Raw genomic sequence first — 115,343 nt, forward strand, 5'->3', positions numbered from 1 at the left:
CATCGCAACGGCTTATTTATTTGGGAAAGTACGCAAAGGCTTTATGCCTTATTCCTATACGGGACAAATCTTAGTTTTCACCGACGCCGCTCAAACTATTTCTTTTGATGCGATGGTGCAAGAACAGCAACAAGTAAGTGATGTATTACTTAAAAATCCTAATATAGATTCATTTTTTTCTGCCGTAGGTGTTTCAGGTAGAAACTCTGCCGTAAATCAGGATACGATTTTGATTAGCTTAAAACCTCGTGATCAAAGAATAGGAGCTGACGCCGTTATAGATCAGTTACGTTCAAAACTAAATCATTTAGTAGGTTTAAGGGTATATATCCAGAACGTACCTACTATTACGATCGACGGACCAGCAACCAAAAGCCAATATCAATATACTATGCAAGAACTCGATCAAGATGTGCTATTTAGCTTTGCACCGAAATTAAAGGACAAGCTCGCACGACTGCCAGGTTTTATTAACGTAACTTCGGATTGACAAATAGCACAGCCATAAACTTTAGTGCAGATTGATAGATATAAGGCTGCAAAACTCGGTATATCAGTCGAGCACGTCCAGAATATCTTATATGCAGCTTACGGTGCTGAGCAGATTTCCACATTATATACCCCAACAGCTCAATATGACGTTATTTTAGAGCTAGATCCTAAATATCAAACAGATTCATCAATGTTATCTTTAGTCAATATTAACTCCACAAGCGACAATTTAGTAACGCTAACTACCCTTGCTAAAATTGTTAACACTATTGGCCCGCTTAGTATTTCACATTTCGGGCAATTACCTTCAGTTATGGTACCATTTAACCTGCAAGATGGATATTCAATTAGTAATGCCGTTCCAAAAGTTAATCAAGCAATAAGAGAGTTACAAATGCTGGCTACGATTACGGGAAGCTTCCAAGGAACAGTTCAGGCATGTCAGTCGTCTTTTTCCGATCTTGGCTTATTGCTTGGACTTGCCGTTATAGTTATTCACATCATCCTTGGCATGTTATATGAAAGTTTTGTGCATCCTATAACTATACTTTTAGGACTACCTACCGCTATATTGGGAGCATTACTCGCTCTACTAATATTTAATAGCGAACTTGATATGTACAGATTTGTCGGACTTATAATGTTAATCGGTATAGTGAAGAAAAACGCTATCATGATTATCGATTTTGCCTTAGAACTTGAGAGAACTGGCAATCAATCTTCAGCATGAAGCAATTTATGAAGCATGTATAATACGATTCAGACCGATTATGATGACTACCCTAGCTGCCTTAATGAAAACTATGCCTATTGCGCTTGGAGTCGGAGCAACAAGAACAGAGAGAAGATCACTAGGACCTGCAGTAGTGGGAGGTTTACTCACACATTGTAATTACTTACTCTTTATACATCACACCGATAATTTGCCTATATTTAACAACAGCTAAGAAATGGTTAAAGCATAGCAATTATAAAGCTGAAATTAGAAACTATCCGGAATTAAATTGGAAATCTTAATGTTGTTGTATGGCGCGAGAAACTCGTTCGGCGTTATACCGTGGCTTGACTACGATATCCAGAAAATAACTAAAAATACTAATAATATTAGTATTTTTGACTAGCTCCCGTGGACAAGCTACGGCGTGACAGTGGTATCAAGCGTGTTCAGTATTCGGCATCGTGTTCTCTTCTCCAGTAACCGTAACTTCATCACTATCATAATTAAATGTGTCCGTTGTAGAAGGAGTAGACGGTACAGGCGATGTGCTTACTAACTCATAAGACTTTTGATCTAAATAGTCTCTTACTTCTCGTTTACCAAGCAATTCCATAGCATCATTTTTATTCCTTTCTTTTTTATATATGCTTCAGGAACATATGCCTTAATATATTCCATATCAGATGCGTTTTTTAATAAATAAGGTGGTACAAATTCTAGTATGTTCTTACCGCTTCTTTTATAATTAGCAAATGAGTAAGCAACACAAATACCATAGTCATTTAATAAATGCTTGTGTCTTGTCTGTTGAATGTTGTTTTGCAGATTCCACAGCTCTTAAAGCATATAATATCTGTTCTCTTGTTGCTTGAATAGAAACATCATCTGAAGCCATACCGTAAGCTTTTTCAAGCTCTTGATCTTTAAAAATGTAATTTTTTTGTTAATTCTTTTATTTCAGTAACAATAGGGTTTTGAAGAGGGTTTTGCAGGCCTTTTATAAAGGTAAGACTAGCAGTACTTGCTGAGAGTTTACTTTTCATAATATACCTATTAATAAATTTAACATATTTCTATATTCAAATATTAATTTTTATTAATAAATAATAAACCTATTGGTAGTGATAAATATATCATATTAGAGATTGCTGTATATATCTAAAGACTGGAGATTTCTGCTTTTAGCTAAGAATAGGCTTATTATATCGAACAAGCATTACTGCCGTTATCATCATCTTCAAGGATAAATTTTTGCTTTACCTTAGAATTGTTATTATACGGCTTACTATTTTTTACCGGTGGATAATTTACAGACTCATAATTTGTAACGGGCGGAGCATAATTTTGATTTACTACAGCATTTGGACAAGTATATTTTGATATATCACGCTTAGTTTCTCTAAGCATGGCTTTTATCTGATTTAATTCCTCTTGTATCTTTTTTTCTTTATCGCTATCGTCTTTTCTAACCTTTTTATTCGCTCTACTTAAAGTCATATCATCATCGGATTCAGCGAAACCGGCTTCTGCTTTTTGCCTTGCTATATCCCTTTTAATCATCTTAAGATACATTTCACGATTTCTCTTTACAGGATCGATTCTTTCTCCTCTTAAAGGACTATCACTATCATAGTCATCATCGTTATCATAATCAAGATTATCTTCTACTATATTCTTTTTAGCCAAAGTAATATATTTATTATTATATAAAGGTTTTCTCTTGCCGCCTTTAGCACCTTTGCTATCAACCAATCTGTTATTTGCTGATCTTTGAAAATAGCTTCTAAAATTATCTGTACAAGCTGAAAGTAAAAACATTCCTAAAAATAATATTATAATTTTTTTTAACATATATTTATATTATTCCAAAACTTTTATTAGACTTCCTGTACAACTTAGCTAATAAGGAGGAATTTGTAGAAGACACGGAACACAGCACTGCAGCGTACGCTTTGGTACGTGAGGATACGAGTAACGGATCGACGCACAAATTACCCTTAGAAGCAAGTTATGCAGAAAGTCTAATATGATTAATGCCACATAATAGCCAAACTTGCAAGAATAAAGAGCCAAACTGCTATGTGCTTAATTAAATTATTGTTATTCTGAGGTATTTTTGGTCTTGTTGTATGTCTCCACCCCGTCATTACAAACGACTAAAAGGAGCGTGGCAATCTCAGGACTTTAGCACGAGATTGCTTCGTCAAAACTTACAGTCTTTCCTCGCAATGACGGAAAACAAAATCTAAATCACCTCTTCTATTAGGTTACTTAATAGCTTATGCCCTTCTTTTCTTCTTTTTAATAAATTTTGTGAAGCATCCTCTAATATTTTTGGATTACTTATCAACTCGAGTATTTTATCTGCTAATTTTCCTGCAGAAATATTATTCTGCTCTAAACACCATCCTGTTTTTTCATCTTCCAATAATTGTGCATTGTAATATTGATGATTATCCGCAGCACTAGGCAGTGGAATAAAGATTGCCGGCAACCCTATATAGGTCAATTCTTCTATAGTAGATGCTCCTGCTCTTGAAATCACTAAATCGGCTTCTTTATATTGCAATGCCATATTATCAAAAAATTCAGCAAATTCATAGGTAATGTTTAATTTCGAGTATATATCTTTTATTTTTACTTGATCATCTAATGCCGCTTGCTGGATTATATTTAATTCAAGACTTGGCTGTTTTTGCATCAAAATTTGGATACTTGCAGGTATCAGCTCTGAAAATAACTTAGCTCCTTGACTACCGCCAAAGATGAATATTGTAAAAAGCTTGTCATTCCGTGGCTTAACCACGGAGTCCAGTGCTTTTATTAAAGACTTTTTGGACCCCGTGGTCAAGCCACGGGACGACATTTCTATAACCTTTAATTCCCTAATATTCTCTCTAACTACCCCACCGGTAACTACTATTTTACTTTTTGCAAATTCCGGTAAATTCTTTATTTTTTCATAAGAAATAGCTATCTTTTTAGCAAAGCTTGCAAAAAATTTATTAACTTTTCCAAGGTAAGAATTCTGTTCATGAATTATAATCGGTACTCTTAAAAAAATTGCCGCAAACATTGGAGCTATAACAGGATAACCGCCAAACCCTACAGTAACGGAAGGCTTCATATTATATAATAATTTAATAGCCTTTAAAACTGCAATTGATAACCTAGGTAAAAACAAGAAAATATTACCTGAGCGTTTTAAATCTAGGATATGAAAAATTACTTTCATATCCTGCTTTATATATTGTTTGCATCTTAAATCAGTAATAAAATGAACTTCATAGCCACGTTTGATTAATTCTTCTCCAAGAGCAACTGCCGGAAAAAAATGTCCCCCCGTCCCTCCTGCTACCAAAATGATTTTTTTCATATTTCAATATTACGAATTTTGTACGAATTTAACGGCGTTCGGTATCTTGTAAAGCCAAGAAGCATACCGGTAGCGATAGCTATTGCAAGCGTTGAAGAACCACCGTAACTAATAAACGGTAATGTCATACCTTTAGTAGGCAGTAAATGTAAAGTCACACCCATATTAATTATTGCCTGAAGCCCTAATTGTGCAATTATACCGCTAGCAGCGAATTGTACAAATTTATCTGTTTCGTTTAATAACTTAATAAGACTTCTTAATACTATAAAAGCAAATATACCTATAACAATAAGGCAAATAATAGCTCCAAACTCCTCACCTGCTACAGCAAAAATAAAATCCGTATGCGAGTCGGGTAGTACCTGCTTGACTGCCCCCTCCCCTGGACCTCGTCCATATAACCCGCCATGCTCAAACGCCTTAAGAGACTTACTAACTTGATAATTCTCGCTACTATCTGGATCTAAAAACGAATTAATTCTTTGCGTTACGTGCGGTAACCAAAAATAAGCAATAGTTACTCCTATCATTCCTAAAAAACCGGCTAAAACAATCCAAAATATCGGCATACCCGCAATAAACAGTTGAATACCAAAAACTGCCGTAATCATTACAAGCATTCCAAAATCCGGCTGAATAATTAAGAGAATAGCAACAATAGAATAAAGTATTACACAAATCGTAAAACTTGGAAAATCATCATTAAATTTTAGCGATAATATCCAGCCCGTAACAACTGCAAAAAACGGTTTGATAAATTCCGAAGGTTGAATAGATAGACCTAGAATATTAATCCATCGCACTGCGCCTTTTACTTCATAGCCAAAAAATTTAACTGCTATTAATAAAACTATACTAGCAATAAATCCAATTATTGCAAAACGCCTTAACCATTTTTTATTAAGACATGAAAATAATAATATAAGTCCTGAAGCGGCAGCTAAATAAAATATTTGTCTAGATGCAAAATAACTTTCTTCAAGACCTATTCTACTTGCTACTGCTGAACCTGAGGTAGTCACAAGCATTAGACTAAAAGCAAATAAGATAATTAAAGAAATTATTATTTGCCTATCGGTACTCCGCCACCATAATTTTATAAAGTTATTAGATATTTCGTTATGCATATTATAGTTATTCAATTATGGCTATATTTATAATGTTATTGCATGGATCGGAAAACACCCTCGATGTCACTCCGTGGCTTGACCACGGTATCCAGAAAAACAATAAAAAATACTAATATTATTTAGTATTTTTAACTAGACCCCGTGGTCAAGCCACGGAGTGACAGGATACTACACAATTTTATAAACAACTCGCCACGCTCTTCAAAATTTTTAAACTGATCATATGAGCTACAACTAGGTGCTAACAAGATATTTTTTACCTCCGCGTTATCACCTACTGCATCCTTATAAGCAAGATCGAAAGCCTGCTCAAGATTATCACATATTACAAAATCTACTATATTCTTAGCAGTATTTGCAAATATTTCTTTAGCTTGACCATAAAAATAAGCTTTCTTAATGTGACTGAAATAAGGCTTTATTTCCTCAATACCACCCTCTTTAGGAATTCCTCCCGCAAGCCAGTAAATATTATCGAGTGCTTTAATTGATTGCACGGCAGATATGGCATTTGTCGCTTTACTATCATTGTAAAAACTTATATTATTTATACTACCGATATATTGCATTCTATGAGGTAAACTTTGAAAACTACTTATAGATTCAAGTATTTTTTTAGGTTCTACTCCTATTATTTTAGCTACTGCATAACTTGCTGCAATATTCTCACAATTATGAACTCCTTGCAGGTTTTTATTAAAAGGTACAGCATAATGCATAAAGCTTGATACAAGCGAATTTTGCAGGTCTTGCCTGTGCTTACGTATTTTTATACACTCCGGCTCCGCAGGCTCACCTTGAAATTCATCTTGTCTAAAACTTTCTGAATTATGCTGTAATTCAAAACTTATATCATCAAAAAAATTAGCGCTAATTTTATCATCAACTACCGAAATACCGTTTTCAAGAATTTGAGCAACCGAAAAAGGAATTAGCTTTATACGCTGCTCTTGCTGCAATTTTATAAAGACTTCACGACAATAATCATTATCGATATTAATTACCGCATAACTCTCTTGATCCATTCGATCAAAGATCTTAGATTTTGCGGCAATATAGCAGGTCATATCCTGATGTCTATCTAAATGGTCGGGAGTTATATTAAGAAGCACGGCTATTTTAGCTGTAAAGGTTTTTACTAGATCTAGCTGAAAAGAAGACAATTCAAGTACATATCCATCCTTACTTGCTTTAGCTTGCAAAGCAGAAACTCCAATATTACCGGCAACCGGATAGTCTAAACCGCTACTATTTAAGATATGGCTTATTAAAGCAGTAGTAGTACTTTTACCGTTTGTACCGGTTATAGCTATAAATTTTAAGTTTTTTGATTTTGCAAATAATAAGTCTATATCGGAAGTGATTGGAATATTAAAACTTTTTGCAATATTGACTATCTCATGCGTTAAAGGAATTCCAGGACTTAAGACAATTGTATCTAAATTTTGCCATCTTGAATCAGATAAAGCAACGATAACGGTTTTACTATATAATTCTTCAAATATATCTCTATTTGCTTTTAAATCATCATAAACAATTACATCATATTTATTTTGCAATTCCTCGTAAACCGATATACCGGTTTTACCAAGCCCAAAAACACCTATTTTTTGTTTTGTATGAGAATTCATGAATTAATTTGAAAAAACATTGCAGTCTTAGTATTCAAGAACAGGTATACTTGATCAACTTCAAAAAGAACAAGGAGTTTACAAGTCGAGGAGCGGAGCATATACTTAATACGTAAGCACCACAGATCTTGTAAAACGACGTAGCCAATTTTTGAAGTTAATCAAGTATACTAATGCATGTCCTGCATTAATGCTTGTTCACCTTCATTAAATTCACCTTGTCCTTTTACATTACTGTAAGTTGTTTTGCTATGCCCAGGATCAGGTAAATAATAATGAGGCGGAACTTCTAGTGCTTTAGCACGCTGTACTTGATACTCATTAGGTCCAACTGTTGATATACCTACGGTTTCTTTTAACTTTTTACTACAAGCAGAAGTAATTAATAAAACAGTAAATAATACAAAAATCTTTTTCACTTAAACACCTATAAATTAAAATTATAATAGCCTCCTTGCAAAATGAACTTCTAGAGGTAATTTGTACGTTAATCCGGTACTTGAATCCTCACGTAGGTCTACTACGCTACGGTTCTGCGTTCTGTGTTTCCTTCAAATTCCTCTCTATAAGTTTAATTTTGCAAGGAGGCTATTTTATCGTTACCACCCTTATCGGTATTACGAATTTTTTCAGCCATAGCTTCAATTTGAGCATTATCATAATTCCCTTTAGCCTTTTCTTCAATAACTTTTTTAGTACTATAATAATCTTCTATTAAGATAATTACTCCTATTGTAATAAAGCAATCAGCTAAATTAAATACGGGGAAGCTATAATTTTGATAATGAAAATGGATGAAGTCAAAAACTGCTCCTCTAAAAAATCTATCAATTAGATTACCAACAGCTCCGCCGATTACAAAGCTATAACCGGCAAAGCTTCCGATCGTTTTTGAACGTATCATCAAATAATATAAATAACAGACAATAATCGTGTTCGTTATTAAGAAAATAGCATTGCTATATTGATAATATTCACGCATTAGACCAAAGCTAATACCGTAATTCCAAGTATAAACCATATTTAAGAAAGAAGTAACCTTAAGCATTAAGCCCGGCTTCCATCTCAAATTATCAATAAACCACCATTTACTTAACTGATCAATAATCACTAAGGTTATTATTATACGACTACTACGAGCAAATGTGAGATATAGTTTTTTTAATAGTGGGAGCATAATTGTAAATGTCATTCCCGCGAAAGCGGGAATCCAGAAAAAATAACCTTAATATTAATACAAAATTATATATTTGATAAAATAAATCTATAAAAAACAAGTTTTTTATAGATTTTACTAGATTCCCGCTTTCGCGGGAATGACATAAGAGTCGTACAACACCAAGTTGATTACGGTATGACAAGGATTCACTCTACAATGAAACTGTGGCTGCTTTATCAGCTTGCAATTCCTTATCAAGCTTAACACTTAAAGTTTTTATTTCTTTTTTAAATTGTTTAAATTTCTCTAAATTTTTTCCGTTTAATTCTATACCCGGTGTTGTTTTAACTGACATAGGATTAACATGTTTGCCATCAATTTTAACTTCATAATGTAAATGTGGAGCTGTAGCTCTGCCGGTACTTCCGACATATGCGATGATTTGTCCTTGTTTTACGATACTTCCCACTTTTAAATTTTTTGCAAAATTTGAAGCATGCGCATAAGCAGTAGATAGCGTACCGCTATGTTTTACCTGAATAAATTTTCCATAACCCGACTTCCAACCTATTTCTGTTATAACTCCGTTTCCTGCGGAATATATAGGCGTACCGGTTGGAGCTGCAAAGTCAACCCCCCTATGCATTTTAGTATAACCGAGTATCGGATGCTTTCTATTACCGTAATGTGAAGAAACTTTTATAACTTTTAGCGGAGTTTTAAGTAAGCTTCTTTTTACGCTTTTACCGTCTTCGGAAAAAAATGCATGATTATTTGTGTTATTGTCATGAGAATAACGATATATATTATATTCTTTCCCTGAAAGATTTAATGAAACATATAGAATTTTACCGTGGTGGGAAAATTTACCATCTTCCGTTACGTATTTTTCCGTTATTACGGTTGCAGTATCACCGCGTTTTATTTGACGCTGAAAATCGATTTGATAAGCATAAGCATTAATCAGCTCTATTATACTGTTATCCGATAAGCCCAGTTTTTTAAGAGCTGACATAAAATTTGCCTCAATACTTACCGACGATTTAGCAACTTTTTTACTTAAAGGTACTACAATTTCTTCAACTTTAAAATTATCACCTTCTCTAATTATTTCAATAGTTTTTAGCTTATCGATAACTATAACGATTTTATTTAAGAATGCTACCTCTGAGGTTAAATCTTCATCCTCGTTTTCGATAATTTTTGTTTCATATTCAAAAGTAATTTGCTGCCCTATTTTAAGAGCAGAAGATAATTTTCCCTCCTTTATTAAACTTACAATTTTGTCTATTTCATTTTTAGGGATATGTTGTTCTATCAAAATTGACTTTATAGTATCGCCTTTTTTTACTACTACTTCTTTAAATGAAATTGTTTCTTCTGCACTACTATCAGGTTGTACTAAAGTTATGGATAAAGTGTTGTTAACATAATTATTAACAGCAAAAGAGACAAAAACAACTAATCCTATAAATAATAATAAGGAGGCAGAGGTGAGGATTTTCCTGAGACGTGCACTAATAAAAGATGATGGTAATATGCCATTAAAATCATAAGATAGTGCGGTATCATTCATTAAAATTGCTCTGAAGATTATTTGAATCAATTTTTCATTACTAGTAATAATATGAACTATATACAAACAAATTACAATAGAAAATTGTAAAATTTTGTTTTATTTCTGTCTTAATTAGTTTTTTATTGATTAAAATTTAATTTTTTATATAAGTTAATTTTTATTAACTTATATAGATAAATATTATGCCTAGACTTTTCCTATTTGTATTAATTTTTTATTAATTTTTATAAATCTTATGTCCTGCTCATCTAGCTATAATACTGTCAAATTACCCAAAATAGAATATTATGAGAATATTTCTTTAAATAAAAACTGTCCTATAAATAGTGAAATAGTTCTAGTAGGCGGTTGTTTTGATTTATTACATTACGGTCATATAGAATTTCTACGCAAAGCTAAAAAACACGGTAAATACTTAATCGTTGCTTTAGAGCCGGATGAAACAATTATTAAATATAAAAAACGTCAACCTATCCATAATCAATTACAACGAGCAAAAATTTTAAGTTCTTTCACATTTGTTGATAAAGTACTTATATTACCTAAACTAAAAGATTTTAATGATTATGCTCGGTTAGTGCAAAATATTTGTCCTTCTGTAATCGCCGTAACAAAGCACGATCCTCAGTTAATAAATCAATTCAAGCAAAATTAAGAAATGCGAAAGTAATAGAAGTTATTGACTTACTGCAAAATCCTAATATAGGTACACTTTCTAGCTCAAATATTATTAAAAATATGTAGTTTTTACAAAAATTTATCGATTTTTACTTTAATCAAACTGTATATACATTTATATTAAATGTAAATAACTTTATATGTGCTATGAAAAATATTATTAGACATCTTTCCAAACCAGCTTATAGAGAGGAATTTAAAGAAGACACTTCCCCTCGAACCGCAGAGTACAAAAGTGTAAGTGAGGATTCGAGTACCGGATTGACGTATACATTACCTCCAAAAGCGAAATTTGGAAAAATGTCTATTGCTTTAATTTGTTTTTTGATTGTTAGCAGTAATTGCTTTGCTTCCGAGCCGTTACCTTGGCAAGTAACGTTCCAGCCGCCGGCAAGTCCGGTTATGGAGGAATTACATCATTTTCATAATTTTCTGCTTTATATCTCAACAGCTATTGTTTTATTTGTTGCCGGATTACTTGGCTTTGTATGCATCAGATTTAATGCAAAAAATAATCCCGTACCGGCAAAATTTTCACATAATGTTTTAATAGAAATAATTTGGACTGTAATACCTATAATAATTTTAATTATTATTGCAGTGCCATCTTTTAAAATATTGCGTCATGCCGAAAAAATACCCGAAACGGATTTAACTATTAAAGTAGTAGGTTATCAATGGTATTGGCATTATATATATCCTGATCATGATAATTTAGAATTTGATAGCATAATGATCTCTGATGAGAATTTAAAACCTAACCACAAAAGATTATTAGACGTTGATAATCGCATTGTTATCCCTGAAAATGCTACCGTAAGGTTTCTCATTACCGCAGGTGACGTAATACATAGTTTTGCCGTTCCATCACTTGGATTTAAAATAGACGCAGTCCCAGGCAGAATAAACGAAACCTGGACAAGAGTGGCTAAAAAAGGCGTATATTACGGACAATGCTCCGAACTATGCGGCATCCATCACGGCTTCATGCCGATTGCTATAGAAGTAGTAAGTAAAGAGGATTTCGACAATTGGATTGCAAGCAAGAATAAGACTGCTATGAATGGCAAGAAGCCAAAATTGGTAGCTAACTAATTATATTTAGAAGTTCTATGGAAAATTATAATACAAAAATATCTGAACTAGATAAATTACTCAACGATATAACCGATTCTAATCGACATCAAGAAATTATTAAGTAGTGATGATTCAGCAGGTAAAGAATCATGGTAATTTATAACGCAAGTATTTTATAAACTAAAACTATTACTTTAAATTTTTTAATATATGACTAACCACAATAACCCTTATCCCCATCTTTTTCCTAAACAAGCAAAAGAAACGATATTTTTAAAACATTTTATCCATAATCTAAATATAATAGTCGGAGATTACACTTATTACAATGACGCTAATCACCCTGAGAAATTTGAATATGAAAATGTTAGAGGAGCTTATTTTGTTAAATTGATTATAGGAAAATTTTGTGCTATTGCTATGGGTACTAGTATAGTATTGTTGTCGGTAATCCTGCAAAGATATAGATTTCCTGATGAGATAGTTGAGCAATTACTTGAAATTCAATGGTGGGATTGGGATTATGATAAAATCACTCGGAATATTCCGGCAATTGTTGGAGCAGATATCGAACAATTAAAACAGGCAGAATAATAATTATGGATATAACTACTACCGAAATTTATCACGATGGCCACCACACCCCACACGGTTGGAGGCGATGGCTTTTTTCTACCAATCACAAAGATATCGGCATTATGTATATCATATTTGCCGTTTTTGCCGGAATTGTCGGAGGTTTGTTTTCACTGCTTTTTAGGTTAGAGCTTGCAATGCCCGGCGGCACTTTCTTAAATCATGATTTCCAGCTATATAACGCGCTTATCACAGCACATGCGGTTATTATGGTATTCTTTATGATTATGCCGGCTTTGTTCGGTGGCTTTGGTAACTATTTCGTACCTCTGTTAATAGGGGCTCCCGATATGGCATTTCCACGCCTTAACAATATCAGTTTTTGGCTACTAGTGCCTGCTTTTCTTTTACTTATGGGATCAGCTTTTGTTGACGGTGGGCCAGGAACGGGCTGGACGCTCTACCCTCCTTTAAGTAATTTAAGCGGTCACCCCGGTGCAGCCGTTGATATGGCTATTTTCAGTTTACATTTAACCGGTCTATCGTCAATCCTTGGATCAATTAACTTAATCGTTACTATCTTTAATATGAGAGCTCCGGGAATGGGCCTTTTCAAGATGCCGTTATTCGTTTGGTCTATTTTAGTTACCGCATTTCTAATAATTCTTGCGATGCCGGTACTTGGTGGAGCTATTACTATGCTACTTACAGATCGTAATTTTGGAACTACTTTCTTTAAGCCTGACGGCGGCGGTGATCCTGTATTATTTCAGCATCTATTTTGGTTCTTCGGTCATCCTGAAGTATATATCGTAATACTTCCAGGCTTTGGTATAATAAGTCAAGTTATTTCAACTTTTTCACGCAAACCTATATTCGGCTATCAAGGTATGATCGGGGCTATGGTGATCATAGGCTTTGTTGGATTTATCGTATGGGCTCACCATATGTTTACTGTTGGGCTTTCTTATAATGCACTTATATATTTCACTGCCGGAACGATGATTATAGCAGTTCCGACGGGTATTAAAATATTTAGCTGGATAGCGACTATGTGGGGTGGTTCGATTACATTCCCAACTCCTATGCTATTTTCGATAGGATTTATTATATTATTCACGATCGGCGGCGTAACCGGCATAATCCTATCAAATTCGGCACTTGATAGAGTTCTGCATGATACATATTATGTTGTTGCACATTTCCATTATACGATGTCGCTCGGTGCTTTATTTACGGCATTTGCAGGCTTTTATTATTGGTTTGGCAAAATATCTGGTAAACAATATCCGGACATTTTAGGCAAAATTCATTTTTGGATTACCTTTATAGGCGTTAATTTAACTTTCTTCCCGCAGCATTTCTTAGGTCTTGCGGGCATGCCAAGAAGAATACCGGACTACCCTGAAGCTTTCGCCGGCTGGAATATGGTTTCGTCGATAGGAGCAGGTATTTCTATGTTTGCTGCCCTTTATTTTGTATTTATCGTTTTCTATACGCTAAAATACGGCAAAGATTGTCCAAACAATCCTTGGGGAGAAGGAGCAAACACATTAGAGTGGACACTTACCTCACCACCACCGTTCCATACTTTTGAAACACCACCGCATATTGAGGGGTAATAGTGGCTTTGCTGCGTGGATGCCAAGTCATCATCATTACGAGGAGTTGCGTTAGCAACGACGCAGCAATCTCATAAGATAATATAAAAAAACTCCTGAGATTGGGCACGTCAGCATAAATGCTGGCTTGCAATGATAGGACCTTTATGAACTGTCCGGTACTATGAAGAATGACATAGCTGACAGAAAAATAATAAAATGATAATAAAATGATAATAAAATGTATAAAAAACCGATAATAGGTGTTACACCTGATTTAGCTCAAAATTGTGAAAAATATACTTACGCTGCTTTTCCATGGTACGCCTTGCGCAGAAACTATACCGATGCGATTATTGCAGCCGGCGGTGTACCGCTATTATTACCTTATCAAAGTGATACAATAAATCAGCTTATGGAACTTGTTGATGGTGTTGTAATGCCAGGCGGTGATGAGGACATACATCCTAAATTTTATGAGCCGGAATACGCCGAAGATATAGTAGTTTCCAATGAAGAACGTGATAATTTTGAGATATTAGTTTTAAAGAAAGCATTAGAGAGAGATATTCCGGTTTTAGGAATATGCCGAGGTATGCAGTTATTAAACGTTATTTTTAAGGGTACGCTTATTAAACATATTCCTGATTATATTGAAACTGTAATTAATCATACACAACCTTTGCCTAAAAACATCGTTTCGCATGCAATTAATATAGAAGCAAATACTAAACTTGCTAAAATAGCTAATAATCAGCTACAAACTATGGTTAATTCGACTCATCACCAGGCGGCTAAACAACTTGGTAATGATCTTATCGTATCTGCAACAGCAGAAGATGGTATAATTGAAGCCATTGAATCAACGAAACATAAATTTGTTATCGGCGTTCAATGGCATCCTGAATATCTTAACGATAATGGAGTAGATTTAGAATTATTTAAAGAATTCGTAAAAGTTAGTAAGTAAATATTAGTTTTTAACATCATTAGATGAACATATTACAAACGCTTTATTATATTCATATCCAAGCGGCCAACAACATACGGAATTTTTAGAGCATTCATATACGAAAGTAGAACCTCTACCATTGCCTTCTAGTTGATACTAACCATAAATTACAGGTCCACATTGTTCTTGCCAAGCAATTGAATATTTTACCCGATTATCTTGCACATCCCATTGTTGTAAACAGCCGCTAATAATACAATTCATTTCAGTCACAAATAGTTTAACCAATTTTTGTATTACCAAATCTTCTTGTTGTTCTACTTGTATATTATCACAATAAGCTATATGTGAGTTTAAATTATTAGCATAAGCTCGTAATATTATAGAGACTATAATAGTAAATAATATAATAAAAATTTTCATATGATACCTTATTTATTAAATTTAAATTAATATATTTAAAGATACTTAATAAGAAACTAATAATCAAATATTATTTATTGTACTATATTATCATTTTAAATAAGATTTCGGACCTTTGATCTGCTATATTATCGTCAAAAACATTATTTATGACTGCTGATTATTCTTTTTTGAAAAGTTTTGCTGAGTATATCATTGATAAATTAGGTAAAGATACAAAAGTTCAAATAATATTGCCTAATAATTTCTCATGCCTAGAATTAAAGAAGATTTTAACCGATAAATATAAAATTAAATTACCTATCATTATTCCTTTTAATTCTCTTATTTCAAAAAAAATCGATTCGGATTATATATCTAAAATAGAAGAATTACTTATTTTATCATCAATTATCACCGAATATAAAGAATTACCTTTGAATAAAAATGAATCATTAAAAGCTGCAGAACTTTTAAGAAAATTGTTTAATGATCTTATAATCAATAATATCGATATAAAATTAATTGAAGTCTATAACAATTCTAACTATTGGCAAAAGATTTATAAATTTCTAGAATATTGCTTTTTAAGATGGCAAGAAGAAATATCGTTTACTCAAAAACAAACTAAAGCAGTTTATAAATTAAAGCTATTACAAGAAGAAATAATAAAAATAAAAACAGGACATAAGCAGGTAATACTCGCCGGAATATTCAAGCCTAATGTTTTTTTTAAAAGATTTGAAGAAGAATTAAAGGATTACATAATTCACTATAATCCTGCCTCCAAGCAGATTAGCGATGGTATATCTTATTATGAACCTAATGACATTTATGAAGAAACTAAACAAATATCTTATATATGTAGCCGTAATAAAGACAGACGGATTGCAATCGTTACAAATAATAATAAGCTTAAAAGAGTATATTGTAATTTTTTAGACAAATATGAAGATCTACTAGGTAATGACTTAAGGCTTACTAATATAGGTGAATTACTAACGTCCATTATTAAAATATTATGTAATAATTTTGATTTAAAACTTCTATTTTTATTACTTAAAAATCCTTTAATTAACTGCCCTACTGTGCAACAGTTAGAGTTAATGCTATCTAATAAAAACCGTTTTATATCCTCACCGAAATATTTATTGCAATTACAATTTGATAATGAGGATATAAGAGAGTATTGCCGTAACTTAATAGATATTTTATTTACCGATACTCCACACAATATACAAGCTATTCTAACCTTAACTAAAGAAATAACTGAAAAACTTTTGCCTACTATTTGGGAAAAAGAAGGAGGAGCAGAACTACTTGAGTTTTTAACAAATTTAACTGCATATAGTAAATATATAAATTCAACGGATAAAAAGGATTTTCCTAAAATTTTTTCTTTTTTACTTTCTAATATCAAATATTACAAAAATACCGACGCTGCTAGTATTATTATAGGACGGCCTGAAGATTTAGCATTATGTGAATTTGACTTAATTATATTACCGCATTTTAATAATGAAAACTGGACACTTAGTGCTAAAGCTCACCCATGGCTTAGCAAGAAAGCATTGCAGATACTAAATATAGATTACGATGAAATTGCCCCTACTCTATATTCAAATTACTTCAATTTATTTCTACAAAATAAGCAAATAGTTATACTGAATGCTAAAAAATATGATGGGAAACTGTCAGTGCCGAGTAATTTATTTTTGAAGCTAGAAAAAGGTTCTGTGTCACCCCGTGACTTGATCACGGGTTCCAGTAATTATATGGATACCGTGGTCAAGCCACGGTATGACAAGAGTATTGAGATCCACAGCCCCTCTTTCCCAACCACCTTATCAGTAACCGAAATAGAAACATTAATAAGAAACCCATACGGTTTTTATGCTAAGAAAATTCTTGGACTACGTAAAAAAGATCATATATGGGAAGAACCTAAAATATCGGATTTCGGTAATTTGATTCATAAAGTTTTAGAGGAATATTCTAAAAATTACGACAAACAATATATTAATTTAAATTTGCTTGATAAACAAAATGCTTTAATAAATATCGGTAATCATATTTTATATAGCACTATTTTACCAAGCTACACAAAAAAAACTTGGCAAATAAAACTCACGGCTTTCAGCAAAGCTTTTATTTTATTTGATATAGAACGCCGAAAAAACTGCAAAGAAATCTATTTTGAAACTAAAGGGGAGTTACAGCTAAATATTGTAGGTCAAGATATAAAAATAATCGGTATAGCTGACCGAATTGAAATAAGTAAATCAAACAATATCACTATACTAGATTATAAGACCGGTACTATTCCGACTAAGAAAGAAATAGAGCTTGGACTCTCTCCGCAACTTATCATAGAAAGCTTGATGTTACTAGAAAACGGATTTACGAAATGTAATTCTCTATCCCTTTTATGTCATCCCCAGCCCCTTTTGTGTTATTCCCGCGAAAGCAGGAATCCAGTTATAAATAACAATATTACTATCGCCTACGTAAAAATAACTAGTACCGAACCTTATGTGCACACAACGGAAATAGCTTTAAGCATCGAGACTTTAAATAGACATAAAGCAGGATTAGTAAAATTACTTGAACATTATATTACAAATAAATTCTTTTCTTATGATTTGAATTTATCAAAGTATAATGATTATTTGCATTTGAGTCGATAGGCTAATTATGTCATTCCCGCCTACGCGGGAATATGACATAAACAAACCATGCAACAAGGCTTTCAGTCGCTCGCAATGACGGCTTAGCAACTGCTCGCAATAGTGCTTACAACCCCATCACTAACTTAAATTCTTTACTTTTAATAATCTTACTATTCGTATTATAAATAATCGGATCGTTAATTTTTTCATGACCGAATCTATTTGTTTTAAATACCGGTATATCTAAACTATCTGCAAAATTACGAAGCACTAACATTGTGGCATCAAGATCTTTACCAAATGAACCAAATATTATAGCCTTAACATCCTCAAGTAACCCTGCTTGCTTTAAGTGTAAAAGCTCACGATCTAATCTAAAAGGAACTACATTCACATCTTCTAAAAAAAGAATTTTGCCCTTAGTCTTTATTTGCCAACTCGTTCCTATACTAGTCTGCACCATAGTTAAGTTACCGCCTGTTAGTTTGCCGTTAACAAGATCACTTGATTTTGCTATATCGTTAAGAGGCACTAAATTATCTATAGTAACCTGCTTTACTTTACCTTTTAATATTTCAGCAAGCTTGGTAAAATTACCTTGATCTTGTTCCGGCTTTAAGAGATCGGCTATATTACTGCCGTGAATAGTTTTCCAGCCCCATTCTTGTGATAGAAAAAGATGTAACGCTGTTATATCGCTATATCCTATAAAGAATTTCTCTTTATTTGGTTTTGATAGCTTTAGTAAATCGGGAATTATTCTCGCAGAGCCGTAACCACCTCGTAAACTCCATACTATATTATCAGACTCATCAAATAATGCATCCCGCAGGCAATTAAATCTTACTTCATCGCTACTTGCAAGAAAGGGTAGCTTACCTTTAGCAAAACACTTAGAAGAAATTTGTAAATTTAGTCCATTAATATTTTTTAAATCCGACAAGGTTTTATTATCCGCTCCTGTTGCCGGAGCAACAACAGTAATAGAGATATTTTTTAGACTATGACCAGCAGAAAAAGTTGATATTGAAAAAAATAATATTATTAGTAAAGATATATTTTTAAGAATCATGAATATAATTGATAGGTATTGTTGAACAGGTAAACCTACTATATCATACCATGGCGCTTGACCACGGCATCCAGTCTTTATTTTATTTTTTCTAGATACCGTGGATAAACCACGCTATGACAGAGGCAAGCACTGGATTCCCATTTTAGCTAGGGACAGACATGACATAGAAAATGCGAATAACCTTAAGAAGCTATTCTAAAGCAGCATCATCACCGGCAATCTCTACTGCTTTAGCCTTGATTTGGTCAATAGTAAGGCCACTATATTCTACAGACCCACCTAATACAGTATCGTCCTGACCAAAAAAATTAATGTTCTTAACAACAGTTGCTTTATCTATATTACCTTTCCTCATATCATATACAAGCTTTAATGCTTCTTTTTGTGCTGGTAGTTCATGAGTATTAGATAGTGCTAAAGTCTTTACTTTTGCTCCAAGTTTATTCGCCGAAGCCTCTGATATTTCATCATCTTCAGATTTATCAGTTGAATTTTCGCTTATTCTAAGGTTTTCTATTATAGGTTCAACAAGCTTTGTCCATAGCTGGTCAGTTGAACTACAATCACAATCGGCTAGATATTTTCTACCTTCTTCTCCAGTTTTTACAGCATTATCAACAAACTCTTTAACTATCCACTTATTGTTAAATTTGTTATAAGCAGCTTTTATGAATAGTTCTAAATGATTAGAACCTAAATCTAAGAATTTTTGTTTAAGGTCCACAGGGATATGACTTTTTGTATCTAGCCATGTTTGCATTCCTGATAATATTTCTGACATTACCTTATTAGTGTCTTGTATCGGTACAGTAATATTATTACTCTTAATAGTAACCTCAAGTGCATTTTTAGTACTAGCATCCAAGTTAGATACTAAGTTTTCATACTGGGCTGGGTTACTTTGAGCTTCTTTTAAAATGCTTACTATTTTCTTAAATCTTGGTACTATTTCTGAATGACTACCCGTAATGCTTGTCATCCAATCCCATTTAAAATATTCAAAACCGCCGGTAGCATGATTTGGAACTGCAACATGTGCAAATTTATGGTCATATCTAATGCCGATTACATTAAGATCGTCTTTATATTTCTTTACTTGAATATCGTTATCATTGCGCTGTTTTTTAAAGTGTTGCTCTAATTTTTTCATACTCTCCTCCTTAATTCATAGTTTTTAAAATTAGTGTCGATGTTATACTTATATATTACTATATGTCAAAATAAAACACTAATAGAAATTAACTTTTTGCTATATCACAAGCATGTAAGTCACGCTTAAAGTACAAACTACTATTCTTATTTAAGATTACCCGATAAATCTGAACATTTTCAAGTACTCTTTGAACGTAATCTCTTGTTTCTCGATAAGGTATAAGTTCTATCCAGTCAATAACTTTTCTTGTATCTTTTATATCCCTTGGATCACCAAACCTATCTATCCATTTTACTACATTATGACTTCCGGCATTGTAAGAAGCAATGGATAGAATATAAGAACCTTTATGATTATCTAATAATTTTTTGAAATGATGCGCACCAAGTTTAATATTATATACCGGATTTCTAGTTAAGTCTGCTACATTACATTTAACATTTATGGATCTTGCGGTATCACAAGCAGTACCTTTAATAAGTTGCATGAGACCCATAGCATTTGCATAACTTACTGCTTTATGATCAAAAACCGATTCTTGTCTAATTATTCCATAAGTTAAATAAGGTGGGATAGGCAAACCTACTAGATTATAAGGCGTTGGAAAAGCACAATCCAAAATAAAAGCATTATTTTGGGCAGCAATTTTTGCCACCTCAACCATATGATTAGTATTATTATTGGCTTTAATAATATTCGCAATTATTTGAATTTCTGCAGAATGTTTAGTATTTTTCATTGCTGCTTTGGAATATATCAGGGCTAAGTAGTTTTTATTATATTTAACCAATAACCTTATCGCTTTAATAATCTCTTTATTTTCTATAATTTTCCTTTCTTCAGAAGTTATTACGGGAATAGGAGGTAAAACTAACTTTGTCCTATTTAATTCAATATTTGCTACCTGCCCATAAAAGGTAAAAGAGTATTTAGCTGCCTGCTCGTAAAATTTTCTAGCCATTTGCTTATCGCCTTTTGCTGCATAAGTACGACCGAGCCAATAAAACCCACGTGCCAAACTAATCGGAGTCTTAACAACTTTAATAAACTTATTAAAATGTACTAATGCTTGATCAGGCTTTTTTAAAAAACTTAAAGAAAGCCAGCCCGCAAGCCACTCCTGCTCCCTTATAGTTTCAGGACAAGTAGCAAAAGGAAGCGTTGCCATTCTATAGCTATTAGCAAAATCTTTGTACTCGATGAATTCACGAGCATAATAGGACTGAATATGACACCATTTAGCAAAATGTTTACGGTTATTTTTAGCTTTCTTAAACAAAGTAATAATTTCCTTTGTCGGCTTTTGCATTTTTTTAAAATCTAAATAACGATATAATAAACCGGAAGTATAATATTTTTCAGGAACACTTTTAAAAAGCTTTTCAGCATTTGGCGATTTACCTATAATCGCAATTTGGACTTTAAAAGAATTACGGTAACCTTGCTCTACATATTTCAGGGATTGCTCAGCAGATCTAATATCATTTTTCCATAGATGTTCTTCTATTCGCTCTAAATGATCACTCGCAGTTAAATATTTATGCCACTTATTGTAATATGCATTTTCTTCTTCAGGAGTGAAATTGGCGTATACCCAAGCCTCTTTAATAATAGGTAGTAATATCTTCTGATCTTTGATTAAACTACTTGCAGCTGCTGCATAAAATTTATAACCTTTGCCAGTAAGAGGAGAATGTTTACTAAACCAATCAACAATTACTTTTTTATTTGTATTATTATTTAGATATTCTTCTGCTCTTTCTTCAAGCAGCTTATTTTGAGGCCAATCCGGGTTATTGCATAAAAACCTTATTACATGTTCAAAACTATTATCTGAATATTTATTATCTAAATATTTCTGAGAAAGTACAATTTTTGTTAAAATTTTATTATTTACTTCTAAAGCTAAATCTTCGGCTTGTGACCAATTTTTTTGATCGATATAGGTAAAAACTTGCTTAACATTATCTACAGCATCAGAATTAGCATTTACTTTCAAAGCTAATAACAACAATATAGAGGTTAACAATTTTATTGTGATTTTCATAAGTTTTATGATTTGTTGCGTGGATACCTAATAGTCATTACGAGCTACTAAAAGCGTTGTTGCATGGCTCGTTAATGTCATTCCCGCGAAAGCAGGAATCCAGTAAAACCTATAAAAAACTTATTTTTTATAGGTTTATCTAATATGTAATTTTTGTATCAATATTAAGGTTATTTTTCTGGATTCCCGCCTACACGGGAATGACATAGAGACCCACTAAACACCGGTAGAACCAAAGCCACCACTACCACGCATCGTTTCCATAAGACTACTACTTTCTTCCCATAATATACGTTCGTACTTTGCGATTATCATCTGTGCAATTCGCATGCCTTTTTCTATAATAAAATCTTCTTTACCGAGATTAATAAGAATTACCTTTATTTCACCTCGATAATCTGCATCAATAGTACCGGGTGAATTAGCAACCGTGATACCGTGTTTAACGGCAAGACCCGAACGGGGTCTTATTTGGGCTTCAAACGAATCCGGTAGTGCTATAGCGATGCCTGTTGGAATTAGCTGTATTGCGGCTGCTTTTATTGTTATAGGTTGCTCGTTTGCGGCTATTAAATCCATCCCCGCACTATGCTCTGTAGCATATTCCGGCAAACTGCCGGAAAAATTTGCTAGTTTTTTAATTTTAACTTGTGTTATTGTCATATTATTTCATATCAAATTTATCGTTAATAATTTTATTTTCTACCGCATCAATTAAAGAATTAGCAAGATTATCGGTTAATATCTTACTTCCCATGCCAAGTTTCTTTTTAAGCCAAGGTTGCTTAGCACACAGATATTGAAACTTAATATTATCACCGAATTTTTCTTTCATTACGCTATACATATCACCTATGCCATCAATTAAGCCGTAATCAAGCGCTGTTTGCCCTGCCCAAAATTCACCGTTAAATAAAATTTCGTCTTGCTGAGTTAACTTCCCTGCTCTTCTTGTTTTTACATATTCTATAAAATGTTCATAAACCTGCTTTTGCAAATCTTTGATAATTTTAAGATCATCTTTATTAATAGGTTTAAACGGATCCAATACTGATTTATTCTTGCCTTCCGTATAAACTCTTCTCTCTATCCCAAGTTTATTAATTGCTTCATGAAAACCGAATCCGCTTGATACTACTCCGATACTACCGATAACCGAACTCGGCAAAGCATATATCCGGTCACCGCTGCAAGCCAGCCAATATCCGCCTGAAGCCGCCATATCTTCAATAAAACTATAAATTTTTATTTTATTTTCTTCAGCAAGATCACGAATACGTTTTGCAATAAGTTCAGATTGTACCGGAGAACCGCCGGGAGAATTAATAATTAAACATAATGCTTTTAATTTCTTTATTTTAAAAGCTTTTTCTATTAGTGCATTTAATGATTCTAAAGTAAGTCCCGATTGCATAGTACTTACTTTACCGATAACACCGCTAAGGCGTAAAACGGCAATCACCTCTTTAGAATTACCAAAAACTGAAGCAAATAATTGGTCTAATTTACTTATCTGTCGTTTGGTTATTATCTGATCAAATTCAGCATTCGCCATAGTTGATTTATTTACTTCATTCATTAATTTTACTCATTTTTAATTTAATATACTCGTTTCATTTGAAAAATTGGCTATGTTGTCTTATAAGATCTGCGGTACTCACCTATTAAGTATACGCTCCGCTCCTCGCCTTATAGACTCCTTGCTCTTTTCCAAATTACACTTCGTCTATTTACTTGGAATTACTATAGAGCATCCTTTTTTATTGGCAGCAAAGGCTTAGCCGGTTTATTCAGAGATTGCGCGTTATAACTATTTTTAGGTTCAGGATAATCTCCGGAAATGGCAGATAAAATAGTACCTCTAACTTTTTCGTCATACCAATTTGTATTGCCAACAAAGCTAGTTACTATTTTGCCGTTTGGGTCTATTAATATACTAGTCGGCAAACTAACAACCGATAAGGCTTTAAATAATTCATTTCTATAATCATGATAAATCGGCAAATATCTTATTTGATAGCTTTTAAAATATTCTTTCACAACTTTTATGTCTTGATAATCTTCTGAAATCGGAATTACTGAAAAAGGTAATTTCCTAAAATCTTTTTGCAACACATCAAGGTCAGGCATTTCTTTGACACAAGGAGCACTCCAAGTAGCCCAAAACACTAACAATATAGTCTTTCCTTCAAACTGATCAAGAGAATATTGATTTTTTTCTTCATCAAAAAAAATTATATTATCAGGAACGCTTGAACCTCTTAAAAATGCTAATTTATCCTTAGGCTGCTCATAGAGCCTAGCATAAATTTTAGGAATAAAAATTATTATAGATAATAAAAATACTATAATATATATAAGATATTTATTATAATTTCTTAAGGTCATATAATAATTTATAGTAATGAAGACATTTTATTTATTCGTATTAGCACTTACATTATGTAGTTGTGGTATAAAAAAGCCTTTAGAAGCACCGCAGAAAGAGGCAAAACGTCATTGCGAGCAGTCGTAGACTGCGTGGCAATCTCGTCAAATATCCTGAGATTGCTTCGTCAAATTACTTCGTCATTTTCCTCGCAATGACGTACTGTATCAATACCTCTTAAGCGTCGTACCTTGCAAAACTAAGTCAAAACAATAAGACGGCATATTGTCTTGCGGTTCGATCAATATCGGATTTACTTCACCGCACTCATTATCACACATATTTTGATCAGATAAGTCTAAGCGTGTTTCAAGAGTAGTAAGACTAGGATGCTCTATTCTTATATTTGCACTTCTCAAATAACGAGAAGATGTATAAGGCAACATACTAATAAAGTAATATTCTCCTTTATTATTAGTAGTAGCAATACCGGAACCGGTAAAACTTGAATCGCTTTTACTTGTAAATCTTCTTTTATCAACTCTAGTTTTTAAAGGTTCGTAAGGATATTTACCCCCGCTTCCTGCTTGCCATAAATAAACTTTAGCATCCGCAACCGGCACGCAATTTTGATCTAATACTTTTCCTTTAATTAATATCCTTTCACCGTAAAATTTTGATAATCTTCCTGTTTTACGTAATAAATTATTAGTAGTTTCAAAAACTTTCGGTTCATAATCATTAAATATATTTCTAGTAATTTTACAACGATTAAGCTTATTAGGGTAAGTTTTAGAAGCAGCAAATATGTTTAATGTCCATAAACATAAAAAACAAAATATAAATTTTTTCACTTTTCACCGCTATATTTATAAAATTCTGCATCTAAATTTAAATCAATTATTTTTATTAATCAAATTATTTTTATTCTCATTTGATTATTAAGTAATTGATTGTTATAGTAAACTTTGTTATACTAAAAATATTATATATATATATGCAAAAATTTTTATCTTTAATAATTGTAATTCTAATACTTTACAATATAGTAAAGTTAAAAATATCTCCCGACAACAATAATCTTACAACTGTAGAGCAAACGGCTTCAAATAGTTCATCTACCGATGAAAACCAAACTAGTATAAATAATGAACCTCCTATTTCATTAAACGGCAACCTATTTGAACGTACGGTTTCAAAAATAGTAATAAATGCTCTTAAAACCGAAGAAGGGAAAGCATTTTTTGAAAATATTTTACAACCGTTAAATGGACCTATCAATCCTAATGATTACACTATTGAAGTACGTAAGGATTTAGTAAAAACACTGTTCAAAATTAATACGCTCGGTAGCGGTAATATCGGTCCCGCTTCTTGCGGACATGTAGTTACCGTATTTTATCAAATATCAGATATGAACAATACTTTAATATCTGAAGATACTAAGACTTTTACTTTAGGCTCTGCTCCTGTAATGCTTGGCTTAGATAATGTAATAATCGGTATGATGGTAGGAGAAGCACGAGAAGCTATTATTCCGGCAAAATATGCTGTTAATAATAGTAATAATATTATCTTCGATGATGCTTATAATTATAAAGTTAATGTAATTTTAAAATCCATATTACCGCAAAATTTTGTTAAAAGTAATGAAGTTAAAATTTATGACGATGAGATAGCTTATCGTGTTCCTTTATTATGTGGTGAAAAAGTAAGCTTTAATGCTAAAATTACTCGCTTATCAAACGGTAAAATACTATATGATTCAAAAGCAAAAGGACAACAAATAGATATGAAAATCGGCGATATTACATATCCTTTAATTTTTTCTTACGCCTTGCAAGGTAAAGTAACGGTTGGAACACGCAGTGTTATTGCTGAAGGCAAAACATTTAAAACTTTAGGTTCTAACATAAATAAAATTATTTCTCATGAATCATTACCGACAAATGAATATCTTTTGCTTGAACTAGGAGACTTTAAACAAAATTAAATAAATATGAAACAAAATAAAATTCAAAGACAAAAAAATTATATTTTATTATCTATCCTTGTCATAATGATAATAATTGTATATCTTATAGCATTAATAAAAATTGCAGGATAAATTTTGTCATTATTAAAAATTTAAAACTCAAATTAAACGAGTATATAAGCATCTTACTTTAAACTTTAATTATAGTATGGAAATTATTAAAAAAAACAAAAATATTGTTATATTAGTAGGTTTAATATTTTTAGCAGTAATTATTTATATCTCTACAAGTAAGAGTTCCGATAATAAAACAAACGATAATATATTAGAAGTAAAGATAGCTATACAAAATCATAAATTTGTTCCGAATATAGTTGAAGTACCAAAATCGACTAAGATAAGGTTAATTGTTCATAATGAAGATGATACGGTAGAAGAGTTTGAAAGTCATGATTTACATCGTGAAAAAATAGTTATGCCAAATGAGTCAATACATATTATACTTGCACCTCTCAAGTCCGGAAAATATGAATTTTTTGGAGATTTTCATCAAGATACGGCTCAGGGTTTTATAATTGTTAATGATTAGATAAAAAATATGTTTAAAATTGCTTTAGTAGTGTTTCGTGAATGTTTAGAAATATCCTTATTACTTGGTGTAATACTCGTCGTAACAAAACAGATAGAAAAATCTCGTCTTTATATTATTGCTGGAGTAATGCTTGGAGTAGTATTTGCTTCAATTTTTGCATTTTTTACACGTAAATTATCTTTATCTTTTGGCGGAATAGGCGACGAGTTATTCGATTCCGGAATTATGATACTAATAACAATTCTGATTAGCTGGACAATAATATGGATGCAAGGTTACGGTATAAAAGTAAAGCAACATATAAACGACTTATCAGTAAAAATTCATGAAGGTAATGCCAGTTATTTCATGTTGTTTTTTTTAGTTGCCACTACTATATTACGAGAAGGTGCAGAAATTATTATTTTAGTATATAGTATATCTTCAGTTGAGACAATACCAAGCAGTATTTACTTGCAAGGAGTGATAATAGGTGCTACAAGTGGCTTCTTACTTGGTTTAGTAATATATTTCGGTTTCATTAAGATTGCTAATCAAAAATATATTTTTAAAATCTCTACCATATTATTAATGCTAATAGCAGGCGGATTTGCAGCAAGTGCTGCAGGTATTTTAACCTCTTCCGGTCTAATTATGTTTTTATCCGATCAACTTTGGGATAGTTCATGGTTAGTAGCAGATAGAAGTATGATAGGTAAAATCTTACATATTGTTACCGGTTATATTGCAAGACCTAACGGGCTACAAGTACTGGCTTATTTTACTACTATATTACTGATAAATATTTTCATACAAATAAAATTAAGATATTCCAAAAATAACTTAATATCAGTACAAAAAAATGAAGCAAATTAATTTTATCAAAGAGAACAATTAAATTAAACATGTTAAAACTTTTATCAGAAATTGGTCCGGTAATAGCATTTTTTGCAGGCTTTTTTTATGGAGGCGGTATACAACACGCTACTCTTTATATGCTTATTACCTCTGTTATTTGTATTACCCTTTGTTATGTTATAGATAAGAAAGTATCCAAACTTTCTATTATTTCTACGACTGTTTTATTAGTTTCGGGAAGCATTACTTTAATTAGCGGCGATTCAATGTATATAAAAATCAAACCTACTATATTATATGTTATTTTTGGAATAATATTTCTCATGAGCGGTATAAGAAAAAATCCTTTTATCAAATATGCTTTAGAGAGTATAGTACGTCTTAAAGAAGAAAGTTGGATAACCTTAAGCTATAGAACAGCGGCTTTTTTCTTTTTTATGGCTGTAGTTAATGAAGTAGTTTGGCGTAATTGCTCAGATGAAACATGGGTAAAATTCAAAGTATTCGGTGTAATACCTATTACTTTTATATTTATTTTACTGCAATTACCTCTTTTATTAAAGAATAAATTACCGGATAGTAAGATATGATATATAACACCTTACTATTTTTACTTTATGTCATTACCGCATAGGTGTTGTTGCATGGGCCGGTAAAATCCACTGTGTCATCCCGTGGCTTGATGACGGGGTCCAACTTAAAATACTAATAATATTAGTATTTTAAGTTGGATCCCACGATCAAGTCGCGGGATGACACAGGATCCCTGCTTTCACAGAGATAACACCGATGACTTTTTAAAAATCGTAGGGTACTATTGTTATGATATTACGAGTTCTAATTTTTATAACTCTTGCTTTTAGTCTATCTGCTTGTTTACCTGCTATTTTTACCGCAGCAACCACTACCGGTATTGTTGCTTCAAAAGATCAACCAATATCTGAAACATTAAATGATTCAAGGATTTCTGCCAGCATTAAAGCTGATTTAGTAAAAAATAATTTTAGAGATTTAGGTGCTAAAATAAAGGTTGAAGTATCACAAGGAAGAGTATTATTAACAGGAAATATTCAAAAAGAATCTGATGCGTTAAAAGCCGTAGAAATTGCTTGGAATCAAAAAAGCGTAAAAGAAGTTATTAATGAGTTGAAAGTAAATAAAAACAGTAATCATTTTGACTTAGCCCAATATACTAAAGATAGTATGATAACCACGCAAATTAAAGCTAAAAATTTAGTCAGAAAAGATATTAAATTTGCTAATTATACTATTCTAACTATAGATAATATTGTTTATTTATTTGGAGTTGCAAGATCAGAAGAAGAGCTAGAAAAGCTTGCTTCTATTGCATCAAAAGTAAAAGGTGTTGAAAAAGTTGTGTGTTACGCTAAAATAATGAATAACTTTAACACCAATAATGATAATAATGAAGAATCATAAATTCAAATTAGACCTCTTGCAGAATGAAGCTAATAAAGAGAAATTTGAAGGAAACACGGCATGTAGCACTGCAGCATACACTTTAGTACGTGAGGATGCGAGTACCGGATTGACGTATACCGCAGATATTTCAAAAGTTGGAAATCAAATAAGTGGTGAGCCTGCACAGCGTATAAAAATACGTGAACACAGGCGAATCCCGACATTTGACTTACCAAATCTTAAAGTATCAAAGGTATACAAATTACCTTTAGGAGCAAGTTATGCAAAGGGTTTATTACTTTTGTTAATTTTTTGTTTTGGTCTAAGCGGTTGTAATACCTCAAAAAGATTACCTTATTCCCACAAATATTCTTACAAAGAATTATCAAAAGATGATCCTCATAATCTAACTTATAAAGGACATTATAAAGTCGGTAAAAATTATAAAATAAAAGGGAAAACTTACAAACCTCACAACCCTAAATCTTTTACCGAAACAGGTTATGCCTCATGGTACGGTGGACTTAAAGACGGTTTTCACGGTAAAAAAACAGCTAATGGCGATAGATTTAATAGAAATTTATTAACTGCTGCACATAAAACTCTTCCGCTCCCTTGCTTAGTTAAAGTTACCAACAAAGCCAATAATAAAGCAGTAATTTTAATGGTTAATGATAGAGGTCCTTTTAAGAAAAATCGTATAATAGATGTTTCTCAAAGAGCGGCTGAAATTTTAGCATTTAAAAATCAAGGTATAACTAAAGTAAAAATAGAATATTTACCTAATGAAACTGAGAAATTTCTAAAAAATATTAATCTAAAAAAACCACAAAGTAAAACTTTAGCTAAAAACTCTAAAAAATCTTCATCTAATAAAGTTACAAACAACAATAAATGTAGCGTTAATTGTCATATAAAACTTATAAATTTAAAGTATAAATTGGCAGTAACTCCTTAAAAGATGTGTGAATATTAAATCGTCAATAGTCGTAGGCGTTGTTGCATGACTCGATTTTTAATGTCATTGCGAGGAGCCACTTAAGTTTCGACGAAGCAATCTCAGGAGTTTTTGTATTACCTCATGAGATTGCCACGACCACTTTGTGGTCTCACAATGACGATACATATCAACTACGTATATTCTTTTTCTTTATTATTTTTGATTTAGCTTTTGTAGTAGATTTATTATTAGAGGCAAGCTTGATTGAAGGTTTAGGGACTATAGGCTTAATATTAAAATGCTGATCTAATAGCCCCATCATCTTTTGATCACGAGATGCAGCACTTTTACCGCCTGTAACAACGGCAATCAATGATTTACCGTTCCTAGAAGCAGTAGTTACTAAATTATAACCTGCCGGTGTATGAAAACCTGTTTTCATCCCTTCTGCACCTTGATAATTTTTAGTAACCCTATTATGTCCGTTTACTACATTTCCACGAAATACAAAGCTGGTTTTAGCAAATAACGGATAAAATTTAGGATAATCTCTCTTCAAAGCCATAGCAAGTTTAGCCATATCTCTTGCGGTAGTTTGCTGCAATGGGTCATGCCAACCTGAAGCATTTTTAAAATAGGTATTCTTCATACCGAGCTGTTTAGCTTTAACATTCATTAAATGAGCAAAAGCTTTCTCTGAACCTTTCATACCCTCAGCAACCGTTACAGCAGCATCATTAGCAGATTTTATAATTAATCCATTAATTGCCTCTCGAACGGTTATAGTTTCCCCTGCTTTTAAACCCAGCTTACACGGTGGCATTTTTGAAGCTTTTGCTGATACAAGTAATTTTTTATCTAAAGGTAACTTACCGGCTTCAATTGCTTCAAACATTAAGTATAGAGTCATTAGCTTAGTTAAAGAAGCAGGGTAAATCCGAATTTGTGAATTATGGGCCTGCAACACTTTACCGCTTTTTGCATCAATTACTAAACTAGTTTGAACAGGAGGTTTAGGGGTATTTTTTACGGCTTTTTTTGCTTCGCTTATAGGCGCAAAGAAAAATGTTACGACAAAAATATAAGGTAATAAAAATTTCCTAAACATTTTAAATAAATAAAATATTATTCAAATTAAACCAAGTGTGATTTTTCGTCATTGCGAGGAAAAATTGAAAATTTTGACGAAGCAATCCAGTAAAAAATGCATAGCATTTTTTTATTATTTTCCTAGATTGTCACGCTTCCTACGGTCGCTCGCAATGACAATGAAAATAATACTTACTACACATTAACCTTTTTATTAAGATACATGAATATAAACAAAGCAGGCAAGGCTAAAATTATAGTAAAGAGGAAAAAACCGTCCCAGCCCATCATATTTACGAGTTTTCCAGCATAAATAGTGACAGTATTGTTACATAAACTACTAGCACTACTAAGTAAAGCATATTGTGTTGCGGAATATTTTTTATTACATAAATTACCTATATATCCGACTAAAGCAGTAGCACCCATAGCGGCAGCAAAATTCTCTATAGTAATAGCAATTAATAAAGCTTCAAAAGAAGGAGGCTGATGGTTAAGCCAAATAAATGCAAAATGCGTTAAGCTTTGGGCAATACCGGTAATAATCAAACCTTTAAAATTCCCCACCCTATACATTACAATACCACCGACAAAACCGCCGACTAAGGTTGCAATCAATCCATAAAGTTTAGCTATTATTGCTATTTCGCCTTTTGTATAACCAAGCTCTATATAAAAAGGTGAGGCAACCGCTCCAAGCATAGCATCGCCTAATTTAAAAAATATTATCGCAAGTAAAATAGTTGCAGCAAATTCTCTTTTGAAAAAATCCTTGAAAGGATTAATTACTGTAGAAATCCATGAAGTAATAGAAATAATATTAATTTTTTCTCTTACTAATTCTTTTTCGTTTACGGTTATTATAAATATCGTTGCAACGACAAATATTATAGCTATAACACAAAAAGTTAGTTGCCAATTATTTCCAGTTATTTCTGCAAGGTACAAAGCACCTGCCCCTGTAATAAGCATACCGATTCGATAACCGAATACAGCGGTTGCACTAGCTATGCTTTGTGTTTCTTGATCAAACTTATCTATACGCAACGCATCAACGGCAATATCAAACGTGCTAGATAAAAAGCCTAATAATATAGTCAAAAAATAGAAAGAAGTTAAAGAAACTTCAGGATTTTCCTTGCTCATAGCAATTAGTACTAAAGCCATTAAAGAGCTACATAATATAAGCCAGCTTTTGCGATGTCCCCACCTACTTAAAAAAGGTATTTTAAAATTGTCGACTAGAGGCGACCAAAATACTTTTAACGAATATGATAACCTTGCAACCGCAAAAGTAGTAATAACGGCGATATCTATACCAGATTCTTTTAACCATACCGCAAGAGTAGAAAAAATTATAACCAGCGGCATACCGCTAACTATTCCTAAAATAAATATTTCAAATAATCGATAGTCTTTAAAAATCTTGGTAATGCGCATTGTGATATTTCATTAAATCGTCATTGCGAGGAGGGGCATAGTCCCAACGTGATGACAACCTAGGCAAATAATAAAAAAATGCTATGCATTTTTTACTGGATTGCTTCGTCAAAATTTTCAATTTTTCCTCGCAATGACGAAAATATTAGTGTTGCAATAATAATTAATAAATATAAGCTATTTACTTTATAAATCAACCATTTTCTCTTAACTCCTTATTATACAACCTATAATATTCATCTTTATTCTTAAGCAATTGTGTATGAGTTCCTTGTTCACAAATCTCACCGTTTTTCATGACGATAATATTATCAAGATCGGTAATACTGCTTAAACGATGCGTAATAATTAAAGTGGTTTTTCCTTGGCGTAATTTCTTTAACGATTCTAGAATTTTCTGTTCGGAAGCTTGGTCTAAGCTGCTTGTTGCTTCATCCCAAATTAAAATAGGGGCATCTTTTAAGAAAGCTCTAGCAATAGATAAACGCTGACGCTGACCGCCTGAAAGAGTCGTCCCCTGCCCCCCTATCTGCGTGTCGTAACCATTCGGCAGATGCATAATAAACTCATGAGCATCGGCATATTTTGCTGCTCTAATTATTTCTTCTCTTGTAGCGTTTTCCTGACCGTATGCTATATTTTCTGCAACGCTTGTATCAAATAAATGAGTATCTTGAGTAACTAAGGAAATCTGACCTCTAAGTGAAGTAAGCTTAATATCTTTAATATCATGATTATTAATTAAAATTCTTCCTTCATTTGGATCATAAAAACGCACTAATAAATTACTAAGCGAAGTCTTAGCACTACCTGAACGCCCGACAAACGCAATAATTTTATGAGGTTCTAGCCTTAAATCTATATATTTTATAGCTATTTTACTCTCAAACCTTAAAGCGAGTTTTTCAAAAGTAATTTGTGGATTATATAAATCTACGTCTTTAGCATCTTCATGATCTTTAATAAGAGGCTCGGTATCCAAAATACTAAATACCCTCTTAGCTGCTGCTATTCCTTCTTGCAAATTAATATTTAACGATACCAAACTTTTAAACGGTCTATAAGCCGCTGCAAAAGAAGCCAAAAAAGCAAAAAGAGCTCCTGGCGTACTTTTCCCCTCCAGGACTAGATTACCTCCATACCATACCATCCCTCCAACTGCAAGACCGCTTAAACCCTCCATAATCGGTGAAACCATCGCATCTAGCTTAGATGTTTTTTTGTAGAACTCTAAAATATTATTAATAATCAACGATGCTCTATTACTTTCTATTTGTTCGCCTACAAAAGATTTAATAATCTTAATTGACTGAAATGTTTCATCAAGCCGAGAGGTATAATGCCCAAGCTCTTCTTGTGACTGTGCAAATATTCTTCTTATCTTTCTACCCATCCTTTGCACCGGATAAACAGCTAAAGGGAACACAAGAAAAACTACGCAAGATAATAGCGGTTCTAAATGAAACATTGTTGCTATTAAACATACTACAGTTAGGAAATGTTTAGCACATCCGACAAGTAAGTTAGAAACAGCTCCACGCATTAAAGAAATATCATTAGTAAAACGAGATATTAAACGTCCTGAAGATTGGTTTTGAATAAAAGAAATATCGGCAAATAACAAATGCTCATACATTTTTATCTGTAAATCGTTTAGTACCCTCTGCCCAACAAATTTTATTAGATAATTCTGATAATACTCTGAAATTCCTTTTATAACAAAAGTTACAGTAAGCACTATAGGCATTATTATAAGCATTTCCTTATCATGCGTTAAAAAAACCTTATCAATAATAGGTCTAGCCGCATGTACGATCACTGCCGTACAAAGTGCTGCAACAACCATACAAAATATCGAAAAATATATTTTATTTGCGTAAGGTTTAACATGATCTTTTATCAGCCTTTTTATAACATCTGCGGCTGTGTAGTTATCATTTAAATTATTGTTATTCATTCTCGTTAAAAATATTAAATTGATGATGTGATTGATTCGGTACAGGCATTTTCAAATGCTCAAAAGCGGCAATCGTGATTACCCTACCTCTAGGAGTTCTTTGTAGTAAACCTATCTGTATAAGATAAGGCTCTATGGTTTCTTCAAGTGCATCACGTTGTTCAGATAAGGCAGCTGCAATCGTTTCAATTCCGACAGGACCGCCGTTATAATTATCCGCTATGAATTTTAGATAACGATAATCATTGCTATCAAGTCCTATGCGATCAACTTCCAAACGATTTAACCCAAAATCAGAGATTTCCTTATCTACTCTTGATTTACCGTCAACTGCTGCAAAATCTCTTATACGACGAAGCAATCTTAATGCAATTCTTGGCGTTCCTCTACTTCTTTTAGCTATTTCTTCAGAACCCGAATCGGTCAAATCAATATCAAGTAGTTTACTTGCTCTATTTAGAACTTTCTTCAATTCCTCGGTATTATAAAAATTTAGCCGCATAGGGATACCGAACCTATCACGCAAAGGATTACTAAGCAGCCCGAGGCGTGTGGTAGCACCGATTAAGGTAAATTTCGGCAAGGTTATTTTCACTGACCTTGCGGCAGATCCTTCACCGATAATTATATCAAGCTCAAAATCTTCCATAGCAGGATATAAAACCTCTTCAACCGCAGTATTTAAGCGGTGGATTTCATCAATAAATAATACATCGTTCTTTTCAAGATTGGTAAGAATAGCAGCAAGATCAGCGACCTTAAGTATAGCAGGACCGGAGGTGGATTTAAAATTACCGCCGATTTCGTTAGAGATAATTTTAGCAAGCGTAGTTTTACCAAGCCCGGGCGGACCGTAAAATAAAGTATGATCAAGATGCTCATTTCGAGATTTTGCAGCCTTAATAAATACCGAAAGATTTTCTTTAATCTGCTGTTGACCGACAAATTCTTGCAAATATGACGGCCTTATCGGCAATTCTTGATCATTTTCACTTTTTTCAGGTGATAATATATTAGTCATTATTTTAAATCGAATATAATGACTAATAATAGCCAAAAAATAGTTTTATGCTATAAATTATTTTAGACTTTTATATTAGCCCTCTTCATAGAAACTAGTTACCCTTTCTCTAAGTTTATTTACGGTTTCAAAAAATTTTTCTGTATCAGTGACGCCTAAGTTTTGTAATTCTTCTTTAAGGTAATTTTGATTTAATCCTTTACATAACTTGAAATAATGGCCAAATATCTCATTTGATAATATTATATTAGGATTTTCATAATAATTTTTCAAAACTTCTGCTACATCTTTTAGAGTAAGGTTATTTTCATCAATTATTTCTGTAATTTGTGCGTCCAATTCTTGTATCTTGAGATTTCATTCCTATCTTATAACCTAAAATATTACATCCAATTAAGCTTTTATTCTATTTTATAGCATCCGATAAGACTTTCTTTTATTCCTCGCTTACTTCTGTACTTAATGAAAAATTCAATCCGGCAAGTTTAGTATTTTTAACAAATGAGGATCAGACAGGAACATTATTATCAAAAAATATCCCACTTATATCTAAATCGCTTATTTTTGTTGCGTTTACTCTTAAGGTATCTAAAAGAACATCTATCTTATTAACATTATTCAAAGCATTTATAAAACTAATGTCGGTAATGCGGCATAGCAGATCTTTAAAAAATTCAGCAAATAACTTTATTGATTTTAAACTCCACGCAAAACTATCAGTACTTAAGTACTGTATAGTAGCGTCTCCTTGTAAAGCATTAAATAACCCATTTTAAAGCATCTTCAGGAATTTTAGAGTATCCAGCAGCTGCAAATACCGGTGATTGTGGTACAAAATTAACCTCGGTAATACTTAAAGTAGCAGGGTCTTTCTATAGCTCTTTTAATATTTCTTCAGCCTGTATTTTTCCTAAATATTCTATTAACTTGGACATATATTTTACCTATTAATTAGTAATTAAAATTAATATAAAATAACTGCTAATTTATCAACTAAAAATTAGAATTTCGATTTTTCAGGGCTGTTTTGATTAATTCATCAATAGAGATTTCGGGATTTTGGGTAATGATGCCTTGAACAGCGTTTTGAGCTTCAAATCTAGAAAATCCTAGATTTACTAGAGCTTTTATTACTTCATTACTTGCAACGGGTGTGATATTCTTAATATTTAAGCTCTCTTTAATAATAGCTGAACCGCTTGATATTTTCGCTACTTTACCTTTCAGCTCTAGCACTATACGTTCAGCAAGTTTAGCCCCTACTCCGGATATTGCTTTAAATATATTTTTATCTTCATTATTTACAGCAATTTGAATATCTGAAGGCGTAAGGCTTGATAAGATAAATAAAGCCATTCTTGTACCTATACCGTTTACTGATTGTAGTAAATTAAAAAAAATCTTCTCTTCTAGAGCCAAAAAACCGTAAAGATGAATATGTTCCTCTCTAACATGGGTTTCGATAAATAGTTTATAAAACTCCCCTTCAGCAAGTTTACCTAAAGTTTTACCTGAAGCATAGACTAAGTACCCTACCCCGTTTACGTCAATTATAACGTAATCATCGCCTTGGGCATCAACTTTACCACTTAATTGACCGATCATATATTTACTTTTTCTTTTTACTATATATTAAAATTAGTGTCGGTAAAGCGGTAATAATTGCTGCTAAGATGTAATGAATAACAAACGGTCTATCCATCATATGACACTGCCCATCATTAGGAATAGTTTGAGCCAAAACCATATAAGCAACTATTATCGTCACTACTATATATAGACCGGTGAAAAACAAATATTTTATAAAATTTTTCATGTTAATCTCTTTTTGAATCAGTGATATGATGTTATTCCTGCGAAAGCAGAAATCTAGGGGTAAAGCAAGATAAATCGAGCTTTTAAAAAGCTTTAAAGTACTGGATTCCGGCTTTCGCGGAAATGGCATCAGAGGTTTTTTCTTCTCTTAAGTTAACACTCATACACGAAAGCGGGAATGACATTAAAAACTACACAAACTTATAATAAGTTTGATTCTTATACCCTTTACTTATTAAAAGTTTACGCTCTAAACCATATAACAAATCTCTACTAGCCGTTGCCGTAGAAATATTTTTATGTACAGTAATATAATCTTTTCTAGAAAACCATTGATCTATTAAATTAACCTTAGCAAATTCCATTCTAGATAAAGGCGTATTTGCCTCATATGTAATATTATTACTATATAATCTTAATGCTGCAACTATTTTATCAAGCATAAACTCGATAAATAAGGTCGATTCACCAAGCTTATCACACTTACTTAAAACACTATAATATTCACTTTGATTATTCCTTATCAAACTTTCAACGGAAATATACTCAAAAATTTTATTAGCTTGCATTAGTAATAATTGTTGCCATAATCTACCTATTCGTCCGTTACCGTCTGAAAAAGGATGGATAAATTCAAACTCATAATGAAATATACAAGCTTTAACTATTCCAGAAATTTGCTTATCTTGTGCTATAAACTCAAATAAATCCTGCATTAATAAAGATACACGGCGTGCCGTAGGGGCAAAATATATAATCTCTGTGCCTTTAAATATAGCGGCATTACCTTTACGCCACTTTCCGTTATCTTCTACTAATCCTTGCATTAATATCTCATGTGCTTTTAATAATGATTCAATTTTGAAGGGATTAAATATAGTCAGATTATTGTATAGTTTTATAGCATTTTTTACTTCTACAATATCTTTTTCAGGTGCGAGTACACGCTTGTCGTTTATTATATCGGTTATCTGCTCTACGCTTAAACTATTTCCTTCAATTGCTAAAGAAGAATGGATGGTTTTAATTTGATTATTTTTTCTAAGTTTTATAGGTTGAGAGTAAAGCTTGCTACCGGCTAAAATACCAAGCTCATAAGAAATATCTTGTGATAACTCCAAGATTTTATTAGTTATTTGAAAAGACGGTTTACTACTCATTATATGATAGTATCATATGATATTATCATTGTCTACCCAGAATATTTTTGCTATATCATTCCCATAGGGTATTAGTCTTATTGCATGACTCCAAAATCGTCATTGCGAACAGCCGTAGACTGCGTGGCAATCTCATGAAATAATAACAAACTCCTAAGATTGCCTCATCAATTGCTATGCAATTTTCTCGTAATGACGTATATCTCTTTATTTTACAATACACTCATTAGACTACCTACCTCAATATCTTCTATAACACCACTTTTACGATCTTTTAATTCAACAATATTATTTGCGGCTTTTTTAGGACCAATTATAATTTGATGAGGTGAGCCTATAAGATCATGCGTTGCAAATTTACTGCCTGGACGTGCTTCGGTATCGTCATATAACACTTCTATATTTTTATCTGATAGCTCTTTATAAGCCATGTCCGCAAGCTCTACGCATTTACTATCATGAATATTTAAATTAATTAGAGAAACTTTGAAAGGAGCAACGCTAGAAGGCCATATGATACCTTTCTCATCGCAATTTGCTTCTATGATAGCAGCAACTAACCTTGAAATGCCTATGCCGTAAGAACTCATTTCTATAGGAGTTAGTTTACCATACTCATCATTAATAAGTGCATTCATATTAACCGAATATTTTGAGCCTATATAAAAAATATGCCCGACTTCTATTCCTTTACTGCTGGTTATTTCTTGCTCAGATATAGGTAATTTATTTACTTCATATTTTTCTTCAGCTGCTGCGTACCAACTTTTAATTTCCTCTACATCGATATCAGGATTATCTTTTAATATCTTAAATTTTTTATCGTAATAAATAGTACTTTCACCAGTTTCAGCGATTACATGAAACTCATGGCTTAAATTGCCACCGATCGGACCGTTATCGGCAATAACAGGGATAACAAACACGCCTAAATCCCTGAAAGCATTGATATAAGCCTTATACATTTGATTATAGGTTTTAACGGCATTTTCTTCATTTATATCAAAAGAATAAGCATCTTTCATTAAAAACTCTCGTCCTCTCATAACACCAAAACGAGGTCTAATCTCATCACGAAATTTCCATTGGATATGATAAAGATTTTTCGGCAAATCCTTATATGACTTAATATTATGACGAAAAATATCCATAATCATATCTTCGTTAGTAGGACCGAATAGTAAAGTATTATCGTGGCGATCTTGAAATTTCAGCATTTCTTTACCGTAATTATCAAAACGTCCCGATTCCATCCATAAATGTGCCGGCTGAATGCAAGGCATTAGAACTTCCAAAGCTCCCGCTTTATTCATATTTAAGCGTACTATATGCTCGATATTCTTCAATACTTTTAAGCCAAGCGGAAGCCAAGTATAAATCCCTGCTGCTTGCTGCCTAATCATTCCACTTCTAAGCATTAATTTATGCGAAGTTACTTGAGCTTCACTTGGCTCTTCCTTTAACACAGGTAAAAAATATTTTGATAATAACATATTTTATTTACTTTCTTGCTATATTTATAATCATTTATTTGGTTATCCCGTGGCTTGACCACGGGATCCAGTTTTTTTTAATTTTTTTCTGGATACCGCGATCAAGTCGCGGTATGACAAAATGACTGGATTCCCGCTTCCGCAGAAATGACATTAATAACGTATCACCTTTTAGCAGTAAGGTTTAAAAACTCATGACGATATTTCTGCTGTTCGGCAAATATACCCGTATAATGCATGGTATTCATAACGCTATTATCTTGCATTACGCCACGCATTGACATACAGCTATGTACGGCAGAAATCTTAACGGCAACGCCAAGCGGCTTTAAATTCTCCTGCACGCTTTCTGCTATCTGTACCGTCATTTTTTCTTGGATTTGTAGTCTTCTAGCAAAAATATTTACTATGCGTGCTAGCTTACTTATGCCGACAATACAATTATCAGGAACATAAGCTATATCTACTGTACCGTTAAAAGGTAATATATGATGTTCACAGAAAGAGGTAAATTTTATATTCAGTAAGATAAAATCTCGAAAATTACAAGTTTCATAAAACTTGGTATTTAATATTTCTGCTACATCCTTTCCATAACCGGAAAATATTTCTACGTAGCTATTAATTACTCTATCAGGCGTTTGAAGCAACCCTTCTCTGCTTGGATCTTCACCAATGAATTTTAGTAACGTTCTTACTGCCTCTTTAGCTTCTTCTCTAGTTGGTTTACTCATGTGCTAGTTTTATACTTTTAAAAAATATTACTTTAACACAAATATATACAAACATCAAGCCGCCTACTATAGCAATAACCCCTCCTCCACCCATCATTCCCATTAATAGCTTAGCTGACATCGGCATTACACTATTTGGGTCTTTCCGCATAACACCGTAACCACCGGCGAATGCTAGACCTAGTATGTGCAGAATCTGCCCGAATGTTAGGAGGTAAAATGTAAAATTAATAATATTGTCATTGCGAGGAGACACGAAGTGCCGACGCGATAATCTAGGGAGTTTTTGTATTACCTCATGAGATTGCCACGCTCTTTTTAGTCGCTCACAATGACGTTGATACCTCCCAATACCCAAATAACTACACCCCATACAAGCAATGCTAATCCCTACTATAGACCCGTGATAATGAGCAGAAATTGCTACATTTATCCCTGTGATATTCATTGCTATAAGCCCGCCAAGTAAGAATAAAGTAATAGAGCAAAGTAAGATGGTTTTGATTACTCTGTCATTTATTGTAACCGTGTCATCCCGCGGGATGACAAATACCCACACCAACTCAACCCCCATACCTATTAAACATAAAACAGGAGCAATGCCGCCTAGATATTTCATATGATTTGTATAGAATACTTTGAAGGCTCCATCGATAATATCATAAAATATATGACCGAAAAGTGTAAGAATTCCGAAAATAAAATTTAAATAAAGTAAGAAAAGATAGAATTTTTGACATTTCACTTCTCTAGCTATTAACTCTCTAAATAAACTAACCCAAATAAATATTAATATTTGAGTATATATAAATTGCAGTAAATGACCTCCGCTCCAAAAAAGTAATTCATAATAAAATTCTATCTCGATTGGAATAATTTGAATGATGTTTTGCAAGCCATTATAAGACCATCCACAACAAACAAAGCTTAAAATAAACATTATAATAGTCGATAATACGGTAAAATTAACTAGACTATTTAAGTTCGTCCAATCGAAGAAATATAAAATATTTATAGCGTACAATAGCAACGTAACACCAAATAAGCTTAACCCCCCAATAAATACGATATTTTCAAGAATCGGTATATAATTATTCATCACCGGATTATGCCCGGCTATTGGGGAGATGGCGATTAGAAGAGTAGCTAGAAAAGCAAGTTTGGGGTAAAGGCGAAACACGTCATTGCAAGCGAACGTAGAGAGCGTGGCAATCTCAGAAATTTTGTATTGTTTCATGAGATTGCCGCGTCGAGGCTTTGCCTCTCCTCGCAATGACGTTTCACCCCCCCAAACACTAGCCGTAACGGACAATAACCAAATCAATACCGATAAATTAACATGAATAATTAAAGCAGATTTGAAAATATGCGGATTTGGGAAAAAGCTTGATAATTGCGGGGTACGTAGTACCACCAAAATAATTGAATATAAACCCGCAAATCCCAAGGATAAAATACCAAGCTTAAGCCAAGAATTAGTTAAGCTATTATTTTGTAATTGATTGGTAGCATTCATAACTACAGGTAAATATTAAATATAATCTACAAATAGCTCACAGTATTTAAATAAGCAATATTTTTTTATTTGCTTTAGAAGCTAACATACGATATTAATAAGTCAATCCAGAGTTAATAGTTAGATATGACTAACCACCTACGCATCGGTATCGGTATTTTAATCTTTGAATAATAGGAATGAAATTTTATTAGGTAAACATATTAGTTCCCATGGTGAGTCTAGTTATGCTCCTGTCGGTGGACATTTAGAATTTGGAGAAACATTTGCAGAATGTGCTATCCGTGAAGTTTTAGAAGAAACAAATCTGATCATTGAAAATCCACAATTGGTAGCGGTGACTAACGATATTTTTGAAAAAGAACAAAAGTATTACATCTTGATTTGCCTTAAAGCTCATTGTTTAAATGAGCATGAATTACAGAATCTTGAGGCTCATAAAGTAGAAAGCTGGTAGTGGTTTACTCTTGATAAATTACCCTCTAACCTTTTTCTACCTCTAAAAAGACTCATTGAGAAAAAATGTTATTTATATAAAAAAAGTATAACTAAGTTTATCTAATTTTAAATATCCGGACGCGTATTTGTGTAAAACACTAGCAATAAGAGTTTGATAAGACATTCTTTCTTGTGCTGCAATTCTTTTTATATGATTTAAATCGTATAACGGCAATCTAATATTAATTCTTTCCGATTTTTTAAAAAAATTAGCTGCGGCAATTTTAGCTATATTTTTTGGCTCTCTAGTTCTTTTTTAGGCAACTCTAAAAGCTCATCTTGTTCAAAATAATCTAGTATTTCTTATTCTTTTTCAGTAAATTTGTATTTTTTCATAATCTAATCCTTAGCTTGACAATATCATCCTAACTTAGCAATATTAATAAATGATCACCTTGATTTATAATTATGATAATACAGATTTTATTGTTGTAGCGGATTGAATGGTGGGTTTGAGAAGACTTGAACTTCCGACCTCACGCTTATCAGGCGTGTGCTCTAACCAGCTGAGCTACAAACCCACAGTGTAGAAGTATGGTGAGCTCGCCGGGATTTGAACCCGGGACCCTTTGATTAAAAGTCAAATGCTCTACCGCCTGAGCTACGAGCTCTTAAATATATTGCATATATTCAAAAATTATGTTTTACTTTATCGCCGAAAAAGGCTAATCTGTCAACAATTATTTTTTAATTTAAACTTAGGAAGTTTATGCGGCATCAGGACGTGGCTATAATTATCCCCTCAAGGCTAAGTTCAACTAGGCTTAAACAAAAACCGCTGCAGCTTATCGGCTCTATAACTTTAATCGAGCGGGTATTCAAACAAGTAAATCAAGCGGGCCTTGAGCATACATATGTTGCGACCGACTCGGAAGAGATAGCAAGCGTTATTACAAAAGTCGGAGGAAAAGTAATATTCACGGATAGTGCTATCCCAACCGGTACTGATCGTACTTATGAAGCTTTTAAATTAATTCCAAATAATCAAAACATTAATTACATAGTTAATGTACAGGGAGATATGCCTTTCATTGAACCTAGCTCTATTTTGAAAATTATAGAATATTTAAAAAACAGCAAATACGATATTGTTACACCGATAGTAAAAGTAGATAGGGAGTCAGTGAAAGCTAGTAGTAATGTTACCGTAGCGGTTGACTCGGCGGGGACAGCATTGTATTTTTCGCGTAGTCTTATTCCAAACGGTGCAGAAGAATTTTTATATCATGTAGGCATGTATGGTTTTCACAAAAACGCTTTAGAAAAATTTGTATCTCTTAAGCCAACTTTTTTAGAAAAAACAGAACGTTTAGAACAATTACGTGTCCTTGAAAACGGCATGACTATAGGTACATGTTTAGTTGAGAATGTTCCTATTTCCGTAGATACGGAAGAAGACTTAAAAAAAGCAGTAAAATTTTACGAAAATATTAGTAAACTAGGTTTATAATAATGGTACATTTCATTTTTGTTACCGGCGGCGTTGTTTCATCACTCGGTAAAGGTCTCACGGCAGCATCTCTTGCTATGCTATTGCAAGCGAAAGGTTTTAGAGTAAGTGTACGAAAACTAGACCCTTATCTTAACATTGACCCGGGAACTATGAATCCTCACGAACATGGTGAGGTATATGTAACCGATGACGGAGCAGAAACCGATCTAGATCTTGGACATTATGAACGTTTTACCGGAGTTTCCGCATGCAAATTTGATAGCATCACAACAGGTGCGATATACTCAAAATTACTTAAAGATGAACGTTTAGGAAATTACGCCGGCGTTACTGTTCAAGTCATCCCGCATGTTACAAATATAATAAAAGATTTTATACTTTCAAACACCAAGGGTTTTGATTTTATTATTTGTGAAATAGGCGGTACAGTCGGTGATATTGAAGGTCTACCGTTTTTTGAAGCTATAAGGCAAATTGGTAACAAATTAAAAAGCGAAAATTGTTTATTTATTCATTTAACATTATTACCTTATGTTAAAACCGCCCGTGAATTAAAAATAAAACCTACCCAACACTCAGTTAAAGCATTACGCGCTATAGGTATTTCACCTAATATACTAGTGTGTCGTGCAGAACATAACATTTCAAAAGGCGAAATAGATAAAATATCTTTATTGTGTAATATAGAATCTGAGTATGTTGTTCCGGCAATAGATCAAAAAAATATATATTTAGTACCGATTGCATATCATAATTCAGGTCTTGATAATAAAGTATTAAAATTTTTTAATATTAATATCATGCCATCTAAATTAGATAAATGGCATGATATAATTAATAGGCTAAAAGATTCTAATTCAAAAGTAAGAATCGCTATAATAGCTAAATATCATAAATTAAAAGATGCTTATAAATCAGTAATCGAGGCACTTGATCATGCAGGTATTTATTACAAATACAAAATTGATTTAGTATGGATAAATGCTGAAAATCTAACTGAAGAGAATATTAATAAAAAATTATTAGATATAGATGGGATTTTAGTACCAGGTGGATTTGGAGAACGGGCAACTAAAGGAAAAATTATAGCAATAAAATATGCCCGTACTAATAACATACCTTTTTTTGGAATATGTTTCGGTATGCAACTTGCGACGATCGAAATAGCTCAGAATTTAATCGGTATTAAAGATGCAGTAACGGAAGAGTTTAAAGTAGACGGTACAAAAATTATTGAGAAAATAAATAAAAACTGTGAAGACTCAAAAATAACAATTGAAAATGTAAAAAAGACTATGAGGCTCGGCTCTTATCCTTGTAGTTTGGTCGCAAGTACCATTGCAGCTAATGCTTATAAAAGCCTTGAAATAAATGAGAGACATCGTCATAGATATAAATTTAATAATGAATTTCAAAATATTTTTGAAAAACACGGAATAGTATTTAGCGGTTTTTCAAAAGATAAAGAGATTGTAGAAATAATTGAACTACCGCTACTGCGTTGGTTCGTAGGAGTACAATTTCATCCGGAATTTAAATCTAAACCTTTTGAAGCTCATCCGTTATTTATTCAGTTTATTAAAGCAGCGATTGAGTATAACAAATGTAATTAACAACAATATATGAGACTATTTTAAAAAATCTTGACATAGTTTTTATTATAGTCTAGGGTGCATAAAAAATAATAGCCAGACAGTTTCTAAAAAGCGTTTGAGGTCATTCCCGCATATGCGGGAATGACCTATAAAGCTCTAAGCCTTGCAAAAACATAACATTTTTAAAAACTATCCGGTACTAAAAAAATAAGCTCATAGTAAATCAATGGATAGCGTGGATTCTAATTTCACAATTTGGAATAAAGCCAGAAACAGTAAATTTAGGCATATAGTATGGCCGATTAGATCGTATGAATTAACCAAGTTCATCCCGATGGCTTTACTAATGTTTTTTATTCTACTTAATCAAAACTTAGTTCGTAGTATTAAAGATAGTTTTGTTGTTACCTTAATTAGCTCGGAAGTATTGAGTTTTATCAAACTTTGGGGCGAAATGCCGATGGGAATTTTATTTGTTATTTTTTATTCTAAACTCTGTAATATTATGACAACAGAGCAAGTTTTTAGGATAATTACCGGTACTTTTTTATTTTTCTTCGCAATTTTTGGTTTTATTTTATTTCCGTACAGAGAGTTTTTTCATCCCGATCCCGAATTAATGAAGCACTATATCACTGTTCTTCCTCACTTAAAATGGTTTTTAATAATTTGGGGACAGTGGAGTTTGGTATTATTTTATATTATGGGAGAGTTATGGCCGGTTATAGTCTTTACTCTTTTATATTGGCAGCTTGCAAATAAAATTACTAAAGTCGAAGAAGCACCAAGATTTTACTCATTTTTTACTTTATTCGGACAAACTAATTTACTCATCTCAGGAACCGTAATTATTTATTTTGCTAAGAGTGAGCATTTCTTATTACCTTTATTTTCTCATCTAAACGATACAAATGAAATTCTTTTAAAATCATTTATTACGGTTATTTTAATATCCGGATTAATTTGTCTAGCTCTTCATAAACTTATTGATAAATCAGTCGTAGAAGCTGACAAAAATATTAAATTTAAAAACCAAAGAATGGATATATTAAAATTAAGCTTGGTCGACAGTGCAAAAGTAATATTAACTTCTAGATATCTCGGTTTTATTTGTCTTCTTGTAATGTCTTATTCTATGAGTATTAGCCTAATAGAAGGATTATGGATGTCCAAAGTAAAGCAACTCTATCCCGCTACAAAGGATTTTATAGCCTATCACGGTAAAGTGTTTTTTTGGACGGGAATACTCACGTTAGTTAGTGCGTTTTTAGGCAGTAGTTTAATTAGAATATGCGGCTGGTTTTGGGGAGCTATTATAACACCGATTATGATGTTTGGAGCAGGTGTTATGTTCTTTTCATTCACGGTTTTTGAAAATCACCTAGGAAATATCGTAAATACTCTCGGCTATAGTGCACCGCTTGTCGTTATAGTTTTTATCGGCGGACTTTGGCATGTACTTTCTAAATCCGTAAAATATTCACTTTTTGATGCTACCAAAGAAATGGTATATATTCCGCTCGATAGTGAAATGAAGACCAAAGGTAAAGCTGCAGTTGATGTTATGGGTGCTAAAATCGGTAAATCAATAGGTGCTATTATTCAATTCATATCCTTTAGTATTTTCCCGAACGCCATACATAACGACATAGCCGGTTTATTGATGTTTAGTTTTATTATCGTATGTCTATTATGGCTATATGGCGTGAAAGTTTTATCAAAATATTATAATAAGATGATACAACGTTGATAAGGATATCCATTCCTGCGAAGGCTTGCTTGCGTTGATACCTATAATCTTCATGAGCTACGTAGGCGTTGTTGCATGACTCAGAAAAGGCGTACGATGTCATTCGTAGCTCAATATTGTTGCGTAGACTGGTAAAATCCCCTGTGTCATCCCGTGGCTTAACCACAGGATCCATAAAAACAATAAAAAATACTAATAATTCTAGTATTTTTAACTGGATCCCGTGATCAAGTCGCGCGGGAATGACATCGGGAAAACTGATCCACGCAACAAGGCCCAAAAGCGGGGATCTAGCACAATAACTTCAAATATCGATATAGAAGTTATTTATTAAAAAAATAAACCTAAAAAAACAAATTTTTTATAGGTTTTACTAGATTTCCGCCTACGCGGGAATGATATAGAATGATCCATGTATACAATGCTGAACAGAAATGACCAGTGCTTTTCAAAAATTGCTTGATGCTATGAATCAAACTACTGTATTTTGAACATCCTCTCCTATTAATCCTTGATCAAGCAAATTAAAAGCCTCATCCAAGCACTTATATACTGCATTTTCTTGAGCTACTTCCGAATAATTTTCGATTAACCCTAGATTTTGACAATAATAACAAGTTGAGCTTTTAAACCATCACTCTATTGATTTTTAATATTTTTAAAACAGCTTGGCTACTATCCTTTGCTTTTTCATATTTAGCTCTGTAATCTGTCAACATATATTCTTAACGTCTCTACTTCTTTACTTTGATATATTAAGCTCTCTATTTTTTCAATTTTATTAACCGCTCTGCCTCTTCATACGGTTCTTTACATTGTCTTACTAAATTTGCTTTTGTAAAATTAGTATTAGCATTGTTATGCATTAATAGTGAAAGAATAATTTTATTTTCTACTAAGTTACGACCACAGTAATGTAATACTTCAGTCATCTGTTTATAAGTCATTCACCGTAGCACCATATTCAAGTAAAATTTTGGCTTTTTTAAAATTACCTGTCACCTCTAAAGCAGTATCACCATTCTCATCTTGTATATTAAGATCAATACCTTTTTGCAGTAACTCTTTAAGGTCTGCTAAGTCAATTACATAATGTAGGGTACTTTTGTTTTCTGGGCTATCTACCATATCAAAACTAACGTCTTTACTGTTTTACTATTAAGATTATTGTTAATACTAATGCGTAAATCATGAAACATTTCTGGAGCGGTTTTACATTCTTTTGCATTACTCCCCTTTCCTATACAAGATTTAAAAATATTTATTAACTTAGAAATTTTAGGCATAATTATTTTTTTAGTTATTTTATTAAAATTCCATGTTTCATGGTATTTTTGACTCGACGTTATATTAATATATTTTAATAAAGTCAATGTGAATGGTTAATTTTTATGAATTAACCAATTAACAATATAATTTAAAAATTCTTTTTTCTTGAATCTATTTGTAATATAGTAATAGGCATATTTAATATTTGTAGAGGGAGTAATGAAACAAAATCCAAAAATCTCATTAATAGGTAGCGGTAACATAGGTGGTACACTTGCTCACTTAATTAGCCTTAGAGAACTCGGCGATATCGTGTTATTTGATGTGACTGAAGGAGTACCGCAAGGAAAAGCATTGGATCTCATGCAAGCCGGTACAATAGCCGGGTCTGATATCAAAATAAAAGGCACAAACGACTATAAAGATATTGAAGGATCTGATGCCATAATTATTACTGCCGGTTTACCAAGAAAACCAGGGATGAGTAGAGAAGATTTAATTAGCATTAACACCGGTATTATGAAAACGGTTGCAGCAAATGTTAAAAAATACGCTCCTGATGCCTTTGTAATAGTAATTACCAATCCACTTGATGTTATGGTATATGTCATGCTTAAAGAAAGCGGATTGCCTCACAATAAAGTAATCGGTATGGCAGGAGTACTTGACTCATCAAGATTTAATCTTTTTCTTGCTGAAGAGTTTAAAGTATCGGTTAGCAATGTTAATAGCATGGTTCTCGGCGGTCACGGCGATGCTATGGTACCTCTTGCAAGATATTCTACAATATCAGGCGTGCCGATACCTGACTTGATAAAAATGGGCTTATCAAGTAATGAAAATATTGAAAAAATAATCGATCGTACTAAAAACGGCGGCGGTGAGATTGTTGCATTACTTAAAACAGGTTCTGCTTATTATGCTCCCGCAGCCTCAGCAATAGAAATGCTTGAGTCATATTTAAAAGATAAACGTCAGATTCTAACTTGTGCCGCTCATTTACAAGGTGAGTACGGCGTACATGATTTATATGTCGGAGTGCCTATTATGATCGGTAAAGAAGGTGTTCTAAGAGTAATAGAACTGCAGTTAACCGCAGAGGAAAAAGCACTATTTGATAAATCAGTCGAGGGAGTTAAAAAACTCATTGAGACGATAAAATAAATGATAAAATTATATTATTGAAGCACAAATGCAACAAGATTTAAAATATTGAATTAATACTAATTATTAGTATTGTTAATTGAACATAAATGGTATTACATTTTGGTTTATTTTTATTAATAGAGGGAAATTATGAAACATAAGAATGAATTAGACCGGCTAATAATAAATCTTTATTTAATAAAAAATACTAATTTAAATAATATTTTAGAAACAGATAAACTAGCTATAACACGTACAACTATTTTATAGAAGCTCTAATAAACAAAATAGACCCTAGAACGCCGGGACCGTATGTTTCTCAACAACAAGCTAACTTCAAAGTAACAAATGATAAAAATATACAGGGTGCTAGTAAAGAAATTTATTTAAAAAATCTACCTATTAGTATTGGTAAAGTTGAAGGCTTTAAGGAAGACGGAAAAGGTCGAAAAACAAAGGCTCAACTTGATATCCTAATATCCCCTTCAGATTTTTCAGCATTATTAAGACTAAGTAATTCATTACCGATCACTAATGAGCAAGAACTAGAAATAAAGGGCAATATTAATCTATTGCAATTGATGGAAGAAGTTGTTCAGAAAGTAGGGGAAAAGAGCTTAAATATAAAGCAAGATAAAAAAGTACTTACCTCACAAAAAAACGAACAAGCTATAACACACGGTCAACAAAAAGTAGAACTTAGCCTTAAAGAAGAAATAATCAAGTTAAAGGAAGCAGTTCAAGAAACAATCAAAAATCCAACTAATAATGAAGAATTTAATAAGACATCAAAAGAAATTTTAGGTTTGATTAATAATATCAACGCTCATCAACCATCTAGATTACAGGCAACTAGAAATAAAATCCTGAGTAGCGGAGAAAGCCCTAATACTAAAAATACAAAAATATAGGGATTTTTTCTTGAACAACATGAATGGGATAAATTTCAAGCATTAAGAGAGAGATTACAAAAAATAAAAGAGCCTAGAGAAAAATTATATGAAATGAAAAATTTTTATGATGTGATTAATTCATTAGATAAAAATATCATTCTAGGAGTAATGCAAGAGAAACAAAAAGTGCAACAAGCGTCCAATCAAAAAGCGCAAGAGATTATAAGAAGTAAATTTTTATACCTTGATAATGCCTGGGATTTTTCAGATGGTTTACAAAATTTATTTGAGAAGTTAAAAAACAAAGAAGCGACAGGGGAAAAAGAACTTATAGAAGCTTCTAAAAATATACTCAGCAAAAGTATATCAGTAAATAAAAATTACTTCCGTAATACTAATAATTCAAGCGAATTAGATTTACAATATAAGATGTTGTTAAGATAATATCTCGCAAAATATAAAGGAGGCTCTAGTCTTATATGCCAGAAGTAATAACAATAACAAAATTGATATATTATCCAAATAAATTTATATCAAATTTAATCAAGCAAAATGAATCGGTACTACAAAAAGAAACAGGTAAATATTCTCCTTCTTTAGAAACTATACCTGAAGATTCTATACCTAAGTTATCACCGGCAATAGTACATTCCTCAACAGAACTTTTTGCAAAACTAGAAAATTCATTCAATGAACTAGCACAATTCACTGATAAGATATTAATAGATACCAGCAAATCTTATGTACAACAGGCAAATATTAATCCTCAATCTAATACCGTTTCTAGATCTTCTTCTATTGATTCAGGAATAGCATCAAGTCAAGAAGAATTATCTACCACATTTGGAAAAAGCAGCTCTACTAATTTAATTGAAGCTCTTTTTAGTACAAGCGAAAATTTTATCAAATTCAAATATAGCAAAAGATAAGTTAACGGTAACAAAAGAACTACAAAAATCTATCCAACAAAAAGAAGTAAGCAATGAAAGACTTACTCAAGAAGAAATAGATAATATTTATAAGACACTAGGTATATTTGAAGAAATTAAGGAATATGAAAAGAGCGACAATTCACGTGTTCCTCGTTTACTAAATAAAAATTACTATAAGCTAACTGATCCTCGTGAGGAGCGTAGAAGCGATAATATCGCTTTAGAGCAGGATGATACTGGAATGCTAACTACTGATACTGATTTAGAATGGGATGACACCGGAATACTGCCTCCTGCCCAAAATAGTGCCGTTTCAGATAAATTAAAAGAAGCAGTAGATGATTATATATCTGAGCTACCAAATGAAAAGCTATCTAAAGATACATCCCCGAAACAAGTTGAGGCAATAACTCATCCAATGCAGGAAGCAATACCGACTCCTCTTGCTCTTTCCTGAAATACTCATCCTATATTCGATGATACAATAAAGTTCTTAAAGAGGTTTAAAGAAGAGATCGATAAATTTCCACAAGATTATACTAAAGCCTCTACCATACCTCTATATTGAAATAATGTTAATAGAAATTTAGGAAGAAGTGAATTTTTAGCAAGTATGGTATCAACTTCTCAACAAGATGAGAGAATTAATGATATATTAGATAAACTTCAAAAAATTTCTACTAATTGTAGTAAGATAATAATGATGATAAATTTAATCAAGAGATTAAAGCATCTTTTGTAGAAATTAATACCACATTAAAAAATATAATGGAATATAAAGGACCCGAAATAGAATATTTAAATTCCAATATAGAAAAAGTTTAAAAGAATTTATCTAATTTAGAATCTTTGACTTATGAATTATCTAAAAATACATCTCCGAAACATATTAAGCAATCAACCCAAGATCAACCTAAAATATCTACAGGAGCAGTTACCGGTATAAAAGATAGAATAGCAAAAATTGAAGCAGACTCTGACAGCAAAATCAAAAAATACTGGACAGAAGAAAAGAAACAGACTGTAGAAAAACAACATGAAAATACTCAATCTGACTATATAACTCCTCAGAAAAATTTTGAGTTTGAAAATCGAGGTAAAGAAATTAAAGAGAATAGTACCAAAAATTTAATAAACAAATTTGAAAAAGGCTTTGATAGTAAAACAACAAGATACTGGACACCACCGGCGGGATAGGATAAATGGGAGGAAGAAAAACAGAAAGGTATAGGAAAAGAGAATGAACTAATAAGACCTCGTACAAAATTTGCAATAGAACATTCTAAACATACTCAATCTAAAGAGCCTATATATCATCCAACTCCTGAAAAATTGAATATTAACGAAATAACTCACGATTTAAAGCTAAAAGGCAATACAAAAAACTTAAAAGACAAATTTGAAAACTTAGCAAAAGAAGCGAAGCAAATTGGGACACAAGCACAGCAACGCTCCAAATCTTCAAGTAGTCCTAACATAAAACCTACAGGTTGCAGTAAAGACGGAAGAAATATATAAGGCAATTGATGTTATTCTTGTTTTTGGGTCTTGTTGCATGGCTCGTTTATGTCATTTCCGCGGAGGCGGGACTCCAGTAAAAAAACAAGTTTTTTATGTGTTTATTTTGTCAAATATATCAATATTGAAGTTATTTTGCTAGATCCCCGCTTTCGCGGGGATAACATTGAGTAGGTTTTTCAAGCCATGCAACAAGACTTTACTGTTGTGAGGATGATATCCTACGTAAAACCAACACTGTACTCATTAATATTATAAGCAAAAATATGAAAAAGCTTAAAGTGAGAGATAGTGACTTAAAATTTTGCCATAACAACATACTAAAGAAAGGAGTAGTTGAGGATAGAATAATACCTCCAAAAGAATGTGATAGACTATAAAGCCTCATTTTAACATTAGTCTTAAATAAGGATTGAACAATAATTTGTAGCGGTACTGCATAAAATGCTGCAAGTCCTATTAATATAACGGGACAGAGAATATTAAATATTTGTTTGTATAACATTATTTGCATTCCTAAAGCAACAATAATGCTGACAAATAAAGCCCATGTAATCTGTCTTAAAGGGTTTATTTTATCGGCAAACAGCCCTGCAAAAACAGCTGATATTCCATAGGTAGTAGTAAGAGCTATATTCATAAATCTTATTTCAGGATGATTTATAAGAGCTATTTTTGTTAAAAAAACTCCTAAGAAAATTACTAAAAAGTGATACACTCCTCCAATAGCACCGTTTATTAGTAATGCTATTATAACGGATAGTTTATTATTCCATATAATTTGCCGCAAGGTACTTTTTGATGACGTTCTTAAAAACTCGCTACTTTCTTTAAAAAAATTTCTCATCAAAATAGCAAATAAACCAAATATTGCACCAATAAAGAAATTAAAACGCCATAAATATTGGATATCGGAATTACTAGCGTAATAATAAGCTATAGCCGCAAGTAATGCACCTATTTGGCCACAGCACGAAACTATTCCTATATTTAAATTTTTCTGATTATCTCCTGTTTTTTCAGCTACATAAACCTTTATTCCGTCAACCTCTCCGGCAAGGCTTGCTAAAAAAACCATTCGACATAATGTTAGTATTACCGTAGCAAAAATACCTATTATCTCAAAGGAAGGAGTAATAGCAATGAATCCGGTAGCAATGCTACTCATGCACATTGATATCTTGATAGATTTAGTACGCCCGTATTTATCTCCGATAAATCCAAAAATTAAGGACCCTAAAGGTCGTACTATAACAACTGCACTAAGAATAGCAAAAAAACCAAGTAGTTGTTTATCCTGCTCTATATTAGGTAAGAAATTTTGTGCAAGAATACTAGCCGATAAACCGAATAGAGCATAATCATAATAACGGATAATCGTTGTAAAAAATGCAACTAAAAAAGCTGAATTAGACATATAATATTTTCTTTTTGTGGCAACAGCATATGATACCAACTATTTAGGCTGTGTGAAAGAAAATTAATTTAATCTATTTTTACTCTTTGCGTCTACAAATTATAAGATTTTTTTGAAATAGGAACAACTACAGCATAATTTCAATATAGAAATCTTTTATATTTATTTTACTATTGTAGTTTTAATTATAATATTTTTTTATATTTGGTATATATTTAATTTTTAACCGTTTTAAAAATATGCACTTAGAATATAAAGTTACTATATCTGAAAATGGCAGAATAAATATTCCTGCAAAAATTCGTGATCAATTACATCTTGCTTCAGGAGATCAGTTAATGCTAATACTTGATAAAGAATTAACATTGATTCCTCTAAAAAATAAAATTAAAGAATTTCAAGCATTAGTAAAATCTAGAAATAAAGATAACATATCATTAGTTGACTCTTTAATTGAATCAAGAAGCAAGGAATTTAATAATGAATAAATATATTTTAGATTCATCTGCTTTACTTGCATTATTTAACTTAGAAACTGGTAGTGACAAGGTCGAAGAATTATTACCGTTATCTATTATGTCCACAGTAAATATAGCAGAAGTAGTAGCTGAACTAGATAAAAAATTGAACATATCTTTTATTCAAAGTAAAGAAATGATCTCAGCTTCCATAAATAAAATTGTAGCCTTAGATTTTGATCAAACTATAGAAATTGGACGCTTAAAGAAAGAAACAGAACAATTTGGCTTATCTCTTGGTGACAGAGCTTGCATTAGCCTAGGATTAATTACAGGCTATCCTATATATACTGCAGATAAAATTTGGGCTAAACTGCAATTAAATTGTAAAATCGTTCTAATTCGCTAAGCTCTACGAAGATTTCTAATTGATTTGCTATTTTGAGGTATTTTTTAGCGAAAATTAATAAGATTTTTGAAAGAATAGCTACTCCTATTTCAAAGAAACCTTATAATTTGCAGCAAAAAATAACCAAAATTAAATCTTCTTAGAAATCTTCATAGAGACTAACAGCTCATTTTATGATAAAATTTGAAAAAAGAGCCATTATGATACTATAATAATTACCTTCCTCTTCCTGAGTTTTGCTTTTCTATTTTTGCTCTTCGTGCTTTCATAGCCTTTGCTAGTTTTTCTTTATGCTGATCTCCTCCTTGAGGCATTTGTTTACCAACATCCTTTGCCTCTTTTTTTATAGTTTTTGGAATTGATATAGGTGGTGGCGGAGGCGATGGGGGAATAGGAATACCGCTTCCAGGCATTAGAGGCGGCATCGGTATAGTACCGCTAGGCATAGTTGGAGTATTTTTTGAAGATTGATTAACAGCTGCTGCTTTATCTTCTCTTCTTTCATACGTTTTATAGCCGCCAATGCTCCTTGTTGCTATAAATCTGCAGCTATCGGCTCTCTTTTTGTAGCAGTTAAGTGTTTATTTTTATTATCAAACTTTTGTTCTCTATCGGAAGCACTATTAATAGTATTATGTTCTTTTTCTATAGCCTTAAATTGATCATTAATAGCTTCTAATTCTGCAGCGATTTTCCATCTTTCTTCTCTAGTAATATTAGAATTAGCTTTTTTTCTTCAAGCCACTTTTTCCTCTCTTCTAGTTCTTTCTGTTTTTGCTTTAATTCTTCTATACGTTTTGCATGATTATCTATTTTTTCTTCTGTACTCTTTGTTTACTGCTCGAAAAAATCCTGTACTTGTCTGCTTTGAACTTTTTTCTTTAACTCTTCATCAAAAGAAAGCGGTTTATTTCGTACAGGCTGTCCTAAATCAGAATGTATTAGATCGTCAAAATTTTCTCTAGAAGCTAACGGTTTTTTACTGGCATCAGGTATTTAAGGATCATGTTTTCGTAAATCTTTTGTAATTTCTTGTATATTTTTACGAAGTTCTGTAATCGACGCCACTTTACCTCTCACAAGTTAATTGATTTTAAAGATATAGTAATTAAACCTCGTTTATAGCTTCAACGCAAGCAAAAGTTGCTATTTTTAGTATTTCATTAGCTGTTGCTGCAGCTTGAAGTATTTGAACGGGTTTTTCAAAACCGTTTGTTATAGGACCTATAAAGCTGTTTGACGAAAATTCTTGTAACAACTCAGTAGAAATAGCAGCTGAATTTAAACCAGGCATAATTAATACATTTGCAGATCCTGATAATCTACAAAATTTATATAATTTACGTAAATCACCATCTAAAGCCACTTTAACCGACATCTCTCCGTCATATTCAAAATCTACCTTCATGCCGCTCAGCTCTTCTTTGTCCTTGCTAAAATTATCTAGTATATTTACTGCTTCACGAATACGAGCTGTTTTTGCCTTAGAAGAATTACCGAATGTTGAAAAAGAAAGAAGTGCAACACGAGGCGTGATTCCCATATTTTTAGCAATTTCTGCAGTTTGGGTTGCTATTTGTGCAAGTTCCCAACTGTTTGGATATTCTGTAATACAATTATCGGCAATAATAATATTATTATCTTTAGCAATCATAATTGAATAGCCAAGGATGCTACGATTAGTTTTTGGTGCAATGACTTTCATGATATCTTCTAAACTATCGATATAACTTTTTGTAACACCGGTTAGAAGAGCATCACCGTCACCGCATGCTAACATACAAGCAGCGAAAATATTCTTATCAGTTTTAACAAGCTTTGCACAATCACGGTATAAATAACCTTTTCTCTGAAGTCTTTTATATAAATAATCAGTATATTTCTCTAAACTATCGCTTAAGGCCGCATTCATTATTTGAATTCCGTCTAAGCTAATATCTTGACCTATCTTTTTTAACATAGCCTCAATTCGTTCAACACGACCAATTATAATCGGATGACCGTATTTCTTGTCTCGCATCATAAGAGCGGCAGAAATTACTTCTTCTTCTTCACCTTCAGCAAAAACAATCCGTTTAAGCGGTGCATTATGAATTTTTTCAGCTAAGAAATTCATATAGTTAGCAGTAGGATTTAATCTGCTACCTAATTCTTTCTTATATTTACCTATACTAAAATCTTTAACCCTAGCAACGCCGCTTTCTATTGCAGCAACGGCAACCGCCGCTGCTACTACGGTAATTAAACGAGGATCAAACGGTACAGGAATGATATATTCCTTACCAAAAACCATCTTACGCCCTGAATAAGCTTTATACACCTCTTCCGGTACAGGTCTACGGGCTAAATCTGCAATGGCTTTTGCTGCAGCTATTTTCATTTCCGTATTAATAGTCTTAGCTCTTATATCTAATGCTCCTCTAAAAATATAAGGAAATCCCATAACATTATTAATCTGATTATTATAATCAGATCGCCCTGTTGCTATAATCGCATCATCGCGTACAAGTTGTATATCTTCCGGAGTAATTTCCGGATCAGGGTTAGCCATAGCAAAAATAATCGGATTACTTGCCATTCTACTCACCATATCTTTAGTTACTGCGCCTTTTACCGATAACCCTATAAATACATCAGCGTTATTTAAGCTTTGCGCTAAAGTTCTAAACTTGGTATCACTTGCATATAGCTCTTTCCATTTATTCATACCTTCTAGGCGTCCTTTGTAAACAACGCCTTTAGTATCACATACAATAATCTTTGATTTATCAGCTCCAAGAGCAATTAATAAATCAATACAAGCAATAGCTGCTGCACCTGCTCCGTTCACTACGATTTTTAAATCTTCAAGCTTGCGATTAGTAAGATACGCAGCATTTATTAGCCCTGCGGCGGTAATAATCGCTGTTCCATGCTGATCGTCATGAAAGACCGGTATATCCATTAAAGATTTTAATTTTTCTTCTATAATAAAACATTCCGGAGCTTTAATATCTTCAAGATTAATACCCCCAAAACTATAACTGAGATACTTCACGGCATTAATAAATTCTTCAGGATCTTCCGTATTCACTTCCAAGTCAATTGCATCAATATCAGCAAATTTTTTGAATAGTACCGCTTTACCTTCCATCACCGGTTTTGAAGCGGCAGCTCCTAAATTACCAAGCCCAAGTACGGCAGTACCGTTAGAGATTACGGCAACTAAATTACCGCGAGCAGTATATTTATATACATCCTCTAAATTTTTAGCAATTTCAAGGCAAGGAGCCGCAACCCCTGGGGAATAAGCAAGTGATAAATCTTGCTGAGTAACTAAAGACTTTGTTGCAGAAATAGCGATCTTACCAGGCTTATCTTTTTCATGATATTCAAGGGCCTCAGCATAATTTATTTTATTCATTTCATCCATTTTAGAAATTCCTGTTTTATTTGTTTGTTTTAGTTTTTCGTCATTGCGAGCAGATGCAATAGGCATCGACGAAGCAATCTCAGGCAACATTCCTGAGATTGCCATGCTCCTTTCAGTCGCTCGCAATGACGTGGTAAATTCACCCCATTATATACATAATAATTGATATAGTAACTACCGAGAAAAAAGTAGTAAATGTTATAATCGACGCCATAGAATCGGGATCACCGTCAAGTTGACGAGATAAAACATAAGCCGTACTCGCACATGGAAGGCAGCTATATAATATTCCTACCGATCTATTTAATCCGTCAATAGACATTAACCATAGTACTACTACACTAACTAGAGGAAATGCAACTAATTTAACAAAGCTTGTAAACATTACATTATGTAAAAGCTCTTGTCTAATAGTAAAATTAAGCCCTGCCCCAACATTTAGCATACCGATAGCTAAAGCGGCATTAGAAAGGCTATCTAACGTTTTCTTAAGCCCTAAATGTAATTCAAGATTTGAGTAATTAAAAACGAATCCTACTAAACTTGCAATAATTAACGGATTACGCACAATTAATTTCATCATTAAAACAAAACTAGTACTAATAGTATTAGTCACGGATTTATTAGGGATATAATAAGCGAAAATCATTACCGATAAAATATTGGTAAAAATAATCATATAAGAAGAAATAATGGCAACGATTGCAAGTCCGCTAGAACCAAGCAAGGGGCTACTTACCCCAAAAAACATGTAGCTATTATAACGAATCGATCCTTGAAAAATGGAAGTAAATTGGACTTTATCTATGTTGTATTTTTTTTGGTAAATTATAAGACCGATTGATACAAGAATAGTGGATATAATAAGAGCCACTACTAATTTAATTATGGGTGCAATGCTTAAATCGGCAGTAGATACGTAACTAAACAACATAGCAGGAAATAGTACAAAATACGATAATTTCTCAATACCACGCCAAAATTCTTCTGAAGTTAACCATTTATTTTTGATAATACTACCAAGCAGCGTAATAAAAAAAATAGGTAACGTACTACAAAAAATGTCATTCATTTGTTAATAGTTTTTATTTTAACGTCATTGCGAGGAGCGAAGCGACGTGGCAATTTCGTCCAACTTCCTGAGATTGCCACACTCACTTCGTTCGCAATGACGCTTAGATACCCATGCGGGAATGATATATAGGCTACAACTGCCCTTCAACCAGCTTTTTCATTTCCTGCACCCCGTAAAGCTTTATAAAAGTCCCAAGTCTTGGACCTTCATTCTGTCCAAGCAATATTTGATATAAATCTTTGAAGTAATCACGCAGATTTTCATATCCTGCTTTCATTCCTATATCATATATTGCTTTCTGAATTGCTTCAGCTTCGGTTTGATCAGCTATATCAGATAACATATCTAATATATCCTGCAAAATAACCTTATGCTTTTCAGAAGGAGATAAATATGATTTATGTGCTTTAATAAAGTCATTATAATATCTTATAGCAAATTCTGCTAAATGGTCAAGATAAGGGTTAGTATTTGGAGTTGCTTTTGGCTCATATTTGCTAATAAATCCCCAAAGCACCGATTTATCCGAAGGATTACACACAGAAGTAAGATTTAAAAGCAACGAATAGGTAATTCCAAAAGTCTCAATTTTCGGTACATTTCCGTGATGGATGTGATAAACGGGATTTGCAAAACGCTTTGCCCTGTCCTCTTCTAAATGATATTTCTGGTTAAAAGTAATATATTCATCAACATTTTTAGGAATTACATCAAAAAACAAACGCTTAGCTCTAGTCGGATTTTGATACATAAATAATGCCATACTTTCAACAGGAGCATATTTAAGCCAATCATCAATGCTAATACTATTACCTTTTGATTTTGATATTTTCTCACCGTTTTCATCTAAGAATAACTCATAACATAACTGCACCGGCGGCTTTCCTCCTAGGATTCGGCAAATTTCCGAATAAAGACGAGCATTTGCCAAATGGTCTTTGCCGTACATCTCATAATCGACTTTAAGCGCAGCCCAACGCATACCAAAATCCGGCTTCCACTGTAATTTGCAATGCCCTCCCGTTACCGGTACTTCTATATAATTACCGGCTTTGTCTTTATACGTTACAGTGCCTGCTTTAGCATCCCATTTCTCTATAGGTACTTGCAGTACCTTACCTGTTTTCGGACATATAGGCATGAAAGGTGAATAGGTAGCCTTGCGCTCTTCTCTAAAAGTCGGTAGCATTAGCTCCATTATCTCATCATATTTCTCAAGCACCATTATCAGCATCTCATCAAACATACCAGCTTTATAACAGTTAGTACTGCTATAAAATTCATACTCAAAGCCGAATTTATCAAGGAATGAACGAAGCTTTGCATTCATATAATGCCCATAACTTTCACATTCACCGAATGTATCAGGGATAGAAGTAAGCGGCATATCCATATACTGTGCCACCATTTCAGGATTTGGGATATTGCTAGGTACTTTACGAAGCCCGTCCATATCATCGGAAAAGCAAATTAGTTTAGTCGGAATATCGGATAATTGCTCAAATGCTTTCTGTACCATCACCATACGGGCATTTTCACCAAAAGTACCGATATGAGGTAAACCTGAAGGACCGTAACCCGTTTCAAATAATACATACCCCTTCTCAGGAATTTGACCGTTTAAGCTATCTAATATCTTCTTAGCCTCAACAAAAGGCCACGCGTTTGACTTAATAGCATCTTCCCAAATTTCTGACATTGATTTTTCTTGCACTTTAATTAATAATCAGTGACAATATACTAAATTTATTTATTTGTAAAATATCAAATTAAACGCCGTCATTGCGAGGAGCGAAGCAACGTGGCAATCTCATCAAACTTCCCGAGATTGCCACGCTCCTTGCAGTCGCTCGCAATGACATTAAGAAAAAAAAACATGCCATTTAATACTATTATAAATTACATCAGAAAAGATAACTATAAAGTTCTACATTTAGGACTGATCGCAATTTCTATAATAGCACTTTCTACCGCTTATATTGCTGAATATATATTCCATTATACACCCTGTCCTTTATGCGTTTACGAACGATTTCCCTATTTAACCCTAATCAAAATTTGCTTAACTGCTTTAATCATCCGACAGTTAAGTAAGTATACTTTAATATTCATTCTCCTAACTATCCTTAGCTCTTGTATATTATCAACCTATCATAGCTTCATAGAAAGAGGCATATTACAACCAAGTGCTCTTTGTTCATCAATGCTTCATATCCCGAAAGGCTTGTCTATACAACACATCAAACAAATGTTCTACTCACAGCCAATCACGTCCTGCATGAAACCCGCCATCAAAATCTCTGGTATTTCTATGACAGAGTATAATCTACTCTTAAATATCGGTCTTCTAATCTGTTTACTCCTCGTTTGGTTTTATCCAAAATCTAATAAATAGTTAAAAATTAACTATTGGATTGCAGAAATTCAAAATATTATGTATAATGCTCGCATGACAAAATAATATTTAAACATAAAGGAATATTTATATGATGAATCAACCAACAAATAATGTCAATTACAGACTTCCAGACGGTAGTACGGTTTTACATAATGTAGCAACATATAGGGAATGTAAATAATGTTAGACTTTTACTTTCACAAGGTGCCGATGTTAATGCTGTAGATGCTAAAGGAAAAAAACTATAGATTATGCATCTAAACCAGAAATTAAAGAAATACTAACTGATTCCGCTAATGCACGCTCAGCACTACCTGAATTCAAAGCAGAACAAAAGCTTGCTGAGATGAAGAAAAATATTAAAAATGAGGATGATAAAAATAAAATTATCAACGGATTAATTATGAATCCTGAATTTTATTCTGATATAGATGATGTTACAAGAGAGAAATTAATAGAAAAACTTTTTAATTATAATTTAACGATAATAATCCAGTAATAGCTCCGGTAGTAGCACCGGCACCAGTAACAACCACTACTTCTACAGAAATAGCAGCAGAGGACAATGTACGTGCACCAAACCCTGAAATATATGACACCTTAATTGAAGCTGAAGACAACTGTACACCGTTTAGTATAGCAGCCTCAGCTGGAAATGCAAATATTGTTCAAAAATTAATTGAGCAAGGTCATAATGTCAATGCTAAGGATGAACAAGGAAATACGGCATTATTTTATGCAAGCACTAAAGAAATAGCTAAAATTTTATTAGACAAAGGGACAAGTTTTGAAGTTGAGCATAAATATCTATACTCACCTATACATTATGCGGCAACAATAGGAAATAAGAAGCTTTTTACTTAAAAAAAAATGTGGATGTTAATACTAAAGATGGAAAAGGACGTATACCTATACATTATGCAACTTATTCTAAACAGCACGAAATAACTCAAATTTTATTACAACCCGGCAGTGAAATTGATACAGTAGACAATTATGGCGGCACACCTTTTTTCTATTTGCTACTAAAGCATGAATCAGGTCAAAATAAAACGTTACTGGACTTCTTTTTACGTTAATCTTAAGATTAATGCGTGTGGTGAGTCAATTTTTAATCACGCACTAACATCAAGAGATAAATGGTTACTTGAGAAGTTAAGATCTAAAGGTGCTGATATAGGACGACAAGGCGTTCTATTGCATAATCCATTCGATCACAGTATAGCAAAACTTGTAAAGATAGGTGTTGATAAAGGTTAATAGAAAAAGTTTTAAATTATAATGTTAATGATAATAATCCTGTAGCAGCTCCAGCATTAGTTACTCCTGTAGCAACAGTAGTACCGGCTCCATCAACTTCAACAGAAGAAAAGTTATAGGCTGAAGTGAAGACACGCCTTACAATAGGGAAAATAAGGATGATATTATTAATTTCGTGCTTCTTTATCAGACTACTAATGAGAATGTAAAAAGTGAGTTAATAGATTATATCTGTGAATATTCTTTCGATACTGAATTAGCCAGACAGATAGGTGCAGATATTCAATTCTAATTTAAAATCTCTTTAAGTTCTTTTAAAGAAAAACCCGGTGGTTTTAGGTAGTCTAGTACTACCTTACCACTATCTAAGACTATAAGCCTTTTGCCGTAATTTACGGCATCTTCTAAATTATGCGTGATCATAACGGAAGTGATCTTATGTTTCTCTATAATCTCTGCTGTTTTTTTCATCACTTTCAAAGAAGCGTTCGGATCTAAATTTGCTGTATGTTCGTCTAGAAATAATATTTTAGGTGGATGAGCTATGATAAGTGCCAGCAGTATCATCTGCTTTTCTCCACCGGAAAATTTACCTAATGGCTGTGAAAGTAAAGGCAAAAAGCGTTTAGGCGCACCTGTAAGCTCTAACAACTCGCTACTTTCTAACCGTTCATTACTAGAGAATCTACTTTCCCACAAAATGATATTTTCTTCAAGGGTTAGCTCGGTAAATAGCCTCTCTTCAGCTTTTTGTGTTAATGTAACTAATGTAGAAGCTTTTTGTCCTTTAGGTATTTTATCGATTCTGACTTGATCTAGAAACACTTTCCCGCTAGTAGGTTTTAAATAGCCGGCAAGTATTTTAGCTAAAGTAGACTTACCACTACCGTTATGACCCAATATTACAACAAACTCTTCTTTAGCAATATTTAAAGTAGTTTCAGCAATTATAGGTTCGGTTCTTTCTTTAACTTTGAACTGTATATTTTCTGCATATAAATAAGGTTTCATAAAGCCTCTCTTTTTACAGAACTCAACGAAATAAACAATACTATACCTAAAATAAGCTTAAGATTTATGGGATCGATTCCAATTCGTAGTAAAAAGCCCAGAGCAATAAAGTAAAATAATATACCTATCAAACAAGACAATATCTCTTTAAACGCATTAAAATTATTAGCATGGATTAAAATATGACGCCCTATAACAATTGCACCAATACCGACTAGTGCCACCCCGAAACCCATATTAATATCGGCAAAACCATTTACTTGTGCAGATAAAGTACCGGTTAAAGCAGCCAAACAATTACTTATGCTAAAACCGATAGTACGGTAAAGCTCAGCAGGTTTTCCTAAATTAATCAATAAATCTTTATTAAAACCAAAAGCACGAAGAAATAAACCGAGCTTACCTTTTAATAAAATTATAACTGAACATATAATAAGACAATTGATTATTACTAAAGGTATTAACCAATTTTCGAGATCTAATATAGATAATAGAGTCGGCATACCAAGAACCGATATATTAGGACGCTGCATAATTTGTAAGTTAACCGAATAAAGCATAAAACTTGCAAGTATTCCGGCTATAAGCCCGTTAATGCGGTTATTCTTCTGCATAACACTAACTATACTGCCTATAATTCCGCCTGCTATTACGGCAAATATTAATGCAGGAAATAACCCAAATGAAAGGCTGCGGGCAAACACTGCCGCACCAAGTACATAAGTACCGTCTACGGTAAGATCGGTAATTTTGAGAATCCGATAACTTATATACATCCCTAAAATAAGCGGCAGCATTATTAAGGATTGCTCAAGAGCAGTAACTAAAATGTTCATGTTACTACTCTTCAAGTTCTTTACGCGCGAAAGGCAGTACGGATACATTTTCTTTAGTAAGAATATCTTGTTTAACAAATGATTTAAGGTTAATAAATAAAGTTAAGTCTTTCATATCCCCAAATGGAATATCTTTCGGTTCTATTCCTTGTAAGATTTTTTTTGCCATTAAACCTGCTTCTACGCCTATTTGCTTCTCTTGTACTCCTACCGCAATAGTTGCCCCGCTAATTACCGAACCTTCATCGGAAGCAATTATCGGAATACGGCGTTTAAATGCTTCTTGCTTTAAAATATTAATCCCACTGACTATTAAATGATCTTTCAAAATTATAAAACTCTGCGTATTTTCAGGAGCATTTTTTACAGCCACAGGCATATCATTGAAATTTTGTATCATTACCGTGTGCAGAGAAATATTGTTTTTTCCAGCATATAATTTTAACATTTCTACTTCAGGTATAACTTTCTCACTACTGCTATAAATTAAAGTGATATTCTGTAAAAAAGGTAATTTACTAATGGTGTCAGTGATTTTTATCTCATCGTTAACACCAGTAACTAAAGGTAGGTTTTTACTATTAATCATAGCAGCAGCACAAACAATCGGTTTATTTGTTATATGAGAAATAACAGTTTGGCTGGCTGTCGTGCCTATTGGAATTATTACATCAATATCCTGATCTGTTATTTGCTTTATAATGGCAAGTAAAATATTAGAATCAGCATGAGCATTTTTAACTATAATTTCTACATCTATATCTTTTAGCGACTCTTTAATTCCTGATATAATCTCAGTCATTGCGGCATGTTCAAGTGGCACAATGACTGCTACTTTTTTTTGATCCGCATAAACTGCAGCTGTGATGAATAAAACAAAAAGAAAAGAAAAAAATTTTTGAAAAATATTAGAGATAAACATTTTAATATCCTGTTATAAGTTATAATTTAATAATCAAAATTTAAATTTGCATATAGCAAACACATAAACGCAAAAAATTATCTACGCCAACGCCAATTTTGTATTAAACTATTAACCTTTAAAGATATCATAAATATTTTTAACTGTAGAAATATAAAGTAAAGATAAAAAACTTAGCTTTCTTTGACTAGAAGCTAAATAGTCAAGAAAGCTCTACCTTAGAGGCTATCTGTAAATCAGTTTTAATGTCTAGCACTATTTTTAGATTATGTCAATAACCAATAAATAGTACTAAAAGAATTACTTGAGATAGCCTATACTTCGATGTCATGACCGCTTTTACGCAACGTTATTATTGCATAAAGTTGTTGCACGGCTACAAACACAACCTACTCGATGTCATCCCCGCATAACATTGTTGCGTAGATCGAAAAATGTACTTGGTGTCATACCGTGGCTTGACCACGGCATCCATAAAAGTAACTTTAAAATACTAAATTTTTAGTATTTTAAATTGTATCCCGCGATTAAGTCGCGGGGATGACAGGGGGGTGGAATCGATCCACGCAGGAATGACCTAAACAAGCCATTAATCCTCTTAATGACGATTCAGTACCCATGCAGCAAGGCTTACAAAATGAAAAAGGAATGCATTTCTTAAACTATGCATTTTCTGTTTGTTCTAATACCGTTTGCCCTAGTAATTGCGATAGAACATCTTGACCTGCTTCAGTCCAACTTACAGGTGGCTCTTCGTTTGGTAAACCTGTACCATAACGATCATTAAATACTCTCACTGCTTGCTGAGTAAATTGATCAAATGTACTTGTGGATTCCACTCCATAGCCATATTCTTTTAAATTTTCCTGTAAAGTATTAACTTTTTCTCCAGTACTATCAAGACTTAATAATAATTTACTCTTTTGCTCTTGCGTAGTCTCAAAATATCTACCAAAACCAGCTTCAGCTAATTCTTTCCAAGGAAATTTTGATCCAGGAGCTATATGAGCATTGCCTTCTCGGTTTACAGTTACTTCACCAAGACCGACTAAATCATGTTTTAAATCTAAATTTGGATATCTTTCTGTTACATCCTTAAGAAATTCTTTTAATTTCCCTATTTGCTCTGCAGGAAAATCACTTTTTGCATCATTAATAAGCATGACTCCAATACCAAACTTATTAACACCTACTTCTCCTTTCCAACTACTCTTGCCTGCATAAAAAGCTTGATCTGTTAAATCATTATGATATTCTTTTTGAGTCCCATCCTTATCAATTATGTAATGAACACTTGCACCTCGCTCATCCAATACTTCACGAACAGCCTTAATATCCTTGCTTACAGAATAAGTAATTACTACACAGGTAGGTTTTACTCCTTCCGGTCTTGGGGCCATATATTTACCATTTGGACTATTGGTATTACTAATACCGTTATTTTCAATAGCCTTACTTTTACTCATAACCTTCCTCCAATATATTTAATAATTGTTGACGGTTCAGAATTTACTAAACCTTAACGAAAATTAATACTTTGGTAATGCTAAGTCAATGAAAATTTAAATATTATTCACAAGGTATCGATACTGATCTGACACGTTCAATGATTATTTTTCTAATATTTGTAGTAAATGCTCTAGTTAACGATAAAAGTGCTCTTTCCATAGTCCTTGATAATTCTTTATAATCAAAAGAGACGTCATGTTCATATTGCCCTTCTGCTTCAGCAATATTATTTAAGAAATCACTTTCTATTTCTTTGAATAGATATTCAATTTTATTATTAGGAGTATTTTCATTGTCAGCTTTTAACTTTTCTTCTTCAGAACTATTAAAGAAATATTTTAAAGGCGTATTTAAAACTTTTGCAAAAACATATAACCTACTTATAGGTATATTACTTAAACCTTCTTCATATTTTTTAACTTGGAGAGCACTAATATCGAAAAAACTTGCCCTAATTCTTTTTGGATAATACCTACAGCAAGACGTCGTTCTTTTAAACGTTCACTTGCGAGTTTGTCTGGATATTTTATTGAATAATTCATTTTAACAATAAGCTTTAATTAAAAATTAATTATTAATGAAGACTATTCAACTTTAAATGCAGTATATATTACTTTATATTTAATCAAGCAACTTTATTAAAAATTTAATATAATAATGCTAAAACCCTTTGGTGATCAAGAATCAAGGCTAATAAATAATTAATTAAAAGTATAAAAACGATGAGTAATAAAATAGTAAAATTACCGAACTGCGAGAATATAGTGGGAGAGATTAGTTTTTTAGGAATTAAACCTTGAGTACCATTTATTTCATTTAGATTTAGTTTTTTTATTGTTCTGCCAAAAGGATCTACTATAGCTGAAATACCGTTATTCGCTACTCTAATCATAGGTAAACCGTTCTCTACGGCTCTACTTCTACTAATATGAAAATGCTGATATGGACCGCTGGATTTACCATACCATGCATCATTTGTAATATTAATTATTACATCGGCTATTTCATTATTCGTCCGTACAAAATCAGGAAAAATAGATTCATAACAAATTAAAGGTTTAATTTTAAGATTATATTTTTCAAGATAAACAAGCCCTCCGTTTCCTTCTTTATAATCAATTAAACCATGAGTTAATTTTTTAAACGGTAGTATCTTTTTAAGGGGCATATACTCACCGAAAGGTACTAAATGTGATTTATGGTATTCAAATAATTTATGATTATTTTTATCAAGAGCATACATAGCTGAGTAAAGTTCAAACTCATCACCTTGTTTTTTATTATCCGAAATTCCTCCTGTTATCAAAATAGCATTTGTAGAATTTAGCATTTTTAATAATTTTGATTTAACTTGCGGTATATCATCAGGTACTACTAATGCTGCCTCAGACCAAATAATTAAATCGGTAGGTTCCAAATTTTCCGATAAATTAATATGTAGCATTAAATTATGCCAAAATTCTTCTTCATTCCATTTTTCGGTTTGAGGTATTGAAGGTTGCACTAATCGTACTTTTATATCAGTGAAATTTGTATGGTTATTACTTAGCCTTACTGCTCCATAAATGACAATGATTGTTAATACTAGGACTGAACTAGCTAGTAATATTTTTAACTGAGTAAATTGCTTGCTAAATAAAGGATAAGCTGATGTAGAAATATATATAACTATAAAACTAAGCCCATATATCCCTATTATACTTAAAGGCTGTATTAAAATATCTGAAAACGAAAAAGCATAACCAATCAAATTCCAAGGCAAACCAGTAAAAATCCATGAACGTACCCACTCAAATAATACCCAACATAAACAGAATATAAATTGGTAATATTTATTATTTTTAGCAAAAAAACTAAGCGTGCAGCTTGCCGATATAAAGCAAGCTAAAACTATAGGTAGTCCAAATAACGCAAAAGGAATTGCCCACCAAAAATCTGCAATATAAACGCTAACACCGATACTTATCCAATATATTCCACTTAAAAAATGCCCAAAACCGAATAAATAACCAAATTTTGTGGCTTCTTGCCAATTTTCGGATTTTTGAACTATATAACATAAGTAAGATAACGTTAATAATGCCGGTATAAAGAAAGTCGGAGCAAAAACTAAACCGCTTAATATCCCTAGCAGTAAACATATGATTTTAGGTTTATACATTTTTATCGATTACTTGTTTACAAAATAATACATCATGCTATCATTTCAGCAAGTTTTAATATAATGAGTAAATAAATGACTACAGGATTACTACAAGGAAAAAAAGGCTTAATTACAGGTATTGCAAATAATATGTCAATATCGTGGGCGATTGCACAGCTTGCTAAAAAACACGGAGCAGAGCTATGGTTTACTTATCAATCGGGAGTACTAGAAAAACGAGTTAAACCACTCGCTGAGGAAATAGGTTGTAATTTTGTTAGCGAACTTGATGTTACGAAGCCAAAATCAATTAGTAATTTATTTGATGATATAAAAGAGAAATGGGGTAGCTTCGATTTCTTACTTCACGGTATGGCTTTTGCCGATAAAAATGAATTAAAAGGACGTTATGTTGATACTAGCTTAGAAAATTTTCATAATTCTTTACATATATCATGTTACTCTCTTTTAGAACTCTCAAGGTCCGCAGCAGCCTTAATGCATAACGGCGGAAGCATTGTGACATTAACTTACTACGGCGCTGAAAAAGTTATACCTAATTATAACGTTATGGGAGTAGCCAAAGCTGCACTTGAGGCTAGTATAAAATATCTAGCAAACGATATGGGAGAAAATAATATTAGGGTAAATGCTATTTCGGCAGGACCTATCAAAACTTTAGCATCTAGTGCAATAGGTGATTTTAGTACTATGCTTAAATCTCACGCTGCAACCGCACCGTTAAAACGTAATACTACCCAAGAAGATGTAGGAGGAGCAGCAGTATATTTATTTAGTGAATTATCTAAAGGTGTTACCGGTGAAATCCATTATGTAGATTGCGGTTATAATATTATGGGAAGTAATAAATTATAAATTATTGTAGGGATTAATGTCATTCCCGCAAAAGGCTTACTTGTGTAGACCAATAAAATCCACTGTGTCACCCTGTGGCTTGACCACAGGGTCCATAAAAACAATTAAAATACTAATATTATTAGTATTTTAAGCTAGGTCCCGTGAATAAATCATGGGATCACAACTGTATTTTTCAAGTCACACAACAAAATCATCACAATCCATGATTTCTTTTTTTGAGGTGTTCAGGTTTTGGAGGAACAGGCGGTTTTTTAGATTTTGCCTGAACCTTTTTAGCCTCTAACGGCAATGCCAAATTATTGAATCTATTTAACTCTTTTGAGATTTGTTTTAACTGTTCTTGTACTTCTATCTTTAAAGGAGTATGAGAATTTTTCATTTCCCTATTTATTATTGTGCCTATTTTCTCAAGATTTTCTTTAGAAATAGAATATGATTTTATACCTATATAATTAACAATCTTTGACCACCAAGTTTGTCCTTTATCTAATCCTTGATATATTACATCTACTAAATCATTTTTTTTGAATGTTAATATATAATCAGAAGCTCCTTCTAAAGATTTAGATAAATGCCTTTTTATTTCTCCTTGTCTCTTATCTTCAATATTTACTTTTTTGTCTTTCTTGAGTTTTGTTATTGCTTTTTCAATTATTGAAGATATCTTAGTTTCTTTTCCTTCATGTGCTTTATTGTCTAAATTTTCTTTGGTATTAAAATTTATATTAGTTCCTATTTTAGCATCTACTAATTGTTTAGCATACTTACCGTTAGGATCTTGTATTTCTCGCTCTATCTCAGCAGATTTTAAACCTAATTTTGTATATATATCTGATTCTCGGAAAAGTGGAGCATATAATAAAAAATTAATACTTTGAGCTATTCTACTATCTATCAAATCTTTAGAATCTCTTTTGGAATAAAATTTTTCTTGTAAAACACGATAGTGATCTAATATTTCCTGTGTTATATCTTTTACATCAAGAGATTGTAATTCTCCTTTATCATTAAATTTTGCTTTCATACCTGAGCGTTTGGCTTCCAATAATAATATTTCTTGAAAAACTTTATTATTAGGAGTACGACAAACGAAATTAGGATCGTTATCCGGCATTAATTCATTTGCATTTTCCATTATTGCTTGATTGAGTTTATGTAATTGCTCTTTATTAAGTTTTTTATCTAACAAACTTATAAAAGCTTCTCTTTGTTTTTGCTTACTTGCAGTACTAAAAGCCTGCTGCATCTTTTGCAAAACAACAAAATCAAAATTTTTGTTACCTATTTCTTGGATAACTAAATTTGCTAAATTTTTTGTTTCAATATTCACTGTTTCTTTTTTATTTTTTGTAACCATATTGAGTATTAATCTCACTTATTGATAGATTAAATTAATTTCTAGATGTTTTTACTATATTTATAATCAAAACTTTAAAACAGTATCTAGCAAGTCATACTGGTTCTGAGCTATTACCCAAAATTTCTATTGATTCTATTATTTCATTATGCGATTGACTATGCATTACTAAATCTAAAATATTTGAAGATGCTAAATTGCTAATATAAACACCTTGTATATCATTTAATACATAATCAACCACTAATAATTTAGAATCAGCAGAAGTTCCATATAATGACATTTTTGTCTCAAATAATTTTTTAAATGTATCTAATTCAAGTAATTCTTCACATACAGCATGTTCTTTAATATCTCTACTTACAAATAAACTCATTATGCTTCGTGCTAAACTATTTTTAATATACAAGTCTTTTAAGCATGCAATAAAATTTTCAAAAAAATTTAGTTCTTCAAAAGGAATGTTGAAATCAGGTAATAATGCTTGATATAATTTTTTCTGCAATTCCTTTTTTTCAATTAGTTCTTCAAAAGGAATGTTGAAATCAGTGAACAATTCTTGATATAATTTTTTCTGCAATGCCTCATCCTCAAATTTTTTCAAATAGAAATTATCAATTAATAGCTTGTAAAGCTCAAGTATCCCACTAGGAAAGTTAATTTTCAAAGTTCCTTTTTTATCAATTTCTACAGTAAACCTGTTTTCTTTTGCTTCTAAATATATTAGATCTCGAAATATACTATCCTCTTTTGTTCTACGAAGTAAAAAAGCTGCATCTTTAGAATCAACTAAATCTAAAGCATGTTTCATTATTGTTGCATTAAGCTCATGTAACATATTGTTAGATATCACCTCTGCTGCATCTGCTAGAAAAGATTTTTTATCATCTATTTTTAATTTCCTTAAATTTTCTAGAACTTCTAAAGTTATTTCTCCTTGTTGAATTTTTTTAAGTAACTCATAATAGTTGCGAAATTTTACTTCTTGATTTTTGCATCCTAACCCGGCATAAACATTGCATCCTGATTCTTGCTTTTGAGCTAATCCAGGATATTCTTTTTCAATTTCTCTAGGTTTACTAATACAAGAACTCATAATGTCTTTTAGCTTCATATAATTTATTCCTTACATTTAATAATGAGTATTATATTTAGTTAAGAAATATTAACAAGTACTTTATAGAAGATTAAGATAAATTAATTTTTATTGAGAGGATGATGCAACAATGCTTTTTTGAGATGATTAGTTTGAAGATGAGTATATATTTGGGTAGTAGATATATCAGCGTGACCAAGCAGCTCTTGAATTACTCTTAAGTCTGCTCCGCCCTCAAGCAAATGACTTGCAAAACTGTGACGTAATATATGCGGAGAAATATACTCAGGGTTAAGTCCTGCATAAAGGGCAGCAGATTTTAACAGAATAGCAAAATTTTGCCTAGTCATATAACCCGCTAAAGCTGATGAAGGAAATAAATAAATTAGATTTCTTGGTTTAGCTTTATTCACAAAAACACCTCTAATTGCAAGATATTTAGCAATACTGATAACTGCCTGTTCATTTATTACTATGACTCTTTCCTTATTACCTTTACCAAGTACCGAAAATATTTTTCTTACTTCTCCTTTAGACGTTTTATTAGTCAGAATATCAGCAAGCTTAAGACTAACAAGCTCCGAGACTCTAAGACCGCTAGCATAAAGCAAATGAATCATAGCATTAAGCCTGATACCTTCAGGAGAATTATCTTGAGAGCAATGTTCAAGTAACGATTTAATTTGAGCTATAGATAATATTTCGGGAAGTTTATTTTGATATTTGGGCAAATCTACGTTAAGAACCGGATTAAACGCGGTATGGTTTTCGCTAATTAAAAATTCATAATAACTTTTTATAGTTGAGATCTTTCTGTTGATTGAGCGTGCTTGCAAATCATTACTTGCTAGATACTCAATCCAGTCTCTAATATTCTCAGTAGTAATATTTAATTCGGATAATTTGTGTTTAGCAAGATAATTTTGAAAATCGAATAAGTCACGCTTATAGCTAAGTATAGAATTTTTTGACAATGCTCTCTCGGCTAAAAGCATTTCTAGGAATTGCGCAATAAATCCCATAAGATGTTTTAATTTCTATAATGGAGGCCAGGGTCGGAATCGAACCGACGAATAGAGGATTTGCAGTCCACGGCATTACCACTTTGCTACCCAGCCTAATCAGTGTCATACCACAATCCTATGTCATTCCTGGGAAAGCAGGAATCCATAAACGGATAATTGTATTTTTACTGGATTCCCGCTTTCGCGGGAATGACATAAATACTACCAACATCGATACAAAAAAGCAACTATTTTTATATTAAACTCCTAATCCTTGCAGGATATTTAAACGATTTATCCTTCATACAATTCAAGCACTGCTAACTGAATCTACTATATCGTCATTTTTAATATGGGGAACATTCAGTAATTCCTTTAAAATTATGCTTGATTCTTTAGGTATTAGCACACTAGCTGATTGAAATAAAGGAACTACCGAGGCGAATCTTGTAACTTTATTAAAGCTTGGCTTAATTCCTATCACTCTAATATTACCAACTAAAAATCCTATATCTTGAATCAATTGTTGACCACTTGCTTTATCTTCGATTAATATAAATTTTGGCTGATATTCTCTAGCTAATTTTTCCGTCAAATTCTTAAGCTCAGGATAATTAATTTTTTTCCGTACTAATGATACTAGATAATATTTCTGAATCCCCCATATATTACAAACACTATAATCGGAATCTTCGGAACTCTTAATTGCCGTATCGCAGCTTTGCACAAAATAATCAAATCTTGAAGGTAGATTTTCATAAAATCTAATATCTTCCATATTCAGTAACGATGACCTTTGTGCTATCGGTTCTTGTAAATATTGAGCATTATCATTATAGCTACCTATTTCCTGCTCTAATTTCATTAAACAATCAAGAGGTTCTTTAATAGCTGTCTAATAACTTTACCACTAAGATATTGATATTCTTTATTCATTAATTTAAAGGAGTAATCTTGAATGCTAATCGCCGGAATTTTTAAATGATGCCATGAATTGCTATTATTAAGTAGATAACCGGATAAATCATCCGTATGCAGACGCTGCATAACTAAAACTATCGCTCCCTTATTACGATTATTTAGTCTGCTAACAAAAGTTTGCTCAAACCAATCTATAAACTTTCTTACGTATTTTATAAGAATGAATTTGCGTGGGGTTATGAGGATCATCGATAATTAAGATATCACTGCCCTCACCTGTTGCCGATCCTCCAACCGATGTTGCAAATCTAAAGCCATTAGCTGTCGTTAAAAACTTACTTTTTTGATTATGAGGTTTACTAAGGATAGTACTTGGGAAAAGTTCTTTATACCAATCAGAATTTAAAATGAACTGACAATCTAGTGAGTGTTTAATGCTAAGTATTTGAGAATAGCTGGCAACCATAATCCTTTTGGTAGGATTAACCCCCAATAAATAAGCAGGCCAAGCAACGCTAACACAAATAGATTGTAGTAAGCTCCTTGGCGGTATATTAATTATTAAACGATTAATATCACCGCTTTGCACGGCATTTAAATAATCGGTAATTATTCTTATATGCTTACTTGGATAATACTCCGCTCCAGGATTAATAGTATTAAATACCTTAATTATAAAACTATGAAAATCCTGTCGTAAAATAGAATTTAAGAGTTCTTTAGAGTGGAGCATATTGTACCTACATCGTCATTGCGAGGAAAAATTGTAAGTTTTGACTAAGCAATCTCAGGCAAAATTCCTGAGATTGCCACGCTCCTTGAAATCGCTTGCAATGACCTTAAAATCTTATCATAAATTATCATTGCCATTAATCCCCTATAGTATATAATTTTGAAAAATAATATATTTATCTATGAAATTACTAAAAATTATTTTTATCATTACTATATGCATTAATTTTCCCATATTCGCAGAAAATTTAGAGTCGGTTACTACAACCGAAGATATTGAAAATGACGTATTTATCCCTCTTGATGAAAATCATCCTATTTTAAATCCAAACGATAATATTAATGATAGTTCTGAGTTTAAAAATTATACAAATGGCAAAATTATTGCTCTAAATAACATTACTGCTACTTCTGAAGAGATAGATTTTAAAGTCGGGGAAGAAAAATATTTCGGTAATATAAAAATCAAATTGCACAAATGTATAAAAAACCTTGATCCATATAATGAAGATAATTATTTGTTGATGACCATAACGGAATATAAAATAGACGAAGATCCTAATTTACTCTTTCAAGGATGGATGATTTCTTCAAGCATTTCACTTTCAACGTTTGAACACCCAATCTACGAAATTTTTGCTAAAGATTGTTTTTAGATGCAATATTTAATTTCAAGTTTAATATTTTTAATTCCAAGCCTTGGGATGCTGGCGGGCTTATCCGCTGCAGCTACTGTTACAATTTTTTTGCTTATATCATTCCTGCGAGGTATTAATCGTCATTGCGAGCGACTGAAAGGAGTGTGGCAATCCAGTAACAATGTCATACCGTGGCTTGACCACGGTATCCAAAAAATAAAAAAAGACTGGATCACACTACAAGCTCACGGGATAACAATGTTATTCACCGCTTGGTGCTTTATATCTTGTTTATTCGCAATTCATCTTATTAATAGCTTAGCTACTTTTACTCAAGTTTTTATACTCTTATTTCTTGGCTTTGCAGTTAGTAATTCTGCTCCTTTTCAAAATCGCTTACAACTTAAAAAAGCCTTAATATTCGGAATTCTCACAGCAATATTATTATTCTTCATCGAATATTCTTCTAATGGATTTTTAACAAGAATATTCAAAACTAGTTTTGGCTTATATATGCTAGATCGTGGTTGTGCTTTACTTTCAATTACCGCTTGGGTAGCGATTATAATTTTACTTTCTAACGGTAAAAAACGACATACCTTAATGCTATATATATTAGTACTTTATTTACTAAGTATTTCCGATAGTTTAGCAAGTTTTTTAGGCTTCGGTATAGGAGGAGTAATATTTATTTTAACAAGATTTATGAAGCCGATATTTTTCAAATTAATCGCAATAAGTTTAATTACCGGCTCGTTACTATTTCCTGTGATAGCTAAACAAATAGAACCACAAGATTTATCTAAAAAATATTTAGCTACACAACCTTCCGCTGCTCATCGTTTATTTATTTGGCATTTCGTCGCAAACAAAATCATTGAAAAGCCGATTTTAGGCTATGGCTTAGCTTCTTCTAAATATATCAAAGCTGGTGATAGTGAAATGATCGATTACAACGGAGAAAAATGGCATCCTTTGCCGCTTCATCCTCATAATAATATATTACAAATTACTCTTGAACTCGGTATAATAGGTTTAATATTATTTTTATGCTTAGTTTATAAATATCTCAAACAAATTAGTAATCTCGAAAATAAAAATTTCAAGGCAATTTCCTATGCATGTTTTATAAATTACTATATTATCGGCATGATTTCATATAATATTTGGCAAATATGGTGGATATCAAGCGGTATTTGGGTACTAGTTTTAATGAAGCTACTAGTTAAACCTGATATTGTCATTGATAATTGATGCTATTTGAGGTAAATATAAAGTTAAGTGTCATTAAATCTACGTCATTGCAAGCAGCCGTAGGCTGCTTGGCAATCTCATCAAATATCCTGAGATTGCTTCGTCGCATTACTGTGCAATTCTTCTCGCAATGACGGAACAATATAATAAAAAACATATGCTACAAAACTCAGAACTTTTACAAGAATATCTACCGATTGCTATATTTTTCGGTATTGCGGTATTGGTTTCCGGTTTAATAATGATTCTACCTAACCTATTATCGACAAAAAAATATAATAAAGATAAGCTAGAACCTTATGAGTGCGGTTTTGAGCCTTTTAGCGATGCAAGATCAAAATTTGACATATGTTTTTACTTAGTTGCTATTTTATTTATTATCTTTGATCTTGAAATTGCATTTTTAGTGCCTTGGGCTATTAGTCTTAATACGATAGGTAAAATAGGCTTTTTCTCAATGATGTTTTTCTTATTCGTACTTATTATCGGGTTCATATATGAATGGAAGAAAGGAGCTTTAGACTGGTAGTAATATGAAAAATAATTTTTATCAAGAAGACGAATTATTAAGTAATGAGCTTTCTAATAGAGGATTCTTACTCACTAAAGTTGATGACGTTATAGGCTGGGCGAGAGCTAATTCCTTATGGCCTATGACTTTTGGGCTTGCTTGTTGTGCTGTTGAGATGATGCAGGCAGCAGCAAGTAGATATGATATGGATCGCTTCGGTATGTTATTTAGACCAAGTCCAAGACAGTCCGACCTTATGATAGTTGCAGGAACGCTTACTAACAAAATGGCACCAGCTCTACGTAAAGTATATGATCAGATGGCTGAACCTAAATGGGTGCTTTCAATGGGTAGCTGTGCCAATGGCGGCGGCTATTACCACTTTTCCTATTCGGTAGTGCGTGGCTGTGATAGAATCGTACCGGTTGACGTATATGTCCCTGGCTGCCCTCCTACCGCCGAAGCATTAATTTACGGGCTGATGCAGTTACAGAAAAAAATTAAACGCACTACAGGTTTTAAGTATGACGCTAGACAAACTCATTGAAAGACTTGCAGCTAAATCTAGCATTTTAATAACTCCGATCACAGTTAAAGATTACCTAGCTTATAAAATCGAGCCGAATTTTTTATTGCCGCTTTTAAAAGCTTTAAAAGAATCGGAAGAATTACGCTTCACTTTACTTACTGATTTATTTGGGGCTGATTTTCCTCAGAATAACGTAGTCAATTCAGTTGGGCTTGGCCACAAGGAGCAAGGCGCGAAGCCTATAACTAATAGGAGCACGACGAGCGACAATGTAGGCGAGTCCAAATCAATTGACTATAAAAGGTTTGAAGTAGTATATAATTTATTAAGCTTAAAATTAAATAAGCGTCTTATAATAAAAGTATATATATCTGAAAAAGAAACTATACCTTCAGCAATGAATATATTTAGTGCCGCTTGTTGGTATGAGCGTGAAGTTTATGATATGTACGGGGTAAATTTCGAGGGTAATGACGATAAAAGACGCATACTAACCGATTACGAATTTGAGGGGCATCCATTACGTAAAGATTTCCCGTTAACAGGCTATACACAAGTTAAATATGATGAGAAGCTAAAGAAAGTAGCTTATGAACCGGTCGATTTAGACATAGAATATCGTGAGTTTGATTTTAGTTCGCACTGGCATAGCCCGAGTTATGTATTGCCAGGTGATGAGAAGGCAACCGATGTCATTCCTGCGAAAGCAGGAATCCAGAAATAAAATGAATGTCATCCTGTGACTTGATTGCGGGATCCAGAAAAAATACACAAGACTGGACCCCGTGGTCAAGCGAACTAGGTGACAGTAGGAAAAATACTATGACTAACAACACCAAAACTATAACTCTAAACCTTGGTCCACAGCATCCGGCAACTCACGGAGTTTTAAGGTTAATCCTTGAGATGGACGGGGAAGTAGTAAATAATGCCGACCCTCATATTGGGTTACTTCATCGTGGTACGGAAAAGCTTATTGAGCATAAAACATATTTGCAGGCTATACCATATTTTGATCGTCTTGATTATGTTTCACCGATGTGTCAGGAACATGCATTTGCTTTAGCTGTTGAGTCGTTATTAGAATGCGAAGTCCCACGAAGAGCTCAGTTTATCAGGGTACTATTCTCAGAGCTAACAAGAATTTTGAACCATACTTTGAATATTGGCAGCCAAGCTTTAGATATCGGTGCTACTACTCCTTTATTATGGCTCTTTGAAGAGCGAGAAAAGATCATGGAATTTTACGAGCATGTTTCCGGCTCTCGTATGCATTCAAACTACTTTAGACCGGGCGGGGTTGCAGCAGATTTACCCGAAGGTTTACTTGAGGATATAGATAAGTTTATAGAACAGTTTCCTTCTAAACTTCACGATATTGAAAGTCTACTAAATGAAAATAGATTATGGAAACAACGTTTAGTAGATATCGGCGTTGTGTCTCAAAAAGAGGCAATGGACTGGGGGTTTTCAGGACCAATGCTTAGAGGTTCGGGTATAGCTTGGGATTTACGCAAATCAAACCCTTATGACGTTTACGATGAAATGGACTTTAAAGTACCAATCGGCAAAAATGGTGATTGTTACGACAGATATTTCGTTCGTATGCTTGAAATGTACGAATCAATCAAGATAATCAAGCAATGTATAGAAAAAATGCCGAAAGGTGCAATTAAAACCGATGATCCTAAATTAACACCACCGACAAGAGCCAAAATGAAAGAATCTATGGAAGCAATGATTCATCATTTTAAACTCTATACGGAAGGATATGACGTCCCAGCCGGCGAGACCTATAAAGCCGTAGAAGCCCCTAAAGGCGAATTTGGTGTATATTTATACTCGCAAGGAGGTAATAGACCTTATAGATGTCGTATTAAAGCACCCGGCTTTGCTCATTTGCAAGGACTAGATTTTATGTCTAAAGGTCATTTAATGGCAGATGTTATTACTATTATTGCAACGCTTGATATAGTATTTGGTGAGATAGATAGGTAATATATTTGTCATGCCGCGGGCTTGTATTCGCGTTACTCTGTCATTCCTGCGAAAACAGGAATCCATAAAATAAAACAATACATTTAAAAAACAAAAAATGTATTTTGGTATTACTAATAATATAATAAGTAGTGCTTATGAACATAAACAAAAAATAATAAAAGGTTTTACCTCAAAATATAATATTATAAAACTTGTTTATACAGAAGAATTTACTGATATTCAAAAAGCACTTACAAGAAAAAAACTTGAAAAAATGGCAACGTAGTTGGAAAATAGAACTGATAGAAAAAACTAATCCTGAATGGAAAGATTTAATTAAATAGTTCTACGGATTCCTGCTTGCGCAGAAATGACATAAAACTATACCGTACTAAAAATATATGAATACAAAAATTACAAATTTTACATTTGATAAGAAAAATTTAAATCTAGCAGCAGAGATTATAAAAAAATATCCACCGCATGGAAAAAGAAGTGCAATACTTCCGCTGCTTGATCTAGCACAACGTCAAAACGGCGGCTGGCTACCTGTTCCTGCTATCGAATATGTCGCAAATATGTTAGCAATGCCTTATATACGGGCTTATGAGGTTGCAACATTTTATACTATGTTTAACTTAAAGCGAGTTGGTAAATATCATATCCAAGTATGTACTACTACTCCTTGCTGGCTGCGTGGTAGTGATGATATAATGAAAATTTGCGAAAAGAAATTAGGTGTACAACTCAAAGAAACTACTGAAGATCAAAAATTTACTTTAAGCGAGATAGAATGTTTGGGAGCATGCGTTAACGCTCCGGTCGTACAGATTAATGACGATTATTATGAAGATCTAACTCAAGAAAAAATGGGGGAAATAATAGACAAGCTTCAAAATGACTAGAATCTTATTATTATTACTTGGATTTTATCAATATTTCATTTCTCCACTACTTGGCAATAATTGCCGGTTTCACCCCACTTGTTCTGAATATGCCAAAGAAGCTATATCAATGCACGGCAGCATAAAAGGCTTGTGGTTTACCTTTAAAAGAATCATCAAATGTCAACCGTTTTGCGACGGTGGATATGATACCGTTCCAATCTCTATAAAAAATTCTAAACCACTTAATAAAAAAATATAAATTATGTTTATTGTAAACCTTAAATATACCTTAGGCTTAGATCTTGCTTCTGTTGAAAAATTTATTACGAAACATAGAAAATGTTTAGATACATGTTATGATAAAGGACATTTTATTAGGTCCTATACATCCAAGAATTGGCGGTATTATTTTAGCTAATATAGAAAAACTAAGTCAACTTAAAGATATATTAAGATAAGATCCTTTTTATATAAATAATATAGCTGAATATGCAATTACTAACTTCACTCCTACACAATGGAATAAGAATTTAAATATTTTTTTTCAAAAACATGAATAAACTAATCCCTGTACCTCGTGAATTTTTTGCAAGAGATACTAATGTAGTAAGCACTGAGTTAATCGGTAAAGCTCTTTATTTCCAAGGAAAAACAGCTATCATTACTGAAACTGAAAGCTATATAGGGCAGAATGATCCTGCTTGCCATGCAGCAAGAGGGCGGACAAAAAGAACGGATATAATGTTTGGTCCTGCAGGCTTTAGCTATGTCTATTTAATTTACGGAATGTATTATTGTTTAAATTTCGTAACCGAAGCTAAAGGCTTCCCTGCTGCAACCTTAATAAGAGGCGTACATGTTATTTCGCCTGAAAATCTATACCTCAACGGTCCGGGTAAATTATGCAAATATTTAGGAATTAATATTTCTCATAATAAATGCGATCTTATAAATAACAACGAATTTTTTGTCGGCGATATCGGCTTAAAGCTACCCTACTCTACTACTGCTCGTATAGGTATTACTAAAGGCACGGATAAATTATGGCGTTATGTTGTTACAGATATCACTAATTTAATCTCTCAATATAATGTACAGTCTTAATAAGGTCATATTGATTTACGGCAAAAGGACCTCGAAAAGGTTTGTCTAATATAAATAATAACAAAAGCATTGATGATGAAGTGATACAAACTAAACCAACCGAAATCTTATGTAAATAAAGCTTGGTGCCAAACATACAGACAAAAATTAAATTAATAGCAGTCATTATACATACAACTATCCAATATTGAATATTTAAGGAAAAATAGGACATTTTAATCCTGTTATACCTTACTGTATAAAGCTCTTTTATCTCCTCAATGATTTCCTGCTTAGTCAATAGCTGCATTTGCTCGCTTGCTTTATAAACTTGTAGTCTCTTATTAATATCTTGGAGGAAACTAAGAGCTTCATGACCGATTTGCTTGCCGTCTTTCATTAATTGCCATTCATGCCGCATTACACCTTTGGTATAATTTTTAATATCTAGATAAATTGTAGGCCTCATTTCATGAGGAAGCCAACCTACACTATCTGCAAGCCTCATCAACACTATAGATTCTGCTGCCACCCCTTCTTGTACTTTATTAAAATTACCGAGTAAATAAATTAATACCAAACCGGTTGATACCGCATACATACTACCGACTACACCCGATAAAAACCCGCCAAGACTTCCAAGCTCTTCTTTTTGAAAATTATTAGGAATAATGTATTTTGTTAAATATAAACATCCCGCACAAAAACTCATCAAAACAATATTTATTATGATGAATAAAACAATATTAGGAACGGTATAGATAAAGTCAATTATATGATTACATAGGTATTATTAACCATGTCCTGCTGAATATTTATGTAATATACTAGAAATAAGAGTTTAATAAGGTAATCCCTCATAAGCAGCTGTTTGTTTTATTCCCATTAAATCACTACTAGAAATACGAATATTTATTCGAGTATCTTTTTTTAAATAATTAGCTGCTGCCACTTGTGATATATGTTTCTCTTGTTCAAAATTTTTAATTCTTTGCCATTCATTCATCATTTTCAAAAGACTCCAGCAATGCGTTTTCTTCAGCATCTAGTATTATATTTGATATATTCTCTTTATTTCTCATTACTTTTTCCTATTTTTAGATATTTCTGAGTAGCTTTGTGACGTGGAATAATAGTATTAAAAAAAACTGTTCCATCAACTTCACTAATAAAAGGCACTCAATAGGCGTATTCATTAGATTTAACTATATACATTTTTTGCTCTGAATATTTATTAGGATTTGGATGTTCTATTATATCCAATAAACAATTACTTTCTATAACTGATATTATTTCTGCAAAACTTACCTTGCGCTCACTTATTAACTTATAATTTTTTTCAGCAGAAAAGCTATAATTACATTTCTTTGTCATCTTATGGTATTAGTACAATGTATGCTTTATGTCAACACTACACTTCCATCTCTTCTAAGACCACTGTAGAATCAGCAAGTTTAGTAATTTTTTCAATTTTTAACCGAGCTTCTTTTAGTTTTTTCTCACAATGATTCTTAAGTAAAATACCTCTTTCAAAGCTATTAACTGCCGTCTCTAGACTCTCTTGTCCGTTATCTATTTTTTTAACAATTTCCTCAAGCTCTTTTAAAGCTTCTTCAAAGCTAATATTTGCTTCTAAAGTTTTAGTATTAGTCATTTTTTTTTATTTTTTAATGGTTATCTGTAGTAATTGTGTCTTCAGTTGTTTGGGGTATAAGTAATTTTTTTAGCTCACTACTATCAAAAGTTTTCTTAGGAGCAAAAATACTCCCTTGCATTTTTATATTAAGATGTGCCAAGCTATCTTTATCAGAACTTGTATTTGAGGTATTTAACTTAACAAGCCTTGCCGGCACGTAAAATGATAAAATACTAGATGCATCCATATCAAAATTATATATATTAACTGCAAAAGAGGCCGCACCGCTACTATATTGTGTTGCAAATTTTACTTTCTTTAAAAGGGCAATACCTTTTTGTAGTTCAATATCACCGCTTATACCTCTAATATTTTCTTGTCCTGTGGTTATAGCACTATTTATATCTTTATCTAAATTTTGTACCTTATAATCAGCTGTATCAATTTTTTCTATAAAAGCATCAATTGCAAAATTATTAACATCTATATTGTTTATAGCAAATTGTGATTTTGTAGTAAGGTTATATAGCTGGCTTTGAAGAGTGTTACCGTTAGTTCCTAAACTACCGCTTATACTTATTTTTCCACCACTTGCAGTAAATATTTTAGGCATAAGAGCTGAAACTTTGTTTAAATCTATTGTATTTAAAGCATATACGAAATTTATAGCATAAGGTTCTAATAAAATATTGCCATTACCTTGAAACTTACCACCTAATAATTCTGCTTCAATATTATTAAATTGTAATAAATTATTATTATTTGCTACATAAAATTTAACATTTTTCAATATTAAATCATTTTGTAATAATGTCGACAATGTACCGGAAACTTGTAAGGTAGCTTTATCTAAACTATAATCATTTATTAATTTATTTCTTAAATTAAGCATTCCTGCCGGTGATAATAAATCAGTAGTAAGATTACCGTCCTTAATTTCTACTGTCAAAGACGGTAATACACTCGATGTATCTAAGTTCCAACTAGTTGATAAATAGCTGTTAGCAGTTTTAAAATCTAAATTACTAATTTTTATATTAGCTGGTACGATTTTAGCAAGCAAATTCATTTTGTCAAATACATGATCGTTATACTTAACGCTATCTATCAGAATATCTAAATTAGCTAAATATCCTATTGTTCTAATAGGGATGAATTTACTTGGATAATCTAGAGCTTTCATATCTTTAGTTAAATTTTTTGTAAATTCGATAAGCGGCGAAATTATTGGATACGTTCTACTGCTTAAGTCAAGCGAAGATATATTAAGCGTAGCGTCTAAACGAGGTGTTTGAGCAATAAATTTACTAGAAAAATTTCCTGATAAATTTAAATTATCTGTTTTGAGTAATAAATTTTTAAAAAATAAATCTATTAAAGTGAGTTTTAAATCCGATGACAAGCTAAAAGGAATAGCTTCTTTAATAGTAACGTCGTTAAATCCTAAAATATTCAGTAACGAATTTATATCATTGTGCTTTAAATATAGCTGTCCATCGAACATACTTCTAACGGCATTCTGTGTTACATTACCTGTAAGCTTAAATTCTCCACCTGATTTAATATTACCTGAAAATTCATTTATCTTTAAAGTACCCTTTAATAAGTTAGAAGAAAAGACTATTTTTTTTAGTTCTTCATTATTACTTAAAATTATTTCGTCAATTGTCACGTCTGCTTTAAGTAATTTATTGGCAAAAATAAATCTACTATTTGAAGAAGAAGTATTAAATGTTACCTCTGCATTTGGAGAAATTAACGAACTTAAATCTATTTTAGGAAAATCTAGTTTTACATTAGTAGTAATATTATCATTTTTAGCAATGTTAACAAATCCATGACCAACAATAAAAGATGATGCTATTACTATGTCTTTTAGTTCTATTTCATCTTCATTATTTGAAATATTAAATTTAACGTTTACTGCCTCATGTTGATTAAATTTATTAAAAAGATGGTTTAAATCCGGTAATATATTATACATTACCGATGCTAAATTTTTAATCTGATATTCACCACTACCGCTAGTAAGCTTAGAATCTTTGTAAATTTGCGATAACTTAAAACCATAATCATTATTATCAATATTAAGACTAAAATCTACTATATCGTCACGTTTATTAATTGAACCTGAAATTTTACCTATATAGTTACTTGTAGTTTTAAATATGTAATTAGACGATAAAGCATTTTCTTTTTTTAATATACAATTATTAAAATTTAAAATAGAATAATCTTGTTTATTAATAATACTTAGATTAGTAACATTTAGATTTATATTTTGTAATTTATATTTAAAGAAATTCTTTATTAACTCTTCATGATTATAAATATTTAATACATTAGAATGTGAATAAAATTTAGCATCTAATATATCTATTTTATTAATTTTAGGATTAAATTTTATAAGCGACCACAACGAAAAATGAATTTTAATCTGCTCTAAATCTAACTTTCCTTCTTCTCTTATCGTCTCAATAACTAAATAGGACAAAGGAAATTTATTCATCTTTATTTTTCCGATATTTTCTTTCGCAATTCCTAAATGACTGGTAAAATTATTAGTAACCGAATTATAGTTAACAAACGATAATGCACCAAACATTATAAATAACAATAATGAAAAACAAATTATGACGCCGGCAGCTATTTTTTTTATCATGTCTGTAAAAAAGTTTTTAAATATATTATTATATATAACTATCAAAATTTAAAGACAAATTAATGAATTCTTTAGAAAAATTAATTTTAGTCGGTGTAATAAAATCATGTCATGGAATTAAAGGTCATGTAATGTTAAAATCTTTTACCGACCCTGCTACAAAAATACTTGAAAGAAATTTAGTAAATGAGTCAGGAGCAAATATACATATTAAGCTAATTAGCCAAAATGCCAAAGGAGAATTAATTTGTACATTTAATGATATAGCTACTCGAAATGAAGCTGAAAATTTAAAAGGTTATAAAATATTTTGCTTAAGAGCAAGTTTACCGGAACTAGAAGAAGATGAATTTTATATAGCAGATTTAACTCATTTACCGGTATTAAACCAAGATCATAAAGAAATAGGCAAAATTAAAAATATTCTTAACTTTGGTGCCGGTGACATAATTGAAATAGAATTTTCAGATCAAACAACCGAATTATTACCTTTCAATAAAGAATTTTTTCCTATTATAACTAAAGATTATGTGATTTTAAATTATCAAAGAGAAGCTTGAATAATTTACCGTAGTTTTCAATTTCTTTATAGTACCCTACGATTCTTATTCACCTCTGTCTCATCCCGTGGCGTGACCACAAGATCCAGTTAAAAATACTAAATTTATTAGTATTTATTGTTTTTATGGCCCCCGTGGTCAAGCCACAGGTGACACAGTGGGTTTTACCGGTCCACGCAACAACGCCTCGTGGGAATGACATAGAATATAATTATTTTAATCCTTAATTGAGTAAATTATATAAAATTGACAATTAATCCTTAAATACTATAATTAATATTATGTATATAAATAGAAGGTTAAGCTCTATGCCTAAAACTTTAAAATACTCACTTATTATATTTATAAGTATAATATTATTATTAATTGTTATTCCTTTCTTTATTCCTTTAAATAATTATAAAGGAATAGTAATAGATAAAGTTAAAGAGGCTACAAATAGAGATTTAACTATTAACGGCGACATAAAATTATCTTTACTACCGAATCCCGCAATATCACTATCAGAAATTAAATTATCATCAATAAACGGTACAAAAGAACCTCATCTAGTTTCCGTTGAAGGTGCTAAAGCGTCATTGCGACTTTTTCCTCTTTTTAGAGGAGCAATTGAAGTAGCTTCTATAAAACTGCAAAAACCGATTATAAATCTAGAAGTTTTAAGTAATGGACAAAAAAATTGGCAATTTTCTACACCTAATAATACATCCAAAACAAATGAACTTAGCTCTGTAGAATCTACCGATACTAAAACTGAATTAGCACTTCCTATTTTGATTAGTCATTTTAAAATTATAGACGGCACAGTAATATATATAGAAAAAAACAGTGAGAAAATATTTAACGATATTAACTTAGAGACTAAAATTAAAAGCCTTAAAGGTCCTATAGATTTGACTTTAGCTTTAAAGGCTTTGGAACAGCAAATTAATATAGACGGCAATATTGCAGAAATCGGTAAAATAATTCCGTTAAGTGCCAATATTAATCTTGCCGGTGAAAAAATTAAAATCGAAGGAAAATTTGATAGCGAAAATAATTCGTTCATAGGTAACGCAAATATTAAAGGTAATACTAAAACTTTAGGTATGCCTGCTGATTTACAAAATGACTACGAGCTAACTACGGCAATTACTGCCGATAGTAAAAATATAGCTATTAAAGATGCTAGACTTAATTATCCAAATATAGAATTACTAGCAAATGCAAATTATGATATAGAGCGTAATAACCTGAAATCAAATATTATTATCAATCCCGGTAACATTATAACCGAGATTAGCTCTAATTTAGATAAGACAAATATTATGCTACAAGCTGATAGTTTAAAACCTATACTTGATGCTCTAAAACTAAAGACCGATAAATTACCGCCTATTATTAACCAAAAACTTATACTTACTTCTAATGTAATTAGTAATTCTCAAGCAATAAAATTACAAAATATTAATTTATCGGCTGCAAATAGTAATCTAACGGGAGATATTGAGCTTAAAAATTTAGCACAAGATATAACTATTTCGCACAATCTAAAAATTAATAATTTTGAGTCGTTTATGTCTCTTATGGGAGTAAGTAATTTAAGTCAGATTGGAGTATTGCAGTTAAACGGAGGAGTGCAAAAAATTAAAGATACTTTCCATATTAATAATAAAATATCCGCTTTTAATACTAATATATCTATTAAAGGAGATATTAATTTAGAAACTCAGAAGCCCAATTTTAATCTTAACTTATATAGTCCGTTAGTTAATTTGGATAAAATTCTTACAAGTAATAGTCCTACTCCTGCTCCAAATAAAACTAATAGTCCTGCTACTCAAAACATACCTACAGCTAAAAATAATTCTCCTTGGTCAAATAATCCTATTAATTTAGGGTTTTTAAATGAAATTGAAGGGCAATTATCCGCAAATATTGATAAATTAACTAACGACTCATTAATCATAAATAATTTAAAAGCAAAATTAAATATCACCGGCGGCACGCTGAATATTACTTCAGTTAATGCAAACATTTACGGTGGCGAACTAAGTAGCACCGGTTATGTGAGTTCAGCCAAAGATCAAAATGCTGCAATTAAAATCGATTTAAAAAATGCCTATCTCAAAAGTTTCACTCCGCAATCGGATAAAATAAAAATAACTGATGGGCGACTAAGCTTTAAAGCCGATCTTACTTCTCGCGGTAATAGCGTTTATACATATGTTAATAACCTAAATGGACAATTTAACGTAAATAGCGATAACGGGGAAATAAGTGGATTTGATTTAAACCGAATCGCAGATGCGGTAAATAATGCTAAAAATACCGAAGGAGTATTGCGACTTATTAACAGCTCCTTTAGTGGCGGATCCACATCTTTCAAAAATTTAATTGCCAGAGGAAATATAACGCAAGGCAAACTTAATTTAAATGAATGTAGTTTAGATGCTTCACCTGCCACAACAAATGCAAGCGGTCAAATTAACTTACCACAATATATGATGGATGTTAGTGCAAGCGTTACTATTGCGGATTTACCGCCTATAGCCGTTAAATTATACGGATTCATAAATAATCCACAGCATAAATTAGACGTTCAAGCCTTGCAAACATATTTAGTTAAAAACGTATTTAATAGCGTTATTAAAGACTTAAAAAGTGGAGAGAAGAAACCTGCAAATATTATTAAAGATGCTTTGAGTCTCAGAAAGAAAAAGGATACAAATACAGAGGAACAAAACAGCCCTCCGCAGGAAAACCAACAAGCAGATCCTGTGAATAAGCTTCTACAAAAAGGATTGAAAAAACTGTTTTAATGTGACTGTCACGGATGTTGTGTGACTTATTATTCCTCTCTATGTCATCATCCAGCAAAACATATAATATAGTGTAGTAACAATGTTGAAGTTATTTTTTCTAGACTTAGTTAGCAAGCAACTAGATGACAGTGCAAAACTCATAAATACCCACGTTTTGATACAGTTATTCCTGTGCCAAACCTAATTGGATACAAATCCTTTGTTTCCTCAGTATCTAATACCAAATTAGGTATGTTTTTAGGGAAATCTTGAATTACTTTAGTAATTTTTGCTGCTTCTTCATCATAATTTGCCTTTTTCAACAAAATAATAAGGTCTTCATATAATGATTTTTTATTTGGATTTAACCCTATAGCTCTTTTGATAGAAGCGAGTGCTTCCTCCGGATTTATTTTATGTAATTTATTAAAAAACTCTTCGTGAGAGTATGCTTTACTTGGATCTAGTTCAATAGCTTTCTTTAATGATTTAATCGCATTATCTTGTTGTTTTGCCATTAAAATAGAACTTAAACTATGAAAAATTTCAGCTTCTCTATTGTTATATTTTTCAGTTTTATCATAAGTTTCAATAAAATTTGAAAGTTCTTCAGAATCAGTTTCAACGAATCTTCGTAGATTGTCTTTTTCTTCTTGATATTGGATATCTGTTATGAAGATCGAGACATTTTTTCACTACTTGCTTTAGCAATTTCAGAAGTTTTAAACTTCCAATAAGACAAAATTTCATTTTTATATGGTTGACAAATGCATACTCCTTGCTCCCCTTTACCTACTCTATAGCTGTCCGGGCATTTACGATACTCAATATCATTGTTCCATTTATAACTTTTATTATCAAAATTTAGATAGCTTGGTTTTTCCATAACTTATGATATATTTGTAATTAATAATTTATAACCACAATTTCAATGTAAGTAAATAAATCTGAAGTTTGTAAAGCTAAGTAAGTAGTTTAAATAAACTTTAATTTAAAATCGTATGATTAAGAAAATAGTACAAAATACGAAAACTTTGCACGTACGTCCTAATGGAAGATCAACTGATTACATAACGCCTAACTTCATGTATGGCTGTGCCGGAGGTTGCAGAAATAGTTATTGTTATGTTATGCATCATAACTATGAGACATTATATATCAATGAAAATATAGATCAAATACTTGACGTATTGGATAAACATATAGCAAATTTACCGACTAAAATTTCCAATCAAACAGATTCTAAATATTGGACATATGATATAGGTTGTTCTACCGATGTAAGTTTGCATTGGAAACACACTAATTGGTTAAAGATATTTAATTTCTTTAAAGAAGATCCACGTGCTAAAGCAACTTTTGCTACTAAATATGTCAATCCTAAATTACTTAATTTTAATCCTGAAAACAAAATAAGGATTAGATTTAGTTTGATACCGACAAGAATGCGTGAGATATTAGAGCCAAAAACGAGTCCAATTATCGAGAGAATAAAAGCGGTGAATATTTTTATTGAAGCAGGTTACGAAGTTCATCTAAACTTTGCTCCTATTATTGCTTATGAAGGCTGGCTTACCGAATATACAAAGTTATTTGAAGATTTAGCTCAATACATAAACAACCAATATAAACCGTTTATAAAAGCGGAATGCATATTTTTAACGCATAACGATAAGCAGCATGAAAGAAATATTGCCTCAAATAGATTAGAGAGTGAAGCTTTAATTTGGCAACCAAATTATACAGGAAAATAAAGTAAGCAAATATGGAGGCAAGGCGGTACGTTATAAAGCCGGTATTAAGAGTAGTTTTATCCAACGATGGAGTGTGTTGCATGACAGGTTGCGCCCATAGAATAAAATACGATATATATTCTAACTCTTCCTACTTATCAAAATTACGAAACAAAAGCATAAAATTTAAAAATTACAGTTATAAATACAAAATCACTTGCATGAAAATACACTTATGATATGTTTCTTCACGTTGGGTTTCAATTTTAGCTTCTATAAAAGTAACCCAACACTATTATCTCTCAGCTAATAGTGGATATAGTGTTAGTTGAGTACAAAAGTAAAAATATAAAAAACAAGTAAAATATCGAATAGGCAAAAAATCGTTTAGCTTGTTTGTTATCAGGGGTGTCATAGAATAAAGAACCGGCATAATATAGAAATACTACCCCAAGGATACCAGAAATTATTAAATATATAAAATTATTCATTCCAATAAAAAAAGGCATTAGCGAAACAATAAATAAAAGAATACTGTAAATTAGAATTTGTTTTTTAGTATATAAAGTCCCCTTTACTGCAGGCATCATCGGTACTTTACAGTTTTTATAGTCATCGTTACAGAATAAAGCAAGAGCCCATGAATGCGGCGGCGTCCAAATAAAAATAATCAAAAATAATATAATCGACTCTAGAGATATAGTATTGCTTACCGCTGCATAACCTATCACAGGAGGTAATGCTCCCGATACTCCGCCAATAACGATATTTTGTATAGAACGACGCTTTAACCAAATAGTATAAATACAGATATAATAAAAAATAGTGAATAGCAGTAAAAAGGATGCAAGTAGATTAACACATAAAGCCATAAAAAATACTGCAAAAAATCCCGTTATCAAACCAAAAGATAAAGCTTCATCAGATTCTATAACTCCTCTTACTATCGGTCTTTTTTGGGTACGTTTCATTAAGCTATCGATGTCTCTATCGTACCACATATTAATTGCCCCTGCACTACCTGCCCCCAGCGCTATGCAAACAACTGCAATACCAGCAATAAAAGGATGCACGGAATAAGGAGCAAGCCACATACCTACAAAACCCGTAAAAATCACAAGCAACATTACACGCGGTTTCATAAGTAAAATATAGTCTTTAACAGTACTTTGTGAATGATTGATTTTACCTAAATTGATTGGTCTTACTAAGGAACTCATATGAAATATTTTTTAATTAAATATAAAAAGTTTTAGGTTAAAAATCAATGATTGACTTTGATGCAAGAAATGTATATATTTTTTTGTAATTCAAATAATAAGTTAAGGATATTATCAGTGACAAAAATTGTTCGTTCTAAATATAAAGCTAGTAGAAGACTTGGAGTAAGTCTATGGGGTGATGGCAAGGATGCTTTCAATACACGAAATTATCGTCCCGGGCAACATGGACAGAATACCATGATTAAAACTTCAGATTATGGTTTACATTTAAAAGCTAAGCAAAGATTGAAATGCCACTACGGTCGTGTCACTGAAAAACAATTTAGAAATATTTTTGCACTTGCTCAAAAAATGAAAGGTAATACCGGTGAAAATTTCATTGGGTTACTCGAAAGTAGACTTGATACGGTAGTTTATAGAATGAATATAGCTCCCACTATTTTTGCTGCAAGACAGTTAGTTTCACACGGACATATTAAATTAAACGGTAAGAAAGCCGATATCGCAAGCATACGACTAAAGGCAGGCGATGTTATAGAAGTTAAAGAATCCGTAAAACAAATACCGCTTATCCAAGAATCCGTTTCAAAACAAGGTCAAACAACACCGGGGTATTTATCATTTGATGTACCTTCATTAACCGGTAAATATTTAAGAGTTCCTGCTCTTTCTGATGTCCCATATCCTTTTGAAGCAGAAGTGCATTTAGTAATCGAGTTATATTCTCGTTAATAATTATAAAAAGGCAGGTTTTATTTAGCTGCCTTTTTACTTTCTTCCCTACACCTACATTTTTTCTTTATACTATAATACAACTTATCACCTAATTCGGCAGCTTTTATTAAAGATAGATTAGTTAAAAATTTAACGTCTGAGCTAAGAAAAAACTGTAATTTTTGACGAAGCAAGGAAGTATAAAAATGCTAATTTTTAGTATTTTTTTATTATTTTTATGGAGTGCCACGCTACTTTCAATCGCTCAAAAGGTAATTGCTGCGTGGATCAGTTTTTCAGTTGTTTTTGGATACCATGGTCAAACCACGGTATAACACCGAGTGCCTTTTTCGATACACACAACAACGCCCACTCACAATAACGATATCTATTTTTAATAAAAATAATAGCTGCTTCTACCTTTTCCAAAAAGTTAGCATATGGAACGCATTTAATAATTAGCGGTATAATTGGTTTTATTGTAAATGGGACAACAGGAAGCAGTCTTTTTGTTTCGGCAACTCTTGCTGATGAAATCTTAATAACCGAAGGGTATTTTTCAGAAACATTATCTTACTTCTGCCACATTTAAAGGAAATTTAATCTACCCTATTACTACAAATCTCATCACAACTTTTCCTAATTATTCAGTACCAATTTATTTAACTTCTACAGCTGCAATAGTAGGCTTAGCATATTATGGGACTGATTTCTTAAATTATCAGGAAAATTTAAAAGAAATTCAGATAAACTTAACTCCTAATATTAGGGTAATTGATCCTAATATACTTTCTAACAATTTTAAAAATAATTCAAAAAATGAAATTAAAGATGTAACCCAAGGGTTTTAGATTTAATTGAAGCATACATAAATAGTAGTTTTATTAACTATACCGGAAATGATGGCAATACATTAATTGCATTAACCTTACTCATACAGGACCCTAATGCTGATATAGGACCTCTTGTTTCTCAAGGAGCAAAAATCAGTATTTTATGGTGTGGAAAAAATATAATAAGCACACTATTCCAATCATATAAAGTTTCTTTAACACAAAATACTCAAGATTTAATCGAACAAAAAACTTTAGAACTGTGTTACTAAACGAAGAATATAAAAGTAAAATCTTAGGATTAAAGGATATAGAAGCTATTACTAATAATTTATTTAATGATCTTAATAATACTTTCACTATTGGAATTTTACAATTAGGGAATTTAACCACTCAAAAAATTATACAGCTTATTGCATTGCAAGATATAATGAATTTAGTTCCAGGAGCTATTATATTTAATGCGTTTGAAAATATTAAGGAAAGATTTTTAAATATATTATATCAACTGAATATTTCTTACAGGCAAGAAGCCAGAGGAAATTAACGAAAATACAGCTTCTATAGTAAGAAATATATCCTCTAATACTTCAAATATCTTGTTAACTGATTCTGCTCAATTTGTACAAAATCAATATGCCAAGCAACTTAAAGCTAAAAAAGAAATATCAAAGAAAATGTTGTTTTTAGATAGCACAAAAAATACTATAACTGCTATACTAGATATCTCCGATAAATTCATAAAATCACTTTACTATATTTATAAAGTAAAAAATGGAGAGATTACGCCTGAGCAAGCTCTACTACTTAATCCTTGGCTTGAAACCTTAAAATCATTCTTAACAAGTTCCTCATTAAAAATAATCTTTAGTGGAGCAGTTAGATAACAAGCGAGAATTACAAAATTAATAGAGGCAATTTCTTCTGAGAATAAAAAAGGAATAACATGGTCTACTAATGATACAAACGATGAACTAGGTTATAATCAGATTGTAATTTCTGATTATAACCTAATTATAGAAGAAAGAACTATTTTGAGTTTTGAAAAATTAGTATTCAAACTAGGAGCACATGATCTTCTTTCAGCTTCCTCAGGAAAAGGCAACACTACTTTTTTAAAGAGTTTAGTCAATTGTATTGCTGATCCATGCCATAGCGTTGGTGAAATTTCCATACCTACCCATTATCAAAATCCAAAAATAATATTCATTGATCAGAATAGTTACATATCGGTTTAATCTACTTTATTTGAAATAATAACCTCCGACCTTGATCAATCAATCATTAAAAGTAATAAGCAATTATTAGAAGAAAAAATTAACACACTACTTATAAAATTAGATCTAGGTACATTAATTAAGCACTTAAGTGATAAAAATTATGGTGTAATAAATGCACCAAGTGGCAGCAGTCAAAAGAAAAAAATTGGAATCATTAAAGCTATAATTTCAAACCCTAAAATATTAATTTTAGACGAGGTATTTGCTAATCTTGATAAAACATCTATAGAAAATGCATAGCAAGCTTTAAAAGAATTTTTACCGGAAACTTTAATGCTTGTAGTGCATCATGATGGTAAATCTCATGACTATAATAATTTTTATGATCAGTATAAATCTTGAAGATTTGTATACTGAAATAAAATTATTAGGAGAATAGCTATTCTATTCAACCCTATATACTTGACTACTTTTCATTTATCATGAGTATATACTAAATCTAGATGTTCAATTATGGGAGTTTTTTAAGATTTCTTTATAGATTTCAAGGTTTTTTCTTAGCATCAGATCAAGAGAGAAATTATTAATTACCGTATGTCTTGCCGCTTCTTGGATTTTCTTAGCAAGATCAGTACCTAAAATCGAGAAACAATAATCGATTTTCTGTGCTAACGCTTCGGCATTATTTGGTTCTACGTGGAAACCGGTTATATTATTATTTATTGTCTCTACTGCCCCACCGATATTAGTTGCAATAACAAGCTTCTTCATCGCCTGCCCTTCTATAATAGTACGCCCGAAAGCTTCAGGCTCGATTGAGGCAGAAATGATAATATCGGAAATCCCATATAGGTTTATTATATCCGAATCATTACCAAAAATTTGAATTTTATTTTGAAGTTTTAAATTAGCTATAAGCTCTTTTACTCTATTAGTAAAATTGGGATGTCTAGATATATCACCGACCATTAAACAATAAAAGTCTCTATGTTTTAATTTACTTAATGCTTCTACTAGAACAAGATGTCCTTTCCAACTTGTCATTCTAGAAGGCATTAATATTATCGGCACGTTACTCGGTACATCATATTTATCACAACATTTTTCAAGTTTTTCCGGCGTTAAATTTGCGGGATCGAAATAATCACAATTCACTCCACGCTCAATTACTACTATTTTATCTTCATCAATTTTATAGTTTTCGAGCAAGTGTTGTTTTACAAAATTAGACACGGCAACAACTTTCTTGCCTTTTAGCATTATGCTATTATAATATTTTTTAAAACTATTCGGAATATTATAAACCCCATGAAAGGTAGTCAAAAATTTAGCATTTGTCCATTTTGTTGCTAGATATGAACTCCATGCCGGTGCTCTTGATCTTGTATGAACTATATCAACATTATATTTTTTGATTATTTCTGCTATCAATTTTGCATTATTCAGAATTACAAAAGGATTTTTACTGTTACTATTCATTTCAATATGCAATATATCTTCCTTATCTAACTCTTTAACTAGAGTACCGCCTGCTGAAATTATGATAGGAGTATGACCGAGAATTTTAAGATATTTTGCAACTTCTATAGTACCTCTTTCAACCCCTCCCGAAACTAGAGCAGGCACTACTTGCAAAATAGTATATTTATTGTATCGTTTACTTGACTTTAATGAAGGCATTAAATCTCAATCTATTAAAATAATTATTTAAAATGCACAAACTTTATAATAAAACACAAGACAAATTTATTGTCTATGATAATTATAGAATAATTAATACAAATATTCCATCTGTAATTTTTTTACACGGCTTGATGTCTAGTATGCAATCAACTAAGGCTATCTATTTAATAGATTATTGTAAAAAAAACAATTATAATTTTATTGTTTTTGATAATTTCGGCCATGGAAACGCATCAGGACAATTTAAGGATCAAACAATTAGTGATTGGTTAGAAGGAGTATCACTAATTTTAGATAAATTAATTAATACGGAGGCGATATTAGTAGGTTCGAGCATAGGAGGATGGCTAGCACTTCTTGCGGCTTTAAGATTGCCTGATAAAATAAAGGGACTTGTGTGTGTAGCCCCTGCTCCAGATTGTACTGAAAATATTTGGCAAAATATATCTCTAAATGATCAAAATAAGATGCAAAAAGAGGGAATACTAGAAGTAAGCGGTAAAAATTGTGAGCATAAATATCCTATAAGCTATAAACTGATAGAAGATGCAAAAAAACATTTATTATTGACAAAGAAACAGATTGATATAAATATACCGGTACATCTCATTCATGGGATGTTAGATGAAGACGTGCCTTATAATGTTTCAGTAAAATTATTAGAAAAAATAACAAGCAAACAAATAGTAATGAAGCTAATTAAAGACGGTCACCATAATTTATCTAGAGAAGAAGATTTAAAGGTAATGACAAATTCCTTAGAAGAAGTAATTAGACTCTTAAGTAAGATTAAATAAACAATAACTATGTATAGCAACATAAATAAAGTTCATGATTTTAAAGAAGTTATAGAAGCGGTAAAACAAGCCGATAATACTAGCTTGGTGCTTTTTGATGTAGATGAAGTAATTGTAATGGATAGTGATGAATCTAGGTTAACACATGATTATAGAAAAGAATTAATGAAGAACATTGAAAAAAGACTTACTAGAAAAGAATGTGAATTGTTACTTAGTATTGTTCTTAAAGATAGGAAAGCTAGATTTGTTAACCCAGATATCTTAACGATATTTGCTCTACTTACAGAAAAAAATGTACCGGCAATGGGTCTTACTAAACTTCCTACCGGTAAATTCGGCGTAATTGAAGATATGATCGAATGGAGAATTCGTGAACTCACTGAATTAAAGGTAAATTTTCAAGAATTTTCACCTTTAGAAGATGAGATAATAATAGAAGATTTTAATGCCGGTTACGGTAAACCTACATTAAAAGACGGAATAATTTACACTGCGGAATATGATAAAGGAAGCATGCTTGAGTATGTATTACGAAAAACAAGTTATTATCCACAATCAATAATATTTATCGATGATATAGAAGAAAATTTATTATCATTACAAGAAATTTGTAAGAAACTAAAAATTAACTATCAAGGATTTGAGTTTACCGGTTCTGCTATCGTTCCTGAACCTGTTCTTGATGCACAATTAGAAAAAATTAGATTTGAAATTCTAGAAAAAGAATATAAATGGTTAACGGATGAGGAACTGAAAAAGCATACTTTGTCATCTAGTAGCTTGTCCACAGTATCCAGCTAAAAATGTCACAACAACATACACTTTTAGTTGCTTTTCCTAGATGCCGTGGACAAACTACTAGATGACACCTATGCACCTTAGAGTATAATATATGATGTCTGCAAAACTTATTGTTCTTTTTACCTTACTTATCTCGTTTTCTACTATGGCAAGTAAAAAGGAAGAAGAAAAAATTACAGCAGTAAAAGCAACTAAAGTACAAATTGCTGAGCTTTACGACATATTTAATATTGTAGGGCAATGCCAGAATGATAATAGTCGTGATTATTATGCCAATGCCACCGGAGTAGTTGAACAAGTCTCAGCACATCAAGGAGAAATAGTAAAAAAAGGGGATATATTGCTAGTTATAGATAAAAACATAGCAGAAACCACTAAATCTAGAGCAGCAGCGTTATTAAATACAAAACAAGAAGATTATAATAGAAAAGAAGCTTTATTCGCTAAAAAATTTGTAAGCAACGAGGAATATAAAAGGTCAAAAAGCGAACTTGAAGATGCAAAATTTAATTATTCCAAAGCTCTAAAAATATATAATGATATGATAATTACTGCACCCTACTCTGGTAAAATAGGCGTAATTAAGTCTATGGTCGGCGATGAAGTAAAAATAGGTGACTATCTTTTTAGCATTACCGGAACAGAAAATTCACAAGGTATTTTTATTGAATTGCCGGAGTCTTTAAGCGGAAAAGTTGGCGTCGATACTGAAGTTTTAATTGCAGGAAAAATTAAAAGTACAATCGGGGCAGTATCGCATTACTTATCAGATAATGGTACTTTAACAGCTAAAATTATTTTACCTATGGGTACAAAAATCCTGCATAATAGCTTTGTAGATGTTACGCTTATAATTAACCCTCATAAAAACCTAACCATTCCTGAAAGTTGTATTCAACGAAATAATCAAGGTACTTTTATTTATAAAATAGAAGGTTATACGATAAAACAATTATATGTAAAAATCGGTACACGTACAGAAGGTCTAATTGAAATTATCTCTGACGATATTAAAGCAGGTGACTTAGTCGTTACCGAAGGTATGACTAAAATTGGTGATGGCTCAAAAGTTAAGATACTTGAGGAATAGTTATTTATATATGCTTTTTAAGCCATCTCTGTATTCTAGAGATTGTTGCACGTATTCCTTCCTGCCTTATAGAAGTAATAGTTAATAAAATCAAAATTTTTGTCACAAAGCAATAGGTTCGTATTTTTTGAATTACATAATTATTTTTGAAAAAAGAAATATTACTTTTTTTATAGTCTTTATTTTTATTTTCTAGTAATCTTAATTGTGTAACAGCTGCTAATAACAAATTAATAGTAAACGGACTAAATTTACTTAAATAAGAATCATTAAGAACATAAGAAGTAATATTTATTAAACCTACTGAATATTTATTTGGGTCCATAAACGTATTAGTACCACCACTAATTCGTACTTTAGACAATTCTTTGTCTATACCGCCTATTGAGTTTTTACTAGCAATAGATATCCATAAACAACAATCTTCACCGCTTCTTATATTTTCAGGAAATAAATTTTCTTGAAATAATGTCAAAGTTCCCATAACTGTCGGCATTGCTATTGGACAAGTTTGTATGACTTGAGGAAAAACATTGCCACTAAAAAGCCCGGAATGAACAGATTCGATATATTTTCCTTTTTCATTTATTTTTTGATATGAAGTATGAGAAAATATAAAATTATTTTCTTCCATAAACTTTAATTGGATTTCTATTTTATCCTTATAAAATAAATCGTCCGAATCAAGGAAAGCAATATATTTTCCTATAGCATTTTTAATACCTAAGTTACGTGCAGCAGCAGGTCCTTCATTTTTTTTATGAAAATATTTTATTCTTTTATCTTTTTTGCATATTGCAGTTAATTCTGATATATCATCAGTCGACCCATCATCTATTATAAGTATCTCAAAATTTTTGTGTGTTTGAATAAGTACACTTTCTATAGCTTCAATTGCCCAATTTATTCTATTATATACCGGTATAATAACACTAATTTTAATATCATTTAGTACTTGTTTAGCCATAGTATTTGCTAAATCACAGGCTTTTTTATACGGAGTATTATTGGATAAAAAAGTAGCTGTACGAGTTAAAAATAAATAAGGAGAACCTTCCATTTTGATCATTTCTTCTTCTGTTAACTCGTGAAGAAACGATGACCATAATACATTACATTCTTCGTTATGATTTGATATTTTTTTACTACCTTGCTCTGAATGAAAACGAGATTTAATTAGGATAGATTCGTCAAAATGAATAGGGGCAACACGGAAAATTTTAAACCATAAATCATAATCTTGCGTTGTCGGTAAAGCCTCATTAAATATACCGACTTCATGAAAATATTTAGCAGGCATCAATAACGAACAACCATGTATTAATCCTCGTAATAAAGGTAATAAAGAAATATTAAGTTTATTTATAGGTAGCACACTATCCGGTTTAATATAACGTAGAGAGTTGCCTTTTTCATCGATTAATTCATAACCACCGTAAATGATAGTATCTTTATTATCTAATTTATTTAATATGTCAACTTGATGCTCGATTTTATTAGGATAATATATATCATCATGGCTAAGCCACGAAAAATATTCCCCTTGCATGTTTTTTATACCGTAATTTAAGGCCGAACCGCAACCTCCGTTTTCTTTATGAAAATAGCGTATTTTATCACCATATGATAATGCTACACGTTCTGTCTCTCCATTATCTTTTGAACCATCATTAACAACAATAATTTCAATATTTTTGTAAGTTTGTGCTAAAGCACTATTTATAGCTTCTTTCATATAATTAGCCCCATTATAGACAGGTATAATAATGGAAACTAAAGTATGATAAATATTTAGAGGTTTATCTTTTCTAGTTGTCATAACTTTTAAAAATAATTTATAAAATGTTAGTTTTATTGTTTAAATTTTCTATAGAGCTTTAGAAAAATAGATTGTTCTTCTTCACTAATAATTAGTTTATTTTTAAATTTTTATTTCTTCTAAAGCATTATTTAGCTCTGTTACAGTATTATTTAATTTAGTGTTTCTCTTCGCTATGTTAAATGCATCTCTAGTTTGCAGCAATTGTTTTAATATATCTTGGGATTGCAAACCTAGCTTTTCTAAAAATTCCAGAGTCCAAGCTGAGATTGGATAGTGAAATAATTGTTTTATAGGCTTTAAATCTGAGTTACTATATATACAGATTATAGAATTAGGAGGATTTTTTCAGAATGCGTGTCGTTAGTTACACCATCTACTCCTTCATAGAAAAATTCTTTGTTCGGATATGATTCAAAGTCTTTTTCAGTAATTCAATTAACTAAATGATGTATATTCCCTTCCGGTTCATTAAAAGGTACATTTACTATTAATCGTTTTTTATATTTAAGATTAAGTGCTAGATTTAACCCATCTTCAATATGCTCAAGTGCATGTCGTGATACAATATAATCACATTCTTCTGCCTTTGTAATAAAACTAACTAAATCAGATTTAATATATTGTATATTAGATGCTCCACAATTTTGTTCAGCATAAATTATAGATTCTTTACTGATATCTATTGCTGTAATTTCTACTCCTAATATATCGCTAAGCATGAAAGTTCCGTGTCCCGTTCCACAACCTATATCTAAAATTTTTATTTTTTGATTTAGAATTAATGGGCTATTAAGTATATCGGCTTCTATAATTTTTTTAAAAATCTTATAGCTACTTTTATGACGCATTACCTTTAAAACATCATAAGTTGCCCCAAGAATTAATCTTTCTCCATCATTATAAATTTCTTCTAACATAAATTATTTAAACTATTATAATTTTAATAAATATTCGGCGATAAATGCAGCAGGGTTTTCTACAGGATCAAGCATCTTTTTAAATTGATTTCTGCCACTACTATTTTCATAATAAGGTAAATAATGATTTTGCTTAATAAATTCTATATAGTTAATAATATCTTGCGGCTCATAAGCAAAATACATATATTTTTTTAATTCTTTAGATAGAGCATTGCTATTAAATTCATTATTCCAACCATTACTTAAGTAAATTATAGGCTTATCGGCAACTACTACTTCAGCAAGAGATGAAGTACCGTCACTTATTACAATATCTGACACCATTATATCATCCAGTAACGACCTGAATGCATGTGCAGAAACAGTAACATTCTTTAAAGAGTTAAATCTACTTAATATATTATCCATATCACTTTGGCTTAAGTAATTTTTACCGACTGCATAGGTAAATAGTGTAACATGCGGTCTTATAATAAAATGAATATTAGGATGTTGTAATGCATAATTATAGAAAAAATAGTGATAATTTAAGAAAGTAGAACCTCCTTCATATAAATCTCTATTTTTAAATGATAATTCCCATCTAGGAAGCCATAAAATGGTTTCCGAGTTTGGTTTTTCTTTAATATTATAATTTCTTACTTCATAGTATGGTTGATAACCTGAAACAATAACTCTATCCTTAGGAAATTTATAATTACTAATAAAGATATCCTTTGTACTTTCTGAATCAACAAATACCGTCTCTATGCAACTTGATAACTTATCATCATCAATATTTTTTTGATGAAAGATATACGGACCATAGACTATATACATAATTTTTGTTTTAGTTCCTCTAAAGCTCTTATACAAATTAGCAGCCGTAAAAGGTTCTGATATATAGCCTTGAAAATTTTCGTAAGGATTTTGCGTAAAGATAAAATCCGGCTGATAATTTTTTAGTTCAGAAATTTCACATTTTGTATTAACATTTGAATAAGAATCATACTTACCGCATGGATATATCACATCTTGTGCATCAAATTTACTAATAAACCCGGTATCTATTCCTCCTTGAATATTGGGATGAGGATGAGGTACTATTACAATTTTGACATCATGACCTATTTTTTTCATCTCATTATACATTGCGTATACGCCTTTGCCGCCGAATGTCTCTGTACTAACAAGGAAAACTATTTTTTTATAAGAATTTTCTTTGGAATAGCAAAAAGAAGATATAAGAGTTATTAGTAAAAAAACACTTAAAAATAAAGTGTTAAGTTTTATTAATTTAAAAAATTTCATGTTTTTGATATGATAATAATGAATAGGATTACTTTTTAAACCATACTGTATGGTTAACATAATCCACATAACTTAAAACTATACGTAATATTTTCTTTGATACAAGTCCTGCTTCTGCATAATCCGGCACGATCTCTTGCAAGCGTTTATTATTCTCGTGTTCTTCCGTAATAGCTTTCACCGATTGTAGTACCCGTTCAGCCTTAAAACCCGACATAATAAGCGTTCCGGCGTCCATACCTTCAGGACGTTCATGTGCTTCTCGAATATTTAAAGCAGGTAAATTAAGTATAGATGCCTCTTCAGTGATAGTACCGCTATCGGATAAAATACAAAATGCATTCATCTGAAGTTTGACGTAGTCCGTAAACCCGAAGGCTGGCAAAAATCTTATTTTATCGCCAAGTTCTTTAAACTCCTCTAAATCCTCAAGCCTTTTTTTAGTCCTTGGGTGTGTTGAGAAGATTACAGGAAAATTATACTCTTTAATAAGCGTTTGTAAACTACTTAATAATTCTTTCAGATTATTTTTGACATCAACATTTTCCTCACGATGTGAGCTAATTAAGAAATATTGCTTTGTGGTAAGTGACAATTTATCTAAAATATCAGACTTTAATATTTTAGACATAAAGCGATCAAGGACCTCAGGCATATGCGAACCTGATTTAAAAATAAGCTCAGGCGGTAAACCTTCAAAAATTAAATAACGTCTTGCATGCTCGGTTAACGTAATGTTAACGTCACTAATATGATCAATGATTTTACGGTTTATTTCTTCAGGTACACGCTGATCAAAACAACGATTTCCCGCTTCCATATGAAAAATCGGAATTTTACGGCGTTTAGCGGCAATTGCCGATAAACATGAATTAGTATCACCGTAAAATAGAACGGCGTCGGGCTTTTCTTTCTCAAGTACTACATCAACTTTTTCGATAATAAGCCCGATAGATTTTGCCGTATTATCTGCTGCTACTTCTAAGAAATAATCGGGTTTTCTAATTCCCATATCATCAAAAAAAACCTGATGTAATTCATATGCATAATTTTGACCGGTGTGAACTAGGATGTGATGAGTATATTTATCAAACTCAGAAATCACGCAGCATAGTTTAATAAGTTCAGGACGAGTACCAACAATCGTCATTACCTTAAGCATTTTTTAGCTCCTCTTGTACGTAATCAAGAGTCAGTAATAACTCTTTTACTTCTTCTAAATTTAAACGTTTTGTATTATGGGAAGTGTAATCCTCTAAAAGTGCTACTTTCTTTTCACCTTCAACAAAATATTTTGCATAATTAAGATCGCGCCCGTCCATAGGAATACGGTAATAATCCCTTAAATCATCAGCTTTTGCCATTTCTTCTGATGATACTAATGATTCGTAATGTTTTTCGCCGTGACGTGTACCGATAAAACGTATTTCATTTTTACTATTGAATATATCTTGTAACGCTTTTGCGAGTACTTCAATTGTGCTTGCCGGAGATTTTTGTACGAAAATATCACCCTGATGACCATGCTCAAACGCATATAAAACTAAATCCACCGAATCTACAAGCGACATTAAAAAACGTGTCATTGACGGTTCTGTAATGGTTAATTCCTTACCTTGTTTTATTTGATTGATAAAAAGAGGGATGACTGAACCTCTAGAAGCCATAACGTTACCGTATCTAGTAACGCACAGCACAGTCTCACCTGGAGAACGCATACGTGCTTTTGCTATTGCTAACTTTTCCATTAATGCTTTAGATAATCCCATTGCATTAATTGGATATACAGCCTTATCGGTACTCAGTACAATAACTTTTGTAACTTTGTTATTAATAGCAGCACTTAAAACATTTTCAGCACCTAAGACGTTAGTATTTATTGCTTCCATAGGATAAAATTCACAAGTCGGAACCTGCTTTAAAGCAGCGGCATGGAATACATAATCTACACCATGCATTGCCTCATCAATACTTTTATAATTGCGTACGTCCCCGATATAGAATTTAAGTTTCGGATTATTTAAAGCAATACGCATATCCTCTTGCTTTTTTTCATCTCTACTGAAAATACGAATTTCCTTAATATCGTTAATAATACCGGATTTAAGAAAACGAGAAAGCACTGCATTACCAAACGAACCAGTGCCTCCTGTAATCATTAAAGTTTTATCTACAAACATTATAATATATAAATACCTATTTTGTTATTATTCATTCTGTCATTGTGTCAATCGAGAAACACTCTAAGGTAGTCATCCTGTGGCTTGTCCACAGGGTCCAGTTATAAAAAATACAAACATAAAAAGCTCGATTTATCTCACTTTATGCTGGATTCCGTGTACAAGCCTATATTCGCAATGACAATTTACTTAAACTCACACATACGCTTTACAAGCTCACGCCATTCAGGAGGCGTATATCCCGTCACCTCATTAAAACGAGTGCTATCTAGTGAGCGATCTACTACAAGCTCATCTGATGAAATAATATCGATGTCTTTATTATATATTTCTGCTACTAATTTTAACAATTCTAACTTATTAATCGGTTTTGAGGCCACATGATAAAGCCCGTGCAACTCTTTATTAGGTAACACAAAATCCCTTATTATTCTTGCAAGCTCTACTGTCGGGAATCCTGAATAAATAGCTTTCTCAAACCCTTTCACTGAACCTTCTGCACTCAAAAACCAATTGATTAAGCTTCTATTGCCTGCTAGCTCATGACCTATAATGGAAGTACGCAATGTGATAGCATGCGGATAATCTACCTCACCAAGAAATTTTGAACGACCGTAAAGGTCATAACAGTCAGAAAAATCGCTTTCCTTATAATTACCTTTTTTTCCTGAAAACACACAATCAGTACTAATATGGATTAACCTTGAATTAGCTAGTTTACATAAATTAGCTAGCCTATGAGGCAGCAAACTATTTATCGGTAATACTTTTAACGGGTCATTAGCATCTGCCAATTGTTTTACAAGCCCTATACAATTTATTACTATATCGGGTTTTGTTTGATTAAATACCTCAACTAACGCATCATGGTTCTCAACATCTACATTTGTAATTAATTTATCGGATAAATCCTTAGAAAAGTAAGAACGAGCTGAATTATTTCGGGCTGTCGCAAAAATGTCAAAATTTTTATCACTACTTAAAAACCTGAATATGCTATTACCTAGCATACCGGTAACACCTAAAATTAATATTTTCATAGTATATTTTATTTATTTTTACCGAATCGGTTCTATCATAAATAATATATCTTTACAATAATGTTTTGAGTGCGTAATAATATTGAGTTATAAATAATTAACTTGCCATAGAAAAGGTTCTTATTCTATCTTCTGTAATTTTCCAACCTTCATCTTCTGCAAGCTCTAAATCATATTGGTCTTGTATATTCCCAACGAGGATTAATATTAAAATACTTACCCAAACGAAGGACTGTATCAGCGGCAATTAAACGATGATGCTTAATTCTATTATTGATCCTAGTAACGGGTACATCAATATCACGAGCAAGTTTGCTTTGACTAATCCCCATAGGTCCCATAAATTCTACTAGTAAAATTTGTCCCAGTGAAATAGGAGGTAATTTATTCTTGGCTTTGTTGCATGGACCGTTTTATGTCATTCCCGCGTAGGCGGGCATCCAGTAAAACCTATAAAAACTTGTTTTTATAGGTTTATTTTGTCAAATATGCCACTTCTATATCAATATTGAAGTTATTTTGCTGGATCCCCGCTTTCGCGGGGATGACATTGAGTAGGTTTTTCGATCCATACAACAACTCCTCAATTCTTTCCTAATTAAATATTTTTTATAGAATCAAGCACGGTTTCAAGAATCATACTAGCAGCTACTGCATCATCGTTATTATTACGGTCTTTTCTTTTCACTCCAAACGATTTAAGCAAATTATTTGCAGCTTTGGTAGTTAATCTTTCATCTTGTAAATATATAGGCAAGTTTATAGATTTTGCTAGCTCTTCAGCAAATTTCATCACTATATTTGTTTGCTCCGTTACTGCTCCGCTCATATCAATCGGTAGACCTATTATAACACCGCAAACTTTATATTTCTCGATGATATTAAGCAAGGAAGTAATAACAATTTTTTTATTTATCTCGGTTATAGTATTTAAGGGCATAGCAATACTACGTTCTTGATTAGATAATGCGATTCCTAATTTTTTGCTTCCGTAATCAATAGCGATAAGCGGAGCATTTGGTATTAAAAGCCGATAAAATTCTTGAAGATTTTTTATGATCATGATAGTTATAAAAATTACTTTATTAATTATTATTTATGCTAAAAACTATTCAGAAACATTTAGATACGAAATTAATTAAATTATCGGCGATTTTAGCCTTTATTTATTGTTTATTATTTAATACCGCAATATTGATTTATAAATTTGATTATTATAAAGCAACAATCTTTAGAGGGATATTAGAGTTATCAAAAGATTTTTGCTATATTTATATATTTTCTTTTATAGCATTTTTCGGTCTTAGCGTACATAGATTAGTGCTAAAAATCGGCGTGGGGTTTTTATTTATAACATCCGCTATTGCTAGTTATTACATTTATTTCTTCAAAATCAATCCTACTAAACAAGTAATAGGTAGTTTTTTCTCAACGGATTTAAACGAAGTTTATGAATTAACCAGCATTAAGTTAATAATATGGATAATTTTTTGCCTTTTTACCTGTTTTTATACTCTCAAATCTTTTGCCGCCGAAAATTCTAAATCATTCGTAACAAAACTATTATCTACCGCTTGCTTACTTATTTTTGTATATAACATTATTACGCCTTCATTTAAGATACTAAAAAATTATTTTCCCATTCAGTATTTACATAATAGCTACCTTAATTTTGCCGGAAATTTCGGTGAAAAAAATTATGCATGTATAGATATTAGCAAACAATATAACTTTATAGATAAGTCAGATAAAGATATTATCGGTGTTTTAGTTATAGGAGAATCAGCAAGATTTGATCATTTCGGTATTAACGGTTATGAAAGAGATACGACTCCTTACTTAAAGACTATTCAAAACCTAATTTCTTTCAAAGCTAAATCTTCTTCTAACCTTACCTATCTTTCCGTACCGTCGTTACTTTCACGTTATCCTGCAAGTCAAATTGAAAATAGTAGACAAGAGAACAGCTTTTTATCAATTTTAACAAATCTTGGCTTTAATACTACCTGGATCGGTACTCAAACTTTAATGAGGAGTTTTGCAAATTTTGACCTCAGTAATATATATAATGACGTTAATTTTACTATAGTACCGGGCGGCTCTGCCCTATTTTCTTTAAATGATCATGATGAAAAAATATTGCCTTTTATAAAAGAAATACTAACAAACTCAGAGAAACAATTTTTAGTAGTTCACACTTCCGGCAGCCATTGGAACTATAATGCGAGATATCCAAAAGAGTTTGAGTATTTTACCCCTACCTGTCCTATTAAGGTTAAGGGAGATGCAAGTGATTGCGATAAGCTTGCTTTAGTTAACAGTTATGATAACTCTATTTTATATACCGATTTTTTTTTATATAATTTAATAGATTTGCTTAAAGATAAAAATGCATTTTTATTATATGTATCTGATCACGGCGAGTCCCTCGGAGAAAATGGTTATTACGGTCACGGCGGTCCACTACTTGCAGAACAAATAACCGTACCTCTTATAGTTTGGGTATCAGATGATTTTCAAGCCAAATATCCTAAATCAGTATCTTCAATTAAAAATTATGCTAATACCGAAATTAGCCATGATTATGTATTTCATTCAATCCTTAACTGTTTAAATATAGAGTCCGACATAATAGATAAAGACTTAAGTATATGTAAATCTAGTTAAAAATTATTGAATTATTAAAAAATTTATATATAAATTAAGAACTCAATAATTATATGATTTATTATTATGTCTGATATACCTAAACTAGACGACTATTATTATAGATTTTTACAAAGTATTTTACTTAAAACACTAGAACAAAATAAAGCTGCTGAAACGTATTTATTGCAGAAAGATTTTAATAGCGCTTTAAATGAGATACAAAATGTAAATGAACAACTTGAAGAATATTCAAGCATTCTTTCTTTACTCAAAGTAATTAAAACCCATTTTAATGATAAAAAAAATATATAATTAAGTACCGTTTAACTTAAATCCTTTTTTTATAATTAAAAATAATATAGAGTGGAAATAAAAAAAGGTATTGAATTATGGAATATGCATTATTAATTTTCAGTATTATAGCGATTTTAGTTATAATACAAATGGTTAAAGTTGTACCGCAACAACAAGCATGGGTAGTAGAAAAACTTGGAAAATTCGATAAGGTACTGCAGCCTGGCTTAAATTTACTCATCCCTGTTATTCAGAGAGTAGCATACAAACATACTTTAAAAGAAGAAGCAATAGACGTTACCGCTCAAACAGCTATTTCAAATGATAACGTAACATTATCTATAGACGGTGTTTTATATGTTAAGATCATTGATCCAATGGCAGCATCTTATGGTGTTAATAATCCTTACTATGCCATAACACAGCTTGCTCAAACTACTATGCGTTCGGAAATCGGTAAACTCCCTTTAGATAGAACTTTTGAAGAGCGCGAAACTTTAAACGTAGCAATTGTAGCAGCTATTAATCAGGCTGCTATAAATTGGGGCATACAATGTATGCGTTATGAAATTAAAGATATTCAACCTCCGCAAACTATACTTAAAGCTATGGAATTACAGGTAGCGGCAGAGCGTCAAAAAAGAGCTCAAATTCTAGAGTCGGAAGGTAATAGACAAGCAAAAATTAATCATGCAGAAGGTGAAAAAGCACAAATCGTACTGAATTCAGAAGCTTCTTATACAGATCAAGTTAACAGGGCAAAAGGTGAAGCTGAAGCAATAGGCTTAGTCGCTACCGCTACGGCAAATAGTATTGAGATTGTCGCAACTGCCGTACAAAAAACGGGAGGAAGTGATGCAGTAGCTCTTAAAATAGCCGAGCAATATATTAGTGCGTTCGGTAATTTGGCTAAAGATACCAACACCGTAATTTTACCTGCAAATCTTTCAGAACCGAGTAGTTTTATAACCGAAGCATTAACTATATTTAACCAATTAAAAGCTTCTTCTTCGGGAACAAAAATAGATAAGTAGCAATTTATAACGATTTATTATTGTAATAATAATTAGTTTTATATATCATATCAGATTATTAATCAATAAAAGGTTATGAATATGTCAGTATTTGTCGGCAAAACTGCTCCCGATTTTACAGCTAAAGCTATTATGCCTAATAATAATATAGACGATAAGTTTAAACTTAGCAATTATGCTGCAGGGGATAATATAGTATTATTTTTTTATCCCCTAGATTTTACTTTTGTTTGTCCATCAGAAATTATAGCATTTCACAATAAGCTTGGTGAATTTACCGAAAGACGTACTAAAGTAGTAGCTGTTAGTGTTGATTCTCATTTTAGCCATTTAGCTTGGAAAAATACTCCGCATAATAAAGGCGGGCTTGGACAAGTACAATTCCCAATGGTTTCCGATATAAAAAAGGATATTTCTTCAAAATATAATGTACTTAATGAAGACGGTGTTGCTTTGCGTGGAACTTTTTTAATCGATAAGGATTTCATAGTACGTCACATGCTAGTTAACGACTTACCTATCGGTCGTGATATTAATTATACATTAAAAGTAATCGATGCTTTAATTCATCATCAAAAGCACGGCGAAGTTTGTCCTGCCGGCTGGCATAAAGGTGAGGAAGCAATTACCCCATCACATGAAGGTATAGCACATTATTTAAGCTCACATGCAGAGAAGCTGTAATATATTACTACTGTGTTATTAAAGTGGAAAACTGTCCTACCGTGGCGTGTCTAGTGTTGTTGCATGGTTCGATGTCATATCCCGCGAAAGCGGGAATCCAGCAAAAAATAACCTTAACATTGATAAACAATTACATATTTAACAAAATAAACATATAAAAACACAAATTTTTATATGCTTGACTGGATTCTCGCCTAGGCAGGAATGACATACAGCACTAACGCAATATCAAATAACCCTAAATAATGTTGAAAGAATTATTTTCTGCTCCTAAAATATCTTATAATATTGAAACAATTAATATTTTACGTCTTATTAGGAGTGAAATATCGGTCCTAAAACTTTCTTTAGTTTCATTAAATTATTTGGTGATGTAGCAACTGCCATAGATAACGTTCCGGATTTTTCATTGCGAGGCGGAAAGTCAAAACCAATTAAATTTTTCAGTAAAAGCGATGCTGAAAAAGAGTTAGAGCTTCTCGAAAAAGACAATGCTAAGATCATCACATATAAATCTCCGGAATATCAAAATTATTACTTGAAATTTATGATCCACTGCTAATATTAAGCTATAATAATATAGAGTTATTAAATCATACTATATCAATGCGTTGCAATAGTAGGTACAAAAACGCTGCTGCAAACGGAAGAAGCTTTGCGCATAAAATTGCAAATGATTTAGTAAAAGAAGGTTATATAACCGTTTCAGGGTTAGCACGAGGAATAGATAGCAGCGTACATCAAGCTGCAATTTCTCAAACTATCGGAGTTATTGTAGGCGGTATTGATCATATATATCCACCGGAAAATAAAAAACTATTTGAAAATTTAGCAGAAGAAGGTTTAATATTATGAGTTACCTATCGGCTTTACCCCGCTTGGAAAACATTTTCCACAGCGTAACAGGATAATATCGGGACTAGCCTTAGGAGTAGTGGTAATAGAAGCAAGCTTAAAATCCGGTTCATTAATAACTGCAAAATTTGCACTTGAACAAAATAGGGAAATATTTGCCGTTCCCGGCTTTCCTTTAGATCCAAAATGTCAAGGTACAAATAAATTGATTAGAGAGGGAGCATATTTAGTGGAATCAGTAGACGATATTGTAGCTAATTTACCGCAATATGCAGAATTTATGAAAAAAGATGATGGATTATTTAAGGATTTTGTTGAGCTAGGAACAGTAAATACGAGATATGTTAAAGAACCGTTACAAAAGGAGCGTACTGCTTGCTATATTGGAATTATTATCGGCAGTACCCATAATAGACTTGGAATATTTACAAAACGAAATAGAATTACCGCTTCCTATCATATATACGGTAATATTAGAATTAGAATTCGCCGGGACAGTAATGCGTCACGCCGGTAATAAAATATCATTAGTTTATAATAAGTAGATGAAATTAGTAATAGTAGAATCGCCGGCAAAGGCAAAAACGATAAATAAATATTTAGGTGATGAATTTAAGGTCATTGCATCATTCGGTCATATTAGAGATTTACCTTCTAAAAAAGGTTCGGTGTTACCTGATGAAAATTTTGCAATGAAATATGATATTTCCGATAAAGCCGGTAAATATGTAGATGCCATAGTTAAAGATGCTAAAAAAGCTGATGCAGTATATCTTGCAACCGATCCTGATCGTGAGGGTGAATCTATCTCATGGCATGTTGCAGAGGTAATAAAAGAAAAGAATCAAGTTAAATCCGATGATTTTTTCAAAAGGATAGCCTTTAACGAAATCACTAAAAAAGCAATTATTCATGCCGTTGAAAACCCTAGGAAACTTGACACTAACTTAGTAAATGCCCAACAAGCAAGAAGAGCTTTAGACTATTTAGTCGGCTTTACCCTTTCACCTCTTTTATGGCGTAAGTTACCGGGATGTAAATCGGCAGGACGTGTGCAGTCCGTGGCTCTGCGATTAATATGTGAGCGAGAAGATGAAATAGAGCGTTTTAAGTCAGAAGAATATTGGGATATTAGCCTTAAAATGCAAAATAGTAATAACGAACTATTTACTGCTAAATTGACTCACGTAAACGATCAGAAGTTAGAAAAATTCTCAATTATTAACGAAAAAAACGCCAAAGATTTAACCAAAAAATTAAAATCTCAAAAATTTCATGTTGATAAGATAGAAAAAAAACAACAAAAACGTCAACCACAACCTCCTTTTATTACTTCATCACTACAACAAGAAGCAGCAAGAAAATTAGGTTTTAGTGCTAAAAAG

123 protein-coding genes, 3 tRNA genes and 9 pseudogenes (1 of these 135 cut by a window edge) are annotated in these 115,343 nt (G+C 32.0%); 66 read left to right on the forward strand and 69 right to left on the reverse strand.

The features are described from left to right. The first annotated feature begins 1 nt into the window (after position 1). The 3 genes and pseudogenes from RSIB_RS10130 to RSIB_RS10575 form a co-directional block, all read left to right on the forward strand. Positions 2-1,222, forward strand: a pseudogene (locus RSIB_RS10130) (efflux RND transporter permease subunit). 40 nt (positions 1,223-1,262) lie between these two features. Then, positions 1,263-1,439: an efflux RND transporter permease subunit gene (locus tag RSIB_RS10135; RefSeq protein ID WP_032850855.1), complete on the forward strand. Its 177-nt coding sequence runs from the start codon at positions 1,263-1,265 to the stop codon at positions 1,437-1,439. Positions 1,440-1,508: 69 nt separating this feature from the next. Then, positions 1,509-1,610 (forward strand): annotated as a pseudogene (locus RSIB_RS10575) (permease); the annotation flags it as partial. Positions 1,611-1,646: 36 nt separating this feature from the next. Here the strand turns inward: RSIB_RS10575 and RSIB_RS09035 are convergent. Further along, positions 1,647-1,823 carry a hypothetical protein gene (locus RSIB_RS09035; RefSeq protein WP_016728056.1) on the reverse strand — a complete coding sequence of 59 codons (177 nt, stop codon included), beginning with the start codon at positions 1,821-1,823 and terminating at the stop codon, positions 1,647-1,649. Between the two features lie 587 nt (positions 1,824-2,410). Further along, complete coding sequence (locus RSIB_RS05000; RefSeq protein WP_004995821.1) at positions 2,411-3,061, reverse strand: hypothetical protein; 651 nt, start codon at positions 3,059-3,061, stop codon at positions 2,411-2,413. Between the two features lie 11 nt (positions 3,062-3,072). Here RSIB_RS05000 and RSIB_RS07365 point away from each other — a divergent pair. Beyond that, positions 3,073-3,231: pseudogene (locus RSIB_RS07365) on the forward strand (palindromic element RPE1 domain-containing protein); the annotation flags it as partial. Between the two features lie 224 nt (positions 3,232-3,455). Here RSIB_RS07365 and murG read toward each other — a convergent pair. The 7 genes and pseudogenes from murG to RSIB_RS04970 form a co-directional block, all read right to left on the reverse strand. Beyond that, a complete protein-coding gene (gene murG / locus RSIB_RS04995; protein ID WP_004995825.1) occupies positions 3,456-4,586 on the reverse strand; it encodes an undecaprenyldiphospho-muramoylpentapeptide beta-N-acetylglucosaminyltransferase in 1,131 nt (376 codons plus the stop codon). Further along, the gene (ftsW, locus tag RSIB_RS04990; protein WP_004995826.1) at positions 4,583-5,716 is read right to left on the reverse strand and encodes a putative lipid II flippase FtsW; all 1,134 of its coding nucleotides are present in this window, start codon (positions 5,714-5,716) and stop codon (positions 4,583-4,585) included. Before ftsW ends, murG begins: the two co-directional genes overlap by 4 nt. Before the next feature lie 131 nt (positions 5,717-5,847). Then, the gene (gene murD, locus RSIB_RS04985; RefSeq protein ID WP_004995827.1) at positions 5,848-7,350 is read right to left on the reverse strand and encodes a UDP-N-acetylmuramoyl-L-alanine--D-glutamate ligase; all 1,503 of its coding nucleotides are present in this window, start codon (positions 7,348-7,350) and stop codon (positions 5,848-5,850) included. Between the two features lie 170 nt (positions 7,351-7,520). Further along, a complete protein-coding gene (locus RSIB_RS04980; RefSeq protein ID WP_004995830.1) occupies positions 7,521-7,769 on the reverse strand; it encodes a DUF3035 domain-containing protein in 249 nt (82 codons plus the stop codon). A 33-nt stretch (positions 7,770-7,802) separates the two neighbouring features. After that, a pseudogene (locus RSIB_RS08580) lies at positions 7,803-7,918 on the reverse strand (palindromic element RPE1 domain-containing protein); the annotation flags it as partial. Positions 7,919-7,921: 3 nt separating this feature from the next. Further along, on the reverse strand, positions 7,922-8,527 hold the full coding sequence (gene lspA / locus RSIB_RS04975) for a signal peptidase II (RefSeq protein WP_004995831.1): 606 nt from the start codon (positions 8,525-8,527) through the stop codon (positions 7,922-7,924). 193 nt (positions 8,528-8,720) lie between these two features. After that, positions 8,721-10,085: a M23 family metallopeptidase gene (locus RSIB_RS04970; protein ID WP_004995834.1), complete on the reverse strand. Its 1,365-nt coding sequence runs from the start codon at positions 10,083-10,085 to the stop codon at positions 8,721-8,723. Between the two features lie 238 nt (positions 10,086-10,323). Here RSIB_RS04970 and RSIB_RS06790 point away from each other — a divergent pair, with 238 nt between their 5' ends. From RSIB_RS06790 to RSIB_RS04950, 5 genes are all read left to right on the forward strand, one after another. Beyond that, positions 10,324-10,743 carry an adenylyltransferase/cytidyltransferase family protein gene (locus RSIB_RS06790; protein WP_004995835.1) on the forward strand — a complete coding sequence of 140 codons (420 nt, stop codon included), beginning with the start codon at positions 10,324-10,326 and terminating at the stop codon, positions 10,741-10,743. A gap of 170 nt (positions 10,744-10,913) precedes the next feature. Next, complete coding sequence (gene coxB, locus RSIB_RS04965; RefSeq protein WP_004995836.1) at positions 10,914-11,861, forward strand: cytochrome c oxidase subunit II; 948 nt, start codon at positions 10,914-10,916, stop codon at positions 11,859-11,861. Between the two features lie 192 nt (positions 11,862-12,053). Continuing rightward, on the forward strand, positions 12,054-12,437 hold the full coding sequence (locus RSIB_RS04960; RefSeq protein ID WP_004995837.1) for an LbetaH domain-containing protein: 384 nt from the start codon (positions 12,054-12,056) through the stop codon (positions 12,435-12,437). Between the two features lie 5 nt (positions 12,438-12,442). Next, entirely contained in the window at positions 12,443-14,041 is a 1,599-nt protein-coding gene (gene ctaD / locus RSIB_RS04955; protein WP_004995838.1) for a cytochrome c oxidase subunit I, read from the forward strand. Positions 14,042-14,261: 220 nt separating this feature from the next. Beyond that, positions 14,262-14,990 (forward strand): gamma-glutamyl-gamma-aminobutyrate hydrolase family protein, encoded by a 729-nt coding sequence (locus RSIB_RS04950; protein WP_004995839.1) that lies wholly within the window; start codon positions 14,262-14,264, stop codon positions 14,988-14,990. Between the two features lie 138 nt (positions 14,991-15,128). Here the strand turns inward: RSIB_RS04950 and RSIB_RS04945 are convergent, their stop codons facing one another. Continuing rightward, the gene (locus RSIB_RS04945) at positions 15,129-15,395 is read right to left on the reverse strand and encodes a hypothetical protein (RefSeq protein WP_004995840.1); all 267 of its coding nucleotides are present in this window, start codon (positions 15,393-15,395) and stop codon (positions 15,129-15,131) included. A 149-nt stretch (positions 15,396-15,544) separates the two neighbouring features. Here RSIB_RS04945 and RSIB_RS04940 point away from each other — a divergent pair, with 149 nt between their 5' ends. Continuing rightward, positions 15,545-18,061, forward strand: a complete 2,517-nt coding sequence (locus tag RSIB_RS04940; RefSeq protein WP_004995842.1) for a PD-(D/E)XK nuclease family protein — start codon at positions 15,545-15,547, stop codon at positions 18,059-18,061. Between the two features lie 106 nt (positions 18,062-18,167). On the opposite strand, the gene RSIB_RS04935 is transcribed toward RSIB_RS04940, so the two are convergent. The 7 genes from RSIB_RS04935 to RSIB_RS04905 form a co-directional block, all read right to left on the reverse strand. Then, positions 18,168-19,115, reverse strand: a complete 948-nt coding sequence (locus tag RSIB_RS04935) for an LD-carboxypeptidase (RefSeq protein WP_004995843.1) — start codon at positions 19,113-19,115, stop codon at positions 18,168-18,170. Positions 19,116-19,308: 193 nt separating this feature from the next. Further along, entirely contained in the window at positions 19,309-20,268 is a 960-nt protein-coding gene (locus tag RSIB_RS04930) for a hypothetical protein (protein ID WP_004995845.1), read from the reverse strand. 88 nt (positions 20,269-20,356) lie between these two features. Next, a complete protein-coding gene (locus tag RSIB_RS04925; protein ID WP_004995847.1) occupies positions 20,357-22,318 on the reverse strand; it encodes a lytic transglycosylase domain-containing protein in 1,962 nt (653 codons plus the stop codon). Between the two features lie 216 nt (positions 22,319-22,534). Beyond that, positions 22,535-22,981, reverse strand: coding sequence for a dUTP diphosphatase (gene dut, locus RSIB_RS04920; RefSeq protein WP_004995849.1), 447 nt, complete (start codon positions 22,979-22,981; stop codon positions 22,535-22,537). A gap of 1 nt (position 22,982) precedes the next feature. Beyond that, the gene (locus tag RSIB_RS04915) at positions 22,983-23,897 is read right to left on the reverse strand and encodes a S49 family peptidase (protein ID WP_004995853.1); all 915 of its coding nucleotides are present in this window, start codon (positions 23,895-23,897) and stop codon (positions 22,983-22,985) included. Between the two features lie 164 nt (positions 23,898-24,061). After that, a complete protein-coding gene (locus tag RSIB_RS04910) occupies positions 24,062-24,706 on the reverse strand; it encodes a TlpA disulfide reductase family protein (protein WP_004995855.1) in 645 nt (214 codons plus the stop codon). 207 nt (positions 24,707-24,913) lie between these two features. After that, the gene (locus RSIB_RS04905) at positions 24,914-25,540 is read right to left on the reverse strand and encodes a protocatechuate 3,4-dioxygenase (protein WP_004995856.1); all 627 of its coding nucleotides are present in this window, start codon (positions 25,538-25,540) and stop codon (positions 24,914-24,916) included. Between the two features lie 143 nt (positions 25,541-25,683). Here RSIB_RS04905 and RSIB_RS04900 point away from each other — a divergent pair, with 143 nt between their 5' ends. From RSIB_RS04900 to RSIB_RS04875, 6 genes are all read left to right on the forward strand, one after another. Then, a complete protein-coding gene (locus RSIB_RS04900; protein WP_004995857.1) occupies positions 25,684-26,679 on the forward strand; it encodes an FKBP-type peptidyl-prolyl cis-trans isomerase in 996 nt (331 codons plus the stop codon). Positions 26,680-26,869: 190 nt separating this feature from the next. Then, complete coding sequence (locus RSIB_RS04895; RefSeq protein WP_004995858.1) at positions 26,870-27,250, forward strand: cupredoxin domain-containing protein; 381 nt, start codon at positions 26,870-26,872, stop codon at positions 27,248-27,250. A 9-nt stretch (positions 27,251-27,259) separates the two neighbouring features. Next, complete coding sequence (locus RSIB_RS04890; RefSeq protein ID WP_004995860.1) at positions 27,260-28,108, forward strand: FTR1 family protein; 849 nt, start codon at positions 27,260-27,262, stop codon at positions 28,106-28,108. A 29-nt stretch (positions 28,109-28,137) separates the two neighbouring features. Continuing rightward, positions 28,138-28,680 carry a septation protein A gene (locus RSIB_RS04885; protein WP_004995863.1) on the forward strand — a complete coding sequence of 181 codons (543 nt, stop codon included), beginning with the start codon at positions 28,138-28,140 and terminating at the stop codon, positions 28,678-28,680. 232 nt (positions 28,681-28,912) lie between these two features. Next, the gene (locus tag RSIB_RS04880; protein ID WP_004995865.1) at positions 28,913-29,530 is read left to right on the forward strand and encodes a BON domain-containing protein; all 618 of its coding nucleotides are present in this window, start codon (positions 28,913-28,915) and stop codon (positions 29,528-29,530) included. Further along, complete coding sequence (locus RSIB_RS04875; RefSeq protein ID WP_004995866.1) at positions 29,508-30,470, forward strand: septal ring lytic transglycosylase RlpA family protein; 963 nt, start codon at positions 29,508-29,510, stop codon at positions 30,468-30,470. The genes RSIB_RS04880 and RSIB_RS04875 overlap by 23 nt, the downstream gene beginning before the upstream one ends. Before the next feature lie 62 nt (positions 30,471-30,532). Here the strand turns inward: RSIB_RS04875 and RSIB_RS10580 are convergent. The 12 genes and pseudogenes from RSIB_RS10580 to RSIB_RS04820 form a co-directional block, all read right to left on the reverse strand. Beyond that, positions 30,533-30,632, reverse strand: a pseudogene (locus tag RSIB_RS10580) (lytic transglycosylase domain-containing protein); the annotation flags it as partial. A 7-nt stretch (positions 30,633-30,639) separates the two neighbouring features. Further along, positions 30,640-31,560 carry a D-alanyl-D-alanine carboxypeptidase family protein gene (locus RSIB_RS04870; RefSeq protein ID WP_004995869.1) on the reverse strand — a complete coding sequence of 307 codons (921 nt, stop codon included), beginning with the start codon at positions 31,558-31,560 and terminating at the stop codon, positions 30,640-30,642. Between the two features lie 176 nt (positions 31,561-31,736). Then, positions 31,737-32,981: an AmpG family muropeptide MFS transporter gene (locus tag RSIB_RS04865; RefSeq protein ID WP_004995872.1), complete on the reverse strand. Its 1,245-nt coding sequence runs from the start codon at positions 32,979-32,981 to the stop codon at positions 31,737-31,739. A 193-nt stretch (positions 32,982-33,174) separates the two neighbouring features. Next, a complete protein-coding gene (locus tag RSIB_RS04860) occupies positions 33,175-34,938 on the reverse strand; it encodes an ABC transporter ATP-binding protein (RefSeq protein ID WP_004995874.1) in 1,764 nt (587 codons plus the stop codon). Continuing rightward, positions 34,931-35,959, reverse strand: a complete 1,029-nt coding sequence (gene ruvB / locus RSIB_RS04855; protein ID WP_004995885.1) for a Holliday junction branch migration DNA helicase RuvB — start codon at positions 35,957-35,959, stop codon at positions 34,931-34,933. The genes RSIB_RS04860 and ruvB overlap by 8 nt, the downstream gene beginning before the upstream one ends. A gap of 75 nt (positions 35,960-36,034) precedes the next feature. Next, positions 36,035-36,298, reverse strand: coding sequence for a hypothetical protein (locus tag RSIB_RS04850; protein WP_004995887.1), 264 nt, complete (start codon positions 36,296-36,298; stop codon positions 36,035-36,037). A gap of 654 nt (positions 36,299-36,952) precedes the next feature. Beyond that, the gene (gene ruvA / locus RSIB_RS04845; protein WP_004995890.1) at positions 36,953-37,564 is read right to left on the reverse strand and encodes a Holliday junction branch migration protein RuvA; all 612 of its coding nucleotides are present in this window, start codon (positions 37,562-37,564) and stop codon (positions 36,953-36,955) included. A 4-nt stretch (positions 37,565-37,568) separates the two neighbouring features. After that, positions 37,569-37,775, reverse strand: coding sequence for a hypothetical protein (locus RSIB_RS04840; RefSeq protein ID WP_004995893.1), 207 nt, complete (start codon positions 37,773-37,775; stop codon positions 37,569-37,571). Between the two features lie 190 nt (positions 37,776-37,965). After that, on the reverse strand, positions 37,966-38,934 hold the full coding sequence (locus RSIB_RS04835) for a Fic family protein (protein WP_004995896.1): 969 nt from the start codon (positions 38,932-38,934) through the stop codon (positions 37,966-37,968). A gap of 212 nt (positions 38,935-39,146) precedes the next feature. Then, positions 39,147-40,427, reverse strand: coding sequence for a proline--tRNA ligase (gene proS / locus RSIB_RS04830; RefSeq protein WP_004995897.1), 1,281 nt, complete (start codon positions 40,425-40,427; stop codon positions 39,147-39,149). 164 nt (positions 40,428-40,591) lie between these two features. Further along, complete coding sequence (gene folE, locus RSIB_RS04825) at positions 40,592-41,161, reverse strand: GTP cyclohydrolase I FolE (protein WP_004995901.1); 570 nt, start codon at positions 41,159-41,161, stop codon at positions 40,592-40,594. Further along, on the reverse strand, positions 41,154-42,677 hold the full coding sequence (locus RSIB_RS04820; protein ID WP_004995903.1) for a cbb3-type cytochrome c oxidase subunit I: 1,524 nt from the start codon (positions 42,675-42,677) through the stop codon (positions 41,154-41,156). The genes folE and RSIB_RS04820 overlap by 8 nt, the downstream gene beginning before the upstream one ends. Before the next feature lie 166 nt (positions 42,678-42,843). Between RSIB_RS04820 and RSIB_RS07385 the strand changes: the two genes are divergently transcribed. Further along, positions 42,844-43,134, forward strand: coding sequence for a nucleotide triphosphate diphosphatase NUDT15 (locus tag RSIB_RS07385; RefSeq protein WP_004995906.1), 291 nt, complete (start codon positions 42,844-42,846; stop codon positions 43,132-43,134). A 485-nt stretch (positions 43,135-43,619) separates the two neighbouring features. Here the strand turns inward: RSIB_RS07385 and RSIB_RS05660 are convergent. Both RSIB_RS05660 and RSIB_RS05665 read right to left on the reverse strand, forming a co-directional pair. Continuing rightward, positions 43,620-43,696: transfer RNA gene (locus RSIB_RS05660), tRNA-Ile, on the reverse strand. A gap of 14 nt (positions 43,697-43,710) precedes the next feature. Further along, a tRNA-Lys gene (locus RSIB_RS05665) sits at positions 43,711-43,786 on the reverse strand. 98 nt (positions 43,787-43,884) lie between these two features. Between RSIB_RS05665 and RSIB_RS04815 the strand changes: the two genes are divergently transcribed. The 3 genes from RSIB_RS04815 to tlc2 all read left to right on the forward strand — a co-directional run bounded on the left by RSIB_RS04815 (position 43,885) and on the right by tlc2 (position 47,973). Continuing rightward, the gene (locus RSIB_RS04815; RefSeq protein ID WP_004995908.1) at positions 43,885-44,625 is read left to right on the forward strand and encodes a 3-deoxy-manno-octulosonate cytidylyltransferase; all 741 of its coding nucleotides are present in this window, start codon (positions 43,885-43,887) and stop codon (positions 44,623-44,625) included. Between the two features lie 2 nt (positions 44,626-44,627). After that, a complete protein-coding gene (locus tag RSIB_RS04810; protein ID WP_004995910.1) occupies positions 44,628-46,241 on the forward strand; it encodes a CTP synthase in 1,614 nt (537 codons plus the stop codon). A gap of 208 nt (positions 46,242-46,449) precedes the next feature. After that, positions 46,450-47,973 carry a nucleotide exchange transporter Tlc2 gene (gene tlc2, locus RSIB_RS04805; RefSeq protein ID WP_004995912.1) on the forward strand — a complete coding sequence of 508 codons (1,524 nt, stop codon included), beginning with the start codon at positions 46,450-46,452 and terminating at the stop codon, positions 47,971-47,973. Between the two features lie 764 nt (positions 47,974-48,737). Here the strand turns inward: tlc2 and RSIB_RS05670 are convergent. After that, positions 48,738-48,920: a hypothetical protein gene (locus RSIB_RS05670; RefSeq protein WP_014410623.1), complete on the reverse strand. Its 183-nt coding sequence runs from the start codon at positions 48,918-48,920 to the stop codon at positions 48,738-48,740. Next, a complete protein-coding gene (locus RSIB_RS05675) occupies positions 48,910-49,101 on the reverse strand; it encodes an ankyrin repeat domain-containing protein (protein WP_016728070.1) in 192 nt (63 codons plus the stop codon). Before RSIB_RS05675 ends, RSIB_RS05670 begins: the two co-directional genes overlap by 11 nt. A 360-nt stretch (positions 49,102-49,461) precedes the next feature. On the opposite strand from RSIB_RS05675, the gene mdh reads away from it, so the two are divergent. The 8 genes and pseudogenes from mdh to RSIB_RS04770 all read left to right on the forward strand — a co-directional run bounded on the left by mdh (position 49,462) and on the right by RSIB_RS04770 (position 53,731). Continuing rightward, positions 49,462-50,406 (forward strand): malate dehydrogenase, encoded by a 945-nt coding sequence (gene mdh, locus RSIB_RS04800; RefSeq protein ID WP_004995914.1) that lies wholly within the window; start codon positions 49,462-49,464, stop codon positions 50,404-50,406. Between the two features lie 563 nt (positions 50,407-50,969). Further along, a complete protein-coding gene (locus tag RSIB_RS09315; RefSeq protein WP_004995917.1) occupies positions 50,970-51,299 on the forward strand; it encodes a hypothetical protein in 330 nt (109 codons plus the stop codon). A gap of 93 nt (positions 51,300-51,392) precedes the next feature. Further along, a complete protein-coding gene (locus tag RSIB_RS04790; RefSeq protein ID WP_004995920.1) occupies positions 51,393-51,725 on the forward strand; it encodes a hypothetical protein in 333 nt (110 codons plus the stop codon). A 35-nt stretch (positions 51,726-51,760) separates the two neighbouring features. Continuing rightward, positions 51,761-52,210, forward strand: coding sequence for a hypothetical protein (locus tag RSIB_RS09320; RefSeq protein ID WP_004995922.1), 450 nt, complete (start codon positions 51,761-51,763; stop codon positions 52,208-52,210). Then, the gene (locus RSIB_RS04780) at positions 52,152-52,670 is read left to right on the forward strand and encodes a hypothetical protein (RefSeq protein WP_004995924.1); all 519 of its coding nucleotides are present in this window, start codon (positions 52,152-52,154) and stop codon (positions 52,668-52,670) included. Before RSIB_RS09320 ends, RSIB_RS04780 begins: the two co-directional genes overlap by 59 nt. Before the next feature lie 156 nt (positions 52,671-52,826). After that, positions 52,827-53,038 (forward strand): annotated as a pseudogene (locus RSIB_RS10355) (hypothetical protein). 24 nt (positions 53,039-53,062) lie between these two features. Next, on the forward strand, positions 53,063-53,410 hold the full coding sequence (locus RSIB_RS04775) for a hypothetical protein (RefSeq protein WP_004995927.1): 348 nt from the start codon (positions 53,063-53,065) through the stop codon (positions 53,408-53,410). A 135-nt stretch (positions 53,411-53,545) separates the two neighbouring features. Continuing rightward, positions 53,546-53,731 (forward strand): hypothetical protein, encoded by a 186-nt coding sequence (locus tag RSIB_RS04770; RefSeq protein WP_004995935.1) that lies wholly within the window; start codon positions 53,546-53,548, stop codon positions 53,729-53,731. A gap of 199 nt (positions 53,732-53,930) precedes the next feature. Here the strand turns inward: RSIB_RS04770 and RSIB_RS04765 are convergent, their stop codons facing one another. Beyond that, entirely contained in the window at positions 53,931-55,148 is a 1,218-nt protein-coding gene (locus RSIB_RS04765) for an MFS transporter (protein ID WP_004995937.1), read from the reverse strand. A 239-nt stretch (positions 55,149-55,387) separates the two neighbouring features. On the opposite strand from RSIB_RS04765, the gene RSIB_RS04760 reads away from it, so the two are divergent. Together RSIB_RS04760 and RSIB_RS04755 are read left to right on the forward strand one after the other, a co-directional pair. Continuing rightward, positions 55,388-55,636: an AbrB/MazE/SpoVT family DNA-binding domain-containing protein gene (locus tag RSIB_RS04760; protein WP_004995938.1), complete on the forward strand. Its 249-nt coding sequence runs from the start codon at positions 55,388-55,390 to the stop codon at positions 55,634-55,636. Continuing rightward, positions 55,629-56,015 carry a type II toxin-antitoxin system VapC family toxin gene (locus tag RSIB_RS04755; RefSeq protein ID WP_004995939.1) on the forward strand — a complete coding sequence of 129 codons (387 nt, stop codon included), beginning with the start codon at positions 55,629-55,631 and terminating at the stop codon, positions 56,013-56,015. Before RSIB_RS04760 ends, RSIB_RS04755 begins: the two co-directional genes overlap by 8 nt. A gap of 215 nt (positions 56,016-56,230) precedes the next feature. Here the strand turns inward: RSIB_RS04755 and RSIB_RS05690 are convergent, their stop codons facing one another. The 4 genes from RSIB_RS05690 to RSIB_RS04740 all read right to left on the reverse strand — a co-directional run bounded on the left by RSIB_RS05690 (position 56,231) and on the right by RSIB_RS04740 (position 62,201). Then, on the reverse strand, positions 56,231-56,461 hold the full coding sequence (locus tag RSIB_RS05690) for a hypothetical protein (RefSeq protein WP_016728075.1): 231 nt from the start codon (positions 56,459-56,461) through the stop codon (positions 56,231-56,233). 662 nt (positions 56,462-57,123) lie between these two features. Further along, entirely contained in the window at positions 57,124-59,427 is a 2,304-nt protein-coding gene (locus RSIB_RS04750) for an NADP-dependent malic enzyme (protein WP_026053073.1), read from the reverse strand. A 139-nt stretch (positions 59,428-59,566) separates the two neighbouring features. Beyond that, positions 59,567-60,499: an AEC family transporter gene (locus tag RSIB_RS04745; protein ID WP_004995946.1), complete on the reverse strand. Its 933-nt coding sequence runs from the start codon at positions 60,497-60,499 to the stop codon at positions 59,567-59,569. Positions 60,500-60,632: 133 nt separating this feature from the next. Next, positions 60,633-62,201: a lysine--tRNA ligase gene (locus RSIB_RS04740; protein ID WP_004995948.1), complete on the reverse strand. Its 1,569-nt coding sequence runs from the start codon at positions 62,199-62,201 to the stop codon at positions 60,633-60,635. A gap of 177 nt (positions 62,202-62,378) precedes the next feature. Between RSIB_RS04740 and RSIB_RS07410 the strand changes: the two genes are divergently transcribed. The 3 genes from RSIB_RS07410 to RSIB_RS09570 all read left to right on the forward strand — a co-directional run bounded on the left by RSIB_RS07410 (position 62,379) and on the right by RSIB_RS09570 (position 63,399). Beyond that, positions 62,379-62,897, forward strand: a complete 519-nt coding sequence (locus RSIB_RS07410; RefSeq protein ID WP_016728077.1) for a disulfide bond formation protein B — start codon at positions 62,379-62,381, stop codon at positions 62,895-62,897. Positions 62,898-63,064: 167 nt separating this feature from the next. Further along, positions 63,065-63,148, forward strand: a complete 84-nt coding sequence (locus RSIB_RS10360) for a hypothetical protein (RefSeq protein WP_337459655.1) — start codon at positions 63,065-63,067, stop codon at positions 63,146-63,148. Between the two features lie 98 nt (positions 63,149-63,246). Beyond that, entirely contained in the window at positions 63,247-63,399 is a 153-nt protein-coding gene (locus RSIB_RS09570) for a hypothetical protein (protein ID WP_004995953.1), read from the forward strand. On the opposite strand, the gene RSIB_RS09575 is transcribed toward RSIB_RS09570, so the two are convergent. Continuing rightward, positions 63,368-63,520: a hypothetical protein gene (locus RSIB_RS09575; RefSeq protein WP_016728078.1), complete on the reverse strand. Its 153-nt coding sequence runs from the start codon at positions 63,518-63,520 to the stop codon at positions 63,368-63,370. The two genes, RSIB_RS09570 and RSIB_RS09575, sit on opposite strands and share 32 nt — an antisense overlap. A gap of 16 nt (positions 63,521-63,536) precedes the next feature. On the opposite strand from RSIB_RS09575, the gene RSIB_RS09580 reads away from it, so the two are divergent. The 3 genes and pseudogenes from RSIB_RS09580 to RSIB_RS10365 form a co-directional block, all read left to right on the forward strand. Beyond that, a complete protein-coding gene (locus RSIB_RS09580; protein WP_231287774.1) occupies positions 63,537-63,764 on the forward strand; it encodes an ankyrin repeat domain-containing protein in 228 nt (75 codons plus the stop codon). Between the two features lie 8 nt (positions 63,765-63,772). Further along, positions 63,773-63,979: an ankyrin repeat domain-containing protein gene (locus RSIB_RS07420; protein ID WP_004995956.1), complete on the forward strand. Its 207-nt coding sequence runs from the start codon at positions 63,773-63,775 to the stop codon at positions 63,977-63,979. A 177-nt stretch (positions 63,980-64,156) separates the two neighbouring features. Beyond that, positions 64,157-64,369, forward strand: a pseudogene (locus tag RSIB_RS10365) (hypothetical protein); the annotation flags it as partial. Positions 64,370-64,448: 79 nt separating this feature from the next. Here the strand turns inward: RSIB_RS10365 and RSIB_RS04735 are convergent. The 5 genes from RSIB_RS04735 to lnt form a co-directional block, all read right to left on the reverse strand. Further along, on the reverse strand, positions 64,449-65,171 hold the full coding sequence (locus tag RSIB_RS04735) for an ATP-binding cassette domain-containing protein (RefSeq protein ID WP_004995958.1): 723 nt from the start codon (positions 65,169-65,171) through the stop codon (positions 64,449-64,451). Further along, positions 65,168-66,007, reverse strand: a complete 840-nt coding sequence (locus tag RSIB_RS04730) for an ABC transporter permease (protein WP_004995960.1) — start codon at positions 66,005-66,007, stop codon at positions 65,168-65,170. The genes RSIB_RS04735 and RSIB_RS04730 overlap by 4 nt, the downstream gene beginning before the upstream one ends. A gap of 4 nt (positions 66,008-66,011) precedes the next feature. After that, positions 66,012-66,929 (reverse strand): ABC transporter substrate binding protein, encoded by a 918-nt coding sequence (locus RSIB_RS04725; protein WP_004995962.1) that lies wholly within the window; start codon positions 66,927-66,929, stop codon positions 66,012-66,014. A 662-nt stretch (positions 66,930-67,591) separates the two neighbouring features. After that, a complete protein-coding gene (locus tag RSIB_RS04720) occupies positions 67,592-68,395 on the reverse strand; it encodes an N-acetylmuramoyl-L-alanine amidase (protein ID WP_004995964.1) in 804 nt (267 codons plus the stop codon). A 689-nt stretch (positions 68,396-69,084) separates the two neighbouring features. Then, positions 69,085-70,599, reverse strand: coding sequence for an apolipoprotein N-acyltransferase (gene lnt, locus RSIB_RS04715; RefSeq protein ID WP_004995965.1), 1,515 nt, complete (start codon positions 70,597-70,599; stop codon positions 69,085-69,087). Between the two features lie 75 nt (positions 70,600-70,674). Between lnt and fabI the strand changes: the two genes are divergently transcribed. Further along, positions 70,675-71,457, forward strand: a complete 783-nt coding sequence (gene fabI, locus RSIB_RS04710) for an enoyl-ACP reductase FabI (protein WP_004995966.1) — start codon at positions 70,675-70,677, stop codon at positions 71,455-71,457. Positions 71,458-71,653: 196 nt separating this feature from the next. On the opposite strand, the gene RSIB_RS04705 is transcribed toward fabI, so the two are convergent. From RSIB_RS04705 to RSIB_RS09595, 7 genes are all read right to left on the reverse strand, one after another. Further along, the gene (locus RSIB_RS04705) at positions 71,654-72,817 is read right to left on the reverse strand and encodes a DUF5410 domain-containing protein (RefSeq protein ID WP_004995967.1); all 1,164 of its coding nucleotides are present in this window, start codon (positions 72,815-72,817) and stop codon (positions 71,654-71,656) included. 94 nt (positions 72,818-72,911) lie between these two features. Then, positions 72,912-73,931: a DUF5410 family protein gene (locus RSIB_RS04700; RefSeq protein ID WP_004995968.1), complete on the reverse strand. Its 1,020-nt coding sequence runs from the start codon at positions 73,929-73,931 to the stop codon at positions 72,912-72,914. An 83-nt stretch (positions 73,932-74,014) separates the two neighbouring features. Beyond that, positions 74,015-74,935, reverse strand: a complete 921-nt coding sequence (locus RSIB_RS04695) for a site-specific tyrosine recombinase XerD (RefSeq protein ID WP_004995969.1) — start codon at positions 74,933-74,935, stop codon at positions 74,015-74,017. A gap of 21 nt (positions 74,936-74,956) precedes the next feature. Further along, positions 74,957-75,031: transfer RNA gene (locus RSIB_RS05705), tRNA-Cys, on the reverse strand. A gap of 196 nt (positions 75,032-75,227) precedes the next feature. Then, complete coding sequence (gene terL, locus RSIB_RS09585) at positions 75,228-75,782, reverse strand: phage terminase large subunit (RefSeq protein WP_004995970.1); 555 nt, start codon at positions 75,780-75,782, stop codon at positions 75,228-75,230. Continuing rightward, the gene (locus RSIB_RS09590; RefSeq protein ID WP_004995971.1) at positions 75,782-75,964 is read right to left on the reverse strand and encodes a hypothetical protein; all 183 of its coding nucleotides are present in this window, start codon (positions 75,962-75,964) and stop codon (positions 75,782-75,784) included. The genes terL and RSIB_RS09590 overlap by 1 nt, the downstream gene beginning before the upstream one ends. A gap of 55 nt (positions 75,965-76,019) precedes the next feature. Then, positions 76,020-76,571, reverse strand: a complete 552-nt coding sequence (locus RSIB_RS09595) for a hypothetical protein (protein WP_004995973.1) — start codon at positions 76,569-76,571, stop codon at positions 76,020-76,022. Positions 76,572-76,752: 181 nt separating this feature from the next. On the opposite strand from RSIB_RS09595, the gene RSIB_RS04680 reads away from it, so the two are divergent. The 10 genes and pseudogenes from RSIB_RS04680 (at position 76,753) to RSIB_RS04645 (ending at position 83,473) form a co-directional block, all read left to right on the forward strand. Further along, on the forward strand, positions 76,753-77,226 hold the full coding sequence (locus RSIB_RS04680; protein ID WP_004995979.1) for a DUF2155 domain-containing protein: 474 nt from the start codon (positions 76,753-76,755) through the stop codon (positions 77,224-77,226). Then, positions 77,227-78,462, forward strand: coding sequence for an O-antigen ligase family protein (locus tag RSIB_RS04675; RefSeq protein ID WP_004995980.1), 1,236 nt, complete (start codon positions 77,227-77,229; stop codon positions 78,460-78,462). A gap of 157 nt (positions 78,463-78,619) precedes the next feature. Then, entirely contained in the window at positions 78,620-78,991 is a 372-nt protein-coding gene (locus RSIB_RS04670; protein WP_012737002.1) for an NADH-quinone oxidoreductase subunit A, read from the forward strand. Positions 78,992-78,995: 4 nt separating this feature from the next. Then, positions 78,996-79,520 (forward strand): NuoB/complex I 20 kDa subunit family protein, encoded by a 525-nt coding sequence (locus tag RSIB_RS04665; protein ID WP_004995988.1) that lies wholly within the window; start codon positions 78,996-78,998, stop codon positions 79,518-79,520. Further along, entirely contained in the window at positions 79,498-80,226 is a 729-nt protein-coding gene (locus RSIB_RS04660) for an NADH-quinone oxidoreductase subunit C (RefSeq protein ID WP_004995990.1), read from the forward strand. Before RSIB_RS04665 ends, RSIB_RS04660 begins: the two co-directional genes overlap by 23 nt. Before the next feature lie 98 nt (positions 80,227-80,324). Beyond that, positions 80,325-81,500 carry an NADH dehydrogenase (quinone) subunit D gene (nuoD, locus tag RSIB_RS04655; RefSeq protein ID WP_004995993.1) on the forward strand — a complete coding sequence of 392 codons (1,176 nt, stop codon included), beginning with the start codon at positions 80,325-80,327 and terminating at the stop codon, positions 81,498-81,500. A gap of 97 nt (positions 81,501-81,597) precedes the next feature. After that, positions 81,598-81,826, forward strand: a pseudogene (locus tag RSIB_RS06805) (GIY-YIG nuclease family protein). A 57-nt stretch (positions 81,827-81,883) separates the two neighbouring features. Further along, complete coding sequence (gene nuoE, locus RSIB_RS04650; RefSeq protein ID WP_004995996.1) at positions 81,884-82,387, forward strand: NADH-quinone oxidoreductase subunit NuoE; 504 nt, start codon at positions 81,884-81,886, stop codon at positions 82,385-82,387. Beyond that, positions 82,380-82,628: a membrane protein insertion efficiency factor YidD gene (gene yidD, locus RSIB_RS07440; protein WP_014410595.1), complete on the forward strand. Its 249-nt coding sequence runs from the start codon at positions 82,380-82,382 to the stop codon at positions 82,626-82,628. Before nuoE ends, yidD begins: the two co-directional genes overlap by 8 nt. Positions 82,629-82,921: 293 nt before the next feature. Next, entirely contained in the window at positions 82,922-83,473 is a 552-nt protein-coding gene (locus tag RSIB_RS04645) for a DNA-3-methyladenine glycosylase (RefSeq protein WP_004995998.1), read from the forward strand. On the opposite strand, the gene RSIB_RS04640 is transcribed toward RSIB_RS04645, so the two are convergent. The 5 genes from RSIB_RS04640 to RSIB_RS04625 form a co-directional block, all read right to left on the reverse strand. Then, positions 83,439-84,164: a bestrophin-like domain gene (locus RSIB_RS04640; RefSeq protein WP_004996000.1), complete on the reverse strand. Its 726-nt coding sequence runs from the start codon at positions 84,162-84,164 to the stop codon at positions 83,439-83,441. The genes RSIB_RS04645 and RSIB_RS04640 overlap by 35 nt on opposite strands. A 129-nt stretch (positions 84,165-84,293) precedes the next feature. Next, positions 84,294-84,458, reverse strand: a complete 165-nt coding sequence (locus RSIB_RS06810) for a hypothetical protein (RefSeq protein ID WP_004996006.1) — start codon at positions 84,456-84,458, stop codon at positions 84,294-84,296. 173 nt (positions 84,459-84,631) lie between these two features. Next, a complete protein-coding gene (locus RSIB_RS04635) occupies positions 84,632-84,826 on the reverse strand; it encodes a hypothetical protein (protein WP_004996009.1) in 195 nt (64 codons plus the stop codon). Between the two features lie 37 nt (positions 84,827-84,863). Beyond that, positions 84,864-85,106, reverse strand: a complete 243-nt coding sequence (locus RSIB_RS04630; RefSeq protein ID WP_004996011.1) for an exodeoxyribonuclease VII small subunit — start codon at positions 85,104-85,106, stop codon at positions 84,864-84,866. A gap of 13 nt (positions 85,107-85,119) precedes the next feature. Next, positions 85,120-87,750: an AsmA-like C-terminal region-containing protein gene (locus tag RSIB_RS04625; RefSeq protein ID WP_004996014.1), complete on the reverse strand. Its 2,631-nt coding sequence runs from the start codon at positions 87,748-87,750 to the stop codon at positions 85,120-85,122. Positions 87,751-87,812: 62 nt separating this feature from the next. Here RSIB_RS04625 and rimM point away from each other — a divergent pair, with 62 nt between their 5' ends. Together rimM and RSIB_RS04615 are read left to right on the forward strand one after the other, a co-directional pair. Then, entirely contained in the window at positions 87,813-88,310 is a 498-nt protein-coding gene (gene rimM, locus RSIB_RS04620) for a ribosome maturation factor RimM (RefSeq protein ID WP_004996016.1), read from the forward strand. A gap of 308 nt (positions 88,311-88,618) precedes the next feature. Then, on the forward strand, positions 88,619-91,111 hold the full coding sequence (locus tag RSIB_RS04615; protein WP_004996017.1) for an AsmA family protein: 2,493 nt from the start codon (positions 88,619-88,621) through the stop codon (positions 91,109-91,111). A gap of 140 nt (positions 91,112-91,251) precedes the next feature. Here the strand turns inward: RSIB_RS04615 and RSIB_RS04610 are convergent, their stop codons facing one another. Both RSIB_RS04610 and RSIB_RS05725 read right to left on the reverse strand, forming a co-directional pair. Continuing rightward, complete coding sequence (locus RSIB_RS04610) at positions 91,252-91,611, reverse strand: hypothetical protein (RefSeq protein WP_004996020.1); 360 nt, start codon at positions 91,609-91,611, stop codon at positions 91,252-91,254. A 152-nt stretch (positions 91,612-91,763) separates the two neighbouring features. Next, positions 91,764-91,979, reverse strand: coding sequence for a DUF4385 family protein (locus RSIB_RS05725; RefSeq protein ID WP_016728088.1), 216 nt, complete (start codon positions 91,977-91,979; stop codon positions 91,764-91,766). A 115-nt stretch (positions 91,980-92,094) separates the two neighbouring features. On the opposite strand from RSIB_RS05725, the gene RSIB_RS04605 reads away from it, so the two are divergent. Then, positions 92,095-92,847 carry an SPL family radical SAM protein gene (locus RSIB_RS04605; RefSeq protein ID WP_004996022.1) on the forward strand — a complete coding sequence of 251 codons (753 nt, stop codon included), beginning with the start codon at positions 92,095-92,097 and terminating at the stop codon, positions 92,845-92,847. A gap of 281 nt (positions 92,848-93,128) precedes the next feature. On the opposite strand, the gene cyoE is transcribed toward RSIB_RS04605, so the two are convergent. Beyond that, the gene (gene cyoE / locus RSIB_RS04600) at positions 93,129-94,046 is read right to left on the reverse strand and encodes a heme o synthase (RefSeq protein WP_004996025.1); all 918 of its coding nucleotides are present in this window, start codon (positions 94,044-94,046) and stop codon (positions 93,129-93,131) included. A 117-nt stretch (positions 94,047-94,163) separates the two neighbouring features. Between cyoE and rpsD the strand changes: the two genes are divergently transcribed. The 4 genes from rpsD (at position 94,164) to RSIB_RS07450 (ending at position 96,834) form a co-directional block, all read left to right on the forward strand. Then, positions 94,164-94,781 carry a 30S ribosomal protein S4 gene (gene rpsD / locus RSIB_RS04595; protein ID WP_026053077.1) on the forward strand — a complete coding sequence of 206 codons (618 nt, stop codon included), beginning with the start codon at positions 94,164-94,166 and terminating at the stop codon, positions 94,779-94,781. Positions 94,782-95,858: 1,077 nt separating this feature from the next. Continuing rightward, positions 95,859-96,143: a hypothetical protein gene (locus RSIB_RS08960; RefSeq protein ID WP_162009629.1), complete on the forward strand. Its 285-nt coding sequence runs from the start codon at positions 95,859-95,861 to the stop codon at positions 96,141-96,143. Positions 96,144-96,195: 52 nt separating this feature from the next. Further along, positions 96,196-96,483 (forward strand): hypothetical protein, encoded by a 288-nt coding sequence (locus tag RSIB_RS04590; RefSeq protein ID WP_004996028.1) that lies wholly within the window; start codon positions 96,196-96,198, stop codon positions 96,481-96,483. A gap of 147 nt (positions 96,484-96,630) precedes the next feature. Continuing rightward, complete coding sequence (locus RSIB_RS07450; RefSeq protein WP_081440445.1) at positions 96,631-96,834, forward strand: hypothetical protein; 204 nt, start codon at positions 96,631-96,633, stop codon at positions 96,832-96,834. A 489-nt stretch (positions 96,835-97,323) separates the two neighbouring features. Here the strand turns inward: RSIB_RS07450 and RSIB_RS04585 are convergent, their stop codons facing one another. Beyond that, on the reverse strand, positions 97,324-98,496 hold the full coding sequence (locus RSIB_RS04585; RefSeq protein ID WP_004996031.1) for a glycosyltransferase family 4 protein: 1,173 nt from the start codon (positions 98,494-98,496) through the stop codon (positions 97,324-97,326). Positions 98,497-98,528: 32 nt separating this feature from the next. On the opposite strand from RSIB_RS04585, the gene RSIB_RS04580 reads away from it, so the two are divergent. The 3 genes from RSIB_RS04580 to RSIB_RS04570 all read left to right on the forward strand — a co-directional run bounded on the left by RSIB_RS04580 (position 98,529) and on the right by RSIB_RS04570 (position 101,190). Beyond that, positions 98,529-99,296, forward strand: a complete 768-nt coding sequence (locus RSIB_RS04580; RefSeq protein ID WP_032850857.1) for an alpha/beta hydrolase — start codon at positions 98,529-98,531, stop codon at positions 99,294-99,296. 9 nt (positions 99,297-99,305) lie between these two features. Continuing rightward, on the forward strand, positions 99,306-100,100 hold the full coding sequence (locus RSIB_RS04575) for a DUF2608 domain-containing protein (RefSeq protein WP_004996037.1): 795 nt from the start codon (positions 99,306-99,308) through the stop codon (positions 100,098-100,100). Positions 100,101-100,191: 91 nt separating this feature from the next. Then, positions 100,192-101,190, forward strand: coding sequence for an efflux RND transporter periplasmic adaptor subunit (locus RSIB_RS04570; protein WP_004996039.1), 999 nt, complete (start codon positions 100,192-100,194; stop codon positions 101,188-101,190). A 4-nt stretch (positions 101,191-101,194) separates the two neighbouring features. Here RSIB_RS04570 and RSIB_RS04565 read toward each other — a convergent pair whose 3' ends face one another. The 9 genes from RSIB_RS04565 to ruvX form a co-directional block, all read right to left on the reverse strand. Continuing rightward, positions 101,195-103,009: a glycosyltransferase family 2 protein gene (locus RSIB_RS04565; protein ID WP_004996042.1), complete on the reverse strand. Its 1,815-nt coding sequence runs from the start codon at positions 103,007-103,009 to the stop codon at positions 101,195-101,197. A gap of 102 nt (positions 103,010-103,111) precedes the next feature. After that, the gene (locus tag RSIB_RS10140; protein WP_016728094.1) at positions 103,112-103,240 is read right to left on the reverse strand and encodes a hypothetical protein; all 129 of its coding nucleotides are present in this window, start codon (positions 103,238-103,240) and stop codon (positions 103,112-103,114) included. A gap of 203 nt (positions 103,241-103,443) precedes the next feature. Further along, the gene (locus RSIB_RS04560) at positions 103,444-103,929 is read right to left on the reverse strand and encodes a class I SAM-dependent methyltransferase (protein ID WP_004996046.1); all 486 of its coding nucleotides are present in this window, start codon (positions 103,927-103,929) and stop codon (positions 103,444-103,446) included. Positions 103,930-103,944: 15 nt separating this feature from the next. Then, the gene (locus RSIB_RS04555) at positions 103,945-105,291 is read right to left on the reverse strand and encodes a hypothetical protein (protein ID WP_004996048.1); all 1,347 of its coding nucleotides are present in this window, start codon (positions 105,289-105,291) and stop codon (positions 103,945-103,947) included. After that, a complete protein-coding gene (gene wecB, locus RSIB_RS04550) occupies positions 105,251-106,384 on the reverse strand; it encodes a non-hydrolyzing UDP-N-acetylglucosamine 2-epimerase (protein WP_004996052.1) in 1,134 nt (377 codons plus the stop codon). Before wecB ends, RSIB_RS04555 begins: the two co-directional genes overlap by 41 nt. Beyond that, on the reverse strand, positions 106,377-107,402 hold the full coding sequence (capD, locus tag RSIB_RS04545; RefSeq protein WP_004996054.1) for a UDP-glucose 4-epimerase: 1,026 nt from the start codon (positions 107,400-107,402) through the stop codon (positions 106,377-106,379). Before capD ends, wecB begins: the two co-directional genes overlap by 8 nt. A gap of 185 nt (positions 107,403-107,587) precedes the next feature. Further along, a complete protein-coding gene (locus tag RSIB_RS04540; RefSeq protein WP_004996055.1) occupies positions 107,588-108,442 on the reverse strand; it encodes a dTDP-4-dehydrorhamnose reductase family protein in 855 nt (284 codons plus the stop codon). A 170-nt stretch (positions 108,443-108,612) separates the two neighbouring features. Next, positions 108,613-108,774: a helix-turn-helix transcriptional regulator gene (locus tag RSIB_RS09600; RefSeq protein WP_026053078.1), complete on the reverse strand. Its 162-nt coding sequence runs from the start codon at positions 108,772-108,774 to the stop codon at positions 108,613-108,615. Between the two features lie 266 nt (positions 108,775-109,040). After that, a complete protein-coding gene (ruvX, locus tag RSIB_RS04535; protein ID WP_004996057.1) occupies positions 109,041-109,505 on the reverse strand; it encodes a Holliday junction resolvase RuvX in 465 nt (154 codons plus the stop codon). Positions 109,506-109,540: 35 nt separating this feature from the next. On the opposite strand from ruvX, the gene RSIB_RS04530 reads away from it, so the two are divergent. From RSIB_RS04530 to topA, 9 genes and pseudogenes are all read left to right on the forward strand, one after another. Beyond that, a complete protein-coding gene (locus tag RSIB_RS04530) occupies positions 109,541-111,109 on the forward strand; it encodes a phosphoethanolamine transferase (RefSeq protein ID WP_004996059.1) in 1,569 nt (522 codons plus the stop codon). 66 nt (positions 111,110-111,175) lie between these two features. After that, positions 111,176-111,403, forward strand: coding sequence for a hypothetical protein (locus tag RSIB_RS04525; protein WP_004996061.1), 228 nt, complete (start codon positions 111,176-111,178; stop codon positions 111,401-111,403). A gap of 77 nt (positions 111,404-111,480) precedes the next feature. Further along, positions 111,481-112,419: an SPFH domain-containing protein gene (locus RSIB_RS04520; protein ID WP_004996064.1), complete on the forward strand. Its 939-nt coding sequence runs from the start codon at positions 111,481-111,483 to the stop codon at positions 112,417-112,419. An 81-nt stretch (positions 112,420-112,500) separates the two neighbouring features. Further along, entirely contained in the window at positions 112,501-113,103 is a 603-nt protein-coding gene (locus tag RSIB_RS04515; RefSeq protein ID WP_004996067.1) for a peroxiredoxin, read from the forward strand. A gap of 385 nt (positions 113,104-113,488) precedes the next feature. Next, entirely contained in the window at positions 113,489-113,665 is a 177-nt protein-coding gene (locus RSIB_RS10370) for a hypothetical protein (protein ID WP_337459656.1), read from the forward strand. A 17-nt stretch (positions 113,666-113,682) separates the two neighbouring features. Further along, the gene (locus RSIB_RS10145) at positions 113,683-113,958 is read left to right on the forward strand and encodes a DNA-processing protein DprA (protein WP_337459657.1); all 276 of its coding nucleotides are present in this window, start codon (positions 113,683-113,685) and stop codon (positions 113,956-113,958) included. Positions 113,959-114,013: 55 nt separating this feature from the next. Beyond that, positions 114,014-114,133: pseudogene (locus RSIB_RS10150) on the forward strand (DNA-processing protein DprA); the annotation flags it as partial. A gap of 166 nt (positions 114,134-114,299) precedes the next feature. Continuing rightward, positions 114,300-114,503 carry a DprA-like winged helix domain-containing protein gene (locus RSIB_RS09610; RefSeq protein ID WP_237737617.1) on the forward strand — a complete coding sequence of 68 codons (204 nt, stop codon included), beginning with the start codon at positions 114,300-114,302 and terminating at the stop codon, positions 114,501-114,503. Next, positions 114,504-115,343: the start of a type I DNA topoisomerase gene (gene topA / locus RSIB_RS04505; RefSeq protein ID WP_004996071.1), read on the forward strand. It continues 1,491 nt past the right edge of the window; only the first 840 of its 2,331 coding nucleotides appear in the window; it begins with the start codon at positions 114,504-114,506; its stop codon lies beyond the right edge, outside the window.

This window comes from Rickettsia sibirica 246 (genome assembly GCF_000166935.1).
GTDB lineage: Bacteria > Pseudomonadota > Alphaproteobacteria > Rickettsiales > Rickettsiaceae > Rickettsia > Rickettsia rickettsii.

What these genes read in the sequence shown, in the direction of transcription:
- RSIB_RS10135 (WP_032850855.1), top strand. Translation starts at nt 1,263, where the DNA reads ATGATGACTACCCTAGCTGCCTTAATGAAAACTATGCCTATTGCGCTT.
- RSIB_RS09035 (WP_016728056.1), bottom strand. Translation starts at nt 1,823, where the DNA reads ATGGAATTGCTTGGTAAACGAGAAGTAAGAGACTATTTAGATCAAAAG.
- RSIB_RS05000 (WP_004995821.1), bottom strand. Translation starts at nt 3,061, where the DNA reads ATGTTAAAAAAAATTATAATATTATTTTTAGGAATGTTTTTACTTTCA.
- murG (WP_004995825.1), bottom strand. Translation starts at nt 4,586, where the DNA reads ATGAAAAAAATCATTTTGGTAGCAGGAGGGACGGGGGGACATTTTTTT.
- ftsW (WP_004995826.1), bottom strand. Translation starts at nt 5,716, where the DNA reads ATGCATAACGAAATATCTAATAACTTTATAAAATTATGGTGGCGGAGT.
- murD (WP_004995827.1), bottom strand. Translation starts at nt 7,350, where the DNA reads ATGAATTCTCATACAAAACAAAAAATAGGTGTTTTTGGGCTTGGTAAA.
- lspA (WP_004995831.1), bottom strand. Translation starts at nt 8,527, where the DNA reads ATGCTCCCACTATTAAAAAAACTATATCTCACATTTGCTCGTAGTAGT.
- RSIB_RS04970 (WP_004995834.1), bottom strand. Translation starts at nt 10,085, where the DNA reads ATGAATGATACCGCACTATCTTATGATTTTAATGGCATATTACCATCA.
- RSIB_RS06790 (WP_004995835.1), top strand. Translation starts at nt 10,324, where the DNA reads ATGTCCTGCTCATCTAGCTATAATACTGTCAAATTACCCAAAATAGAA.
- coxB (WP_004995836.1), top strand. Translation starts at nt 10,914, where the DNA reads ATGAAAAATATTATTAGACATCTTTCCAAACCAGCTTATAGAGAGGAA.
- RSIB_RS04960 (WP_004995837.1), top strand. Translation starts at nt 12,054, where the DNA reads ATGACTAACCACAATAACCCTTATCCCCATCTTTTTCCTAAACAAGCA.
- ctaD (WP_004995838.1), top strand. Translation starts at nt 12,443, where the DNA reads ATGGATATAACTACTACCGAAATTTATCACGATGGCCACCACACCCCA.
- RSIB_RS04950 (WP_004995839.1), top strand. Translation starts at nt 14,262, where the DNA reads ATGTATAAAAAACCGATAATAGGTGTTACACCTGATTTAGCTCAAAAT.
- RSIB_RS04945 (WP_004995840.1), bottom strand. Translation starts at nt 15,395, where the DNA reads ATGAAAATTTTTATTATATTATTTACTATTATAGTCTCTATAATATTA.
- RSIB_RS04940 (WP_004995842.1), top strand. Translation starts at nt 15,545, where the DNA reads ATGACTGCTGATTATTCTTTTTTGAAAAGTTTTGCTGAGTATATCATT.
- RSIB_RS04935 (WP_004995843.1), bottom strand. Translation starts at nt 19,115, where the DNA reads ATGATTCTTAAAAATATATCTTTACTAATAATATTATTTTTTTCAATA.
- RSIB_RS04930 (WP_004995845.1), bottom strand. Translation starts at nt 20,268, where the DNA reads ATGAAAAAATTAGAGCAACACTTTAAAAAACAGCGCAATGATAACGAT.
- RSIB_RS04925 (WP_004995847.1), bottom strand. Translation starts at nt 22,318, where the DNA reads ATGAAAATCACAATAAAATTGTTAACCTCTATATTGTTGTTATTAGCT.
- dut (WP_004995849.1), bottom strand. Translation starts at nt 22,981, where the DNA reads ATGACAATAACACAAGTTAAAATTAAAAAACTAGCAAATTTTTCCGGC.
- RSIB_RS04915 (WP_004995853.1), bottom strand. Translation starts at nt 23,897, where the DNA reads ATGAATGAAGTAAATAAATCAACTATGGCGAATGCTGAATTTGATCAG.
- RSIB_RS04910 (WP_004995855.1), bottom strand. Translation starts at nt 24,706, where the DNA reads ATGACCTTAAGAAATTATAATAAATATCTTATATATATTATAGTATTT.
- RSIB_RS04900 (WP_004995857.1), top strand. Translation starts at nt 25,684, where the DNA reads ATGCAAAAATTTTTATCTTTAATAATTGTAATTCTAATACTTTACAAT.
- RSIB_RS04895 (WP_004995858.1), top strand. Translation starts at nt 26,870, where the DNA reads ATGGAAATTATTAAAAAAAACAAAAATATTGTTATATTAGTAGGTTTA.
- RSIB_RS04890 (WP_004995860.1), top strand. Translation starts at nt 27,260, where the DNA reads ATGTTTAAAATTGCTTTAGTAGTGTTTCGTGAATGTTTAGAAATATCC.
- RSIB_RS04885 (WP_004995863.1), top strand. Translation starts at nt 28,138, where the DNA reads ATGTTAAAACTTTTATCAGAAATTGGTCCGGTAATAGCATTTTTTGCA.
- RSIB_RS04880 (WP_004995865.1), top strand. Translation starts at nt 28,913, where the DNA reads ATGATATTACGAGTTCTAATTTTTATAACTCTTGCTTTTAGTCTATCT.
- RSIB_RS04875 (WP_004995866.1), top strand. Translation starts at nt 29,508, where the DNA reads ATGATAATAATGAAGAATCATAAATTCAAATTAGACCTCTTGCAGAAT.
- RSIB_RS04870 (WP_004995869.1), bottom strand. Translation starts at nt 31,560, where the DNA reads ATGTTTAGGAAATTTTTATTACCTTATATTTTTGTCGTAACATTTTTC.
- RSIB_RS04865 (WP_004995872.1), bottom strand. Translation starts at nt 32,981, where the DNA reads ATGCGCATTACCAAGATTTTTAAAGACTATCGATTATTTGAAATATTT.
- RSIB_RS04860 (WP_004995874.1), bottom strand. Translation starts at nt 34,938, where the DNA reads ATGAATAACAATAATTTAAATGATAACTACACAGCCGCAGATGTTATA.
- ruvB (WP_004995885.1), bottom strand. Translation starts at nt 35,959, where the DNA reads ATGACTAATATATTATCACCTGAAAAAAGTGAAAATGATCAAGAATTG.
- ruvA (WP_004995890.1), bottom strand. Translation starts at nt 37,564, where the DNA reads ATGATCGGTCAATTAAGTGGTAAAGTTGATGCCCAAGGCGATGATTAC.
- RSIB_RS04840 (WP_004995893.1), bottom strand. Translation starts at nt 37,775, where the DNA reads ATGAAAAATTTTATAAAATATTTGTTTTTCACCGGTCTATATATAGTA.
- RSIB_RS04835 (WP_004995896.1), bottom strand. Translation starts at nt 38,934, where the DNA reads ATGAGTAGTAAACCGTCTTTTCAAATAACTAATAAAATCTTGGAGTTA.
- proS (WP_004995897.1), bottom strand. Translation starts at nt 40,427, where the DNA reads ATGTTATTATCAAAATATTTTTTACCTGTGTTAAAGGAAGAGCCAAGT.
- folE (WP_004995901.1), bottom strand. Translation starts at nt 41,161, where the DNA reads ATGAGTAAACCAACTAGAGAAGAAGCTAAAGAGGCAGTAAGAACGTTA.
- RSIB_RS04820 (WP_004995903.1), bottom strand. Translation starts at nt 42,677, where the DNA reads ATGAATGCTACCAATCAATTACAAAATAATAGCTTAACTAATTCTTGG.
- RSIB_RS04815 (WP_004995908.1), top strand. Translation starts at nt 43,885, where the DNA reads ATGCGGCATCAGGACGTGGCTATAATTATCCCCTCAAGGCTAAGTTCA.
- RSIB_RS04810 (WP_004995910.1), top strand. Translation starts at nt 44,628, where the DNA reads ATGGTACATTTCATTTTTGTTACCGGCGGCGTTGTTTCATCACTCGGT.
- tlc2 (WP_004995912.1), top strand. Translation starts at nt 46,450, where the DNA reads ATGGATAGCGTGGATTCTAATTTCACAATTTGGAATAAAGCCAGAAAC.
- RSIB_RS05670 (WP_014410623.1), bottom strand. Translation starts at nt 48,920, where the DNA reads ATGACTTATAAACAGATGACTGAAGTATTACATTACTGTGGTCGTAAC.
- RSIB_RS05675 (WP_016728070.1), bottom strand. Translation starts at nt 49,101, where the DNA reads ATGGTAGATAGCCCAGAAAACAAAAGTACCCTACATTATGTAATTGAC.
- mdh (WP_004995914.1), top strand. Translation starts at nt 49,462, where the DNA reads ATGAAACAAAATCCAAAAATCTCATTAATAGGTAGCGGTAACATAGGT.
- RSIB_RS09315 (WP_004995917.1), top strand. Translation starts at nt 50,970, where the DNA reads ATGGAAGAAGTTGTTCAGAAAGTAGGGGAAAAGAGCTTAAATATAAAG.
- RSIB_RS04790 (WP_004995920.1), top strand. Translation starts at nt 51,393, where the DNA reads ATGAAAAATTTTTATGATGTGATTAATTCATTAGATAAAAATATCATT.
- RSIB_RS09320 (WP_004995922.1), top strand. Translation starts at nt 51,761, where the DNA reads ATGCCAGAAGTAATAACAATAACAAAATTGATATATTATCCAAATAAA.
- RSIB_RS04765 (WP_004995937.1), bottom strand. Translation starts at nt 55,148, where the DNA reads ATGTCTAATTCAGCTTTTTTAGTTGCATTTTTTACAACGATTATCCGT.
- RSIB_RS04760 (WP_004995938.1), top strand. Translation starts at nt 55,388, where the DNA reads ATGCACTTAGAATATAAAGTTACTATATCTGAAAATGGCAGAATAAAT.
- RSIB_RS04755 (WP_004995939.1), top strand. Translation starts at nt 55,629, where the DNA reads ATGAATAAATATATTTTAGATTCATCTGCTTTACTTGCATTATTTAAC.
- RSIB_RS05690 (WP_016728075.1), bottom strand. Translation starts at nt 56,461, where the DNA reads ATGCCTAGCGGTACTATACCGATGCCGCCTCTAATGCCTGGAAGCGGT.
- RSIB_RS04750 (WP_026053073.1), bottom strand. Translation starts at nt 59,427, where the DNA reads ATGGATGAAATGAATAAAATAAATTATGCTGAGGCCCTTGAATATCAT.
- RSIB_RS04745 (WP_004995946.1), bottom strand. Translation starts at nt 60,499, where the DNA reads ATGAATGACATTTTTTGTAGTACGTTACCTATTTTTTTTATTACGCTG.
- RSIB_RS04740 (WP_004995948.1), bottom strand. Translation starts at nt 62,201, where the DNA reads ATGTCAGAAATTTGGGAAGATGCTATTAAGTCAAACGCGTGGCCTTTT.
- RSIB_RS07410 (WP_016728077.1), top strand. Translation starts at nt 62,379, where the DNA reads ATGCCATTTAATACTATTATAAATTACATCAGAAAAGATAACTATAAA.
- RSIB_RS09570 (WP_004995953.1), top strand. Translation starts at nt 63,247, where the DNA reads ATGAAGAAAAATATTAAAAATGAGGATGATAAAAATAAAATTATCAAC.
- RSIB_RS04735 (WP_004995958.1), bottom strand. Translation starts at nt 65,171, where the DNA reads ATGAAACCTTATTTATATGCAGAAAATATACAGTTCAAAGTTAAAGAA.
- RSIB_RS04730 (WP_004995960.1), bottom strand. Translation starts at nt 66,007, where the DNA reads ATGAACATTTTAGTTACTGCTCTTGAGCAATCCTTAATAATGCTGCCG.
- RSIB_RS04725 (WP_004995962.1), bottom strand. Translation starts at nt 66,929, where the DNA reads ATGTTTATCTCTAATATTTTTCAAAAATTTTTTTCTTTTCTTTTTGTT.
- RSIB_RS04720 (WP_004995964.1), bottom strand. Translation starts at nt 68,395, where the DNA reads ATGAGTAAAAGTAAGGCTATTGAAAATAACGGTATTAGTAATACCAAT.
- lnt (WP_004995965.1), bottom strand. Translation starts at nt 70,599, where the DNA reads ATGTATAAACCTAAAATCATATGTTTACTGCTAGGGATATTAAGCGGT.
- fabI (WP_004995966.1), top strand. Translation starts at nt 70,675, where the DNA reads ATGACTACAGGATTACTACAAGGAAAAAAAGGCTTAATTACAGGTATT.
- RSIB_RS04705 (WP_004995967.1), bottom strand. Translation starts at nt 72,817, where the DNA reads ATGGTTACAAAAAATAAAAAAGAAACAGTGAATATTGAAACAAAAAAT.
- RSIB_RS04700 (WP_004995968.1), bottom strand. Translation starts at nt 73,931, where the DNA reads ATGAAGCTAAAAGACATTATGAGTTCTTGTATTAGTAAACCTAGAGAA.
- RSIB_RS04695 (WP_004995969.1), bottom strand. Translation starts at nt 74,935, where the DNA reads ATGGGATTTATTGCGCAATTCCTAGAAATGCTTTTAGCCGAGAGAGCA.
- terL (WP_004995970.1), bottom strand. Translation starts at nt 75,782, where the DNA reads ATGAAATTAGAGCAGGAAATAGGTAGCTATAATGATAATGCTCAATAT.
- RSIB_RS09590 (WP_004995971.1), bottom strand. Translation starts at nt 75,964, where the DNA reads ATGCAGCGTCTGCATACGGATGATTTATCCGGTTATCTACTTAATAAT.
- RSIB_RS09595 (WP_004995973.1), bottom strand. Translation starts at nt 76,571, where the DNA reads ATGCTCCACTCTAAAGAACTCTTAAATTCTATTTTACGACAGGATTTT.
- RSIB_RS04680 (WP_004995979.1), top strand. Translation starts at nt 76,753, where the DNA reads ATGAAATTACTAAAAATTATTTTTATCATTACTATATGCATTAATTTT.
- RSIB_RS04675 (WP_004995980.1), top strand. Translation starts at nt 77,227, where the DNA reads ATGCAATATTTAATTTCAAGTTTAATATTTTTAATTCCAAGCCTTGGG.
- RSIB_RS04670 (WP_012737002.1), top strand. Translation starts at nt 78,620, where the DNA reads ATGCTACAAAACTCAGAACTTTTACAAGAATATCTACCGATTGCTATA.
- RSIB_RS04665 (WP_004995988.1), top strand. Translation starts at nt 78,996, where the DNA reads ATGAAAAATAATTTTTATCAAGAAGACGAATTATTAAGTAATGAGCTT.
- RSIB_RS04660 (WP_004995990.1), top strand. Translation starts at nt 79,498, where the DNA reads ATGACGCTAGACAAACTCATTGAAAGACTTGCAGCTAAATCTAGCATT.
- nuoD (WP_004995993.1), top strand. Translation starts at nt 80,325, where the DNA reads ATGACTAACAACACCAAAACTATAACTCTAAACCTTGGTCCACAGCAT.
- nuoE (WP_004995996.1), top strand. Translation starts at nt 81,884, where the DNA reads ATGAATACAAAAATTACAAATTTTACATTTGATAAGAAAAATTTAAAT.
- yidD (WP_014410595.1), top strand. Translation starts at nt 82,380, where the DNA reads ATGACTAGAATCTTATTATTATTACTTGGATTTTATCAATATTTCATT.
- RSIB_RS04645 (WP_004995998.1), top strand. Translation starts at nt 82,922, where the DNA reads ATGAATAAACTAATCCCTGTACCTCGTGAATTTTTTGCAAGAGATACT.
- RSIB_RS04640 (WP_004996000.1), bottom strand. Translation starts at nt 84,164, where the DNA reads ATGAGTTTTTGTGCGGGATGTTTATATTTAACAAAATACATTATTCCT.
- RSIB_RS06810 (WP_004996006.1), bottom strand. Translation starts at nt 84,458, where the DNA reads ATGAATGAATGGCAAAGAATTAAAAATTTTGAACAAGAGAAACATATA.
- RSIB_RS04635 (WP_004996009.1), bottom strand. Translation starts at nt 84,826, where the DNA reads ATGACAAAGAAATGTAATTATAGCTTTTCTGCTGAAAAAAATTATAAG.
- RSIB_RS04630 (WP_004996011.1), bottom strand. Translation starts at nt 85,106, where the DNA reads ATGACTAATACTAAAACTTTAGAAGCAAATATTAGCTTTGAAGAAGCT.
- RSIB_RS04625 (WP_004996014.1), bottom strand. Translation starts at nt 87,750, where the DNA reads ATGATAAAAAAAATAGCTGCCGGCGTCATAATTTGTTTTTCATTATTG.
- rimM (WP_004996016.1), top strand. Translation starts at nt 87,813, where the DNA reads ATGAATTCTTTAGAAAAATTAATTTTAGTCGGTGTAATAAAATCATGT.
- RSIB_RS04615 (WP_004996017.1), top strand. Translation starts at nt 88,619, where the DNA reads ATGCCTAAAACTTTAAAATACTCACTTATTATATTTATAAGTATAATA.
- RSIB_RS04610 (WP_004996020.1), bottom strand. Translation starts at nt 91,611, where the DNA reads ATGGCAAAACAACAAGATAATGCGATTAAATCATTAAAGAAAGCTATT.
- RSIB_RS05725 (WP_016728088.1), bottom strand. Translation starts at nt 91,979, where the DNA reads ATGGAAAAACCAAGCTATCTAAATTTTGATAATAAAAGTTATAAATGG.
- RSIB_RS04605 (WP_004996022.1), top strand. Translation starts at nt 92,095, where the DNA reads ATGATTAAGAAAATAGTACAAAATACGAAAACTTTGCACGTACGTCCT.
- cyoE (WP_004996025.1), bottom strand. Translation starts at nt 94,046, where the DNA reads ATGAGTTCCTTAGTAAGACCAATCAATTTAGGTAAAATCAATCATTCA.
- RSIB_RS04585 (WP_004996031.1), bottom strand. Translation starts at nt 98,496, where the DNA reads ATGCCTTCATTAAAGTCAAGTAAACGATACAATAAATATACTATTTTG.
- RSIB_RS04580 (WP_032850857.1), top strand. Translation starts at nt 98,529, where the DNA reads ATGCACAAACTTTATAATAAAACACAAGACAAATTTATTGTCTATGAT.
- RSIB_RS04575 (WP_004996037.1), top strand. Translation starts at nt 99,306, where the DNA reads ATGTATAGCAACATAAATAAAGTTCATGATTTTAAAGAAGTTATAGAA.
- RSIB_RS04570 (WP_004996039.1), top strand. Translation starts at nt 100,192, where the DNA reads ATGATGTCTGCAAAACTTATTGTTCTTTTTACCTTACTTATCTCGTTT.
- RSIB_RS04565 (WP_004996042.1), bottom strand. Translation starts at nt 103,009, where the DNA reads ATGACAACTAGAAAAGATAAACCTCTAAATATTTATCATACTTTAGTT.
- RSIB_RS04560 (WP_004996046.1), bottom strand. Translation starts at nt 103,929, where the DNA reads ATGTTAGAAGAAATTTATAATGATGGAGAAAGATTAATTCTTGGGGCA.
- RSIB_RS04555 (WP_004996048.1), bottom strand. Translation starts at nt 105,291, where the DNA reads ATGTGGATTATGTTAACCATACAGTATGGTTTAAAAAGTAATCCTATT.
- wecB (WP_004996052.1), bottom strand. Translation starts at nt 106,384, where the DNA reads ATGCTTAAGGTAATGACGATTGTTGGTACTCGTCCTGAACTTATTAAA.
- capD (WP_004996054.1), bottom strand. Translation starts at nt 107,402, where the DNA reads ATGTTTGTAGATAAAACTTTAATGATTACAGGAGGCACTGGTTCGTTT.
- RSIB_RS04540 (WP_004996055.1), bottom strand. Translation starts at nt 108,442, where the DNA reads ATGAAAATATTAATTTTAGGTGTTACCGGTATGCTAGGTAATAGCATA.
- RSIB_RS09600 (WP_026053078.1), bottom strand. Translation starts at nt 108,774, where the DNA reads ATGGGGATTAGTCAAAGCAAACTTGCTCGTGATATTGATGTACCCGTT.
- ruvX (WP_004996057.1), bottom strand. Translation starts at nt 109,505, where the DNA reads ATGATCATAAAAAATCTTCAAGAATTTTATCGGCTTTTAATACCAAAT.
- RSIB_RS04530 (WP_004996059.1), top strand. Translation starts at nt 109,541, where the DNA reads ATGCTAAAAACTATTCAGAAACATTTAGATACGAAATTAATTAAATTA.
- RSIB_RS04525 (WP_004996061.1), top strand. Translation starts at nt 111,176, where the DNA reads ATGTCTGATATACCTAAACTAGACGACTATTATTATAGATTTTTACAA.
- RSIB_RS04520 (WP_004996064.1), top strand. Translation starts at nt 111,481, where the DNA reads ATGGAATATGCATTATTAATTTTCAGTATTATAGCGATTTTAGTTATA.
- RSIB_RS04515 (WP_004996067.1), top strand. Translation starts at nt 112,501, where the DNA reads ATGTCAGTATTTGTCGGCAAAACTGCTCCCGATTTTACAGCTAAAGCT.
- RSIB_RS09610 (WP_237737617.1), top strand. Translation starts at nt 114,300, where the DNA reads ATGTTAAAGAACCGTTACAAAAGGAGCGTACTGCTTGCTATATTGGAA.